At 52.8% G+C, this 115,343-nt stretch carries 91 protein-coding genes and 1 pseudogene (1 of these 92 running past the window's edge); 26 read left to right on the forward strand and 66 right to left on the reverse strand.

The features are described from left to right. Positions 1 to 83: 83 nt before the first annotated feature. The gene (locus PUT07_RS17170) at positions 84 to 440 is read left to right on the forward strand and encodes a hypothetical protein (protein WP_274469523.1); all 357 of its coding nucleotides are present in this window, start codon (positions 84 to 86) and stop codon (positions 438 to 440) included. A 593-nt stretch (positions 441 to 1,033) separates the two neighbouring features. Beyond that, positions 1,034 to 2,458, forward strand: a complete 1,425-nt coding sequence (locus PUT07_RS17175) for a discoidin domain-containing protein (protein WP_274469524.1) — start codon at positions 1,034 to 1,036, stop codon at positions 2,456 to 2,458. A gap of 38 nt (positions 2,459 to 2,496) precedes the next feature. Here the strand turns inward: PUT07_RS17175 and PUT07_RS17180 are convergent, their stop codons facing one another. The 6 genes from PUT07_RS17180 to PUT07_RS17205 form a co-directional block, all read right to left on the reverse strand. Then, positions 2,497 to 3,483 (reverse strand): ROK family protein, encoded by a 987-nt coding sequence (locus PUT07_RS17180; RefSeq protein WP_274469526.1) that lies wholly within the window; start codon positions 3,481 to 3,483, stop codon positions 2,497 to 2,499. Positions 3,484 to 3,525: 42 nt separating this feature from the next. After that, on the reverse strand, positions 3,526 to 4,209 hold the full coding sequence (locus tag PUT07_RS17185; RefSeq protein ID WP_274469527.1) for an N-acetylmannosamine-6-phosphate 2-epimerase: 684 nt from the start codon (positions 4,207 to 4,209) through the stop codon (positions 3,526 to 3,528). Further along, positions 4,206 to 5,132: a dihydrodipicolinate synthase family protein gene (locus tag PUT07_RS17190; protein WP_274469528.1), complete on the reverse strand. Its 927-nt coding sequence runs from the start codon at positions 5,130 to 5,132 to the stop codon at positions 4,206 to 4,208. Before PUT07_RS17190 ends, PUT07_RS17185 begins: the two co-directional genes overlap by 4 nt. Positions 5,133 to 5,678: 546 nt before the next feature. Continuing rightward, on the reverse strand, positions 5,679 to 6,497 hold the full coding sequence (locus tag PUT07_RS17195; RefSeq protein WP_274469530.1) for a carbohydrate ABC transporter permease: 819 nt from the start codon (positions 6,495 to 6,497) through the stop codon (positions 5,679 to 5,681). Between the two features lie 83 nt (positions 6,498 to 6,580). Next, the gene (locus tag PUT07_RS17200) at positions 6,581 to 7,411 is read right to left on the reverse strand and encodes a carbohydrate ABC transporter permease (RefSeq protein ID WP_443147236.1); all 831 of its coding nucleotides are present in this window, start codon (positions 7,409 to 7,411) and stop codon (positions 6,581 to 6,583) included. A 140-nt stretch (positions 7,412 to 7,551) separates the two neighbouring features. After that, a complete protein-coding gene (locus PUT07_RS17205) occupies positions 7,552 to 8,937 on the reverse strand; it encodes an ABC transporter substrate-binding protein (protein ID WP_274469531.1) in 1,386 nt (461 codons plus the stop codon). Between the two features lie 219 nt (positions 8,938 to 9,156). Between PUT07_RS17205 and PUT07_RS17210 the strand changes: the two genes are divergently transcribed. Beyond that, a complete protein-coding gene (locus PUT07_RS17210; RefSeq protein ID WP_274469532.1) occupies positions 9,157 to 10,812 on the forward strand; it encodes a response regulator in 1,656 nt (551 codons plus the stop codon). Positions 10,813 to 10,858: 46 nt separating this feature from the next. Beyond that, on the forward strand, positions 10,859 to 12,634 hold the full coding sequence (locus tag PUT07_RS17215; protein WP_274469533.1) for a cache domain-containing sensor histidine kinase: 1,776 nt from the start codon (positions 10,859 to 10,861) through the stop codon (positions 12,632 to 12,634). Positions 12,635 to 12,676: 42 nt separating this feature from the next. Here PUT07_RS17215 and PUT07_RS17220 read toward each other — a convergent pair whose 3' ends face one another. The 5 genes from PUT07_RS17220 to PUT07_RS17240 form a co-directional block, all read right to left on the reverse strand. Then, entirely contained in the window at positions 12,677 to 13,468 is a 792-nt protein-coding gene (locus tag PUT07_RS17220; RefSeq protein WP_274469534.1) for a sporulation protein, read from the reverse strand. Between the two features lie 168 nt (positions 13,469 to 13,636). Then, the gene (locus PUT07_RS17225) at positions 13,637 to 14,119 is read right to left on the reverse strand and encodes a pentapeptide repeat-containing protein (RefSeq protein WP_274469535.1); all 483 of its coding nucleotides are present in this window, start codon (positions 14,117 to 14,119) and stop codon (positions 13,637 to 13,639) included. A gap of 409 nt (positions 14,120 to 14,528) precedes the next feature. Then, the gene (locus PUT07_RS17230; RefSeq protein ID WP_274469536.1) at positions 14,529 to 16,001 is read right to left on the reverse strand and encodes an RICIN domain-containing protein; all 1,473 of its coding nucleotides are present in this window, start codon (positions 15,999 to 16,001) and stop codon (positions 14,529 to 14,531) included. 290 nt (positions 16,002 to 16,291) lie between these two features. Continuing rightward, the gene (locus PUT07_RS17235; protein WP_274469537.1) at positions 16,292 to 17,218 is read right to left on the reverse strand and encodes an EamA family transporter; all 927 of its coding nucleotides are present in this window, start codon (positions 17,216 to 17,218) and stop codon (positions 16,292 to 16,294) included. Then, positions 17,215 to 18,381, reverse strand: coding sequence for an iron-containing alcohol dehydrogenase (locus PUT07_RS17240; protein ID WP_274469540.1), 1,167 nt, complete (start codon positions 18,379 to 18,381; stop codon positions 17,215 to 17,217). The genes PUT07_RS17235 and PUT07_RS17240 overlap by 4 nt, the downstream gene beginning before the upstream one ends. Positions 18,382 to 18,512: 131 nt before the next feature. Between PUT07_RS17240 and PUT07_RS17245 the strand changes: the two genes are divergently transcribed. After that, the gene (locus tag PUT07_RS17245; protein ID WP_274469541.1) at positions 18,513 to 18,851 is read left to right on the forward strand and encodes a L,D-transpeptidase; all 339 of its coding nucleotides are present in this window, start codon (positions 18,513 to 18,515) and stop codon (positions 18,849 to 18,851) included. A gap of 38 nt (positions 18,852 to 18,889) precedes the next feature. On the opposite strand, the gene PUT07_RS35625 is transcribed toward PUT07_RS17245, so the two are convergent. The 3 genes and pseudogenes from PUT07_RS35625 to PUT07_RS17255 all read right to left on the reverse strand — a co-directional run bounded on the left by PUT07_RS35625 (position 18,890) and on the right by PUT07_RS17255 (position 25,820). Continuing rightward, entirely contained in the window at positions 18,890 to 19,393 is a 504-nt protein-coding gene (locus PUT07_RS35625) for a sensor histidine kinase (protein WP_379240343.1), read from the reverse strand. Between the two features lie 3 nt (positions 19,394 to 19,396). Next, positions 19,397 to 24,085: pseudogene (locus tag PUT07_RS17250) on the reverse strand (AAA family ATPase); the annotation flags it as partial. A gap of 88 nt (positions 24,086 to 24,173) precedes the next feature. After that, positions 24,174 to 25,820 carry a hydroxysqualene dehydroxylase gene (locus tag PUT07_RS17255; RefSeq protein ID WP_274469547.1) on the reverse strand — a complete coding sequence of 549 codons (1,647 nt, stop codon included), beginning with the start codon at positions 25,818 to 25,820 and terminating at the stop codon, positions 24,174 to 24,176. Positions 25,821 to 26,504: 684 nt separating this feature from the next. Here PUT07_RS17255 and PUT07_RS17260 point away from each other — a divergent pair. Then, positions 26,505 to 27,725, forward strand: coding sequence for a PASTA domain-containing protein (locus PUT07_RS17260; RefSeq protein ID WP_274469548.1), 1,221 nt, complete (start codon positions 26,505 to 26,507; stop codon positions 27,723 to 27,725). 88 nt (positions 27,726 to 27,813) lie between these two features. On the opposite strand, the gene PUT07_RS17265 is transcribed toward PUT07_RS17260, so the two are convergent. Both PUT07_RS17265 and PUT07_RS17270 read right to left on the reverse strand, forming a co-directional pair. Then, entirely contained in the window at positions 27,814 to 29,583 is a 1,770-nt protein-coding gene (locus PUT07_RS17265; RefSeq protein ID WP_274469549.1) for a methyl-accepting chemotaxis protein, read from the reverse strand. 170 nt (positions 29,584 to 29,753) lie between these two features. Next, complete coding sequence (locus PUT07_RS17270) at positions 29,754 to 29,924, reverse strand: hypothetical protein (protein WP_274469550.1); 171 nt, start codon at positions 29,922 to 29,924, stop codon at positions 29,754 to 29,756. 286 nt (positions 29,925 to 30,210) lie between these two features. On the opposite strand from PUT07_RS17270, the gene PUT07_RS17275 reads away from it, so the two are divergent. Together PUT07_RS17275 and PUT07_RS17280 are read left to right on the forward strand one after the other, a co-directional pair. Beyond that, on the forward strand, positions 30,211 to 32,535 hold the full coding sequence (locus tag PUT07_RS17275; protein ID WP_274469551.1) for a sensor histidine kinase: 2,325 nt from the start codon (positions 30,211 to 30,213) through the stop codon (positions 32,533 to 32,535). Next, complete coding sequence (locus tag PUT07_RS17280; RefSeq protein ID WP_274469552.1) at positions 32,532 to 33,179, forward strand: response regulator transcription factor; 648 nt, start codon at positions 32,532 to 32,534, stop codon at positions 33,177 to 33,179. The genes PUT07_RS17275 and PUT07_RS17280 overlap by 4 nt, the downstream gene beginning before the upstream one ends. Before the next feature lie 49 nt (positions 33,180 to 33,228). On the opposite strand, the gene PUT07_RS17285 is transcribed toward PUT07_RS17280, so the two are convergent. From PUT07_RS17285 to PUT07_RS17315, 7 genes are all read right to left on the reverse strand, one after another. Beyond that, positions 33,229 to 33,954: a nucleoside phosphorylase gene (locus PUT07_RS17285; protein WP_274469553.1), complete on the reverse strand. Its 726-nt coding sequence runs from the start codon at positions 33,952 to 33,954 to the stop codon at positions 33,229 to 33,231. A gap of 1 nt (position 33,955) precedes the next feature. Beyond that, positions 33,956 to 34,633, reverse strand: a complete 678-nt coding sequence (locus PUT07_RS17290) for a sulfite oxidase-like oxidoreductase (protein WP_274469554.1) — start codon at positions 34,631 to 34,633, stop codon at positions 33,956 to 33,958. Positions 34,634 to 34,645: 12 nt separating this feature from the next. Next, entirely contained in the window at positions 34,646 to 35,569 is a 924-nt protein-coding gene (locus PUT07_RS17295) for an ABC transporter permease (protein ID WP_274469555.1), read from the reverse strand. Further along, positions 35,553 to 36,620 (reverse strand): ABC transporter permease, encoded by a 1,068-nt coding sequence (locus PUT07_RS17300; RefSeq protein WP_274469556.1) that lies wholly within the window; start codon positions 36,618 to 36,620, stop codon positions 35,553 to 35,555. The genes PUT07_RS17295 and PUT07_RS17300 overlap by 17 nt, the downstream gene beginning before the upstream one ends. Further along, positions 36,613 to 38,112, reverse strand: coding sequence for an ABC transporter ATP-binding protein (locus PUT07_RS17305; RefSeq protein ID WP_274469557.1), 1,500 nt, complete (start codon positions 38,110 to 38,112; stop codon positions 36,613 to 36,615). Before PUT07_RS17305 ends, PUT07_RS17300 begins: the two co-directional genes overlap by 8 nt. An 89-nt stretch (positions 38,113 to 38,201) precedes the next feature. Next, positions 38,202 to 39,233 carry a BMP family lipoprotein gene (locus PUT07_RS17310; RefSeq protein WP_274469558.1) on the reverse strand — a complete coding sequence of 344 codons (1,032 nt, stop codon included), beginning with the start codon at positions 39,231 to 39,233 and terminating at the stop codon, positions 38,202 to 38,204. Positions 39,234 to 39,452: 219 nt separating this feature from the next. Further along, a complete protein-coding gene (locus PUT07_RS17315) occupies positions 39,453 to 39,731 on the reverse strand; it encodes a late competence development ComFB family protein (RefSeq protein ID WP_274469559.1) in 279 nt (92 codons plus the stop codon). 188 nt (positions 39,732 to 39,919) lie between these two features. On the opposite strand from PUT07_RS17315, the gene PUT07_RS17320 reads away from it, so the two are divergent. Next, the gene (locus PUT07_RS17320; protein WP_274469561.1) at positions 39,920 to 40,435 is read left to right on the forward strand and encodes a metal-dependent hydrolase; all 516 of its coding nucleotides are present in this window, start codon (positions 39,920 to 39,922) and stop codon (positions 40,433 to 40,435) included. Positions 40,436 to 40,625: 190 nt separating this feature from the next. On the opposite strand, the gene PUT07_RS17325 is transcribed toward PUT07_RS17320, so the two are convergent. After that, on the reverse strand, positions 40,626 to 42,377 hold the full coding sequence (locus tag PUT07_RS17325; protein ID WP_274469562.1) for a sensor histidine kinase: 1,752 nt from the start codon (positions 42,375 to 42,377) through the stop codon (positions 40,626 to 40,628). A 213-nt stretch (positions 42,378 to 42,590) separates the two neighbouring features. On the opposite strand from PUT07_RS17325, the gene PUT07_RS17330 reads away from it, so the two are divergent. Next, entirely contained in the window at positions 42,591 to 43,367 is a 777-nt protein-coding gene (locus tag PUT07_RS17330; RefSeq protein ID WP_274469563.1) for an SDR family NAD(P)-dependent oxidoreductase, read from the forward strand. Positions 43,368 to 43,417: 50 nt separating this feature from the next. On the opposite strand, the gene PUT07_RS17335 is transcribed toward PUT07_RS17330, so the two are convergent. After that, the gene (locus tag PUT07_RS17335; protein WP_274469564.1) at positions 43,418 to 45,409 is read right to left on the reverse strand and encodes a hypothetical protein; all 1,992 of its coding nucleotides are present in this window, start codon (positions 45,407 to 45,409) and stop codon (positions 43,418 to 43,420) included. A 153-nt stretch (positions 45,410 to 45,562) separates the two neighbouring features. Here PUT07_RS17335 and greA point away from each other — a divergent pair, with 153 nt between their 5' ends. Next, the gene (greA, locus tag PUT07_RS17340) at positions 45,563 to 46,033 is read left to right on the forward strand and encodes a transcription elongation factor GreA (protein ID WP_274469565.1); all 471 of its coding nucleotides are present in this window, start codon (positions 45,563 to 45,565) and stop codon (positions 46,031 to 46,033) included. A 51-nt stretch (positions 46,034 to 46,084) separates the two neighbouring features. On the opposite strand, the gene murI is transcribed toward greA, so the two are convergent. The 7 genes from murI to PUT07_RS17375 all read right to left on the reverse strand — a co-directional run bounded on the left by murI (position 46,085) and on the right by PUT07_RS17375 (position 52,769). Further along, a complete protein-coding gene (gene murI / locus PUT07_RS17345) occupies positions 46,085 to 46,861 on the reverse strand; it encodes a glutamate racemase (RefSeq protein ID WP_274469566.1) in 777 nt (258 codons plus the stop codon). A gap of 31 nt (positions 46,862 to 46,892) precedes the next feature. Continuing rightward, entirely contained in the window at positions 46,893 to 47,663 is a 771-nt protein-coding gene (locus PUT07_RS17350) for a Cof-type HAD-IIB family hydrolase (RefSeq protein ID WP_274469568.1), read from the reverse strand. Positions 47,664 to 47,789: 126 nt separating this feature from the next. Further along, complete coding sequence (locus PUT07_RS17355; protein ID WP_274469569.1) at positions 47,790 to 48,320, reverse strand: ATP-dependent Clp protease proteolytic subunit; 531 nt, start codon at positions 48,318 to 48,320, stop codon at positions 47,790 to 47,792. Positions 48,321 to 48,536: 216 nt separating this feature from the next. After that, the gene (locus tag PUT07_RS17360) at positions 48,537 to 50,555 is read right to left on the reverse strand and encodes an MASE4 domain-containing protein (protein ID WP_274469571.1); all 2,019 of its coding nucleotides are present in this window, start codon (positions 50,553 to 50,555) and stop codon (positions 48,537 to 48,539) included. Positions 50,556 to 50,681: 126 nt separating this feature from the next. Beyond that, positions 50,682 to 50,999: an MGMT family protein gene (locus PUT07_RS17365; protein WP_274469573.1), complete on the reverse strand. Its 318-nt coding sequence runs from the start codon at positions 50,997 to 50,999 to the stop codon at positions 50,682 to 50,684. 2 nt (positions 51,000 to 51,001) lie between these two features. Then, positions 51,002 to 52,087, reverse strand: a complete 1,086-nt coding sequence (locus tag PUT07_RS17370) for a lactonase family protein (RefSeq protein ID WP_274469574.1) — start codon at positions 52,085 to 52,087, stop codon at positions 51,002 to 51,004. A 67-nt stretch (positions 52,088 to 52,154) separates the two neighbouring features. Then, entirely contained in the window at positions 52,155 to 52,769 is a 615-nt protein-coding gene (locus PUT07_RS17375) for a TetR/AcrR family transcriptional regulator (protein WP_274469575.1), read from the reverse strand. 146 nt (positions 52,770 to 52,915) lie between these two features. On the opposite strand from PUT07_RS17375, the gene PUT07_RS17380 reads away from it, so the two are divergent. The 3 genes from PUT07_RS17380 (at position 52,916) to PUT07_RS17390 (ending at position 55,450) form a co-directional block, all read left to right on the forward strand. Further along, complete coding sequence (locus PUT07_RS17380; RefSeq protein WP_274469576.1) at positions 52,916 to 53,812, forward strand: ABC transporter ATP-binding protein; 897 nt, start codon at positions 52,916 to 52,918, stop codon at positions 53,810 to 53,812. Beyond that, a complete protein-coding gene (locus tag PUT07_RS17385) occupies positions 53,809 to 54,621 on the forward strand; it encodes an ABC transporter permease subunit (RefSeq protein WP_274469578.1) in 813 nt (270 codons plus the stop codon). Before PUT07_RS17380 ends, PUT07_RS17385 begins: the two co-directional genes overlap by 4 nt. 175 nt (positions 54,622 to 54,796) lie before the next feature. After that, positions 54,797 to 55,450, forward strand: a complete 654-nt coding sequence (locus PUT07_RS17390) for a transcriptional regulator (RefSeq protein ID WP_274469579.1) — start codon at positions 54,797 to 54,799, stop codon at positions 55,448 to 55,450. 1,462 nt (positions 55,451 to 56,912) lie between these two features. Here the strand turns inward: PUT07_RS17390 and pruA are convergent. After that, positions 56,913 to 58,481, reverse strand: coding sequence for an L-glutamate gamma-semialdehyde dehydrogenase (gene pruA, locus PUT07_RS17395; RefSeq protein ID WP_274469581.1), 1,569 nt, complete (start codon positions 58,479 to 58,481; stop codon positions 56,913 to 56,915). A gap of 27 nt (positions 58,482 to 58,508) precedes the next feature. Next, complete coding sequence (locus PUT07_RS17400) at positions 58,509 to 59,423, reverse strand: proline dehydrogenase (RefSeq protein ID WP_274469582.1); 915 nt, start codon at positions 59,421 to 59,423, stop codon at positions 58,509 to 58,511. 227 nt (positions 59,424 to 59,650) lie between these two features. Between PUT07_RS17400 and PUT07_RS17405 the strand changes: the two genes are divergently transcribed. Next, positions 59,651 to 61,384 (forward strand): sigma-54 interaction domain-containing protein, encoded by a 1,734-nt coding sequence (locus tag PUT07_RS17405; RefSeq protein ID WP_274469584.1) that lies wholly within the window; start codon positions 59,651 to 59,653, stop codon positions 61,382 to 61,384. A 38-nt stretch (positions 61,385 to 61,422) separates the two neighbouring features. Here PUT07_RS17405 and PUT07_RS17410 read toward each other — a convergent pair whose 3' ends face one another. Both PUT07_RS17410 and PUT07_RS17415 read right to left on the reverse strand, forming a co-directional pair. Further along, complete coding sequence (locus PUT07_RS17410) at positions 61,423 to 62,196, reverse strand: aminoglycoside adenylyltransferase domain-containing protein (RefSeq protein ID WP_338000769.1); 774 nt, start codon at positions 62,194 to 62,196, stop codon at positions 61,423 to 61,425. 33 nt (positions 62,197 to 62,229) lie between these two features. After that, positions 62,230 to 63,042, reverse strand: a complete 813-nt coding sequence (locus tag PUT07_RS17415; protein ID WP_274469585.1) for a phytanoyl-CoA dioxygenase family protein — start codon at positions 63,040 to 63,042, stop codon at positions 62,230 to 62,232. A 185-nt stretch (positions 63,043 to 63,227) separates the two neighbouring features. Between PUT07_RS17415 and PUT07_RS17420 the strand changes: the two genes are divergently transcribed. Then, positions 63,228 to 64,160, forward strand: a complete 933-nt coding sequence (locus PUT07_RS17420; protein WP_274469587.1) for a hypothetical protein — start codon at positions 63,228 to 63,230, stop codon at positions 64,158 to 64,160. 352 nt (positions 64,161 to 64,512) lie between these two features. Here the strand turns inward: PUT07_RS17420 and PUT07_RS17425 are convergent, their stop codons facing one another. The 27 genes from PUT07_RS17425 to PUT07_RS17555 form a co-directional block, all read right to left on the reverse strand. Beyond that, on the reverse strand, positions 64,513 to 65,928 hold the full coding sequence (locus PUT07_RS17425) for a sulfatase-like hydrolase/transferase (RefSeq protein ID WP_274469588.1): 1,416 nt from the start codon (positions 65,926 to 65,928) through the stop codon (positions 64,513 to 64,515). A 5-nt stretch (positions 65,929 to 65,933) separates the two neighbouring features. Next, entirely contained in the window at positions 65,934 to 67,325 is a 1,392-nt protein-coding gene (locus PUT07_RS17430; RefSeq protein ID WP_274469590.1) for a sulfatase family protein, read from the reverse strand. Further along, positions 67,322 to 67,879, reverse strand: coding sequence for an adenylyl-sulfate kinase (gene cysC, locus PUT07_RS17435; RefSeq protein ID WP_338000770.1), 558 nt, complete (start codon positions 67,877 to 67,879; stop codon positions 67,322 to 67,324). Before cysC ends, PUT07_RS17430 begins: the two co-directional genes overlap by 4 nt. A 96-nt stretch (positions 67,880 to 67,975) precedes the next feature. Next, the gene (locus PUT07_RS17440) at positions 67,976 to 68,974 is read right to left on the reverse strand and encodes a Gfo/Idh/MocA family protein (protein WP_274469592.1); all 999 of its coding nucleotides are present in this window, start codon (positions 68,972 to 68,974) and stop codon (positions 67,976 to 67,978) included. Then, the gene (locus PUT07_RS17445; protein ID WP_274469593.1) at positions 68,968 to 70,416 is read right to left on the reverse strand and encodes a sulfatase; all 1,449 of its coding nucleotides are present in this window, start codon (positions 70,414 to 70,416) and stop codon (positions 68,968 to 68,970) included. Before PUT07_RS17445 ends, PUT07_RS17440 begins: the two co-directional genes overlap by 7 nt. A 30-nt stretch (positions 70,417 to 70,446) precedes the next feature. Continuing rightward, positions 70,447 to 71,247, reverse strand: a complete 801-nt coding sequence (locus PUT07_RS17450) for a sugar phosphate isomerase/epimerase family protein (protein WP_274469594.1) — start codon at positions 71,245 to 71,247, stop codon at positions 70,447 to 70,449. Between the two features lie 18 nt (positions 71,248 to 71,265). Further along, on the reverse strand, positions 71,266 to 72,255 hold the full coding sequence (locus PUT07_RS17455; protein ID WP_274469595.1) for a Gfo/Idh/MocA family protein: 990 nt from the start codon (positions 72,253 to 72,255) through the stop codon (positions 71,266 to 71,268). Positions 72,256 to 72,278: 23 nt separating this feature from the next. After that, positions 72,279 to 73,199, reverse strand: a complete 921-nt coding sequence (locus PUT07_RS17460) for an AraC family transcriptional regulator (protein ID WP_274469596.1) — start codon at positions 73,197 to 73,199, stop codon at positions 72,279 to 72,281. A 96-nt stretch (positions 73,200 to 73,295) separates the two neighbouring features. Then, on the reverse strand, positions 73,296 to 74,054 hold the full coding sequence (locus PUT07_RS17465; RefSeq protein WP_274470860.1) for a DeoR/GlpR family DNA-binding transcription regulator: 759 nt from the start codon (positions 74,052 to 74,054) through the stop codon (positions 73,296 to 73,298). Positions 74,055 to 74,107: 53 nt separating this feature from the next. Next, a complete protein-coding gene (locus PUT07_RS17470) occupies positions 74,108 to 74,929 on the reverse strand; it encodes a sugar phosphate isomerase/epimerase family protein (protein WP_274469597.1) in 822 nt (273 codons plus the stop codon). A gap of 27 nt (positions 74,930 to 74,956) precedes the next feature. Then, complete coding sequence (locus tag PUT07_RS17475; RefSeq protein ID WP_274469598.1) at positions 74,957 to 75,412, reverse strand: hypothetical protein; 456 nt, start codon at positions 75,410 to 75,412, stop codon at positions 74,957 to 74,959. Further along, on the reverse strand, positions 75,396 to 75,794 hold the full coding sequence (locus PUT07_RS17480) for a hypothetical protein (RefSeq protein WP_274469599.1): 399 nt from the start codon (positions 75,792 to 75,794) through the stop codon (positions 75,396 to 75,398). Before PUT07_RS17480 ends, PUT07_RS17475 begins: the two co-directional genes overlap by 17 nt. Next, positions 75,791 to 76,825: an ABC transporter ATP-binding protein gene (locus PUT07_RS17485; RefSeq protein WP_274469600.1), complete on the reverse strand. Its 1,035-nt coding sequence runs from the start codon at positions 76,823 to 76,825 to the stop codon at positions 75,791 to 75,793. Before PUT07_RS17485 ends, PUT07_RS17480 begins: the two co-directional genes overlap by 4 nt. Beyond that, positions 76,822 to 77,850, reverse strand: coding sequence for an ABC transporter ATP-binding protein (locus tag PUT07_RS17490; RefSeq protein ID WP_274469602.1), 1,029 nt, complete (start codon positions 77,848 to 77,850; stop codon positions 76,822 to 76,824). The genes PUT07_RS17485 and PUT07_RS17490 overlap by 4 nt, the downstream gene beginning before the upstream one ends. A gap of 12 nt (positions 77,851 to 77,862) precedes the next feature. Continuing rightward, on the reverse strand, positions 77,863 to 79,023 hold the full coding sequence (locus tag PUT07_RS17495; protein ID WP_274469603.1) for an ABC transporter permease: 1,161 nt from the start codon (positions 79,021 to 79,023) through the stop codon (positions 77,863 to 77,865). After that, positions 79,020 to 80,018 carry an ABC transporter permease gene (locus PUT07_RS17500; RefSeq protein ID WP_274469604.1) on the reverse strand — a complete coding sequence of 333 codons (999 nt, stop codon included), beginning with the start codon at positions 80,016 to 80,018 and terminating at the stop codon, positions 79,020 to 79,022. The genes PUT07_RS17495 and PUT07_RS17500 overlap by 4 nt, the downstream gene beginning before the upstream one ends. 100 nt (positions 80,019 to 80,118) lie before the next feature. Beyond that, complete coding sequence (locus PUT07_RS17505) at positions 80,119 to 82,080, reverse strand: ABC transporter substrate-binding protein (RefSeq protein WP_274469605.1); 1,962 nt, start codon at positions 82,078 to 82,080, stop codon at positions 80,119 to 80,121. A 1,604-nt stretch (positions 82,081 to 83,684) separates the two neighbouring features. Then, positions 83,685 to 84,545, reverse strand: a complete 861-nt coding sequence (locus PUT07_RS17510; protein WP_274469606.1) for an AraC family transcriptional regulator — start codon at positions 84,543 to 84,545, stop codon at positions 83,685 to 83,687. A gap of 163 nt (positions 84,546 to 84,708) precedes the next feature. Next, complete coding sequence (locus PUT07_RS17515) at positions 84,709 to 85,518, reverse strand: MBL fold metallo-hydrolase (protein WP_274469608.1); 810 nt, start codon at positions 85,516 to 85,518, stop codon at positions 84,709 to 84,711. Between the two features lie 18 nt (positions 85,519 to 85,536). Next, positions 85,537 to 86,436 (reverse strand): SMP-30/gluconolactonase/LRE family protein, encoded by a 900-nt coding sequence (locus PUT07_RS17520; RefSeq protein ID WP_274469610.1) that lies wholly within the window; start codon positions 86,434 to 86,436, stop codon positions 85,537 to 85,539. Positions 86,437 to 86,567: 131 nt separating this feature from the next. After that, positions 86,568 to 90,479, reverse strand: a complete 3,912-nt coding sequence (locus PUT07_RS17525) for a polysaccharide lyase family 8 super-sandwich domain-containing protein (protein WP_274469611.1) — start codon at positions 90,477 to 90,479, stop codon at positions 86,568 to 86,570. Between the two features lie 74 nt (positions 90,480 to 90,553). Next, the gene (locus tag PUT07_RS17530) at positions 90,554 to 91,813 is read right to left on the reverse strand and encodes an alpha-L-fucosidase (protein ID WP_274469612.1); all 1,260 of its coding nucleotides are present in this window, start codon (positions 91,811 to 91,813) and stop codon (positions 90,554 to 90,556) included. 196 nt (positions 91,814 to 92,009) lie between these two features. Beyond that, positions 92,010 to 93,545 carry an extracellular solute-binding protein gene (locus PUT07_RS17535; RefSeq protein ID WP_274469613.1) on the reverse strand — a complete coding sequence of 512 codons (1,536 nt, stop codon included), beginning with the start codon at positions 93,543 to 93,545 and terminating at the stop codon, positions 92,010 to 92,012. 138 nt (positions 93,546 to 93,683) lie between these two features. After that, positions 93,684 to 94,562: a carbohydrate ABC transporter permease gene (locus tag PUT07_RS17540; protein ID WP_274469614.1), complete on the reverse strand. Its 879-nt coding sequence runs from the start codon at positions 94,560 to 94,562 to the stop codon at positions 93,684 to 93,686. A 1-nt stretch (position 94,563) separates the two neighbouring features. Beyond that, positions 94,564 to 95,550 carry an ABC transporter permease gene (locus PUT07_RS17545; protein WP_274469615.1) on the reverse strand — a complete coding sequence of 329 codons (987 nt, stop codon included), beginning with the start codon at positions 95,548 to 95,550 and terminating at the stop codon, positions 94,564 to 94,566. A gap of 211 nt (positions 95,551 to 95,761) precedes the next feature. Next, positions 95,762 to 98,071, reverse strand: a complete 2,310-nt coding sequence (locus PUT07_RS17550; RefSeq protein WP_274469617.1) for an AraC family transcriptional regulator — start codon at positions 98,069 to 98,071, stop codon at positions 95,762 to 95,764. A 113-nt stretch (positions 98,072 to 98,184) separates the two neighbouring features. Beyond that, on the reverse strand, positions 98,185 to 99,012 hold the full coding sequence (locus PUT07_RS17555) for a phytanoyl-CoA dioxygenase family protein (protein ID WP_274469619.1): 828 nt from the start codon (positions 99,010 to 99,012) through the stop codon (positions 98,185 to 98,187). Positions 99,013 to 99,143: 131 nt separating this feature from the next. On the opposite strand from PUT07_RS17555, the gene PUT07_RS17560 reads away from it, so the two are divergent. The 3 genes from PUT07_RS17560 (at position 99,144) to PUT07_RS17570 (ending at position 102,031) form a co-directional block, all read left to right on the forward strand. Continuing rightward, entirely contained in the window at positions 99,144 to 99,962 is an 819-nt protein-coding gene (locus PUT07_RS17560; RefSeq protein ID WP_274469620.1) for an AraC family transcriptional regulator, read from the forward strand. 91 nt (positions 99,963 to 100,053) lie between these two features. Next, the gene (locus tag PUT07_RS17565) at positions 100,054 to 101,205 is read left to right on the forward strand and encodes an MFS transporter (RefSeq protein ID WP_274469622.1); all 1,152 of its coding nucleotides are present in this window, start codon (positions 100,054 to 100,056) and stop codon (positions 101,203 to 101,205) included. Positions 101,206 to 101,251: 46 nt separating this feature from the next. Next, positions 101,252 to 102,031 (forward strand): 3'-5' exonuclease, encoded by a 780-nt coding sequence (locus tag PUT07_RS17570; RefSeq protein WP_274469624.1) that lies wholly within the window; start codon positions 101,252 to 101,254, stop codon positions 102,029 to 102,031. A 79-nt stretch (positions 102,032 to 102,110) separates the two neighbouring features. Here PUT07_RS17570 and PUT07_RS17575 read toward each other — a convergent pair whose 3' ends face one another. Continuing rightward, entirely contained in the window at positions 102,111 to 102,488 is a 378-nt protein-coding gene (locus PUT07_RS17575) for an IDEAL domain-containing protein (RefSeq protein ID WP_274469625.1), read from the reverse strand. 272 nt (positions 102,489 to 102,760) lie between these two features. Between PUT07_RS17575 and PUT07_RS17580 the strand changes: the two genes are divergently transcribed. The 3 genes from PUT07_RS17580 to uraA all read left to right on the forward strand — a co-directional run bounded on the left by PUT07_RS17580 (position 102,761) and on the right by uraA (position 108,555). Continuing rightward, on the forward strand, positions 102,761 to 104,308 hold the full coding sequence (locus tag PUT07_RS17580) for an SWIM zinc finger family protein (RefSeq protein WP_274469627.1): 1,548 nt from the start codon (positions 102,761 to 102,763) through the stop codon (positions 104,306 to 104,308). After that, positions 104,305 to 107,217, forward strand: coding sequence for a DEAD/DEAH box helicase (locus PUT07_RS17585; protein ID WP_274469628.1), 2,913 nt, complete (start codon positions 104,305 to 104,307; stop codon positions 107,215 to 107,217). Before PUT07_RS17580 ends, PUT07_RS17585 begins: the two co-directional genes overlap by 4 nt. 69 nt (positions 107,218 to 107,286) lie before the next feature. After that, entirely contained in the window at positions 107,287 to 108,555 is a 1,269-nt protein-coding gene (gene uraA / locus PUT07_RS17590; RefSeq protein ID WP_274469629.1) for a uracil permease, read from the forward strand. Between the two features lie 57 nt (positions 108,556 to 108,612). Here uraA and PUT07_RS17595 read toward each other — a convergent pair whose 3' ends face one another. Further along, the gene (locus PUT07_RS17595) at positions 108,613 to 110,118 is read right to left on the reverse strand and encodes a DHA2 family efflux MFS transporter permease subunit (protein WP_274469630.1); all 1,506 of its coding nucleotides are present in this window, start codon (positions 110,116 to 110,118) and stop codon (positions 108,613 to 108,615) included. Between the two features lie 144 nt (positions 110,119 to 110,262). On the opposite strand from PUT07_RS17595, the gene PUT07_RS17600 reads away from it, so the two are divergent. Beyond that, complete coding sequence (locus PUT07_RS17600; RefSeq protein WP_274469631.1) at positions 110,263 to 110,916, forward strand: TetR/AcrR family transcriptional regulator; 654 nt, start codon at positions 110,263 to 110,265, stop codon at positions 110,914 to 110,916. 3 nt (positions 110,917 to 110,919) lie between these two features. After that, positions 110,920 to 111,798 (forward strand): AraC family transcriptional regulator, encoded by an 879-nt coding sequence (locus tag PUT07_RS17605; RefSeq protein ID WP_274469632.1) that lies wholly within the window; start codon positions 110,920 to 110,922, stop codon positions 111,796 to 111,798. Positions 111,799 to 112,623: 825 nt separating this feature from the next. Here PUT07_RS17605 and PUT07_RS17610 read toward each other — a convergent pair. After that, positions 112,624 to 114,033 (reverse strand): HEAT repeat domain-containing protein, encoded by a 1,410-nt coding sequence (locus PUT07_RS17610; protein ID WP_274469633.1) that lies wholly within the window; start codon positions 114,031 to 114,033, stop codon positions 112,624 to 112,626. Between the two features lie 307 nt (positions 114,034 to 114,340). Between PUT07_RS17610 and PUT07_RS17615 the strand changes: the two genes are divergently transcribed. Both PUT07_RS17615 and PUT07_RS17620 read left to right on the forward strand, forming a co-directional pair. Then, a complete protein-coding gene (locus tag PUT07_RS17615; protein WP_338000761.1) occupies positions 114,341 to 114,673 on the forward strand; it encodes a UxaA family hydrolase in 333 nt (110 codons plus the stop codon). After that, positions 114,670 to 115,343, forward strand: partial view of a UxaA family hydrolase gene (locus tag PUT07_RS17620; protein ID WP_274469634.1) — the 5' portion only. The gene runs 487 nt beyond the window's last position; 674 of the gene's 1,161 nt are visible here — the first part of the coding sequence; its start codon is at positions 114,670 to 114,672; the stop codon falls past the right edge of the window. Before PUT07_RS17615 ends, PUT07_RS17620 begins: the two co-directional genes overlap by 4 nt.

The following is a 115,343-nucleotide window of genomic DNA, read 5'->3' on the forward strand; positions in this document are numbered from 1 at the left end:
CGAATCCGCAAGACGCTATTATTATACGGTTGTTGGCGGAAGGTATCGAAGCGCATGAAATGGTTTATTTGAAGAAGAGCTCATTGGATCGCATGAACCTTCTGCTTACCGTTACAGATGCCGTGGGGGCCAAAAGGCATGTTCGCATCAGCCGGAAATGCGCTGAACTGTATCAACTGGCTTTGGAGCAAACCCGCTATATCGTTGACGAAGGTTGCCCATCCAAGCCATCAATTCGGGATCTGCGGGCCAGCGATGATTTGATCAAAGTGAGCATGCACGATTTTATCGGCAATCGCTGCCTCATTACCCAGATGGATTGCGTAATTTTACGAACCATATATATGCGTCTTAGGCGGCTGGCGGAAAAGTTCGCCGCACCGGAACTTACATATATGACGGCAATGACCTATCGTTCAGAGCAGTTCGCGCATGCGTAAGATCAAGTGACTCATGTCACTGAAGCGGCCTGCCTGAGGGGCAGCTTTTGCAGGCAGGGTGCTTGCTGAGTCAGGGACCAGGTCCTGCAGGCAATGGCCAACTCCCGCTGGATGAAAGTCAGCTCCAACTGGTAAGGTTCAGCGCTTGTCGGATGCCGAAGTCCCACTCCCCCTGCACTCCGATAAATGGAAAAACTCCCGTTATTCAGAGCTGTAAATGGCTACTGGAACGAATAACGGGAATTTCTCCTGTTAAAATAGCTATCGAAGATGGAATACAGCGCTTTGTCATGAATCTAACAGGAGTTTTTCCAGCTGTTACGCCTGCAGCGGTATCTTTGCGCTAAATTAACAGGAGAAATTCCAGTTACGCTTGCTGCTAGCCAGTTTGCCCGACCCATTCCGTCCCTTGCTCAACCTGATTTACATTTCCATCCATCACCCCGGCATAAACGGAAATACACGCACCCACCGGCAGCCCTATAAACGTTCTATTTTTAACCTTTTCGTTCGAAAATGTTTGATAACAACCTCGCATTATGCTATTGTCATAATTGTAAGCGATTTCAATCGATGAAAGGTGGATTCATGTAATGACTCATTACGTTAAGCAGTCAACCGACCGTCCGAACGCTTCAAAAAACAGGTTCCCACATCTGCTTGCCCTCACCGCATTAGCAGCTGCCTTCGTGCTGCCAGCCCCAGCCGGAGCGGCAACCGTGAACTGCAGTACCGCTGCCTGCCTGACAACCGCTTTGGCTAATGCCTCCCCTGGAGACCACATCGTCCTTGCAGCGGGCACATACACGGGCAATTTCGTCTCTGGCACCAATGGCAACTCAGCGAACCCGATCATCATCGAAAGCGCCAGCGCTGCGAATAAAGCCATATTGAACGGCGGCGGAACCTCCAGCGGTTATACGCTGTATTTGACCGGCGATTACACCCAAGTCAAAAATTTAAAAATTACGAATGCAAAGAAAGGCATTATGATTGACAACTCCAACAACGGCCTAATAGACGGGGTTGAAGTGTATAATATCGGAGAAGAAGGCGTGCATTATCGCGACGGGAGCTCCAACAACGTCATCCAAAATTCCACTGTTTACGATACGGGGAAAGTAACGGCTGATTATGGCGAAGGCGTCTACGTCGGCTCCGACGTCGGCAAGTGGGGCACTTATGTCAAGGAAGCCAACAACAACCGAATAACGAACGTGACGATCGGTCCGAACGTGACGGCTGAATCCGTGGACATTAAGGAAGGAACGACTGGAACGATTGTGGAAAACAGTACCTTCAACGGCACCGGCATCTCCGGCGCCAATGCGGCGGACAGCTTCATGGACGTCAAGGGGAACAATTCCATCATCCGCAATAACACGGCGTTCCGCAACAGTAATTCCATAATCGTCGATGCGTTTCAGGTTCATGAACGTTCCCCGGGGTGGGGATATAACAATGATTTCTACAACAATACCGTCAACTTGGACACCGCTGCCCCCTATGTCGTGCTTGTCAACGGCGGTTCTGCCACCGCTTGCAACAATACGCGCACACCGGCAGGCAACATGTACACCTCAGGCGTAACGACGTATACATCCTGCTCTGACGGGACGCCAACCCCTAATATTTTGTCCGTGTCTGCCGTTAGCGATAGCGGGAATGACGGGAATGTAGCATCTAATACGCTGGATAACAACTTAAGCACCCGCTGGTCATCTCAAGGTGACGGCCAATGGATCAAGTACGATCTCGGCACAAGCAAAACCGTCAAATATGCGTCGATCGCTTTCCATCAAGGCGATGTACGTACAACGACTTTCGATGTGCAGATTTCCACGGACAACACGAACTGGACGACAGTATTGGCGAGCAAAGTCAGTGCCTTGACCTTATCACAAGTGGACTACGACTTTGCGGATATGAGTGCTAGGTACGTCCGTGTCGTCGGCCATGGCAATTCTTCCGGCAACGGCTGGAATTCGATCACCGAAGTGGACATTTACGGTAATTAACGAGAGAGGCCGGCTCCTTGGCATACGGAGCCGGCCTTCTATGCATGTGTACCCATGTCATACTCCCAGACCTGCAAGGCTGCGCCGATCATGCCGCCCCAATTTCCACGGTAGGCCTTCTCAATACGCACCCCCTCGCGCATCGAAGGCATCGTCTTAGCCATCGTTTCTCGCCGAATCCCTTCGAGAAAAAGCTCGCTCGCATCCGCCACACCGCCACCAACAACAATTAAATGGGGATTAAAAATGTGGATCAGCGAGGCCAACCCTGCTCCGACGGCCGACATCGACTCCTGCATCACTTCGGCTGCAAGGGGGTCTCCTAACCGCCAGCGCGAGAACACTTCTCGCGAATCTACCGGCACCTGCCCCATCCCTGCTTTCTCCAACCGTACGGCCATTCTTCGCGCAATATTCGTGCCTGAGGCATATTGCTCCAAGCACCCTTGGCCTCCGCACAAGCAAGGCTCCCCCTTCCAATCCACGGACAGGTGGCCGAGCTCTCCCCCCGCTCCCCAGACACCGTGAACAAGCTGCCCATTCACAACAACCGCTCCACCAACACCTGTCCCCAGCGCCACGCAAAGGAAATGGTCCATTCCTTTGCCAGCGCCGAGATATTTCTCTGTTAGCGCCAAGACGTTCACGTCATTGTCAACATATACCGGCATAGCGAATTGAGATTGCAGCAGCTGCTTCAGCGGCGTTCCGGCATACCCCGGAAGCAGCTCGGATGCGGACCGGACACTACCGGTCGCCCAATCAATCTGCCCAGCGCTCCCTACGCCGATCCCCTTGAAGCGCAGTCCCGGTCTGGCTGAACCGGCTTCCTGGAGAAGCTTTCGCAACGTCAGCGTCACACGCTCCGAAGTGTCCGCCACTCCCGCAAGTGTCGCCATACTGACGGCAAGCTCTACTTCGCCGCTCGAATGAACGATGCCGGCATTGATTTTCGTGCCCCCGATGTCAATCCCGATGGCGTAGTCGGACATAGGGTCCAACGCAGCCGAAACCTTAACTTCCATGCTTCCCTTCACACCTCCACCTGTTCTCCCCTCAATTCCGGACTACTGTCTGTTCATGGCTTGCATAAATTTGGCGGTAATCAGCTGAGGACGGGTGATCGCACTGCCGACGACGACCTGAGCAGCTCCGCAGTCCAGCGCTTTGGCCGCTTCCTCCGGCGTCCAGATGCGTCCCTCAGCGATGACAGGCACTCGCACCGCTTCACTCAACTCCTGTATTAACTGAAAATCCGGCTCCTCGGATTGGCGGCTATAAGCGGTATATCCCGAAAGCGTTGTGCCGATGAAATCGGCGCCTAACCTTTCCGCTGCTAGCCCCTCTTCCAGCGTCGAGATGTCGGCCATGACCGCCGCCCCCATCTGATGCGCGCATTCAATAAGCGGTTTAACAGCCTCAAGGCGGCCTTCGCGTTTCGTAACATCAAGCGCAACGACTTCTGCTCCGGCCATGACAATTGCTTTCACTTCATTCAGCGTAGGCGTTATGAAAATATCCGATCCGGCGATTTCTCTCTTAATTAGCCCGATTACCGGCACGGACACCTCTTGCTTGATCGCAATGATATCGAACACGCCGTTCGTGCGAATGCCGGACGCCCCTGCACTTACAGCGGCTCTAGCCATTTTGGCCATCGTATCGCCACCTCGCAGCGGTTCATGGGGGAGCGCTTGGCATGAAACAATCAGCCCCCGCAAAGGGAATAATTCACGAGCTCGATGTATCATAGCCTGGCTCCATTCACTTCAGCTATATAGCCCAGCATCCGTTGATTCAAAGCTATAATCCGTTGTTGATCCGCTGCAGCAACAGGCAGTAAGGGCAACCGGGGCTGCCCCGTTTCATAACCCCGCTCCTTCAAAATGGCTTTGCATGCCCCATACAAGGAAGGGAACGACAGCAGCTCGGTGATCAGTTCATTCACGATGAACTGCCACTTCTGCGCTTCAGCAATCAAGCCCTGACGGAAGCATCGCTCGATGTGAAGGAACAGCTCCGGCATGACTCCGTAAGTCCCCCCGATACCTCCATCGGCGCCTATGCTCCTGCCTGCCAAGTATTGTTCGTCCGGTCCGTTCAGAACGAGGAAGCCTTCTCCCCCGGCCGCTTTGAACTGCTGCAGCTCGAATGTGCTTTCGGCGGAAATTTTGACGCCGATCACTTTGTCTTGTGCCGCCATACGCGACAGCAGGCTTAGTGACAAATGAAAGCCCGTCGTTTGCGGGATATGGTAAATGATGAACGGCAGCGATGTGCTGTCGATGATCGCCTGCCAATGCGCCTCTACGCTTGGTGCCGACAGACGGTAATAGATAGCCGGCACGGCTGACACTGCGTGTGCCCCGACTTTCTCGGCGTGCACAGCGAGCTCTACGCTGTCACGGGTGGACGGTGCGCCGACATGCGCGATAACCGTCAGTTCGTCGCCGACTTCTTCGATCACGGCCTCCAACATCGCCTTCCGCTCTGCAACGGATTGCAGCATGCCCTCACCGGAGGAGCCGCCAACGTACAAGCCTGTGACACCGGTCTGTGCGTAGGACCTCGCTAAACGGCGTGCGGATTCTCTGCTTATCTCACCGTTGTCGTCATAGCAGGAATACATCGCAATAGTAATTCCCTCAAACCCATCCGAATTGTTGGTTTTCATATTGATCTTACCTCCTGTTTCTTGCGCTTTTGCTTGCTCTTGCGTACCTCTCGTACTGCACCCCTGCTTGTTCTCACGTACTCCACTTACCGCGCTCTTGCTTGTTCGCCCGTACTCCACTTACTTACGCTCTTGCTTGTTCTCACGTACTCCACTTACTGCACTCCTGCTTGTTCTCACGTACTCCACTTACCGCGCTTTTGCTTGTTCCCACGTACTCCAGTTACCGCACTCTTGCTTGTTCCCACGTACTCCACTTAATGCGCTCCTGCTTGATCCAGCGTACTTTACTCTCTTACACGCCTGCTTGTACTTGTGTACTGCTGCAGCTGGTTACCGCGCTCCCATCTGTACTTGCACCCCTGCTGCTTCTTACGCTCACCGTTTCGCTACCGTTTCTTGCATTCCCCTGTCTCGCTCTCCTGCTGTTTCTTGCATTCCCCTGTCTCGCTCTCCTGCTGTTTCCTGCATTCCCCTGTCTCGCACTACTGCAGTTTCTTGCATTCCTCTTTCTTCCCCCGTTACAATCCCGCTACCGTCAGCCCCTTAACCCTTCACCGCACCCATCGTAATGCCCTGCGTAAACGCTCTCTGGAACACGATGAAAATGGCAATCATCGGAACGGATGCCAACAGCGCACCTGCCATCAGAACGCCGTAGTTCGTCATGAATTCGCTTTGCGTCGTCATCATGGACACACCCAGCGGAAGCGTCATCATCGGCGTGGAGCGAATCATGATCAATTGACTGAAATAATCGTTCCACGAAGCAATGAAGGTGAAGATGGCGAGAGCTCCCAGAGCAGGCTTTAACAGCGGCAAAATAATCGTCGAGAACAGCCGAATTTCCGTGCAGCCGTCCATCTTCGCCGCTTCCATCAGCTCCCCCGGAATCGTCTGGGCGAACTGTTTCATCAGAAAAACGCCGAACGGCCAACCGATAGCCGGCAGGATAAGCCCATAGTACGTATTCACCCAACCGAAATCAGCCAGCATCGTGAACAAAGGAACGAGTATGACCTGCTTCGGCAGCGCCATAGCGGCGATAAACATCGTGAAAATGATTTTCCTGCCCGGAAATTGCTTTTTCGCCAGCACGTAGCCCGCCGTTGACGAGACGAGGCATACCGCGAACATTTCACAATGGATATGACGAAGCTGTTCAGCGTCCAGCGGCCTATCGGGTTTTTGAACAATTCCTGCCAGTTGCCGATCGTCGGCTCCAGCGGGAACCATTCCGGCGGAATCGCCGTCGCGACCGTTTGTATTTTGAATGCACCTGTCACGATCCAGTAAAACGGAAAAATAAATACAATCGTCGATAGCAGGAGAATGATCATGGAGACCACCTTGATCGGGGTCCATTTTCGTTTTACGCCCGCAGACCGAGTTTGCCTCATACCGCCGGAGCGCGCTTGCCCATATGCGTTTGCCGTCATGATGACCTCCTAATACTCTACATCGCTGCCAAAATATTTGAACTGAATCGTCGAGATGATGCCAATCACGATCGCGAGCAGAATGCCCATGGCCGAGGCAAGCCCGAAGTGACCCAAGAGAAAAGCTTGCTCATAAACGCCGTACATCACCGTCGACGTGCTGTAGACCGGACCGCCGGATGTCAACAATTGAATAAGCGCGAAGCATTGGAACGTATTGATCGTCGTAATGACGATGACATATAAGTTCGTCGGCATCAGCATCGGCCACACAATTTTGATGAAAATTTGCCACGGTGTCGCCCGGTCAATCTCCGCCGCTTCCAGATACGAAGCAGGAATGTTACCCAGCGAGGCGACGTACAGAATGATTGGCTGACCGACCGATGTCGTGATCAGTACGGCAATAATCGCCAGCAATGCAGTTCGCGTATCGCCCAGCCAAGATACCGGCTCGAGTCCCGCGAGACTTGTGAGATAGTTCAAAATGCCGTAGTTCGGGTGGTAGATCCATCCCCACACGACGGTAACGCTGACGACCGAGGAGACCGCAGGCAGATAGAACACGCCACGAAACAGCGATCTCCACGTTTCCTTCATCTTGTAAATATTCACCGCAACGAAAACGGAAAAAATGATAACGACCGGCACGGCGATGACGACCAGCAATACCGTATTCCGCATGGATTTCAGAAAAATTTCGTTATGAAGCAATGCCGTATAGTTATCCAGACCGATGAAATCGAAATTTCTTAACGAGTAATCGAAAAAGCTGATATAAATGCCTCTTAGCATCGGGTATGCAACAAATACGAGAAAAAATCCCAACGCCGGAAGCAAAAAGAGAATAGCTCATCAGCCAGTCGCGCAGCGCTTTGGTTCTCCACTTGCCAATGGATGCCTCCATGTCCTTATCCCCTTATCTTGTGTGTAGTGAAAGGGGCAGCGCACTTCCTTGCACTGCCCCTGCCAACCCATTGCTACTTCTGGACTTGAGCCCGGGCCTTCGCCATCGCTTCATTCGCTTTGACGGCAAAAGCATCCAACGCTTCCTTGCCTGTAGCCGCTCCGGTCAAAGCACGCTGCAGCTCAGGGAACCAGAACGTGCGGATCTCTGCATAACCGTCTGCAATCGTCGGCGGATCCGTAATGAATTGACGCGCGAGGTCAGCATACTTGTACTCAGGGTCGTCATAAAGACCGGTCACGGATGTGCGGGCGGATAATCCGCCGGTTTGAATGACGTTCTTCTTGCCCCACACAGGATCGTTGACGACGAAATCGATAAATTTCTTGGATGCGGCGATCTTATCCGCATTGCCGTTATTGAAGATGGCCAGACCTCCCAGGAACGGCTCCAGCTTAGGTTTGGAACCGTCCAGCGTAGGGAACGGCAGCAAAACATCTTCGAAAGGCACTTTCTTATTCGCTACGTTCTGCGCTTTCAATACCGGCGAATAATTCAGTGTAAACGCCAGCTTCCCTTGCAGAAACAAGTCATTCACGTCGGATGCCGCCAAGGAAGCGGCTCCGGCTACGCTCAGTTTGTTTTTGGTCGCTTGAACAACCCAATCCAGCGCCTTGCCGGCATTCTCCGTATTGATCGCAACCTTCGTGTTGTCCTCCGTCAAGAATCGGGATACCCCCAAATTCGCCAAGTAGGCGCGAGTGCCTTGGTCCCCCGCTGTGCTTTTGGCGAAAAATCCGGTCGGAATCATGTCAGGCGCCTTCTCTTTGACCGCCTGCAGTGCTTTCTCATATTCCGCTGCCGTCCACGTTCTGTCCGGTCTGCCCAGCGGAAGCAAATCCAGCGCGCCGATTTTCTCAAATACGGTTTTATTGACGGCCATCATGAACGGCCCCGTATTCAGCGGATACATAACGATTTGATCGCCAACTGTCGACTGCTTCCAGAAAGCCGGGGCGATGTCATTCTTCACCTCTGGTGTAACCATGTCATTCAGCGGTGCAAGCAGTTTCTTTTTGCCCCAGTCGATAATGCGCCCCGGTGCGTCGTAGATGACGTCAGGCGCCGTGTTTGAGGCAATCGCCACGTTCAGCTTCTGTGGCCCCCCGTCGAACGTAATCATTTCCAAATTGACTTTAATTTCGGGGTATTTCTGGTTGAAAGCGGCTATGATCTGTTTCTCGTATTTGCCTACCTCACCGTCCAACGTCTGGAAGTTAGGGAAATTCCACCACGTAATCTCCACCGGTTTGGCGCTGGCTACTGCAGCCGGCGGCTTCGAGGCATCCGGTGATGCAGCCGGCTTGGCCGTTTCTGTATTGCCGGTACATGCAGCCAATAGGGACCCAACTAACGCGACGCTTAGCACGGTCATTAACCCTTTTTTCATTGTCCTCATTCAAGTACCCCCATTATCGTTATAGGAATTTACGGGACTCGTTTCATTCCTTGACCTAAGCATAGATCATAAAGTCCAATGGCAGAATCCCACTGGTTTGACATCTATGGTCCAATTATGACCTGTTCGGTTTTCTGTTTTTTATGAACACGTTTTGTAGCGATTTTAGTATATAATTCAAGTAAAGAGAAGAGCAGGTCACAATTTTCGGGGGAATTCATGTATACGTTATTAATCGTTGAGGATGAGCCGCTGATTCGCATGGGACTCCAGCATTATTTTGCCTGGCAGGAACTTGGGGTCACCCGTATTTTGGCGTCGGACAATGGAAAATCAGGTTTGGAGCTGGCGCTCCTGGAGCGTCCCGATCTCATTATTACGGATATTCGCATGCCGGAAATGGACGGCTTGGCGATGATCGAAGGGCTGCGCGGCCGGTTGCCCGACACCGTTTTTATCATTTTGACCGGCTTTAATGAATTTGCCTATGCGCAGCAAGCGATCCGTTTGGGCGGTGTGCACGCCTTCTTGATCAAGCCGTTGGAATATGAGGAAAGTCTAGCCACCATTCAAGAGTGTATGGAGGTGGTTTCCAACCGGCATAAGAAGCGCGAAGCGCTAGCGGAAATGGAGTTTGCCGTGCAAGAAACGAAGCGGTTCCGAGAAAGCGAATGGATTCGTTTGCTGCTAGAGGATGAGCCGTCCGAGTCGTTTCACGAGGAGATGGCAAGCAGCCTCTTCGGATCGCCAAGTGCCGGCTGTTTGCCGTTCGTTCTGACTTGGCTGCCACCGCTTGCCGCTTCCCCCGTTTCCAGAAATGCAGTCAAAGAGGCGGCCGCCTCGATTATCGAAAGCGCGATTTCCAACCTATACAGCTCTCTGCTTGTTCGTCCATGCATGACCTATCTGCACAAGAACAAGCTGTACGGTATTGCCTTCGTCCATAACTGGAGTCAAGATGAGCAAGGGCTGCCGGAAGGACCTTCTGAGCAACTGATCAAGCAGGCGGGGCTAACCGCGCAAGCCTCCTTCTATCTAGCAGTCGGTTTACCGACCTCCTCGATAGCCGAACTCGGTCCTTCTATGAAACAGGCGGATAAAGCGCTGCTGCAGCGTTATTTCATACCTGACAGGCATATCTTTATGGCGGGAAGCGGCAACGGCCAACATGACATCACCGACATCACATCCGCCGCTCTCCTGCAGCTGGACGAGCCGAACAAGAAGCAGCTGCTGGCATGCCTGGAGAATGCCGATGCCGAACAAATCAAGGCGCTTCTCCAGCATTTCGCCGGGCAGCATGCGGAACCCATGCAGCAGCTCTCGCCTGCACGCTGGCTTGCCTTTCTGCAGGAACTGATCAGCGCTTGCCTTCAATTCGCAGGCAGGAACGGCGTCCCTTATGAAGGCGTTTACAGTGATAAATTGTTAAGCCTGGCATTCGTAGACGACTTCCCTACGCTGGAGGCTCTGTTCGAATGGCTGGGCGCATGGATGGTTCAGCTTGGCATGATGTGCCGCCAGAGCTCGCTGTCTGATTCTCCGCAGGACATGCTGATCTTCGAACTGATCGCATCCTATATCAAGCAGCATATCGCCGAAGAAGTGACGCTGCAGATGGTAGCCGACCGGTTCTACTATAACCCGTCATATTTAAGCCGGCTGTTCAAACGTAAACTGAACAAAAACTATATGCGCTTCGTGACGGAAATCCGTATGGCATATGCCCAAGAACTGCTGAAGAAGCCCGACCATCTCGTTACGGATATTTGTACGATGTGCGGCTATAAAAGCTTTAAGCATTTTGTGAAAACGTTCGGCAGCCTCACCCGGATGACGCCTACGGAATATCGAAAAAAATGGGGCTGGGCCTGATATGTTCAAATCAAAGCGGTTATCTTTTCCCATCCGGATGAAACATGTGAATCATCAAATCTTTGTGCTGACGATTCTTATCATCACTGTTCCGTTGCTGCTTATCTCCGTCATCATCTATGTATTTTCCATTCAAGCGGTCAAAAACGAATACCAGAACAGTTCCAATTTAATTTTGAAAAACTTGTCCTTCAATATTGACCAATATTTGCAGAGTATCGAGAAAGGCACGCTCAACGCTCAAATGGACGGGCAGCTGCAAGCGGCGCTGGAGCATTGGACGACAGCTGGCGATGACAGCGGCAGCGACCGGATGATTGCCTACGGCAACATCATCGAGCATTTTATTTCTTCCATTGAGATGACGATCAAAAATGTGGACTCCGTCCAAATTTATGCCGGATCGCGCGTCTTCTACTCGATGAATTTCAATCGCTCGGATTACGATGTCAACGATTTCACGCACGAAGACTGGTACCTGCAGACCCAACGTAAAGCGGGAGGCATCGTGCTCTTCGGAGCACATCTTCCGTTTCACCGCGTGAATGCCAAACAATCCGTCATTTCGATCGCCAGAGTCATTAACAAAGTCGGCACCAAGCAGCCGCTCGGGGTCATGCTGATCGATATCCGCCTTGATTCGCTGCGGGAGATTTTGAAGCTTTCGGAGGACAGTAAACGGTCTTTTCTCATCCTCGACGACAAGGGCGGCATGATCTATAATTCGGAGCGCAGTCAAGTGATGACCGATATCTCGGCTTCCTTGCAAGCTCCCGCTATACATGCCGCTCTGGACCATGATTCGGGCAGCTTCTACTCAGACTTCGCCGGTGTGGATACCTTCTTCAACTATGTCGCTTCCCCTTACTCCGGCTGGAAAGTGATTCAGTATATCGACGAGAAGGAGATGACGAAGCAGGCCGACATTTTAATCAAAATCATACTGACCTTGGCGATCCTATCGCTCGGAACGGCGTTGTTGTTCATGTTCATTCTATCCGCGCGGGTCACCAAACCGATCATTCTGCTGAGCCGGCAGGTCAAACTGATCGGATTAGGGAAGCTCGATGTCGATTTGAGCACTGACCGGCAGGATGAATTCGGCGTGCTGTACCAAGGCATCCGCAAGATGGCCGAGGATCTGCAAAGCTATATCGAGCGTTCCGCCACAGCGATGGTGCAGCAGAAGATCGCCCAATTCGGCGCGCTGAAAAGCCAAATTAATCCGCATTTTCTGGCCAATGTGCTGGAGTCCATCCAAATGAAGGCGATTATGAACGGGCAGCGGGAAATTAGCGATATGGTCGGCATGATCGGGCGGTTGTTCCGGATTCATATTCAATCCGGGAAAGAGACCGTCACCTTACGGGAAGAACTGGAGCATATCCGGTTATACGTGAAGATCCAGCAGCTGCGTTTTCCAGATAAAATTCAGTACTTGGAGCGGCTTTCGGAGGCTAGCGAAGAGCAGCAGGTACTTCATTTCTCTCTACAGCCGCTCGTTGAGAATGCAATTATTCACGGGCTGGAACGGGTCAGCCACCCCGGTCTGCTGGAAGTGATGACGCAAAGTTCCGGTAACGACATGGAGATCGTCATCAAGGACAACGGGGCCGGGATGGATGAGCTACAGCTGCAGCAGCTGCAGCAGCGGCTTGCCCAATCATCCGATACACTGGGTGAGGCTCATATCGGGATCAAGAATGTCCACGACCGGATTGGTTTCTATTTCGGGGAGCCGTATGGCCTGACCGTTCGGAGTCAAGCCGGTGAGGGGACGACCGTCACGATCCGCCTGCCGATGAGGAAGCGAGAGGCATGAGAAATATGAAAGGAGCTAAGCGCTGCCGCTTAGCTCCTTTTATTACCCAAGCAAATCGTCCAGAATGCCTCTCAATTGATCCGCTACCGCCCCGGCGCCTGCCTCCAGCTCGTCTATGCTGAAATAATAGCGGTGAAGCGATTCGTCGGTGTCCATCAAATCCGCCAGCATGCCGCCGAAACCACGGCCTCTGCGGTCAAGCTCCATGATGACTTCTACGCCGTTCTCGTTCGGGTAGAAGACAAGCTCCAGCTCATCCACCGAGCTGCGGTATTCGCCGTTCTGATACGGCACGAATTCGAAATTTTGAATAAACGGAAGATGATAATTGCGCTGCGGATAATACTCGTTCTCGGCCTTATGCAGATGAAAGCCGATCTCCTCCAGCGCTTCGAATAAAATTGCGGTGTGCGGATGCGGAGCTACCTGGATATAATCCCGGTCGGACGGATCCACGGCGTTATCGATATCCAGTCCCGTATGAATCCAGATTCGGCCAGCCCCGATCGAGATCGGCGTCTCATGAGGAAGCTCGAAATGAAACGGAATCTCAACCGATTCTCCGGCTGCAATCGTTAACCGCTCTCCCAGCAGGATGTTCGCTACGGCCGCCGTTACTCTCTCCTTGCGATCAGAGTCGCTCTGGGACGGCTTCAAGTACTCCGTCATGATCTGGAAATAAATCTTCTCCACTTTTTGCTCGACGCTGCCGCCTTTCATCAGGACGATGCCATCAACGAGCTCACCCGGAACGAATCGATTCGTATGAAACTGCGCATCCACCTCAATATTACCGATACCTGCACTTGCCAGCATTTTCTTAAAAAAAGACATCGTTCTTCCTCCTCTTCGTCCCGATCAAAAAGAGCCCGAAACTACCGCTCCCGCTGATTCAAAAAATCTCTAGTTAAATTAAAATGATCCGTATCTTCATACGCGATTGGCTCGATTGCGGTTTCAGTATACTGAAAAATTTGCGCCCCCGGATAAGACGTCTTGTCGTTATGAATGGGATGAATAGTGCTTAAGTAATTGTTCCACCGGGATTCCATTGATTTTTAAACCCGTGATATCGCAGTCCGCGATCTCTACTCCGCTTAAATCGCAATTGGTAATTCTCGTATTGGATAACTGGCAATGATCAAAAGTGATTGGCGCGTAGCCGCCATCTTCGCGGTAATTGCCGTCGCCCTTTTGCGGGAGAACCACATTCGTGAACGTCGTCCCGAAGAGGTGGACATGATCCACTTGAGCGTTGCTTAGACTTGCATGTTGAATTCGGGTGTTAGACAAGTTCACGTTGGTGATCATCGACCGCTGCATATTAATGTCATTGTAAGCCATGCCGCTCATATTCGCATTATGAATGCTTGTCCCTGCCAGATTCACATCGTGAAAGGCCATATTCTCCGCACGCAATTTGCTAAACGTTGACCCTGTGATATCGCTCATTTGCACATTCAAACGATCCGTTTTCAAGTCCACACCGCTCAACCTCTCTTTTTTAAAATGCCATCATGTTTCATTATTTAGGGTGATACCCCTTCATTTTACACGAAACTCTCTTTTATCTCTACGAGACTATGCTACTAACGGACAAAGCCTCCTCGGCACATCAGCGCAGCGCGGGCGCAGAAACAATCCAGATAGGGCGCTAATTACCACTCGCGCAATTATATGCGAAAAATCATGTGCAATTTTACTCTATTGGGGGAAAATCGTTACATATATTCGAAAAATCATACACATTCGGCGCTAGTGAACCAAAATCGGTATATTGTATTCAAAAAATCATCTACATACATCCATAAAAAAACGCGATGCCCCTCACGGGATGCATCACGTCGAAATTATCGAACCTGCCAGGTATTCCTCGAGTACCTTAAGTTTTCATTTATTCAACCTTCAACAGCCGCCACTGTTGATTTTTGCCGCCGTTGTCGGTGTACTGGATGGCCGGAGCCCCGTTTTCTTCGGAAGCGCCGGAGATGTCGATCAACTTGCCGGTCGCCCGGTTTTTCAGTTTAAAGCTGCCGGCTCCGCTGTCGATAACCTGCCAGTGCTGGCTGGTCCAGCCGCCGTCATCCCACTGTTCGATCACGGCCCCGTTCGTCGTGGATCCGTTCTCGACGCCGATAAGTTTGCCGCTGCCGCGGTTCTGAATTTTATAGTAGCCGCTTCCCGCGCTAATGAATTTCCACTGCTGGCTGTACCAGCCGCTGTCGATATACTGCTCCAAGTTATCCCCGTTCGCCGTACCTTGGCCAACGACATTGAGCCCTTTGCCGCCATTCCGGTTCTCCAGCCAATAGTACGCGTTCGTATCGATCGCCGGCGACGAGGCGCTGATCGTACCCGTGCTCGTATCAATTGTGACATAGCTGCCCCAGTTCATTGATAGCGAGGTGCTCGTCGGGAATTGCAAAGGCAGCCAAACATAACGGGACTCCATGACTTTCCCGCTCCATGCTCCCGCCCAGCGATCCCCCATATACAAGTACGAGGTGGTGCTGGAGCCTTCAACCGGGAGCACATAAGCGCTCTGCGAGTCATATGTCGTACCGTCGCCGAAGTTGCTGAGGCCGCTCCAAGTACCGGCAATGGACGTGGCCGTAGCATACTTGCCCTGATTCGGATCCCAGCCGGTTGCGCCGGAGGTGACCAGGAAATAGACGCTGCCGCGCTTGAACATGGCGGGCGCTTCCCGGTACTGGCCGGTCCAGAGCGTTTGAACCAAAGAATCGACGCCCAGGAAGTCGGAAGTCAGCTTGTAGATGTTCAAATCGGCATTGACGCGCGTAGCCGAAATCAAATAAGCGGTGCCGTTATCATTGTAAACGGTCATATCCCTGGAATCGTAACCAAGCGGCCGGAAACTGCCGTGGTAGGTGTAGGCGCCGTCTACGGTGCTCGAGGAAGCGACGGCCGTTCGCGCCTGCCCGTAATCAACGCCGTTCTCCCAATGCATCCAGAGCACGAATTTGCCCGTGGAGCTGTTATAAATCACTTTCGGCCGCTCGATATTGGATACGTTCAGCTCAGCCGCCGAATTTTTCGTCAGCACATTGCTGCGGAATTCCCATGTTTTCAGATCCGTCGAGCGGTAGCAGGACACGGCATTGAAGGTTCCGTCCGTGTTCCGGTTCTCACCGAACCAATAGTAATAGCTGCCAACCTTGATGACGCCGCCGCCGTGGGCATGAATGACATTGCCGCTTGTATCCTTGAACTGGATGCCGTTCTGAAGCGTGACGGCAGCAGCTTCCGTCTCCTTGGCGAACAAGGCTGCGCCCAGCACTTGCCATGTTAAAACAATCGCCAGTATGAACCCGAATAAGCGCAGCGCCGGTCTTTTCCTTTTTTCCATCACATTCATCCGTCCTCTCATCGATTTTGTTTCCTGTCTCTTCCTGCTGCCGCAACAATAGCTCCGCTAATTATGAAGCGCTTACAATTATACTTTCCCATCACCTCCTCCTCCTTTACGATATAAGAATTCATGGCTCTGCTTCCACTGCAGAAAGCGAACATCTATGAACTTTTCATACTTTTCGGAGTGAACTTTTCGTCGATGCACTTTGGGAGACGTGAACGCATTCATTTTTACGCAAAAAAGAACCCCCATCATCCCGATGAAGGTTCAATTTCGCTCTTTCCTTAGCCCGCATTCTGCTGCTTCTGCCGCTGTCTGAATTTCATCAGCTCCGGCAGTGCGATGCCAAGCATTGTGACAACGACGCCAATCCATTGAACCGCTTGGACGGTCTCATGCAGCACCACATAAGACATGATAACGGCCGTTGGCAATTCCGCCGCGCTCATGATCGTTGCCATCCCCCCGCCGATCCGGGGGACGCCGATGGCGAAGCAGAGCGGCGGTATGACTACGCCGAAGAAAGCTAGCAGCAGTGCCCACGGCAGCAATTCCCCATGCAGAGAGCCGTTCCATAGGAAGTGCGGCGGATATACCGCCATCACGAGAATGATGGAGCCGGATTGCATAATGGCGCTTCGCGTGATTGGCGCGACACGGCTGGAAACTTTGCCGCTGAACATAATGAATAGCGCGTAAGTCAGAGCTGACAATAGTCCCAGCACAATGCCGATCAAGGAAGGAGCTTCTTGCCCGCCGTGCAAATAACCGCTTGCCATAAGGATACCGGCGAATAACAGGCAGAGAGCGAATATTTTCTCCTTGCCCGGCCGCCTGCGTTCGATCACGGCTTCCAGCACGATGCCTATCCATGTAAATTGAAAAAGCAAGATGATAGCGAAGGACGCCGAGACATACTGCAAGGCGCCATAATAAAAAATACCGGTCAATCCTGAAGTCGTGCCCACCGCCATCAGCGACAAAGCTTGCCGCGGCGACACCCTATACTTCGCAGTTGAAGCCCCCGTGCCACCTCTGTCGGACTTCGAGGTGACGAGGACCAGTGTCCAGATCATGAGCACGCCGAACAAGTTTTGGCTGCCCACCACATCTCCGACATGAAAACCCGACTCATACGCTTTCTTCACGAAAGTGGATAACAGCCCGAAGGAACAAGCGCCAGCGAGTACGTACAAATAATATTTCATCATAAGGATCGCATCAAGATATCTCTGACTGTATCACGGGTCATCAACTTGTATTGTCCGACTTGATTTTTCATAAATGATTTGTGAATTAATTCTTCGATTTTCGTATCATCGATCCCATAGTCCGCCAAGCAATTCGGCGCACCTAATGCATTCCAGAAGGACCGCAGCGCGTCAATTCCTTCATTCGCAATCTCAAGATCCGATTTGCCCGTCCCGTCCACACCGAAAACGGCCATCGCCAGCTTCTTCATCCGCGACGGATCGTCCTCCGCACAATGACGCATCCAATTCGGATAAATAATGGCCAGCCCGCCGCCATGCGGAATGTCATACACAGCAGACAATCCGTGCTCGATCTGGTGCGAAGCCCAGTCCCCGCCGTCCGTCCCGCACGACAATAACCCGTTGAAAGCCATTGTGCCCGCGTACATAATGGTTGCCCGGTGGTCGTAGCTGTTAGGATTCTCCAGCAGCTTAGGTGCAGCCTCGATAATCGTCTGTAGCACAGACTCCATGAACCGGTCCATCATCGGCGTATTGTCCGTCAGGTGGAAATACTGCTCCAACACGTGAGTCATCATGTCTACGATGCCGTAAACAGTCTGATCCATTGGAACCGAGTATGTATATTCGGGATCTAGAATGGAAAAAGCCGGATATGCCAGAGGACTGCTCCATCCGCGCTTCTCATTTTTCTCCCAGTGGGTAATGACGGAAATATTGTTCATCTCCGAGCCTGTCGCCGCAAGCGTCAGCACGGTTCCGAAAGGCAGCGCTCTGGCGGGAGCCGCTTTGCGTGTTATGATGTCCCACATGTCGCCTTCGTAAAAAACGCCGACCGCGATGGCTTTCACGCAGTCGATAACACTGCCGCCGCCAACGGCCAGGATAAGCTCGATGCCATGCTCACGGCACAGGTCGATGCCTCTCTTCACCGTCGTCAGACGCGGATTCGGTTCAACGCCGGACAGCTCAACGACTTCCGCTTGCATATGGCTAAGCTGCGCCTTAACAGCCTCATAAACTCCGTTGGTCTTAATGCTGCCGCCGCCGTAGACGAGCAGTACTTTCTTGCCGGCTGTGCCCAGCTCTTGCGCGAGCATCTCGATCTGCCCTTTGCCGAACCACAATTTGGTAGGATTCCATTGTAAAAATGATTGCATGCCTGTTACTCCCTTGATGTCTGATGTCTGATGTCTAACTACAGCAGTATACCACAAGTCCGATGCAATATCGAAAACAGCCCAGTTCCTTTGCCTAACCGGCTCATATGATAGATTGAGGTGAAGATTTCATGCCCAATTACCGCATCATCATCGACCTGTCCGATTTCCAACTGTACCTGCTCGATGGGAACCGGGTCGTACGGGGCTTCCCTGTCGGCATCGGCCGGATGGTGACCACAACGCCTACCGGCGAGTTTACCATCATTAACAAACAGCCTAACCCCGGCGGGCCCTTCGGCGTCCTCTGGATGGGTTTAAGCAAGCCGCATTATGGCATTCACGGTACCAATGACCCCTCCTCCATCGGCAAGCATACGTCTCATGGGTGCATCCGGATGTATAACGAGGATGTGCTTCAGCTGTCCGCTCTGGTCCCCATCCACACGCGAGTGACGATCCGGCCATGAATAAAAACCGCACAGCCAAGCTGTGCGGTTTTTGACGGTTAGATCCGGTGCACCGGCAAGGAGAACGAAATCGTGCAGCCTTTGCCAAGCCGGCTCTCCGCCCAGATTTGTCCCCCGTGGTACTGGACGATCTCTTTGGCGATAGCCAGGCCCAAGCCGCTGCCGCCGGATGTGCTGCGTGATTTGGAAACCTTATAGAACCTTTCGAAAATGTGCGGCAAATCTTCTTCGCCAATACCCACACCCGTATCAGACACCCGAATGACCAGCTCCTGAGGATCCCCTTTCATTTCTACCCGGACATGAATGAACCCGCCTCGCGGTGAGAACTTGATCGCATTGTAAATGATATTGGCGTAGACCTGTTCGATCCGGTCCGCATCCACAGTCAGCAGCAGTTCCTCGCCATCGGTTTGGTCCATCTCCAGCGTGTAGGTGATTCCCGCATTCGCGCAATCCAGCTCATACTTGGCAAACAGTTGACGCACCATCGTCTGGCAAGAGGTCGGCGCCAGTTGGAAATGAAACTGCTTCGTCTCCATCCGGCTCAGTTGATACAGATCGGTAATCAATCGCTGAATACCGACGATCCGCATATGAACGACGGACAAATACTTCCGCTGTTCTTCCGGCTCCTGGATCACCCCGTCGAGAATCGCCTCGACATAACCCTGAATGGACGTTAACGGCGTCCCCAAATCATGGGAGATGTTCGACAGCAAGTCTCTGCGCGACGTCTCCATCAGAATCAATTCATTCGTCCGCTCTTTCACCTTGGACTCCAGATCGTTGTACAGCCTTGCATTTTCAATCGAGATCGCCGCTTGAGCGGACAGCAGCTTAATAATATCGAGCCGATCGGAGGTGAACGCATTGCGGATCAAATTATTTTCCAAATAAAAAACGCCGACCAGATTGCCCTGATGCAGAATCGGCTCGCAGAAAATCGATCGGCCTTCCGCTGCCCGAATATAAGGGTCATGCGTAAAAATCCCTTTGTTCGCCGCATCATCCAGAACGACGCCTTCCTTCGTGCGCGCAACGAATTGAATGACCGCCGTCGGCAGGTCCTCCCTCGTCTCAAGGGCCACTGAGCTTACAATGCAGGAATCTTTGCCGTCAATAGCGAGCATTTCGGCCTCAACATACAAACTGTCCTTTTCTTTCAGGACAAGAATGCTGCGCTCCGCGCCTGACGAATAGGTAACGATCTCCATGAGCCGTTTAATCAGCTGCTCCAGATTCACTTCACTGGACAGCGATCTCGACGTGTTCATAATCGTCATGAAATCGAGCGCCTGCAGCGAGTAATCGCTAATATTCGTCGCACTCCAGTCCTGCTGTTCCTTCAGCGAGGTCAAATAGTTCGGGTAGCGCATTTTCAGCTCATCCGCCTTGGCATTGGCCCCCCAGCTCAAATACCCGTAATAGGCATCGATGAGATACGTTTTCGCGATTTTCTCCCGGCCGGCATCCCGGTACAGCTTGCCCGCCAGCTCGCACGCAATCGCCTCATGCTGGATAAAGCCCTGTTCCCGCGCCAACCGGATCGATGTTTCGTATTCCTGCTCGGCCTTCTGGAAGCTGCCGGTAACCCTGTACCATTCAGCCCGCATCAGGGAAACGAGATGAGAGAAATTCTCCGGGCAGTGCGCGGCCCATTTGTCCATCTTGCGCAGCATCTTCCCGACCTGCTTGGCCAGCTGCTTCTGCTCATGGACCGCTGCTTCCTTGTACATGGCGGCAATCGCCAGCACATAATAGAAGTAATTCTCCGGGATGTGGAACAGTCCGAAAGAAACAGACTGCATCGGCTCCGCTTCCTTGCCCGTCTTTAAGGCATCCGCATATTGACCGAACAAATAATACAGCATCATTTTCTTAACTTTATATTCGTGCAAAATCACTTGGTTCGGATGAATCTCCAGCTTCCGGATAAACCGCTCCTCCTGTTCCTCGTCAGCACCGAGGATGAGCGGATTGCCGGCTTTTCCTTCCAGGTTTTCGTTGACCATCCGCAGCATTTCCAACATAAGCAAGGTATCATGATGATTCGTCTGTTCCAAAATCCGATAGTGCTTGTTCAAATCCTCCTGCACTTCGGGGAGCGGAACCCCTTGGAAGTCTTTGGCCAGCACCTGGTAAGTCAGCGCATAGCCTGCAAAAACCAAATCGCCGTCCTCAATTCCGCTCTTGAAGGAATCTTTGAGATGCTCCAGACTTACGCTAAGCGGCTTCACCCACGGCGTGACGAATAACCCGAAGGAGAAATGGCTTTTGCTGCGGAATTGATGCGACTGAAATCGCTCGTTCAATCTGGCGCCGAGCTGCCCGTACTGATAGCCAAGCTGATAATCCCCGAAGCCGGAACCGAGAATAAGGCCATAGGAGCCGTATACATACGCCATAACCGGCGTATTGCCGTATTTCAGGGCATGCTTGGTCATGATCAGCATAAATAATACGAACAGGTTCGTATTGACGAAATAAGCGGCGATCGCAATACTCATCATCAAGTTCATCAGTTTGAAGCGGTATTCATCTTCCATGATCGGTAAATCGTACAGCTGCAGTGTATTTTTGCGACCGATTTTGGCCTTCAAATTCATGTATGCAGCGAAAATATTCACGCCCGTCGGTTCGCTCGGAATGCGCAGCCCTTGTTCGGCCAACGCCTTCAAGCCCACTTCGACGCTCTTGCGCTGTTTGCCGACATTCGTATACAAAATGACCTGCAGGTTATAGACTTCGAGCTTCAGCTCGCTCGTGCGCGCATCCTGCAGCAGCTGCTCGTAAGAAGTTTCCGCTTCATCCGCTTGCCCGTTCAGGTACAGCACTTCCGACTTCTCCAACCGGATCGAGAAGCTGAACTCCGCCATATCTTGGTTCTCAACCTGCTTGAGCAGCTCCAAGGCTTTGTTGTAATACTGCAGCGCGGAACGATAAGCGTTGGACGATTTGGCTTTGCGGCCTGCGCGGAGATTGAACTCCAGCAGATTGATTTTCTCCTGCCGCTCCGTTAATAGAACGGATCCGAAATTCATATGGTTCACGATGTCGAACAAGCGCTGCTCGATCTGATCCTCCGACAAATGCGCAAGCAGTTGACGCGTAATATTCAGATGCATCTCCGGCAGCTGAGCTTGCTCGATCGAACCGTAAACGGCTTCCTGGATGGAATCGTGCACGAACATGAAGCGGATGTCTTGAGCGGCCGAGTTGCCCTGCGAATCATTATAAAATTTATAATCCGTACCGACCGGAATGATCAAGCCCGTCTGGATGGAAACTTCCAGCTCCTGCAGCACCTCGGCGAATGAGGTCATCGCAATGATGCCGAGCGCCTCCAGATCGAAGGTGGCTCCCAAGCATGCCGCTTGCCGCAATAGATATTGCGTTCTGGCCGGCATGCGCTGCAGCTTCTCGGCGAGCAGGAACATGAGATTATCGGTTATGCGGAGCTTCTGGATTTCATTCATATCCCATATCCAGCGGTTTGCTTCATAGCTGTAAGCGAGCAAATTTTGCTCGTAGAGCGCAGTAAGAAATTGTTTGACGAAGAACGGATTGCCTCCGGTCTTTTGGAGAATGAGCTGCGCCAGATCGGCAACCTGCCGCTGCTCGGTCTTCAGCGATTCGGCGATGAGCTGCGTCACGTCGGTCATTTCGAAAGCCTTCAGCGCAATGCGTTCCGAGACGAGCCGCTCCGGCAGCTTGTCAAGCAGCTGCACATGCGTGGTGGACAACCAATTCGTATCATATTCGCTCCGGTAAGAGCCGATGAACAGGAAATGCTTCATCTGCGAATCGTTCAGCAGCAGATCGATGAACTGCAGAGACGCCGCATCCGCCCATTGCAAATCATCGAGGAACAGGACGATCGGTCTTTCCTTGGAGCAGAAGATGAGCAGAAATTGCTGCAGCAAGAAGTGCAGCCGATTCTGCGTTTCCTGCGGCGGAAGCTGCTTCGCATTGGGCTGCTCCCCGATCAGCAGACTCAGCTCCGGTATCAGATCGGTCAGCACCTTGCCGCTCGTGCCGAGCACCTTGAGCAATTTCCCGCGATAATCTTCGATCTGCTGATCCTTCTCCGTCAGCAGCTGGCGGACGAGCTGGCGCAGCGCTCTGGACAGCGCATGGTAAGATACATGCTGTTTGCCAGGCTCGAACCGCCCGGACAAGAACCAGTTGTTATCTTTCATAATCATCTTCATCGTCTCGGCGATGAGAAACGATTTGCCGTATCCCGACTCTCCCGTCACCCAGACGGCCTCGAGCGAGCCATGCACGGCGCGCCCGTAGACGTGAAGCAGCCTTTCGGTTTCCTGGGCTCTGCCGTATAACCCCTGGGGAATTTGAAACATATCCGTCATATCATATAGGCCAATAGGGAAATCGGGATACTCCTGCGGCGCATTCACCATCATGAGGCAATGCTCCAGATCCTGAATAATGCCGTAGGCGCTTTGGTAACGGTCCTCCGCATTCTTGGCGAGCAGCTTCATCACAATCTCGGATAGCGGCTTCGGAATATCCATGCGGATCTTGTCCGGAGGAGTCGGCGTCACGGCAAAATGGCAGTGAATAAGCTCAACCGGATCTTCCGTTTGGAACGGAAGCCTGCCCGTGAGCATTTCGTAGAAGGTCACGCCGAGCGAATAATAATCGGAACGATAATCGATCATCCGGTTCATGCGCCCCGTCTGCTCGGGAGACATGTAACTGAGCGTACCTTCCAGCATGAGGGGGTCTATCATTTCTTGACGTTCGCGTGTAAAGGAGGAAATGCTGAAATCCGCCATCTTCATGATCTTTTTATCAGGATTAATGATGATATTGCCCGGTTTAATATCTTTATGAATAACATAACGCTGGTGAATATCTCCGACGATCTTGACCAATTGAATAGCTGCCGTCAGAAATGCTTCAAGCGATTGGCGGAACATAGGAAAATACGCCGACAGCGTATCTCCGTCGAAATCCTCCAGAATGAGCGCGACGCTGTTCTGATATTTGGGCAGCGCCAACGGTTTCACAATCCCGGAAATATCCAGCATTTTACCGATTTCATATTCACGCTTCAATCGCGCGCTATCTGCTGAAACCGGATAATCCGACCGCAGCGTTTTGATAATCACTTTCTCCATCGTCGGCTTATGGATGGCCCGGTAGAGCACGGTCCGGTCGCCTTGATAAATCTGTCTGATCAATTCGTATTCCGGCAAAATTAACATACATTCCTCCTAGTAAACCTAGCTGCCAAATGCTGTCGCAGACAAGCGCCCCTCCGCTTCCGGGCGCGCATTGCCGGCGGTTATGTAGTTAAAACAATTTCCCGTCCCACGGAAGCCCTTTCTCGAAACGCTTCTTATCGTGGATATGGTATGGCTTGAGCACATCGAGATGCCACAGTTCGAACGTATACATCTCCCAAATTTCACAGCGTTTGGCCTTCGAACCGTCCCGGTCCAAAATCGCGTTAACCGCACGCCGCGCCGCTTCATTCGCCCCTTCCATCGTAGCCAGATTCGTGTTCGTGCGAACGTAATCGGCTGCCAGGAACAGATTCGGGATGCCGGTATAAGCTTCGGGACGGTCGTCCCAAGTGCCTACGCGGTTAATAAGCAGCGGCTCCATGTTCGTGTTGGCGCCGATTGGATTATCGAACTGGATATCAGTATCGAGGAACCAGGAATGGAGCACCTCGTCCTCCAAAATGACGGCGCCGTCGACATTCAAGCTTTTCTTCATCTGCGCCCATACTTCTTCCTTGATCTCTTCGGCCGTGCAGAACGTAGCCGGTTTGCCGTACAGAATGCCCGGCGTATCCCAATCGGATATATCAACGGAGAGAATGCCTTTGACGGTCCCGTCGCCATACTCACTCAAGTGAACATTCGGCCAAAATTGCTTCTGCGAAACGGACGTCAGCGACCATGGCGCATCCAGATAGATGACGTGTCCATGCGTTATTGTGACATCTTCTTTCAAATAAAACTGAATGCCGTTCATCCAAGCCACAGAATCGACGAGACGCTGCACGCCTGCAAGTTTAGGATCGGCTTCCAGCATAGCGTCCGTGATGAATTTGCCCATCACTTCAACCGGGAAGGCCGCAATGTAATAATCGGCTTCAATGTCGTAGGTCTCCCCGTTTTCCGTAATGGTCGCACCGCGAATGATGCCGTCCGCGCAGTCGATGCTTTCGACTTTGGCTGCCAAGTGATAGTCAACGCCCTTCTCGCGCAAGAACGTGAGCCATGGGTTCACCCATTTATCGTTGGTAGGTCCGTTCAGCAAGCGAACGAAGCTGGTGCCCGGCATCGTAATGTCGAGCGTCATCTGTGCGGCAACGGGACCTACGGTCTGTGTATTGGCGATTTTGGACTGGCAAGCTACGAGCGTTTTGGTGAAGCCGGCGAATATTTTCTGGAAAGCCGGGGACTGCTGCTCCGCTTCTATAAAGGTCCACCAGTCGATCAGATTGTATTCCTCGCGGATCCGCTCATCGCAGGAAGTCATCACCTGCCACAGCTTGCGCCCGTACTGCTCCATATCGTCCATCGACAGGCCCAGGTTATTGTCGAACAGATCCCGGATCACGACGAGGAAGTTATCGAGACTGAACTCGATTTTGGCTAACAACGGAAGCAGCGGAGCTGTGTAGGTCGCGATATCGAGTCTAGTTACTTCCATTAAATTATCATATACGGTGCCATTCTCATAGGGAATATTTTGCAGTGTATCGATGACATGCCGGTAAAAGCGCGGGAACAACCGGAAACCATGTTCGCCGGGCAGATCTCTTCGGCCGTCGACGCCGCTGCCCACATAGGGCATGCTTCTTGCTTTACCTCCGGGAATACTCTTAAACTCGTAAACCGAGACTTCATAGCCTCTCGTAATTAATTCGTGCGCAGCGCTCATGCCTGCGACACCGCCACCTAGAATTGCGACTTTTTTCACCATAATTCCCCCTTGAATTGGAGCATATTGTAAAATAATCTGTAAACTATCATATCATTTAGGTCATTTGAATCATAGAGTTTAGTTCAATAGAAAGAATAAAAACCGCAATTAATATTTATATTACAAATCAACTAGGTCTCAAATCGTTTTTCAAGAATGAATTGCCGCATAAGACAATGAATGAAGCCGCTGATCAGAAATCCCAGCACGCTGACTTGTCGAATTATCTCCCTCTAAGACAGTCAAAACTCGCTTCTGAGGGCGGAACCGGTCCGATCTCCGTGTGGCCGCAGCTTAAAGGATGCATTCCGTACGACATTGGCTGATCCTTTGGACTCAATTAGCACTAACTTGTTCCAAAACGGAGGAAAAAAGTGTACAGTATAGGCATTGAAATAACTGCTTACCGCCTCAGGGTCCAAGTTCGGCTTGGTTCCCGTTCACCGCTTCACCCATGGAGTGAATTCAAACCTTTACCCATATAGAACTAAAGCCACCTGCACGTTCACCCGTTTGCACCGTTCGTCCAGCCCGTTTGTACCAAGTCCGAATGTTTTTGGCAAAATTCTACAAAAAATTCGAATTTTTACGTGTTTTTTTAAACCCATATCCCAAAATTCCTATATCACACCGAATCATATATAATAAAGGCAATTCTTAATGATGAGAGAGGGTTGATTTTCCATGCATAACAAGATGGGGACACGATACATACCGGGAACCCGGATCATCTCATTGCCTCAAGGCGCTCTTCATAATGGAGAAGATACATTTCTGACTCGCAAAGTGCTTCTGTATCATATAAAGCTTCAGCCTGGGCAAATCGGTGCCGACTATATGCGGACTCTTCACCACAAAGCTGCATTCATTCATGACGGGTTCCAGCATATTCTCGATACGTCGGTGGAAGAAGATTCCGTCACGATTATTCTGCAAGCCAAGCAAGGATCGCTATTTTCCGGACAGGTGAACCGTCAAAAATGGACCTTTCAAGCCGTCGTCGCAATGATCGCCGACTTGGGGGTATCTCTCCTGGACGCACTGGAGGAGCGTATCACAGGCTTCTCCGTAGCCCCGGAGAACCTGTGGCTGGACGACCATGGCAAGCTTTCCGTCATCAACTACTGGGATGAAGCGGATGCGCAATCGCAGGGGGCGATCGGTCTATGCCGGTTAATGATACAGTTATTTAGCGGGAGTCAGCCCGTGACGGGTGCCTTTGAGGTCATGCACACGCACTTGGAGCGTGCGGTTATTCCAACTGCCACACCAGATCAGAAGGCAGCCTTGGTGAAGCTTGTGAAGCTCATCTGTCAAGGCCAAGCGTCGCTGTCATCCTTGGTCTTCGGACTGCGCAGCTTGCAGCCGGCGGCCCAAGAACATAGCGCGCCAATGCACGCTGTGCACCCTCCCAGGCAGGTGAAGCTGCAGGAGACAGCGCTCCTAGAGGAAGCAGCCGAAGAAGAAGACGAGGAGTCGGAGGCGTCCGGCTCGACCGGAAGCGCGCTCCGCAAGACCGGCATCGGGGCGGCCGCCGTTCTCGCCGTCGCTGCCGGCGCCTGGATTCTCTGGCCTTCCGCTGAGCAGGAAGTGCCGGCTTCCGTGCCGCCGGTTCAGACGGCGACGCCGGCGCCGACCACCAGCACGCCGACACCATCGGCTGCCCCAACGAAGCCGGCCGGGAATGCGAGTAAGGAAGCGGAGCCGATCGTCTTCCCTAATCTCGTCGGTAAGCAGTTGACGGATGCCGAGAAGCAGGCTTTGGAGGTAGGATTGCACTACAATTACGTCATCGAAGCGAACGATCTCCCTAAGGGAACCGTCATTAGGCAGGAACCTCAGCCTGGTGCTAACGGGATGCAGGGTGACAACGTGACGTTCTGGGTGAGCAAGGGCAGTCAATAATCAAAGGAGCTAAGCGCTTAACGCTTAGCTCCTTTGTTATTGGCAGATATTCAGATCAGCCGCCGGGCTATCCCCGGCAGCACGCCGATCACACCTTAATCTGTTCGATGGACTTCCGCATCACGTCCGTTAAACCGCTCAGCGCATCGGCCGAATCGGCGATTTCCTGCGCTATGCGAAGCTGCTCGTGCGTCAGTTTATGAATATTCGATGTTCCGTCCGACGAAGATTTGGCAATGTGCGCGATATCCACAACCGATGCAGCCACTTCCTCGGAGCCGGCCGACATCTGCTCCGTCACGGAGGAAATGTCGTGGACCTGATCGGAGACGAAACGAAACTGCTCTACGATATGGCGGAATAACGCCTCCGCCTTCGCGGAGAGGTCGGCGCCCGTTCGGATCTCGCTCATTCCCGCTTCCATCGACTCGCCCATTCGTTCGATTTCCAAGTGAATGTTATGCAGCAAGGAAGCGATGAGCTTCGCCGATGCCGCCGCATGATCGGCAAGCTTGCGCACTTCGCCGGCGACGACCGCGAAGCCTGCGCCATGCTCGCCGGCCCTCGCCGCTTCGATTGAAGCATTCAGCGCCAGCAGCTTCGTCTGCTCCGAAATGTCGGAGATTGCGTTAAGCGCAACGCCGATTTCCTTCGAGTGTCCGCGCAGGGACGCGGCCCGATGAAGCGCCTCCTCCGTCGTTGCCGTAATCGTCACGAACTGTCCATTCATATTGCGGACGATCTCTTGACCCGCTTCAGCGCTCTCCAGAGCGCTGCCCGATGCATCGGAGACCGTTAAGGAAGCTTCCGATATCCGCTGAATGGCCGCCGCCATCTCTTCCATCGAGCGCGCGCTCTCATTCGTGCTATATTGCACGGTATTCGCACCGTCGGCAACCGCCTTGAGCGAGTCGTTCACGTTCGTATTCATCACCAGCAAGCGGTGAGCCTGCTTGTTGAAGTGCTGCGTCGTCTCAACGAACTGATCCGAAGTATGCGCCACATTCGAGACGATCTCCCGCAGCATATCGTTAATATCATGCGCCATCCGCATCATCGCTTTATATACCGCACCGATTTCATCGACAGAACGCACCGGATTCGCGACAAGCTGCTCCTTGGCGCGGATGAAGTCGCCTTTCGCGATGCTTTCGGCACCGGCCCCGATCCACTGCAGCGGCCGCAGCGCCCTGGATACGAACAGCATGACAAGACCGAGTCCCAGCAGCGTCAGCACGAGCATGAGCCCATACACGGGCAGGTTGCTCTTCATGACACTTGCGGATATTTGTTCCGTCACACCGGCTTCCGTATCGATGCCAAGAATGGCGATCACTTTGCCCTCGGCATTAGTCACAGGAGAGTAAGTCGATATGTACTTTCCGTATTTCGGATCGTCAACGATATCGGAACTCGCCGAGCTTCCCCCCAGCAAAGTATCGATCTCCGTATCGGATATTTCCGTCTCCTCACCGATCGGTGAAGCGACATCGGAGTTTCGGGGCTGGCCGTCAATCATAATGAGGGCCTTGCGCTGCTCGTCGAAGCGAACGAGATACACATACAAAGCACCGATTTGCTTGCGATAAGTATCCAACTCCTGCCTGATACTCCAGTACAGTTCGTTCTCCTGCGGATTCTTCAGGAACTGCTCCAGTCTGGCTGCATCCATCCCCTTGGTGTAACTCTCTGACAGACGGATCCCATAGCTGGATATCGCCTTCATACCGGCATGTTTGGCGTTTCGGAGCTCCATGGTGATATAACCCGCCGACAACACCACAATAACCAGCATCACTGCAGCAACAATTCGCACAACCAAATGTTTCCGTAACCATGTAACGCCTTGCAACATCATGACTGCCCCCTTAGTTCCACTTCATCTTTCGATTGTTTTCGACACAAGTTGCATTTCCCCTTCTTCCTCCACGAAAAAAATTGGTCCTAAAGTCCCAATGAAAAAAAGATGGCCTGGGTTACTCCCGGCCACCTTCTATCTGCTCTATATGAATTACCTCTTACGGTCTATTAACTTTCATTACTCGATTGCCATCGATGGTTGGCTTCAAGGCTATCCATCATCTTCTTCATGGAGATTTGAATTTGCTCCTTTGAGGGCAAGGAAAGCGTGTTGTAGGTTTGCTTGACGACATCCGTTAACACCGAATCAAACATATATTCAAACTGTTCGTTATTCAATATGATTTCCCTCCTTATTTACATGATATTGGAAATTCCCCTAATCTCATCATACCGTGAAGCGCCCCGAATATCAGCGCAAAATTTCGATGCGCAATTGCACCTCCCTCTTTCACGAATGCGCATCTTTTTTTGCGCAAAAATAAAAAAAGATAACAAGTAGATTTCAGAAAAATCTAATTGCAATCTTTTTGAGAGATTTGGTAAAATTAAGGAAAGCAGGAAGTGTCTAAACCCATTTTCCTTCGGATCGTTCTTATCAGGCCATGAGAGGAAGTCATAGCGCTTGAATCATACCATGCATAAAGCGCTCTTATTCTTTTGTTTACTCTGCATTCAAGTTTGGTTTTTATTTCTAACGTTTCAATATACGTTCTACGGCATTCAATTGCAGAGGAACGACCAGAAGGAATGGAGCATCCAATCTTTTCAGATCGAACGCGTGGGCTCGGAGCTGGGCTTGCAGGTCGGGGACAAGGTCGTTCGCGTCAATGATCGGGATCCTAACGAGAACAAAATTGTCAGCAAGTGGGCGACGCTGGAGCAAGCTCATAGCGTTACGGTGGCCAGGGGCGACCAAACGATTCGTGTCAGCTTGAACGAAGACGTTCAACCCGCCTTTGACTTTATTTCGCTGTTCGGGGAAATATTCAGCTTATGCGTCTCCTTCATTATTTTCTGGAAAATTCCGCAATCCCGAGCCGCACGTTTATTGTCACTCGTCTTCCTTAGCGTAGGCGTCATTTTCATGTGCATTCCACCCTCAGCCAGAGGTGATAGTCTCGCGAGGGTGCTCGTCAGCGATCTCGTCATGCTGCTGCCGGTTGTTTTTGCCCAATTCCTGACTCTATTCTTCAACGAAAGATGCGGCACCTCCCTGCCGGTCCGCTATTTCCGGTATGTGTATGCAGGCATGCTGCTGATTTTCATTGGCAGATGTCTCTACTTCACGCCGATTGATACATACGGCTTCTATCAATTTGATTATCCGAGCGTCGTTATCGCATTCCTGATCGGCTTCCTGTTTAACGTCGGAATACTTATTTACGTATTTGTCCGTTTCCGCCGGGATAACGTATCCGTTCAAGCGCTTATCAAGATCGTGTGGGGAGCGTTCTTCATTTCTACCGCACCGCTCGTCTTTTTGTCTTTTGTGCCGATTCTGATCCGGGGTGTCCCGCTCGTCAAGCCGCTTTATACCGGATATTGCGTTGCCTTGTTTCCCTTAGCGTTTACCTATATGATTGTTTCGAAACAATGGTTTGACGTTCATATATTACTGCGCCGCATTATCTATACGACCCTTATTTCCATGGTTCCGAGTTTTCTTATTGTTCTAATGCTCGCACTTATTTTCGGTCGTTCGGCGACCATCGGCACGTTAGCGTTCAGCTTCCTGTTTATCCTAACGGTAATTTCCTTTCTGCTGTATCTACTGGAATACTTCGTGACGAAGCTGGATGCCGTTATGTTTCCTAAGAAATTTTACCTCCAGCTCTCGCTCAAGAAAATCGCCAGAAATTTGCGCACGATCACGAGCTTCCGTGAATTGAAGGACATTATTCTCGTGGATATCGTGAACACCCTGAATATACATGGCGGTGCAATCGTCATTCATTATCCGCAAGGTATGGAGACGATTGGAGAAGGCGAAATGGATCTTCACGAGGTGGAGCAGTACATTCGCGAAGATCGGCTGGACGATGCCAATTACGCCATATTTGTCATTAACCAGAACGAAGAATACGCATGTTACTTGGTCACGGGACGCAAGAAAATGAATACCTCCCTGAGCCTGGAGGAACGGCAGTGGCTGAGTCTGATCATATCCTACCTGGCCGTAAGCCTGGAAAATATTTACCTGATTCGGAAATTGACGATGAAGCTCCATGAATTAGCGTCCCAGATCCCGAACGAAGAAGCCGGTCAAGACGTCGTATGGCTGCGCAAGTCGCTGTTTGAGCTGCAGGAGCAGGAGCGTTACCGGCTTGCTACGGATCTGCATGATACGACGATGCAGGACATTTTGCTCGTTCGCCGAAGATTGGTCTCCTTCATCGACAATAACGAGGACCGGCAGCAAGTTCTCCATGCCATCAAGCATCTGGATCTGGTCAACGAGAGTTTGCGCCAAAGCTGCTTCGAGCTGCATCCGCATTTGCTCCAGAATATCGGGCTTATCCAGACGATTCAAGCGACACTGGATCTCGATATTGGGCTGAACGAATACGAGACCCATTTCCAATATGACGGAGTCTCCATCATTGAAAGACTGGACATGGACATGAAGAAGCATCTGTTTCGTATTTTCCAAGAACTGATGCACAATGCCAAGAAGCATGCCCAAGCCGCACAAGTGATCATTAAATTGGCCGTTATCGAGAAATATGTCATCTTGTCGTACAAGGATAATGGCGTTGGTCTCGATCCCCAAGCGCTTGCCAGGGACAAGAGGCTGCATGCGATCGCCAATTCCGGCCTCGGACTTGAACAAATGAAAAGCCGCGTGCTGCATCTGAACGGACATATGGATCTGCAATCAGAGAAAGGAAATGGCCTTGAGCTGACCATCCGGATCCCCATACCTGCGCAGGAAGGAAGGATTTCATGAATAAGCAATCGAAAATTTTGATCGTAGACGATCATCCTTTAATGGCTGAAGCGACTTCGAGCACGTTAAAGCAGATCGACGGCGTGCAGATTGTCGGAATTGCCTCTACCGCCAAACAATGCCTGGAATTGATGGACGTTCATGTTCCCGACATCGTTTTCCTTGATTTCAATCTACCCGATCAATACGGCGACGAGGTTGCCAAGATTATCAAAGGCAAATACCCTGCAACCCATCTAGTCATTTTCTCTGGCGTCGAATTATCCCATCTCTACAACCATCTGATCGGGCTTGAGGTCAGTGCCGTCATCTCCAAAGAGTCCAGCGGAACGCTGATCAAAAGCCTCGTAACCTTGCTGCAAGAAAACTTTACGGTCGTACCGGTGCCTGTCTTTCATAAAATGAGAGTTTCCAGCGGCAATCTGCATCAAACCGATCTGCTTGACGATGATGAAGTGAACATGATGACCATGATCGTACAAGGCTTAACGAATGAGCAGATGGCCGAGGAGGTGCACATGAGCAAACGTACCGTCGACAACTATGTCCGCAAAATTTACGAGAAGCTCGGGGTCAAATCACGTGCGCAAGCGGTCGACAAGTTCAATCAATTCAAGCACATCTTCGATGTCAATCGGCGATAAAGACGAAGAGGTCAACCAGATAACATACTGGCTGACCTCTTCTTGTTTATTACTTGGCGTGCAGCTTCTCAACCGCTCGAAGCGCAGCTGCAATTTCCCGTTCAACGGCAAGTGACACCACATCCGTGTGCGGATCATACACTTCCCGAAGATCGGCATCGGCGTAGCCGTCCAGCGCAACGATCGCTCCCGCACGCACACCGCGAAGCGAAGCGATCACATAAAGCGCGGAGATTTCCATCTCTACGGCTAGTGCTCCGGCTCGCTTATATTTCTGATGCGGGAATTCCTCGACGCCTTGGAAGAAAGCGTCCAACGTCACCGTGATCCCTTTCTTCACGAGGCCTTCCGTCTCGCCAGCCGCTTCATACAGCGCTTGAACGACATCGGAGTCGGCAACCGCCGGGTACCCGGCCGGTACGAGCTGGCGGGTCAACCCTTCTTCGCGCACCGCAGCCGTGCTGACGACAAGGCTTCCCGGCGGGACATCCGCCGAGTAGGAACCTGCCGTGCCTACGCGAATCAATGTCGTCACGCCGCCTTTGATCAATTCTTCGAAGCACACCGCCGCTCCCGGCGATCCGACGCCATGGCTGACGACGGTGACGGGCACCCCTGACGATGTCCCGACGAACGTCCGGTATTCCCGGCTGAAAGATAGCTCACGCTTATCGTCCAGCTTCCCTGCGATCGCTTCCGCGCGGAACGGATCGCCGCAAACGATCGCGTAAGGAGTAAGATCCTCCGAGTTTACTTGCAAAATCGATAACCACATCTTAATCGAACTCCTTTCTTACCCATTCATCCTCCGGAATCGGAATCGCTTCGCCGGAGAAACGCTCCTCCTTGAACGGATCGGCGACGTTATGGAAGCCGCTGCGCTCCCAGAAGCCTTCGCGGTCTTCCTTCATAAATTCAATGCCGCGTAACCATTTGGCGCTCTTCCAGAAATAGAGATGGGGCACAACGAGGCGCAGCGGCCATCCATGCTTCGGCGTTAACGGCTTGCCGTCATAATGGAAGGCCAGCAGAATATCATCTCCCATCAGGTCTTGAAGCGGCACATTCGTTTCATAATCGTTGTCGGCGTGCAGCATGACATGCTTGGCTTCCGGCTTCACCTCGATGAGCTGCAGGAAATCGCGAAAGCGTACTCCCTCCCATGGAGTGTCCAGCTTCGACCAGCGAGTAACGCAGTGAATGTCGCAAACGATCTGCGTCCGGGGGAGCGCGAGAATGTCCTCATACCGGAATGTCTTCTCTTGCGTCACTTCACCGAAAACGCGCAGCGACCATTCGCTCATCTCGTAATTCGGCACTTCTCCTTCGTGCAGGATCGGGAACCGTTCCGTCACGGCCTGACCGGGCGGAACCCGGTGGGCAATCTCCTGCGGAACCGCTACGGCCGGAATTGGCATGCGCTTGAGGCGCTCGGCTTTACTGTCTTTATGCATGTGTTCCTTCTCCTATCTGGAGCTGCCGTTAGCCTTCTGCGCATCGGCCAAATAATTGCTTTTCCGGAAGAAGAGCATAGCCAGCAGCGTCACGACGTAAGGCAGCATTTGTGTAAAATGGGTAGGCAGCGAGAAGCCCTGAAGCCGGATACTGAACGCATCCATCAAGCCGAACAGAAGGCTCGATGCCATGACGCCTATCGGATTGGCTTGTCCGAGCATCGTCGCTACGAGAGCGATGAAGCCTCTTCCGGCCGTCATGCCTTCCGTGAACATCGTCACTTGTCCGAGGGAGAGCTGCGCGCCTGCCAATCCGCAGAGCAGACCGCAGATGAGCACGGCGATATACTGCATCCGGTTCACTTTAATCCCGATGCTTCTGCTCGCAACCGGGTTCTCGCCTACCGCGATCAGGCGGAAGCCCAGCACGGATTTGAATAAAAAGTAATGAAGCGCGAACACCAGGATGAAAGCCAAGTAGACGAGCGGAGAATGCCCGGAGACGATGCCCCCGATGACGGGAATGTCCTGAATGACCGGAATCTCCCATTTCGGCAAGCCGATCATATTTTTATCGTAGAAAGCGCCTTTGACATGAAAGATAGCCCGCAAGCAAAAAGCGGTCAAGCCTAAAGCTAGAAAATTAAACGAAATCCCTACGACGATCACGTTGGCCTGCAAATGGATGCTGATGTAAGCGAATATGAGCGAGAACAGCATCGTCACGGCGACTGCGATCAGGACGGCAAGGAACACATTGCCCGTGTAGAAGTTGCCTACGATCGCCGTGAAGGCGCCAACGAGCACGAAGCCTTCCAAACCTACGTTAAACAGGCCGACTCGCGAGCAAATCGCGCCGCCGAGTGCGGCAAGCAGAATCGGCGCCACCATCCGAAGCATGGAATTGAATAATGACACATCAAGAAGATGCTCCATCGCCGCTGCCTCCTTTCCGTCTTTTCCATAAGGTGTAACTGAACTTTGCGGTCACGAACAAAATGAGCAGGGATTGAATGACACTGGAAATCTCAAGCGGGATGTTCGTGTTCCGTTCGACGCCCATTCCGCCGGTTTGCAAGGCTGCAAGCAGGATGGCGGCAATCGCCGTCCCGAGCGGGTGGGCGCCGGACAATAGCGTCGCCATGATGCCCGACCAGGCATATCCCGGATTCGTAATCATGCCGTCGGTATACCTGTACTGCATCCCGAGCACTTCAACGGCTCCTGCCAGTCCGGCAAAGGCGCCGCTCGCGAACATGCTGAGCAGCATCACTTTCCCTCTGTTGACGCCGCCGTAGGCAGCAAACAACGGATTATACCCGAGCATGCGGATTTCATATCCGAGGGCCGTATATTTAATGAAGAGATACAGGACAACCGCCAGCACAATCGCAATGATGAAGCCGCCGTGAATGCTCATCCCTTGAAACAATTTGGGCAGCCATACGCCCTTATCAATCATCATGCTTTGCGCCAGTGCAGCCGATCCGGTTTTGTCCTTAAGCGGATAGGCAACGAGATAACCGGCGAACAAGGCCGCTATGTAATTGAGCAGCAGTGTCGTGATGATCAGATTCATCCGGAACTTGGCATCCAGCCAACCGGCGAAAGCGGACCATATGCCTCCGGCAAGAATCCCGCCGAGAATGGCGCCGAGCAGCTTAAACATAGCCGGTCCCGGCAAATACAGCGCAATCATGGCGCTCGATAGCGCGCCAAGAATCATTTGACCTTCCGATCCCATATTGAAGAATCCGGCACGGAAAGCGATCGATACGCCTAATCCTACAAGAATGAGCGGCGTCGCTCTCGTTAAGGTATTCGTAATGAAGTAGAAATTGCCGAAGGCACCTTTCCACATCTGCGCATAGGTGTCAATAACCGATCCGCCGATCAACGCTATGGCGATAGCACCGCCAAGCAAGCCGATCACAACGGCAAGCAGCGGCTGGATCCAAGCGCTTATATTCAGACGTCCTTTAAGCATTTGATTCTCCCCCCGCCATCCATAGACTGATCTGCTCTTCCGTCGCGCGCTCCGCAGAAATTTCCCCGGCTATTCGGCCTTCATACATAACAAGAATGCGATCCGACAACTTCAGAATTTCCGTTAATTCGGACGATACCAAGAGGATTGCGCCTCCCTCGTCTCTTTTGCGCAGCAGCTCCTGATGAATAATCTCCATCGCCCCGATATCAACACCGCGCGTAGGCTCGGCCGCAATAAGGAACGGCTGCTTCTGGGCGATTTCCCTAGCGACGATCAGCTTCTGCAAATTGCCGCCGGACAAGAACTTCGCCTTCGTCTCTTGCGAGCCGGTCTTGATCTGAAATTGCCGGATGAAGCCGTCGACCATCTCCCGCAGCTGTTTGCCGGCGAGCAGGCCGGTGCGCGCCTGCTTTCTGTGGTGGCCCATCGTGCCATTCTCCAGCACGGTTCCCTCTTTGGCCGCCCCCCATTGGTAGCGGTCCTCCGGCACATGCGAAAGTCCGATTTCTCTGATCTCGCGAACCGAACGTCCCGCCACGGATTCGCCCAACAAGCGGATCTCCCCTTGATCGATCGGCAGCAGACCGGAAATCGCTTGAATGAGCTGGGACTGTCCGTTACCCGAAATCCCTGCAATGCCGACGATCTCACCTGCGCTGACCTGCAAACTGACACGATCCAGAACAGGCTTTCCTTTGTCTCCGGCTATCGTAATCTCTTTCACTTGAACAACCGCGTCGCCGATGACCGCTTGTTTCTTGGACATCGGGACGAGCTCCCTGCCGACCATCAATTTGGACAACTGCTCGACATCGGTAGCTTGCGTCGAAACTTCCCCCGTTACCTTACCGTCGCGCAGCACGGTGACGCGGTCCGCAATTTCCATCACTTCATGCAGCTTATGCGTAATGATGATGAAGCTTTTGCCCTGATCGGCCAATGCCCGCATAATGACCAGCAGCTCTTTCGCTTCAAGAGGCGTCAGCACGCCGGTAGGCTCGTCCAAAATAATGATGTCGGCGCCTTGATAGAGCACCTTCAAAATCTCGACCCGCTGCTGCAAGCCAAGCGGGCAATCCGCGACCTTCCGGTGCGGATCGATCGGCAGCCGGTATTTCTCGCATAAGGCCTCTACTTGCTGAACCGCCGTTTTGCGGTCAAATGCCACCCCCGCTCGCGGCTCGTTCCCAATCACGATATTTTCCGCAACGGTGAAGGTAGGAAAGAGCATGAAGTGCTGATGCACCATGCCGATTCCGTGACGGATCGCATCCGTCGGATTGGAGAACCGGATCTCCTGGCCGTTCAAAAGAATGCTTCCTGCCGTAGGCTGCTCCATGCCGTATAAGATGCGCATTAGCGTTGTTTTGCCGGCACCGTTCTCCCCGACCAACGCGTGAATCTCACCTTGACGCAGCGAGAAATCAACGTTGGAATTTGCTGTTAAATTGCCATATGCTTTCGTAATTTGACGCATTTGAAGCAGCATAACGGTTTATCGCTCCTCTACCTAGACATGAGGAAACTGCTTGCGTCTCCGCAAACAGTTTCCAAGGTCCATATGAAATTATCGAATGACTATTTGACCGGATTCTCGACTTTCACTTTACCGGCAACGATATCGTCACGAATCGCTTTCACTTTATTCACGACTTCTTGGCCGACGAATGGGCTCAGTGCGGATTTGCTTTCTTTGGTTACGAATGTAAGACCTACGCCATCTTCTTTCAAACCGTAGTCAACCGAACCGAATTTGAAAGTGCCGTTAACGAAATCCTTCACGGTTTGGTAGGCCACGGCATCCGTACCTTTCAATTGGGAAAGAACGATATGCTGCGGATCCGTAACCGTACGGTCAATATCTTGACCGGATGTGTAGAACCCTTTCTCCTTCGCCGCTTCAAATACGCCAAGATCGCCGACTGCCGATGCCGCTGCAATGAAGTCAGCGCCTTGCGAGAATTGCGTCAGCGCAAGCTCCTTGGCTTTGGCAGGATCCGTGAAGCTGCCGACATAGTTCACAATGAACTTGGCATTCGGATTCGTGGATTTCAAACCTTCTTGGAAACCGACCGTGTATTTCTTAATAAGCGGAATATCAACGGCAGCGACCATGCCGACGACGTTCTTCTTCGTGGCAAGACCGGCCGCAGCACCTAACAGGTAAGCTGCTTCATGCTCGCGGAATACGACGCTGCGAACGTTCGGCAGATCAACGACCGTATCGATAATCGCGAAGGATTTCTTCGGATTCTCGGCGGCAACCTTCTTCAGCGCATCCTCGGACTCGAAGGAGCTTGTAATGATCAGATCGTAGTTATCGGCAACGGCAGCACGCAGATTTTGTTCGATGGCGCTGGCATCGGTCGATTCAACGGTTTTCACGGTAACGCCGAACTCTTGGCCCGCTTTCTTAACGCCTTCATCTTCTTGGGCGAAGAACGGGTTCAAGCCGATTTTCTCCGGTGTAATCAGAATGATTTTCTTGTCCGATTTGGCTGTAGCTGCTTTCGTCGCTTCAGCGCTCGAAGCAGGTGCGTCTGTTTTGGCCGTTGCGCAGCCTGTTAACAGCACAGTGACGGCGAACATGGAAATTAATGCTTTTTTCATCTAATGATCTCTCCCCTGTTATATGTATAAGATTTTATGATTCTTTTTAATATCCTACTAAATAGCTCGGATTTAGTCAAAGGATTTTTTTGAATTCGACATAAAACTCCAAACTTCTTTGCACGAATTGAAGAATCTTGTCGATAAGTATACTATATTATCCGGATTCTATCCATACAAAAAAAGCCGCACTCCGCAGCGGGAGGGCAGCTCTACGTTCTATAAAGATTCCTTTTCGTGATGCTGATGGTCTGCAACAATGTTGGCGGCTTCCATTAACTCGCGCATGACATCGGATTGCAGCTGTGAATTGATGTACATCCCCTTGACGAACAGCGCCCCTTTCTCACTGGACGTGTACCTCGGCGGAATTTTGTTCAAAACCAAGGCGAGCATATCATCCTTGCATTTATGGCAATCGCACTTTAATTCGTAATTTTTCTGAAACTCCTCGAATAAATTGACAACAATCGTCTCCATGGCGTTAAAGACAGGCATCGGAGTTCTCTCCTTCTCTATATCAACTATTTGTCTATTATAACGTATAAACGCATGTATGTGTAATTCAAAAGTAGCGTCTTCCACAATCGCGGCAATATGGTATACTTTGGACTCAAACGCCGTTCGCGCTTCGAATGCTATACAGTTCAAAGTTCAAATTTCATGATGTTTAGGGGTTCGTTACCATGCTGCAAAAAACACACAGTATTGCCGGCTGCATCTCGGCAGAAATCGTATTGGCTTATCAAGAGGTCAGCTTCTTCTCCTGGGACACCGCAGGAGCGCTTCTGCTCGGCTGTCTTGCGGGAACGCTGGCGGACGTCGACAAGCCGGGCTCCACCATGGCCAAGGTGCTGTTCCCGCTCTCCGCGCTGCTGCGGGTATTGAAGGTGCGGCACCGCACGCTGACCCACTCCATCGTATTCATGCTGCTGCTGATGATGGCAACGGTCGCCTTGCCTCCGCTCTACTTCTGGGTATTCATCCTCGCCTATGCGTCTCACCCGCTCATCGACTTGCTGAATGAGCGCGGCATTCAGCTGTTCTGGCCGCTGCCGGCCAAAATTCGCCTGCTTCCCAAGTTTGCGGCCATCGACACAGGCTCCGTGGGTGAGACGATTTTCCGTTGGCTGCTGCTTGTGCTTTCCCTGCTCATTCCGTTTATGGTCTACGTGTTCCCTTACATTCGACCTGCTGCATAGCCGCTTGCGAGTCTTGGGACGCGCACGTAAACGACCAGAGCCGCTATTCCGTTGAAATGCGGCGGCTCAAATAAAACGGACACCGTAGACGCTATTTGACCATTTGCGGGGCGGAAACGAGCCCCGAAGGTCAAATAACGATTTACTGGTGTCCGTTAGCCCCTTCCGTTACCTGGGAAGGGGCTATTTTTCATTGCATCGGAATGGATATTTTGAAACAGATCCATCCGTCTTCGACTGACACTTCGATCGTGCCTTTGTAATGCTCGATCCGCTCTTTCACAACCGACAGCCCCAAGCCTTGATGCTCGCCGCCGCCCTTCGTGCTGTAGCCGATCATGAACATTTGGTTGTAATCCTCCACTTGGAAATCCGGCTGCACCGGGTTCGACACGGAGATGATCACATGATTGGACTCCGACCAACCGTTCACGATCACTTCCCGCTCATCCAACGGGAATTTGTTGACCTCATCGAACGCATTATCAATCAGGTTCCCGATAATTTTCACGATATCCACCGATTTGACCCCAAGGGATAATCCTTCCAAACCGGTGAATTCGTAATGGAAGTCAATCTTGGTACGCATCGCAAGCGTAAACTTGGCTTGAATGAGCGCTGCAATCGCCGGATGACCGATGCGGATAATGTCGTTCACTTCATTAATTTCGGCAAGCAATTCTTTCATATAACGCATCTGGTCTTCCTTCTTGCCATTCGCCAGAAGAGCGTACATCGTCTGTACATGGTTCAAGAAATCGTGCCGCTGGCTGCGAATCGTCGCGAACATCAGATCGACATTTTGAATATACATCTCCTGAGTTGTTTGAACGGCTGTTTCCCGGCTCTTGGTTACGAATCTGAAAACGACATACATGAAGACAACGGAGAACACAGTCAACAGAATGACGAGCAGCAAGAGCTGGACAAGCTGTTTATTCAGAGTCTGCTGAATCGATTGATAGTCGGAGACGATTGTGATCACATAAGGGACTTCCCGCTGCACTTCGGTTAGCTTTTGTTTGACGGGAACATATACGAAAGTCTTCAGGATCGGCTTGCCGTTCCATTGATCGACAACGCTGACAGGCGCATTATTGGCAATCGCTTCATTGTAATGCTTCAGATCTTGATCGCTCTTGATATTATAGGAGCCGAAAAGCAGCGGCCGGTCGTAGACCGAGATGAAGGCCGTGCCGTCGCTGCCTTTGTACTCGATTGGCTTCGTGCCGAACGTTTTCCCGTTGAGTCCGGAAATTTCCAAAATGTCGGGATTCGCAGCGACCGTTTTCTTGACAATCGTATCCGCTCCGACAATCTCTTTGAACCTTTGAATTTTGGCGGCGTTCACGAATACGCAAATGATATAATTCGTCGTACCGTCATAGAAATAGCCGAATTTGGAGACGTTGCTTGAGCCTGAGGCCGGAACCTCGTAAATGCCCGACCAGAAATTCGGCAGCTTCTGTCCCTCGGGAATGGTCACATGATGATTGGTCATTAATTGGTCGAACGCCGTAAACCAATAACCGAAAGGAATGGTGCTTGTAATTTGCAGCTCCTTGGGCTCCGATGACTTGCCTATCATGATATCGTTGCCGTTGCCGTTTCGCTTCATCAATGAAAAGCCGTCAACACCCGCCTGCTTGGCAAGCTGAACCAATTGCTCATTGCTCACATTATCGATATTCGGATCGAGCCTGCTGGCCGCGAACAACGCAACCGAACGGAGGTTCTCGCCAATTAAATCCTCGACGAAGAAAGAGCCTTCCTCCGACTGCTCAATGGACGTTCGAATCTGGTTCGCCGTCGACTCCATCCGCTCCGAAAGCGCTTGCGTTAATAGAGACTTCGTATACCAATAATAAGAAGAGTTATTCGTTACCAAAAGTAAAATGACAATTATAAAAGTAATAGAAATGACTTTGGAGTTGATTCTCATGAAGTTTTCACACTTTCTGTATGGTGTAAAATGGATATTACAACCTTAATAATATGTAATCTGCTTTTTTTCGACATATTCCGAAAAATATCTCCCTTTCAGTAGTATAGTAGGATAAGAAAGTGTTGTCTATCTATTAATGTACAGACAATCGAACCTTTGGTAAGATAGGGAAAAATGGCAACAAACAAGCCGATTGGGAGAATTTAAAATATGACAAAAACTGCACTTATCACCGGAGCTTCCTCCGGCATCGGCGAAGTGTTCGCCAGGCAGCTTGCCCGCCAAGGACACAGACTCATTCTGGTTGCCCGGTCCAAAGCCAAATTGGACAAGCTGGCAGCCGAGCTGTCCGGCACCTACCGGATCGAGGTAGACGTCATTACCGCGGATTTGAGTGAAATGCATGCAGCTCTAACCATCTATGAACGAACGGAACAGCTTGGCGTTCATGTCGATCTCCTGATCAACAATGCAGGGTCTGGACTGAGCGGTGAATTTCTAAGCCATTCTGCGGAGCAATACCTTCAGCAGATTGCGCTGAATATTACAGCGGTCGTCGAGCTGACCCATCTCTATTTGCCGCGTATGGTGGCGAAGGGCGAGGGCACCATTATTAATCTGGCTTCCTTGCTTTCTTTCTTCCCCTTCCCATATTGCTCCGTTTACAGCGCGACCAAAGCTTTCGTGCTTTCTTTCACCGAATCGCTATGGGAGGAATACCGGCATAAAGGCATTAAACTGCTGGCGCTCTGCCCGGGGCCGACAGACACCCCTTTTTTCGATACGGCCAAAGATGTGGAAACGAACAACAAAAGAACGCCGCAGCAGGTCGTCACGACCGCGCTGAAAGCGCTCGAGCGCAATAAAACCTACGTTATCGACGGAAGTGCCAACAAGCTGAACGCGTTCCTTAGCCGCATTCTCTCCAGGAAAGCTATTGTCACCCTGTTCGGCAGCGTCATCCGCAAATCAATGGCGTCCAAATAAAGGCAAGCAGCCCCAATCCGCATACGGGATCGGGGCTGCTTGCCTTTTATTTATTCGACGATCAGGTTGATGCTATTTTTCCAAACGATGCGCTCACCGATGCGGATCACGACGCTGACAGGATGTGTTCCCGCAGCAAACGGTCTGGATGCCTTCAAACTGTACAACGTCACAGAGGATTCCGATTTGGGCTGATTGACAACACCTTGGTTCTCGGCGGTATGCTGGGCTCCTCCGCGGTCGCCATTCACTTCAATCGTCATCTGAAGCGGCAGCTGTCCGTCTTCGTAATCTTCCCGGCTGGTCCAGTCTTCGACGAACGCCTGCAGCTCCAACCTTCCGCTTGCCGCCCGGGACGGCAGCTGATCCAGCTTCACCGAATACACCTTCTCGAATAACGTATATTCGTTGCCGGCAAACACTTGGGTCAACCCCAGTAAGCTCTTGACATCCTTAAGATTCAAATAAAGGTTCTGGCCGATTCGCCGGACCGGCTCCGACAGCGGAACCGAATCCCCCTTGTCGCCTTTCCAATGAACCACCGCGGTGGCTGCGCCTTTCTGCAAATCGATCGCATAGTCGTTTTTGGCCAGCGATAGTCCATCGCTGCCTGCTGCCGAACTCAGTTTGTATTGGAACTTCTCGGCGAGCAGGTTGGCATTCAAGTAGGACTCACCCTTCTCCGTGTAACCGATGCGCTCGCCGGAGTACAGCTGCAAGCCGTCTTGGCCAACCGGCGCTATGCCGAACCCGTTCGTATTCCATTTGGCCAGCTGAACAACCGTTTGTGAGCTTTGATCCCAGATTTGGTCCTGCGACCCGCTCCAGAACGGAATCCAACCCGTCCGGTTATCAACCTGAACCTTCAGCCACATAGAGCCTCCGTTCGGCGGATTCCAAGCTTCCGTCACTTGTACGGTCTGATTACGCAGCAGCAAAGACGTATCGTTAAACTGCACCTCCGGGAAACGCTGAAGCTCCTTGGCGTCTGTAATAGCCAATTTCCATCGAACGGGAACGGCTCCCTCCGGATCTCCAATCAGCTTGTTGATCCATCCTGTCCCCTTGGACGTACGCACATGATACCAAGTGCTGTAGTGCCATAATTCGTAGGGGCCTCTTCCCCCCCACAAGGGTTCGGTTATTTTCTCAAAAGCCGTGACCGTTTCATTCTCCAGAACGGCTTCTTCCTCCTGCAGTCCGCCCCATGCCGTCTTGAACAGCGGTGTTCGCCGCGTAATCTTCAAGGTGTCGTCAGCGCTCAAGATTGGCAAGCCTCTATCGCGCGTCCACGTTGTTCCTTTATCCGTTTGTACTTCGAAAGCACGATCGTAAATCGTGGTGAACTCCCGTACGATCTGGAATTGGCCTCTAGCTGGCTGCGACCAATCCGTTTGCTTCCCCTCCACTCCCATGGCTGTTGCCAGCTCGTTGTTCAGCGGAAGGGCCCCATAATATGCTTTGCGCTGCACGTTCTCTACGGTTCCGATACGACTGACCGGAATATGCGCCCATAGATCGCCAAGCCAAGTCGTATGTATCTTGATCCATGCCTTGCTGTCAGGATCATTCGTATAGAACCATCGTTCTTCCGCCCCTGCGACCTCTACCTCTTGCGGTGCCAGCGCTGTAACCGCTCCGCCCTTCGTGCTTTGGCTGCGGTACAGAGGCGTCTCCTCCAGGAGGACAATTCGCGGCGGCGGTGCTATATCGATTTCCCAAGGCTTCGGCTTAATCCACTTGGGGCCGTACATCGTCTCGATCTTCCATATCGCCTCGCCGATCGACCAGCCGCTCTCGGTCTCCAGCACCTTCACCGTCTGCGGGGCGAACGACCCCTCCGGTTCCACATCCTCTCTTCTTACGTCGGATTGCCCGTAATAAGGCGTATCGGCCAACAACTCGATGGCGGCAGGAAGCCGAAGACCATCCGGTGCATAGCTGCCATAAATAACGTCGGCGCTTGCTGCCTGCAGTACGCTGCCGGCTAAACCTAGCGCAGCTGCGAGCATCGCGAATACGATTTTGCCCTGTTTCATCATTAGCTCCAATCCCTTCCGCATGAAGTTTAAGGAAAAACCTTCCAATCAATAAGACGTCTCACACGCCAAAAAGTTGCTTCGTCCCTTCACTTTACTTGCTCCCTCTACTTTAGTACTATTATCTAATATCGAATACATGAGGAGCTGTAATAAATGTCCAATGACGAGGTCATTCTAACGCCGCAAGGGCTGCGCGACTTGGAGAACGAGCTTGAAGAGCTGAAAACCGTAAAGCGCAAGGAGCTGGCTGCCCGTATCAAAACGGCTATTTCCTACGGAGATTTGAAAGAGAACAGCGAGTACCATTCCGCCAAGGAAGAGCAAGGTTTCATGGAAACCCGCATTCTGACTATCGAAAGAATGCTGAAGAAAGCGCGGGTCGTTACGAATCTCGATAACTCCAAGGTTCAAGTCGGTTCCACCGTCGTTCTTAACGATGTGGAATTTGCCGAGAAAATTGAGTATAAAGTCGTCGGATCCTCCGAAGCCAATGTGAACGAGAACAAAATTTCCTACGAAAGCCCGCTAGGCGTCTCACTGATGGGCAAATCGGTAGGCGATACGATTCTGGTGAATGCTCCGATGGGAGTCATCACATATGAATTGTTGGAAATCCGCGTATAAAATCAAAAAGCATTGTCCATGCAGCTCTGCATGACAATGCTTTTTCTCTTCTTAGGCACCGGTGACGTTGAACAGCTCCAGCGCCCTTCTCATGTTATCCGTATAAACCGGATCCTCCGAGGAGCACATCCATTTCAGGTCTGACCGTCCTGTACCCGTCAGTTCATTGCGGTCACGCAAAATTTGTACGAGCCGGTTCACCGTTCCTGCGCTTCCGTCTACAATTTGTATATGTTCAGGCAGTATTTGTTTTAACACTTTGCGGAAAAATGGAAAATGCGTGCATCCTAGAACGAGAGTACCATAGGTGCTCAAATCAAAGCCTTCCAGGCGGGAATGAAAATAATCGATAATTTGCGGTCCGTCAACCTGTAATTGTTCGCAAAACTCCACCAATTCCGGCATCGGCAGCGAATCCACAGCCCCCATGTCATCTATGCGGGAAACAAGCTCGCGGTATTTGGACTGCTTCAGCGTGAGCGGCGTGGCCAATACGAGTACACGTTTGCCTGTTGAGCGGTTCATCTCGAGTGCAGGCTTGACGGCAGGCTCCATGCCGATAATCGGCATGTCGTAGCTTTTCCTCAACTCGGCGATGGCGATGCTGGTTGCGGTGTTGCAAGCGATGACGAGGGCGCTCACCCCTTCCGAGCAAATCGATTCCACCGCTTTGGTCACAAAGCCGAGGACTTCATCTTTGGTTTTCGTCCCGTAAGGCACATGGAGGGTATCCGCATAATACAGAAAATCTTCATTCGGCAGCTGCTTCATCGCTTCGTGCAGCACGGATATGCCGCCTATTCCTGAGTCAAAAAATGCTATTCTCATGTGTATTCACCCTAATCTTGTTCTATCGCGACTAGAGCAGTCCTGCTGCAACCAGTCCGTTGCGTATGCCGTCTTCATCTACATGCGTGGTAACATGATCGGCGTAAGGCAGTAAATCTTGGTGCGAATTCCCCATGGCAATCCCCATCCCGACATAGGCAAGCATCTCCATATCATTCAACCCGTCGCCGAAGGCAACCGCTTCTTCCGGCTTGAGGCCGACCAGCTCCAGAAGCGCAGCGATCCCTTGAGCTTTGGAGCCGCCTGCAGGCAGCACGTCCATCGCATGCTTGTGCCAGCGAATCAGCTTAAACTCCGATTGAAGCTCCTCGTACAGGTGTTCATCCGTATCTTCGCAGTGGAGGAAAATTTGGTAAATATCGTTCGTTTGCCAGAAGTGCGGATCATAGCCGGGCAAATCCACTTTCAAGGATGAAACGGAGCTTGTTACGAATGGATGATCCTCGGTATCCGTGAAGAACTGGTGCTCGCCTTCAAACACCAAGGAATGCTGGTATTTGGCCGCAAGCTTTACTAGATTTTCAATGCTGCTTTTGGCGATAACGCGCCGGTAAAGCGGCTCGCCCCGGTAAACGGCATAACCGCCGTTCAAACAAACGTACGAATCGATGCCCAGTTGTTCAGCCAGCGGCTTGATGAAATAAGGAGCTCGTCCTGTAGCAATGACCGGCTCGATGCCCTGCTGCTTTAATTGATGAATCGCTGTCACCGTAGAGGCAGGAACTTGCTTCTCCTCGTTCACGAGGGTACCGTCGATATCGAAAAATACAATTTTGTACACAGTCTGGGTCTCCTTTGCTTGCGGAGGCAGCTCATGCTGCCCGCCTTCTCTCTTTCTCTCATTAAACAACAAATAGAGAGAAAAAACAAAGAAAAAGAGAATCCCCTCGGCTTCTCTCCCTGCTTCTTATACGATTTCGTCGATAATTCCATGCGTCAAGGCTTCTTCCGGACTCATGTACCAATTCCGCTGATGCTCCTGAATTTTGAACAGCTCGTCTGGACTCAGCTTCGTTCTGGACAGCAGGAACTCGTCATAGATGTTCTGCAGTCTTTGCGTCTCGTCCACCCGATTCTTCAAATGCTCCAAATTCCCGTCCAAATGCGTGGAAACCGCATGGTACATCAGCGTGCTTAACCTGCCAGCGTATCTTTTGTGGCCGCTTACTGCGATCAATAGGCTCATGCTGGCCGCAAGTCCATACACGTATGTATGAACCGGCGTTTTACTGTTCTCAATGACATTGATCAGTCCTAGTCCGTCGTAGACGCTGCCACCGTTGCTGTTGATGATGACGTCGATCGGGACCCGTTTGAAGTCTTTTTCCTTTTTATCTTTGTCGTCGTCGAACTGATTGATTTTCATAATTTGCTCGACGATGGTTTTCACAGAGCTTTTGTTAATGCCATCGAATAGATACAAGGTGCGGTCATTCATCGAGAAGCCTCCTGTCCGTATGGCCTAGTATTACGATAGTCTATTCCGGGCAGGTGATCTTTGTAACCTTTTTGTTTGTTTTTCCGATTTTTTTGGGCTTGCGGGGATGGTTTAAATTCCTAATACAAATACAAGCATTTTCTCACATCACAAAGTTGTAGTATTACAAACAAGCCTTAAGCGGCAGCAAGTCTGGCTTCCGCTTAAGGCCTGTTTCTACTCTAGGCCATCCGGCATGGATTCCCGGATTTCCGGCAAATGGATCGTAAAGACCGAGCCTTTGCCTAGCTCCGAGTCCACCTTTACGGTGCCTTGATGGGCTTCGACGATTTCTTTGACGATGGAAAGCCCGAGGCCGGTGCCGCCAATTTTCCTGCGATCCGAGTTATCGACCCGATAAAATCGTGTAAACAATTTATCGGTGGCGTCGCGAGGGATGCCCAACCCAAAATCCTGGATTTGGATAGCAACGGCTCCGTCTTCCCTCCCTACAGTCACTGTAATTTTCGGCATACCCGGCGAATATTTGATGGCATTGGAAATGAGATTATGAAACACCTGCTTCAATCGCTCTTCATCCGCGTAGATGAGAGGATTTTCCGCGATAACATTGAGCTCGATCTCATGATTGTCCTTACCCTGCCATTGTTCCACGATTTCACCGAGCAGTAGAGCGGGATTTAACGCTTGAAAATGAAAGGCGTGACGTCCTGAATCCAAACGCTGCAAATCCAGAAAATCGTTAATTAAATTCGACAGCCGCTTGGATTCCTTGTGGATCGTCTCCACATATTTGACTCTCTTATCCTCCGAGACGCTGCGGGTCGCCAAAATTTCTATAAACCCCATAATCGAAGACAGAGGCGTCCGAATTTCGTGGGAGATGATAGAGACGAACTCATTTTTCATCTCATCGGTCCGCTCTTCCTCCGTACGGTCGCGGAATCCGAACAAATGGCCGCGAAGCGTGCCGTCCGCTTCATCCACAATAGGATTGACATAACATTCATAATGTTTGATTTCTCCGGCGGTCGTCTTTCTTAGAATCCTTCTCAGAAAAGGCTGCAAGTCTCTGCACAGATAGGCATCGATGATTTCCACGAATGGGGCACCGGGAACCATCATGTCATGACAATACACTAAGATGTTGTCACCTTGGTGAATCTTTTTCTCAAAGAAAAGCTCAACGCGACGGTTGGCGAAAATGACACGCCCCAGAGGGTCACACATGATAATCGCTTCATGGATGGATTCCAGCATTTGCTCGATGATCGTATTCTGCTCGGCGATCGTTCTCTCGGCCTGCCGGCTTTCAGACAGAAGCGCTTTGTGATTGTTCTCGCTCTCTTGCACTTTGCGGAGGAGCTCGGCCATGTTCAGATACATTTTCGTAAACTCATAAATCATACCGCCTAATACGGCATTCGAGCAGACGAACGTGTTCCATTTGGCCACATACCAACCTAAACTAAACCTGCCGCCGCCGCATATGACGATAAGCACATCCAGCATGGAGGCCAGAATCGCAATGCACAGCCAGGTCGAAGTAACGGTTCTCGCTCTCGTTCTCCAGTAGAACACGAGCAGGGCGATAAAAGTCAGCAGGACGGAGGGAATCCCGAATGTGCTCATAAAATAAGGCGTCAGCTTGCCGTTAACCAGCACGGTAGGCAGGACATTCACATAGGCGGTTGAAACATACGTTGAAGCTGCGATCAGAAGCACCACGCCGATGAATGTAAACCAGCCGAACACTCTCGCTTTGCGCGCGCTGTACCGGATATTGCCTAATCTGGCATCGAGCCACAAGTAAAGCAGAATAGCTAACGGAAGGCCGGTGTGCCAAATCGTATACAGCCAGACGGAAGATTGAGGCCCGGAATGAAATACGCCGTTTTCGGCCAAAACGCGCGGAAAGGCTAGAATATACATCAAGCTCATACCGGCAGAAAACAAATAAGCTGCATATAGGACGAGCACTGCAGGGGCTCGGGAAATTCTGAATTGACTATAGATGATATAAGCCGTAATAAGTTCAAAACAAACGACTGTCGAGAATATCGCCGGTTGGAAAGCCTGTACCTCAGCAAGCTGTATGCGAACCAGAGGAATCGAAATAAGCGAAATCAGGACGACCAGAACCCCGATCAGGAAGGCGAAACGCCGCTGGGCGGGATTAGACTGCATCGTAATTAAATTATACACCGCTGCCGGTGCAGCTCCTTCTTGACTCATGTTACCCCCCGCATTCGCATCGCTATCTCTACATATTTCGACAATTCTTCTGCATTCCCTTCCGTGCATGAAAGAAAGCAGCCTCACCTCTTAGTGTTCCAAGAAATGAGACTGCTTATAATACGCTTATGCATTTTCTTCCATTGCGGCTTGATACTGCTCCAACGAGACCAAGCGGTCTGCGCTAACCCGAACTCCCTCGGCTTGCAGCAAAAAGCTTTGCAGTTCGGCGCCCTCGTCGTCCGCAATGGCAATTTCCCCTTTGGCGTTGACCACCCGGTGCCAAGGCAGCTTATACTTGCTGCCCATGGCATGCAAAATCCGTACCACTTGGCGCGCTCCCCGGGGGCTTCCGGCCAGTCTCGCAATTTGCCCGTAAGTCATGACTTTGCCTTCGGGAATTGAACGGATAATGCCTATAACGCGTTCGGTGAACGGTGTCATCGTTATACATCCGCGAACTTGATGCAAACCGGCTGAGACAATGTCAGTACGCTGCCGGTAGGAACGAGCTTGCCTGTGGCCGCATCTCTCGAGAACGTAACGACATTATCCGAGTCTTTGTTCGCGACAAGCACATGAGCGCCGTCCGGTGAAATCGCGAAATTCCGCGGATGCTTCCCAAGCGTCGGCGCGTGCTCCACCAGGCTTAATCGGCCTGTTGCCTCATCGATCGCATAGACGACGAGGCTGTCATGCCCGCGATTCGAACCGTAGAGGTACTTCCCGTCCGGCGATATGTGGATATCCGCGCAGGCATTGTCCCCCTTGTAGTCATCCGGCAGGGTGGCCATCGTCTGAATTTCCTCCAGGACACCTTGTTCCTCATCGAAGCGAAAGGCCGTTACCGTTGAGCCCAGCTCGTTGATAACATAGCCATATCTATAGGATGGATGGAAAGCAAAATGCCGCGGACCTGAACCCGGTGCGACAGCGACTTCACTATGCGGATGCAGCTTCCGTGCTGCCAAGTCGAGCTTGTACAGCTTGATCCGGTCCAGCCCCAAATCGCAGACGCCGATGTAGGTATTCGTGCGGTCGACGAAAACCGAATGCGCCCGCGGACGGTCTTGCACCGGCAGCACACTTGCACCTTGATGCTGCTGGATGTCGGTGCTCTCGCCGATACGGCCGTCAGGGAGCACCGGGGAGACGCCGACCATACCGCCGTGATAGCTGGACACCATCAGGATGGCATTCGTATGGTCAAGCTGAATATGGCAAGTTGTTGCAGGAAGCGTAATTTCCTTATTCAGCAGTGTTAATTGGCCTGATCCGGGATCAATGTCGTAAGCCGCTGCCGCTCCGCAGCGCTGTCCGCTGGCATCAGTGCCTTCCGACAGGGCATACAGCTTCCAATGCTCCTTATCCACAGCAAGAAACGTCGGATTCTGCAAGCCGTTTACTTCGTGAAGCACTTCCAGTGCGCCGCTTTCTTCCCCATACTGGCAGGCATACACCCCTGGATTGGCGGAATCCGCATATGAGCCTATGAAGGCAAGTGTCTTATGAAGCTTCGTCAACATATCCATCCCCTATCTATCCTTATTTCTATGTGCATTATCTCAAATCCCAATGATTGGAGCAATATGACGTTTGTTAGACGTCCTGCGGTCCAGGTACGGTGCCGATTCCATAAAAAAACAGGTGGACCATCTCTTCAATCAGCCCATCCAGATCACCATGAAGCTCGGCATGCTCCAGCATCATGTCCGCTTGATTGGTCAGCATTTGCATATACATAATGATGGTTGAAGTGGACAGCTTGTCTGTAATTTCGCCATTCTTCTTGCCTTCCTCGATCAGCTGAACGACCAGCGGCATGCCTCTGGCCATATATTCCTCCCGTACGAAACGGGACAACTCCGGATCCTCCCGCCATATATGCTTCATTATCTCGAGTCCGAATGTCCGCGACGACTTCTTCTTCTGAAATACGATATATTCCATTTTCTCCTTCAACGTATGGCTGCCCGCCATGAATTGCTCAAATTCAGTGATCGTTTGCCTAATATAATCGATGAACACTTCACGTACCAGCGCTTCTTTACTGCCGTAATAGTTATAAATCGTCACTTGCGACACGCCTGCTTCTTCGGCAATATCGGCAATTCGCAGCTTTTTCGGATCTGTCGATTGCAGCATACGGAACGTCGTGTTCATAATGATTTCTTTCTTCTGCTGAGCTCTTTTCTCAAAGCCGTTCATGTTCATGCGCATCACCTGTCAATTGGAATAATGAAATTATAACATAAATATATTTCAAAAGTATTGACGAGGGAAATGATCAGGAGTAACATGAGTTTTGAAATTATTGTTGTTTAAAATTTCAAAACTTTCATTTGCGGAGGTGGCCGCGCATGTTGGCCGTTCATCAGTTGACCAAAACATTCCCGAACGGGAAAGGCATTTTCGATGTTACCTTCTCGGTCCGAAAAGGCGAGGTGTTCGGGTTTCTGGGGCCGAACGGAGCCGGGAAATCCACGACGATCCGGCACATCATGGGCTTCATGAAGCCGGATAAGGGCACAGTAAAGGTCGGGGGATTGGACACTTGGACGGAGCAAGGCACGGTTCAATCCTATTTGGGCTATTTGCCCGGGGAAATCGCATTTATTGAAGGGATGACCGGCAAGAGCTTCCTGGATTTCATGGCGGAGATGCAGGGACTGAAGGATCGGTCCCGGCGCGATGAGCTTGTCGACCGGTTCCAGTTCGACGTGAAGACGCCGATTCGCAAAATGTCCAAGGGCATGAAGCAAAAGGTCGGCATCGTTGCGGCATTCATGCACAGGCCGGAGCTCATTATTTTGGATGAACCTACCTCAGGACTCGATCCACTCATGCAAAAGGTATTCATCGATCTCGTCCTGGAGGAGAAAGCGCGCGGCACGACATTCTTCATGTCGTCTCACAGCTTTCCCGAAATTGAACGGACTTGCGACCGCGCGGCCATTATGAAGGACGGCGTCATCCTCACCGTCAAAAATATTCATGAGCTGCAGTCGATGCAGCGCAAATTGTTCGAGGTGACATTCGAACGCACAGCGGATGCCGAAGCTTTCGTGCAAGGCTTCGGCGCAGGCGAAGGGATTGAGTCACGCGAGGGCAACAGGGTGCGGGTCGCCGTTCAAGGCGATTACGCCAGTTTCTTAAGCGAAATTTCCAAGTATACCATTCGCAATGTTGACGTGTTTACGCAAAGTCTCGAAGACGTCTTCATGAACTATTACGACCGGAGGGGGACTTTGAAATGAACGTTTCGCTCTATAAACATATGATGAAGATTCACATCAAAGGAATGATGAACTATGCATTCGGGTCGGCGTTCTACATTCTGCTCATGTTTTGGCTGTTCCCCAGCTTGGCGGGCAACAACGCGGCCCTCGACGATTTGATTCGCTCGCTGCCGGCCAGCATCACGAACGCCTTCAACTTGGGCAGCGGCTTTAACACAGTGGAGGGCTTCATCTCCGGCGAATACTACGGCCTTCTGCTGGTGCTGATTGCCGCCGTCTTCTGTATCCTGCTCTCTACGCAGCTGATGGCGAAGCTCGTGGATCAAGGCGCGATGGCTTACCTGCTCGCGGCGCCGACGACCCGCGGCAAGGTCGCTGTGACGCAAGCCGCCGTTATGGTAACCGGGCTGGTGACGATCATGGCCGTCACGACGCTCTGCGGCTTCGCCGGTTACGCCTGGTTCATCGGCGACTTGAGCGCCTTCCACGGCGCGGCTTACCTGCGGATGAACATCGCCGCACTGCTGCTGTTCTTCGCCGCCGGCGGGATCGCCTTCCTGGTCTCGTCACTCGTTAACGACGAGAAGAAGGCGCTTGGCGTGTCGGCTTCGCTCACGTTCGGCTTCTTCAGCCTGGACTTTATTGGCAAGCTGAGCGAGCGGATCGAATGGCTGCGCAGCCTGACCTATTTCTCGCTCTATGACCCGAGCGGCATTATCGCGGGCAAAGCCGCAATCGGCTCCGCTTGGTCGATACTTGCCGCGATCGGTTTGCTCGCGTTTGCTGCGGGTGTCGTTCTTTTTCGGCGGCGGGATCTGCCGTTGTGATGCTGTGATGAGAAGAACAGTAGCGCTTCAATCCCCGCTTCCGTTATAATTAGGTAAAATAAAACAACGGTCGTGAAGCATACGCCGCTTTCATCTAATGCTGTAGGGGTTGCCCCCCCCCTGCTGGCTTAGATGCGAGCGGCGTTTTGTTTTTCGATGAGAAAGGAGGGGTTTCATGAAGTTTGAACGTGCCTTCGACATCTTCATGGCATCACAGCTTGCTTCGGAGAGGAATGCTCGCCGGCGGGAAAGGTTGGAAGGCGGTTTGGGACATGGAGAAACGGAGTTTCTGAGAAAGGTGTGGTACCCGGCAATCGGCAGTTTCGATCATTTGTACCCCGAGTGGGAGGTGCGTGATTTCTCGAACGGGTACCGCTACTTGGACTTTGCTTATATGCCTGGCGGCGCCAAGGCTGCCATTGAGATCCAAGGATACGCCACCCATGCACGCGATATTGAGCTTTGGCGGTTCAAGGATCTGTGCATGCGCCATTGCCATCTGGGTTTAGATGGCTGGCTCGTCATGCCGCTCGCCTACCCCGCTATCGCGGAAACGCCAAAACAGTGCCAACAGCTGATGCTGGCATTGGTTGGAAAATTTGTTTCGTATTCAAATTCCGATGCCATGAACTGGGTCGAGCTTGAAACTGTTCGCTTCGCACGCAGATTGCTGCGTCCCTTCTCTCCTTCAGAACTGGCCGAGCATCTTCGCGTGAGTCCTCGCCATGCTCGTAACCTTTTGCGCAGCTTGTGTGACAAGCAAATACTCATGGTATCCAGTGGGCAGCAGCGGGCACGATTGTACAGTTTAATCACACCTCACCAGTAGTTAGCGGAAATACGATCCGCTATTTTGGTCTGAGAGGGGTTTTTGGGGGAGGATGCGGAAATGTAAGACCTTATTTTGCCGTTGTTCCTTCAATTTCATTCAGTCGCAATCCGCATAGTAGCGAATCGTATTTCCTCTTCATTCGCAGAATGGGGGGTTTTGGGTGAAATAGCGAACTGTATTTCCTTTGCGCTGATGATGCTACACCTCCCCAGTAGCTAGCGGAAATACGATCCGCTATTTTGGTCTGAGAGGGGTTTTTGGGGGAGGATGCGGAAATGTAATACCTTATTTCGCCATTATTCCTTCAAGTTCAGTGGCAATCCGCATAATAGCGAATCGTATTTCCTCTTCATTCGCAGAATGAGTGGTTTTTGATGAAATAGCGTACTGTATTTCCTTTGGGCTGATGATGCGTGCGACGCTGGAGCTTGTGGGGGAGACATACTACACTTCCCCCAGCAGCTAGCGGAAATACGATCCGCTATTTCAACCTGAGAGGGTTTTTTGGGGGAGGATGCGGAAATGTAATACCTTATTTCGCCATTATTCCTTCAATTTCATTCGCAAACCACTCAATAGCGAATCGTATTTCCTCTTCATTCGCAGAATGAGTGGTTTTGGATGAAATAGCGTACTGTATTTCCTTTGCGCTGATGATGCTCAACCTCACCAGTAGTTAGCGGAAATATGATCCGCTATTTCGGCCTGAGAGGGATTTTTTGGGGAGGATGCGGAAATGTAAGACCTTATTTCTCCGTTGTTCCTTCAATTTCACTGGCAATCCGCATAATAGCGAATCGTATTTCCTCTTCATTCGCAGAATGAGTGGTTTTGGATGAAATAGCGTACTGTATTTCCTTTGCGCTGATGATGCGTGCGACGCTGGAGCTTGTGGGGGAGACATACTACACTTCCCCCAGTAGCTAGCGGAAATACGATCCGCTATTTCAACCTGAGAGGGGTTTTTGGGGGAGGATGCGGAAATGTAATACCTTATTTCGCCATTATTCCTTCAAGTTCAGTGGCAATCAGCTCAATAGCGAATCTTATTTCCTCTTCATTCGTAGAACGGGTCCTTTTGGGTGAAATAGCGAACTGTATTTCCTTTGTGCTGATAATGTGCGCGATGCTGGAGCTTGTGAGGGTAGACATGCTGCACCCTCCAGTAGCTAGCGGAAATACGATCCGCTATTTCGGCCTGAGAGGGTTTTTGGGGGGAGGATGCGGAAATGTAATACCTTATTTCGCCATTATTCCTTCAAATTTAGTGGCAATCAGCTCAATAGCGAATCGTATTTCCTCTTCATTCGTAGAATGGGTCCTTTTGAGTGAAATAGCGAACTGTATTTCCTTTGCGCTGATGGTGCGTGCGACGCTGGAACTAGGGCGGAGACATGCAAAAAAAAGACGGACGCATCGTCCGTCTTTCCTATCCTTAAACCTATCCTTAAACCAATCCTTATCCCTTGCGGGAAGTTAGCTTCGCTTGGGTGAACAGCAGCAGGTAGTCATACCCGCCGGCTTTGGAATCCGTACCCGACATGTTGAATCCGCCGAACGGGTGTACGCCGACCAAAGCGCCCGTGCATTTGCGGTTGATGTACAAATTGCCGCAATGAACCGTATCCAGCGCTTCCGCGATACGCTCCTCGTCCGTGGAGAAGTACGAGCCCGTCAAGCCGAACTCCGTATCGTTGTACATCGCGATCGCTTCTCGCCAATCTTTCGCTTTGGCCAAAGCAAGCACAGGCCCGAAAATTTCCTCCTGCATGATACGGGCTTTACCGCTCACATCGCCGAACACCGTCGGCTGAATGTAGTAGCCGTTGCCTTCCGCTTTGCCGCCGCCAGCCAGCAGCGTACCTTCGGTTTTGCCGACTTCGATATAGTCCAGAATCCGCTCATACGAAGTTTGGTCGATGACCGGGCCTGCCGCGAAGTTCAGCTCAGGCAGTCCGCTTTGCAGACGGTTCGTAAGCGCAACGACTTTCTCCGCTACTTCATCGTACACGGATTCTACGATGATCGCGCGGGAACCCGCGGAGCACTTCTGGCCCTGGAAGCCAAAAGCCGAGGCTACGATCGCCGCAGCGGCTGCGTCCAGATCTGCCGTTTCGTCCACCACGATGCCGTCTTTGCCGCCCATCTCCGCGACCACGCGCTTAATCCAGATTTGACCCGGAGCCGTGTCCGCAGCCAGCTTGTTAATCCGCAGTCCGACTTCTTTGGAGCCTGTGAAAGAGATGAAACGCGTCTTCGGATGCGTCGTCAAGTAGTCGCCGACTTCCGCGCCGCTGCCCGGGATGAAGTTGATTACGCCTGCAGGCAGCCCCACTTCTTCCATCAGCGCAACGAATTTGTGCGCAATGACCGGCGTCGTCGATGCCGGCTTCAGCAATACGGTGTTCCCGGAGACGACAGCGGCCATCGTCATTCCCACACAAATCGCCAACGGGAAATTCCATGGAGGAATAATGACGCCGACGCCAAGCGGAATGTACGTAAGCCGATTGTTCTCGCCCGGAATTTTGACCAGCGGCTGCGTTTCGTTGATTTCACTCAAACGAATCATTTCACGCGCATAGAACTCGATGAAATCGATCGCTTCCGCCGTATCCACATCGGCTTCGACGTAGTTTTTGCCGGACTCCAGCAGCATGAGCGCCGAGAATTCATGTTTGCGCGCGCGCATCAATGCCGCCGCTTTGAATAAGTACTCTGCGCGCTCTCTGGCAGGCACCTTTTTCCACGTTTCGAAAGTTTCCAGGGCGACGCCCATCGCTTTCTCAGCCAGCGCCTTGTCTGCTTTGCTCACATAACCGATCACCTCATCCACATTGCCAGGATTAATGGAGGTAATTTTCGCTTCCGTCGTCACTTTCTCTTGGCCGATATAGAGCGGATATTCGCGGCCCAGCTCTTGCTTTACTTTGCGGATAGCCGCTTGCATCGCCTGTTTATTTTCCTCAAGACTGAAATCTGTGAATGGCTCATTCGCGTACGGTCCTACTTGTGTAAAGGTTGTCATATCATTTCTCCTCTCCGAATGGGAAGCTTATTTAAACATATTTTTAAGAACGAACCAGACGTTGGCCGGACGTTCCGCTAACCTTCTCATGAAGTAACCGAACCAATCTACGCCATATGGAACATAAATGCGGACACGGTAACCTTCTTTCACCAATTGCTTCTGAAGCTCCTCACAAATGCCATACAGCATCTGGAACTCGAATTGATCTCCGGAAATGCCGTTCTGGCGGGCAAAATCTTTGGTAAACTCAATAATGGCCGCATCGTGACTGGCAACCGCCGTGTAGTGGCCGTTCAGCAGATGCTTTTGGATAATTTTCTTATAGTTTTCATCGACATCGCTTTTTTCCGGAAAGGCAACCTGCGGGGATTCCTTGTACGCCCCTTTCACCAGACGCAAATTGGCGCCAAGCTCGTGCAGATCGTCCATATCCTTCATCGTGCGGTACAAGTAGGCTTGAATGACGATGCCCACGTTGTCGTACTCTTGGCGTAGCTCGCGGTAAATGTCGAGGGAAACCTGGCAATGCGCATAATCTTCCATATCGATCCGGACAAAATTGCCATGCATGCGGGCACGGTCGAGAATGCGTTTCATATTGCTGACACATAGTTCTTTGCTTATATCTAATCCAAGCGAGGTCATTTTCAGAGATAAATTGGAGGTCACGCCAGACTCCGCAATCGCGTCCAGCGTTTGGATGCACATCTCGGCGGATTCAATTGCTTCCGCTTCACTGAACACAAATTCGCCCAGATGGTCGAGCGTCGCGATCCGGCCATCCTGGTTCAGGTTGCGCACAGCCGCGATCGACTGCCCGATCGTCTCGCCGGCGACGAAACGTGCGGCCCCGAAGCGTAAACCGTATCTTTTGGCCAGTCGGTTAGCGGTTCTGCTTTTGCCTAAAGATTGAAACATATTTCTCATCATAAGTTCCATGTGTATTCCCCCAAAGGAATTTGTACAGTAGTGTTTAATTTATGATCTCATTGTACACTAATATTCATATTTTGAACACTATTTGTTTATGTGTGTATTTTTCATGATTTTGTACACATTGCTGCGGCTATACCTTATCATACTCGCCCGCCCCTCCCGACGTGTTGAATCACTTTCATGTTCATGGTAAATTTAAGTGAAAAACGATTCGGCATAAGAGGTACATTATGTTCAAAAATGAACACTTTCCGTTGAACCCTACATTTGTAATATTACCGATAGACGCGACAATCCAAGAAGTATCCTCCTATTTACAAGAACAGACGGCGGTAATCGCCCGGCAGGATTCGCAGACTTATTTGTTTATACCGGAAGATGACGTCTTGTTGCCTGCCCTATCCACTAAGAACATTCAAGACTTGCTCGAGATGAGCTCCTATTTCCGGGCAGACACGATTCAAATGGATGAAACCGCACGAACGGTGTTCCCTGAGCTGCCGGTCCCGTCGTCATCGCATCGCCCTCTCGTGATCAAGGATAAGGCAGGAAATATTCGGGGATACTCCACATTAACCGATTTATTGAACACGGCCTCCAATGAGCTTCACAAATGGTCCTCCTACTTCCATGCACTTGCAGACACGGTAACGGATGCCGTAACCGTCGTGGATCGCGAAGGGGCCGTCATTTGCTGGAATCCTGTCGCTGCGGATTTGTATCAGCTGCCTGCATCCGACATCATCGGGAAACGGATTGGCGAGCACTTCGACGTCGAGACGCTCATGGTTCTTAAAATTTTGGATGAAGGCCGCCTGATCCGCAATACGTACCACCGTCCTCGCCCCGAGACGCATGTCCTCATTAACGCTTCCCCTATTCGCAATGCCAAGGGGGACATTATCGGCGGAATTGCAACGGAGCAGGATATTACGCAGCTTGTGCGATTGAACGAACAATTGACCGCGGCGGACTCTTTCGGAATCCCGTTCCGGGAGCAGACTGAAGATTTGTTCACCTTGATCAAAGGAAAAGGCCCTGCGATCGGCAAGGTCATTCAATGGGCCAAAAAAGTCGCCTCAACGGAGACACCGATTCTGTTGATAGGTGAAACGGGTGTCGGCAAAGAGCAGCTGGCGCACATCATTCACCGGTCCAGCTCGCGGGCCGAGCATCCTTTTCTTACGATCAACTGCGGCATCGTGCCCGCCGGCATATTGGAGACGGAGCTATTCGGGTATCAAGGCGGAGCCTTCACCGGAACCGAGACGGGACAGCCTGGCAAGCTTGAGCAGGCGAAAGACGGAACGTTATTTATCAATGAAGTTGAGAAGCTTCCTTGGGAATTACAAGCCAAGCTTTTCCACTACATCACGCAGCAAACGATCACGCGCTCAGGCGGGACGCAGCCGATCCGTGTCCGCACGCGGATCATCATCGCCACAACGGAAGACTTATCCGCCAAGCTGGCTGCGCAAGAGTTCCGGGCTGATTTGTACTATGCGCTCAATGTCATTTCGATTCGAATTCCCCCTCTGCGCGATCGAACGGAAGACATCCCAGCCATGGTTCATATGTATTTGAAACAGTTTGCCATGCAGTACCAGAAGCCGGTACCGGCGCTGACACCGGAGGTTAATCTTGCATTCGCCAATTACAGTTGGCCGGGCAATATTCAGGAGCTCAAGAACGTCATTGAACGAAGTGTCATCCTGTGCGATGAGGATCTGATCACCTTGGAGCACCTGCCGCCCGCCTTGCAAAGCGGCCAGCCTTCTCTAGCCGCTTCGGAGGGAGAGTCTGCCGCGATGATTTTGAAAGCCAAAGTGTCCGAAGAAGACGAAATGATACTAATTGAAGAAGCGCTGGCCAAGACCGCCGGGAACAAAAGCGCAGCGGCCAAGCTGCTCGGCATCTCGCGCGGAACCTTGTACAATAAGATGAAAGAGTATCAGATGGAATAACAAAAATCCCTTTCTACAACTGCGTAGAAAGGGATTTCTTATTGGCACGCCCTGCCCAGCGTGAATCGGACAAAAGACAAAGTCTCGCGGCTTACATCCAGCTCCATTCCCCGGCGCCATGCCAGGGCTTGCCGGATCAACGCTTCCCACGCTTCCCCGTATTTGCCCATCGCCCACTTGCCTGCGGCCGGTTTGGAAGCGACAAGTCCCGTATCCATCGTGTACAAGCATCTGCACATCGTCAATATCGCATAGGCTTGGTACTCGCTTGTGCCAAGGCGCGATGCGTCTTTCAACAAGGGGGCCCACCATTCCTGCAAAATGCTGCGCGCCGCCCACCGAAGCTCCTCCGCTGTAACCGGGGCGATTAGCGAATCCGGCGCCGGGCCGCAGAGCGTGATGCCATATCCGCGAATAATCGCACGCTGAATGATCCAATCGCTGCCGTGCCCATCGACACCGAAGCTGCCGTCACAGCGCAGCGCCGGGTGCCGGCAATGCTGCGGATCATACCGCTTAAGCGAAGCTTGCGGGATGTAGGACCCCTCCATGTGTTCTGCCGCAGGGAAACCTTGCGAACGAAGCTCGTCATGCATATGAGCCAGAGCCGTTCGCTGGGCTGCTTGCAGCTCGCTGCGGGTGACACCCAGGAAATCGACATCGCTCGTCTCCGGATGGTAATCTCCCAATGCCAGCGATCCGTGCACATAGAGACCGACCAGATCTTGCGCGAGAATGCGCTGTGTCCCCTGCAGCAGCTGATCTAGCAGATCATTAACGTCGGGATAGAGCGTTGGTTTCTCGTTTCGGATACACGAACCACCCTTTCCTGCATGGTACCAATATTATTTCTGATAAACGACCGGGAAGCTCTCGCCCGACATAAGTTCGCCCGGAGCGACATGAATGTGAGGTTCCATCGGGTGTCCGCCTGTCGGCGAATAATACGTGTGACCCGGCATATAGTGAACCGCAATCGCTCTGCGCTTGCGATCGGAGCGGTTGTTCGGGCTGCCATGCCACGTTAGCGAGTGATGATAGCCGACCTGCCCTTTTTTAATTTCAAAAGGAATCGCTTCCACTTTAGCCCCTTCAGGCAGCAGCTCAGGTTGTCTGTGTACCGGCATGAAATCGTCGCTGCTGCTCAAATATTTCTGATGGTTGCCCCATTTATGGCTGCCCGGCACCATCCACATACAGCCGTTCTCAATGACGGCATCGTCAAGCGCAACCCATGCGCTGATCAGGTCTGCCGGCTGAATGACCGGCCAAAGCGGATGATCTTGATGCCAGTGCGTCGGTCCGCCCGTCACCGGCGGTTTATATTGAATCTGATCGTGCCAGATCCGCAGCGTGTCCGTGCGGCACAATTGGGCAACCTCCTCACAAATTCTCTGATTCGCTGCATGCTGCAAATACACGTCGCTAGCCATCCAAATATTCACAATCTGAACGACCGTTTCCTTCTTCGTTATCGTCATCCCATAATGGGAGTTGTCGAGCATATTTCGGTTGAGGATTGGCTTTTTGACAGATTTCCCTTCCATCACATTATCCAGTTCTTCCCGGAGCGTCTCCACTTCCGCATCGGATAATACGACATCGCCCTTAAGAAACCCCAATTCATCGAATTGTTTGATCTGCTCTTGTGATAGCATGATTGATTCCTCCTCGCTTGGTATATCTTTATTGTACGGTCAGCCGGCTCATCCGTCGTTAGAGATTTCCAACCTGAAATTGCACTTATCACAGAAAATCAAAACTTCTCCATTTAACCGACCTATTTGGGGAAGGCATGGTGTATGATGATAAAGTAGCTTGTCAACCATGAAGGAGGTTTCATATGTCTGAGCAGCTTATCATTGGAAGCGCTTCACATCTTTATGCGGTGCAAGAAGGCTGGGGCCAATTGCCGTTGAACATTCAATACGGGTACACGCACGGCATCTGTGTGGACGATGAAGATCGCGTTTATGTGCATCACACGGGGAAAGAATCGGTTGTTGTGTTTGACAAAGAAGGCAACTTCCTTACTTCCTGGGGCAGCGAGTTCGAGGGCGGGGCACACGGCTTTTATTTGCATCGCAATTCCGACGGCCAGCAGCATCTCTATTTCGCGGACACCAAACGGGCAAGTGTTGTAAAAACAACATTAACCGGAGAAGTCCTTCTCCGCATTTCGCCGCCGGACCGTCCGGATTTGTACGATGAAGAGAGAAAATATGTACCGACCGATGTATGCGTGGCGCCGAACGGCGACATTTATGTGGCAGACGGCTATGGCCAGTCTTATGTGCATCACTACAATGCCGAAGGCGCGTATATCCGCTCTTGGGGCGGGTCAGGGTCCGAACCGGGCAAGCTATCGTCGCCACACGGCATCTCCGTCAACCTGCGCGGAGAAACGCCGGAGTTGTACATAGCGGACCGCAGTAACAACCGGATTCAAGTGTTCTCTTTGGAAGGCGAGCATCTTCGCTTCGTTGAGCATAACCTGGATCTCCCGTGCTCCTTCTACTTCTTCGGCGATGAAGTATATTTGCCCGATTTGCACAGCAGGGTGACCATTCTGGATCATAATGACCGCTTGATCACACACTTAGGTGAAGATCAACAAGCGTATAAGCAGCAAGGTTGGCCTAACCTGCCCAAAGGCTACTACCGCCCGGACCGCTTCAGCTCACCGCATGGCGTCTGCGTGGATTCCCAAGGCAATGTGTATGTGGCGGAATGGATTTCCGACGGCCGGGTGACGAAGCTCGTAAGGCAGCGGTAGAGGTGCGCAGCGGCACTGGTGCGGCGGCGGGAGCGACCGGCGAGTCTGGTGAGGCTGCCGGACTGAGCGAAACGAAAAACAGGAGCCCATCGGCTCCTGTTTTATTTGCTAACGGACACAGCGGCCGTTATTTGCCCATTAGGCGGTACGTTTCGGCTCTAACGGACAGCAGAGGCCTTATTTGGCCGATTTCGGGGCGAAATCAGGCCCATATGAGCAAATAACGGCACCAGTGTCCGTTACATTTTCACAGAGGTCCTTATTCACCGAATAAGAACCTCTGTGTCCGTTAGCGGCGCCCGGAACCTCGCCTTCGCATAGAATCACCGGCAAGGCGCACGTTCCCGGAACGCTAAGCCTTCCGCCCCTCCAGCAGCTGCCCCCGCATCCACTCATTCCGCACGATCCCATCGCCGTCCGCCAGCAGGATGTGATACAGCCGCTTGCGCAGCTCGGCGGTAATCCGCCGGCTCCCCGGATGCCCGATCACATTATGCAGCTCATGCGGATCGCTGCGCAAATCGTAGAGCTCATCGACATCCGTGCAGTTCCACACATACTTCCACTCGCGGGTGCGGATCATCCGCTGGGTGAACAAACCGAACTGGGCGCCATTGAATGAGGCGACCACTTCATCCCGCCACTGATCCGGCTCGGCGCCTTGCAGCAGCGGCAGCAAGGACTCCCCGTGCAGCCGGTCACCGCCGCCCTCCGGCAAGCCGGCGCCGGCGATGGCCAGCATCGTCGGCGGCAGGTCGAGCAGGTTGTAGACGAAACGCTCGCAGCGGCTGCCCGGAGCAACAACGCCCGGCCATCTGACGATCAGCGGCACCTTCACAACATCCTCGTAGAGCACATAATGCTTATCCAGCATACGGTGCCCGCCGCACATATCCCCGTGATCGGTCGTGAACACGACAACCGTATCCCCGCCCTGCCCCAGCGCGTCCAGCTCCGCGAGCAGCTTGCCCACGGCATCGTCCAATTGCGAGATAACCGCATAATACCGCGCCACGATCGGTGCCCAGTCCGGCCATTCATAATGCTCAATGCCCCAGTTCCGCAGCTGCTGCTTCTGAATGTACGGCTTATCCGCGAACGTCTCGCCGAAGCTTCCCCATTCAGGGATGCTATCCGGAGTATACATCGCAGCGAACTCGGCGGCAGGCCGGCATGGCAGATGCGGCTCCTGGAAATTGACGCGCAGCTGCCACGGACCGTCCGTTGCGGCTAACTGCCGCATAAGCCCGCAGGCCATTTCCGCGGTTTTATGCGTACGCGTATCCGCAAGCGGAAGCGGATCCGTTTCACCGAAGTAACCGGCTTTGTAGGCAAGCTCCGGATACCGCTCTTTGAGCAGCTTACGATAGCGGTCGTCGCTCGATACGTAATACGTATAACCGTAGTGTGTCGGGTCAAATGACGGGTGCACATCCCATTTCCCGATATAGCCGTTGACATAACCGGCATCATGCACAGAACGCGCCCACGAGAAATTCGTGGGCGCCAGCGCGCCGACCTGCAGACCTAATGAATAGTTCCACAAGCCTCCGAACGATTCAGGCCGTCTGCCGCAAACGAATGACTGCCTCGCCGGGCCGCAGATGGGGATATGATTATACGCATTCTCAAACCACATTCCCCCGGCGGCAAGACTGTCGAGGTGTGGTGTCTGCACAGGCGCAAGTCCGCTGTAGCCAAGACAATCATAGCGCAGCTGATCGGCCATAATCACTAGCAGATTCGGTTGTTTGACCGGTTCCGTCACCCTCGTTACCTCCCCGCATGCCGGGCAGCGGACGCCTCATCGAACCTGTCGCGCCGCGGATCCTGCATCCATTCATCCCACGTGAGTCCATACTGCAGCAAGATCTCATGGATGCGGTTGCGAAAAGGAAGTCCCGCTGCGATTTGGATCAGCATCGGATCCTCGCGCCCGTTCAGCATCCCGGCGGTCCACTCATCCAGCTTCCTGGCGAGCTCACCTGCGATACCCGGCGAACTCTCCGCAATGTTCACCGTCTCGTTCGGATCCGTACGCAGATCGTACAGCTCCCTTGGCGGACGAACGAAAGGGCCTGCGTCAAGCGTGCGAATGAATTTGTAATCTTTCGTCACGACACCGCGGCTCGCCTGCCACGCACACTCGCTTAGGAAGACAACGTCATGCGTGCCGTTCTCTTCCCCGCGAATACACGGCCACAAGCTGCGGCCATCCAGCGAAGCCGGCGCTACAATTCCCGCCGCTTCCAGCATCGTCGGCATCATATCGACCTGCTGCACCAAGCCCTCGACCCTGCGCCCGGCCGGAATGCGCCCCGGCCATCTCATGATCATCGGTACTTGTACGGATGCCTCGTATAACCCGCAATGATCCCAATAGATATCATGTTCCGTCAAACTTTCGCCGTGGTCCCCGAACAGAATAAGCAAGGTGTCCTCGTATAAACCTTCAGCGATCAGCAGCTCATCCAGCTCGCGCAGGCGGTCGTCGAGATAGCGAACCTCCGCATCGTAGAGCGCGTTCACATAGTCGCTGTCCGTCACAGGACCAAGCAGGTCGTAATGATGGTGCTTGAAAAACGGATAAGCCGCATGATTATATGCGGCCTGCATACTGCGATTCGAAGGATCGTAAGGATCGCGCCCCGCTTCATAAAATTCAGACACATAATCGGCCGGCGGCTGATAGGGCGTGTGCGGATCCCAATAATGCAGGAACAGGAAGAAATCCTCCTCTTTATGATCGCGAATCCATTTGAAAGCAAGTTCATTGACACTTTTCCCGTCGATGCTGCGCGTTTTTTGGACCGAATTAATATAGTGCCGGTAGCCTCTGGCGAACCATTCCTTCAACTGATACAGATTGTCGACGGCGGCCGTCGTGAAGCCATGCTGCTGCAGCAAAGACGGCAGCCAGGCCTCCTTCTTGGGCAGCTGTGTCAGCGGCGAGCCGTGGGAGACGACGCCCGTACGAAGACCCACTTTCCCGGTAAAAATACCGGTGTGGGCCACCTCCGTCGGAATGTCCGCCGCATAAGCCCTTTCGAACAAGACGCCTTGAGCCGCGATCTGGTCCATATAAGGCGATGTCGGCTTCTCGTAGCCGTAACAGCCAAGCCTGGAAGCGCGCATGGTATCCATGGAGACGAATACGATGTTCATACCGCCTCCCCCCGTCCCGCATCCGTCATCAAATAATCCAAAATGAACGCAACGTTGCTCTCAACCTCATCCATATGCGTGCGAATGACAATGTCCGGCTGCTCCGGTATTTCATACGGGTCGCCAATGCCCGTAAAATGAGCGATTTCCTCTTTCCTCGCTTTGGCGTACAGCCCTTTGACATCCCTGCGCTCGCACTCCTCCAATGGGCAGTCAACGAATATTTCCACATAACCCGGCAGTTCGGCGCGGGCATGTTCTCTCATCTCTTCGTATGGCGTGATCGCCGATACGATTACCGTCACACCGTTGCGTGACAACAGCTTGCACAGAAAGACGATCCGCTTGATATTGGCGATCCGGTCCTCGCGGCTGAAGCCAAGCCCCTGCGAAATCGTTTGCCTCAGCTCATCGCCGTCGAGCAGCTCCACTCTTCTGCCGCTTGCCCGCAGCGGCTCAACCAAGGCACGAGCCGTCGTCGATTTGCCGGAGCCCGAGAGACCGGTGAACCAAAGTACCTCTCCATGTTTACTCATAACCTTCCTCCTTCGGATCGGTCTAAATCGGTCGAGGCATCAAACAGCGCAGCGGAACGCTCTGGAACGAGTGTTCCTCAAGAACGACGGAGCGTTCCGCTGCGCTCACTAGGGTCATTCAGAAATCGTCATCACCGCGCCGTTCGCAAGATGGGATGCAATCGCCGCCTCGATAATCACTTGAACGGCCAGCGCATCCTCGCCGGAAGCGGCGATTTGATCCGGAGGCACGCCCTCTTTCACTTCCTGGATGAAGCTGTCGAGCCGCAAGCGGAACGTATCGTCGAAGCCCCGCATGCCGCCCATGATGGAATTGCGGAACACGCGCAAGTCCTCCTGGCGATGAGGGTAGTACGTCAGCGATTCATAGACGTTATCGATCACGAACCGGCCCCGGTCGCCGGCGACCTCACAGGCTTCGATCGGATGCGGGCCGAACATATCGTAGCTGCCCAACAGATGGCCGACCGCACCCGAGGCGAACTCCAGATTCATGGAGGCCGTCGACCACACGCTGCGGCCCGGCGCCTTCGTCAGGAACGCCTGAACCCGCCGAACATCACCGGCGTAGTAGCGCATCACATCCAGCGAATGAGGATGAAGCGCCCGCAAATGAAGCCATGGGCTCGTTTCGTTCGGATTCCCGATGGTAAGCTTCATGTTGATAAAAAGGGGATGACCGATATCCCCTTGATCCAACCATTGCTTCGCTTTCTTAGCGGCAGGTGTGAAACGATGGTTGAGATTGCAGGCGAGACGGACGCCTCGCTCTTTCGCGAACCGCACCATTTCGCGCGCCTCCTCCAAAGAGTTGGAGATCGGCTTCTCAACGAGCACGTCTTTGCCCGCGGCAATCGCCTTCATGACCGGCTCCATATGATGCGAACCGTTCTCAACACCGCCTGTGGCGACAGAGATGATATCCAGCTGCTCCGCTTCCAGCATCGTATCCAAATCATAGTATGCCTTCACGCCGAACTGGGCAGCGACGGAATCCGCAAGCGGCGCGTTCAAATCGCAGACGGCCACGAGCTCCGCGTCCTTATGCTCCTTATAGCACCGGCAGTGAATGCGTCCGATGTGATTGACGCCGACGACCGCTACCCTCAACATGCCGAATCCGCTTCCACTTCTTCGGACTGTTCTTCTGCCGCAGCGGCAATTTCAGACTCTTGCTCCTTCGTCTGCAGTGACTTAGCCGTACGCGGAGAGCCGATATGCATGGAATCGAAAGCTTGCTGTGATGTCTTGAACGGACCGCAGCCGAGTCCATGCCAGTTCAAATTCGTATACATCGGATTCTCGCGCCCGGTCTCCTGCTCACGCTTGGCGATATGCGCGTTTAAACGGTTCATTAGATGAGCGACAACCTCCGGCTCTTCATCCACCAGATTGTGCAGCTCCTCTGGATCGCGCACCAGATTGTACAGCTCCACCGGAGGCTTGAAATGCAGGTCCGGCTCCAGCGCCACGATCAGCTTCCACTCCGGTGTCCGCCAGCCGTGCTTGCGCATCCAGGTGCACTCCGTAATGTACATTTCGCTTTCCGGCACCCGCTCTTCTCCATTCGCCAGCGGAATCAAGCTGCGGCCGTCGAACTCGATATCGCAAGGTACGCCCAGCAGCTCTACGATCGTCGGCATCACATCTTTGATCTGCGAATTCGAGGCGACGCGTTTGCCTTCCGGCAGCTTGCCCGGGAACCGCAAAATCAGCGGAATCCGCAGATTCGTCTCATATAACCCGTGATGATCGTAGTAGCAGTCGTGTTCGTTCAACGTTTCGCCGTGATCCGAGGTAATGACGACAAGCGTCTCATCTTCGATGCCGAGCGCTTCAAGCGCCGTGAATATCGACTGGATGCCGGCATCCATATAGGCAATAGCCCCATCGTACTGTGCGTCAATATATTTGCTGTCCGTACAACCTTCCGGGAACCAGGAACTGAAATAATCCGCAAACGGCTTGAAGGCATACAACTCATCCAAGGAATGGTTGGCGGGATCGCACTCGTCGCCGTCATAGAACATCCTTTCGAAAGGCTTAGGCGGCAAGTACGGGGAATGCGGGTCCATATGACGCAGGAACAGGAAGAACGGCTTCCCTTCCTCTTTCAGACGCTTCAGCTCCGGAATGGCCACCCGGTTCAAATTGTCCGCTTTCGGACTGCGACCTGTATCGTCAGGTCCCCAACCTTCGAAATCGATATATTTCTGAAATCCGCGGGCGGAAGGATTGCCGGTGAACCCGATGCAGGTCGTATTGTAGCCGTTCTCCTCCAGCAGCTCGGACAGCATCTTCACATGCTCGCCGACAGGTCCGCCATGCCGCAGCGCCACGACATCCGTACCGAAGCAGTCCATTCCCGTCAGCATGGAGGCATATCCCGGAGTCGTCGGGATGCTCGGCGAGAAGTGCTGCTCGAACAGAACGCCTCCCTGACTGTATTTATCGATATGCGGCGTCGTCAGCCGGTCGTAGCCATAGCAGCTCATATGATCGCGGCGCAAGCTGTCTATGCCAAGTAGCAGTAAGTTGGGCAGTTTCGATGTCATGAGATCATCTCCTTCTGGGATTGGAATGGCTTATCTTGCACCGAATGATTTCAATACCGCATTCAAGTAACCGTAGCTCTCGGCAGCTACGATACTAACCTGAGCGAGGGAATGATCCCTGGCGCCAATCACCTCGAGACAGACAGGACCGTCGTAGCCGCTATCCGCCAACACCTTGCAATAGCCGATCAAATCGATATCTCCCCGGCCGCAAGCTTGATTATCGATGGTGCCCGGGCCCGCCTGACGTCCTTTGCAATCGCGGATATGAATATGCTTCACGCGCGAAATGACGGCCGGCAGCGCATCCTCCGGATTCTCGCCTGCACGGTAGATATGGCTCGGATCCATATCGATGCCGAAGGCCGGATCGGCAATCGCTTCCATCGCTCTGAGCGAAGTCGGCGTATTATAGATCGAACCGCCTACATGCGCTTTGACGCATAGCGTCACGCCATATTCGCCGGCCAGCTTCGACATCCGCGTCAGCTTCTCGATCGTGAACTGCACATCTTCCTCCAGATCCGATTTGCCGCCAGGACCTACATTGACGACCGGAATGCCCAGCTCCCTCGCCGCTTCGAAAGCCAGCGGCAGCCGCGTCTCGTTCAGTTCCGCTACCTCCATGGACAGCAGCTTCAGGCCGGTTTCCTCGGCGATCCGCTTAATCTCAGGAGCCTGATCGCGCCAACGGTCCAGCTCCAGATGCTCGCACATCCCTTTGATCGCCGACAGCTCCACGCCATCATAGCCGCACAGCTTAATATGCTGAGCCGCCGTGGCGAAGTCGAAATCTTTAAACAAGACGGAATTAATCCCTAATTTGATCATGTCTATCAGCTCCCTGAATTAAAGTTCAACGATCGTCGAAGTTTCAAATGAGCGAATGGCGGCTTCGATAATGGTCTGTGCTTTCAGCGCTTCCTCACCCGAACCGTTAATCTGGTCATGCGGCACTTTGGCATCCAGCTGCTCGATCCAGTCGCTGATACGGCTTTTGAACGTTTCATTGAAATGGCGCATGCCGCCTAAATAGCTATAGCTCTCGGTAGCAATGCTGTAACGGGGATAGAACGTCAGATGCTCACAGGCATCGTCGAGCACGAACCGCCCTTTGGAGCCGACGACTTCACAGCGTTCCAAACCGTAGCTGGCCCCGGCGTCGTAGCTTCCGACCAGGTTGCCGATCGCGCCGTTCTCGAATTCCAGCATTACTTGGGCATTGGACCATATTTTCCGGTTCTCGCCTTTCATCATGAAGGCCGCCACTCGCTTCACATCGCCGCAGAAATAACGAATGACATCGAATGAATGCGGGTGAAGCGCTCTCAAATGGAACCAAGGCGATGTCTCAACCGGGTTGTTAATCCACATTTTCATATTAATCATGTGCAGCTGCCCTAAGCGTCCTTCTTCCACCCATTCTTTGGCGCGCAGCGCCGCCGGCGTGAAGCGATGATTGAGGTTAACGGCAAAAGGCAAGCCCTTCTCCTTCGCCAGCGCAACCATCCGTTCGCCCTCGTCGATCCGGTTGGATATCGGCTTCTCGCCGAGCACGGGAATGCCCGCTGCGAGCAGCTCCATCGTCGGCTGATAATGCTCGCCGCCGTTCTCCTCGCCTTTGGTCGCCATCGAGCATGCATCCAAGTGAATGCCGCTCGCTATCATGTCTTGAACGCTATAGAAGGCTCTGCACCCGTATTTAGCCGCAGCCGCATCCGCTTTCTCCTTAAGAATGTCGCACACGGCCACAAGCTCCGTTTTGGAATGTTCATGGTATACATTTGCATGTATCGATCCGATATTACCGACGCCAACGACGCCAACCTTTAATGTCATCGCTATTCCCTCCCATTCGTTTCCTACACTTCGTGTACGTTCTCCAATTCTTCCGCTTGAATTTCCCTGTACTGACCGGGTGAACAACCGACCTTACGCCGAAACAGCTGACTGAAGAAGGCAGGATCCTCATAGCCGACGCGATGGGCGACATGAATCACTTTATCGTCACCTTCGGCCAAATACTGCTTCGCTCGTTCGATCCGGATCTCATGAATGCGCTCCGTCACGGTCTGATTCGTCTCCTGCTTGAACACCCGGTTTAACTGGCGGCTGCTCACGTTAAACAGCTCGCACAAGTCGGGGATGGTCAGCCTTTTATCGAAATGACGCTCCAGAAATCCGGTGATCCGGCGAACGAGAATCGTATGATTGGTTGAGCGTGAGCTCCTTTTCTCCTTGCCGGCGGAGTCCGCATAACAGCGCGACAGCTGCACAAGGAGCTGAAGCATTTGCAGCTTAATGATCGTTAGGTATCCCGGGCGATGTTGGTCCCACTCCGAGATCATCATCTCCAGGATGGAGAGCACTAGGCCGGCTGATGCGCCAACCAAGTTCAATCGATGATGAAAGCGCTCTCGAGGGTTTAAGAAAGGATGCACGTAATAGTAATCCATGGATTGCGAAACGCCCAATTCCTTCAGCAGCGATTCGTGAATCAGCTCCGGCGTAAACAGACAATTGATGATCTCGATGCGTTCCCCAGGTTCGGTACGATATGTATGCACTTCTCCGGGATTGATGATAAACACGTCCCCCGCTTGAATCCGGTAGCATTCTCCCTCAAACACATGCTCGGCTTGACCGGCTACGACATAGACAAGCTCGATAAAATCATGCGAATGAACCGTCGGCGTATTATGCTCATGATGAAAGCAGCGGTTAATCGTGAATGGGATTTGCGTATCCTTCATAAATTGACTTTGTCTCAGCAGGTTCACCATTAGTCCATTCCTTTCTCTGCCTCTGCCTTCATCATAAGGCTTGCAGCTTCAGCTTTCATTGCGGTTTCAGCCATCTTGCATGGGGATTGCGCCATCTCAAACCTGGATGACATTGATGAGCTTGCGCTGCAGCTGCGCGACATGATCGGCCGGCGTCAACTCATCCGTAATCAGATGATGGATTTGACTCCAAGCGCCGATCATCGTGAAAGCCTGCATATCGAACTTGCTGTAATCGGCGAGCACGTAGACCTGCTCCGCCATGCCGACCATTTTCCGCTTCACTCTGGCCTGCATTTCGTTCGACTCAGAGATGCCGCGTTCCATATGAACACCTTTGCAGGATACGAACGCTTTATTCACGTGATATTCCTCCAAAGCCTGCTCCGTGAGCGGTCCTACGAAGGAAAGCGAATTAGGCACAAGGATGCCCCCCGTGCTGATGACGCTCACATTCTTCTTCTCGCTGAGAACCAGAGCGACCTTCAAGGAGTTGGTGATGACGGTGAGTGGAATATCGGGCAGCTGTGCCGCCAGATGCCAAGTCGTGGAACTGGCGTCCAGCACGATGCGATCGTTCGGCTCCACATATTTGGCCGCCTCTCCCGAGATGCGCTGCTTCTCTGTCACATGCACCGTCTCGCGCAGCTGGTACGACGTTTCGGACGTCTGCGGCGTCAGGCGGATCGCTCCGCCATAGCTGCGCAGCAATCTCCCCTCGCTCTCCAGCCGGTCCAAATCCCGGCGGATCGTCTCTTCGGTAACCCGGCATATTTGGCTGAGTTCAGTGACGCGCATGCTTCCCCGCTCGTTAACCAGCCGTAGAATGTGTTGAACCCTTTCCGCGACCAGCATCATCAAACACCCCCCTGAGCCTCAGTATTCCGATCGGGCGAATCGAAACGCAATTAGCGGGCTTGATCAAACGCGATCACCCGATCACGGATTTCACAGAAATTGTTTATATTCACATACTCCAAAATAAATGGAATTCCTTCAGTCTGCTCATGGTACAAATTCAGCAGCTTGCCCCAGTCAATGTCCCCGTCGCCGACACAGCGACCGTACGTATCGTTGACTTTGCGATCCTTGCCGTGGAAGTAGGCGATATGCGGCCCCAAATACCGGAACATCTCCTCTTCCGAGCTGTTGGCGATCAGGTTCGCCGGATCGAGAAGCACTTGCACATGCGGGGATCCCACCTGCGCAAGGAAATCGGCCGTACGCTTGGCGCTCGGCACCACGTCGAGGACACAAGGCTCAAGCGCCAGCTTGATGCCATAATGTCCGGCGCGCTCGCCAAGCCAGGCGACCTGCTGCTTCAGACGGTCGAAGTCCTGCTCATACGAGTCCGCTTGGATCCCCCGCTTCCCGGGTATGAAGCCGCATTCCGTCGCGACAACCGGCACGCCGCTATTCGCCGCAATTTGCATATGCCGCTCGAAGTAGTGCAGATTCTCCTCCATTTCCCGTTCATCCGTTTCCAGCAAATTGGTGAACACGCCGATCGAGGCGACCTCGATACCGTGCTTGCGGTACGTCTCTATGATGTCCCGGCTTCTTGCATCCGAGAGCTCGCTAATATCGCTTCTTCCATTGTACCGCCAATAATTCGAATCCGTCTGGGAGAAGCACAGCTCCGTCCACTTGAAGCCGCGCTCGGCCAGCAGCGCCGCTACCTCCTCGTTCGTTAATTGCGGGAAGCTGCGCGAAACAACACCTATATCCATACGCGAAACCTACCTTCCTCTTCTTTTTTAGCGTACGGCTCTGCGGCGTGCCGCATGCAAGGAATACCAACCCAGCAGGAGCGTCATAATCCCTTCCACTATGAGAAACAGCAGCATATACGACTCGAACGGAATGCTCAACAGCACATGGGAGAACAGATTGCAGACGAACAATAGCCCGAGCTGGATGGCCAGCAGCATAGCCGACGCTTGCAGCACTTGCTTCGCTTCCGCTTTCTTCTTCAGATAATGCTGACAGTAGAAAACATACGCGAGCCAGACGACCCCCATGAACAAAAACGAGAAATTATCGATGCCCTGCCAGGAGGAGCGCTTCACTCCGAAAAAAGTAAGCAGAACAAGCAGCAAGCCTCTCAGCTCAAACCAATTGATAACGCCAATCGCCGCTGTGATGACGGTAATTCCGACGGATTTGTAGCCCGCCGTAGCGTCCGGCTGCTTTATTTCAAGAAAAGGATCCATACGGGTCAGCGTCCCTCCATTCCCTTTCCACTCTTTGCAGAATGCGCAAGGTTGCTTTACGCGACTCCTCATTTTCGACGAGCGTCGATTTATTCACGAACGAGATCAGCTTGCCGATCCGGTTCAAATAACGCTTCTGCGCCATACGGCTGATCCGGTTCACCTGCTCCAAATCGCCAAGCTTCTGATAATGAATCATGCGCTCGTTATACTTCGCCGACCACGTTTCCGGAACGGTCCCCGTTGTCGTCAGGGTCTCCAGGTCGCGCAGCTTGCCGCCGACCATTTTCTCCAGCAGCACGCGCATATACCAGAGCGAGCCCAGCATAATGAGGCTTAAGGCTGCGAAGAAAACGAGCAGCAGAAATAAAATATACGTCATACCGAAGCTGCCCCCCTAAGCGCCAGCTCTCCGGCGAAATGGCAGGCTGCATAGTGGCCGTCCCCAACCTGCTTCATCTCCGGCGCCTTGCTTTTGCAAATATCTTGGGCATAGGCGCATCTCGGATGGAAATAGCAGCCGGAGGGCGGGTTCGCCGGATTGGCTACCTCTCCCTGCAAAATAATCCGGTTCGACTTTTTGCGCGGATCCGGTACGGGCTTCGCCGAAAGCAGCGCTTCGGTGTACGGATGCTTGGGACTGGCGAACAAATCCTGCGTCGCGGCCGTCTCGACCATTTTGCCGACATACATCACGCCGACACGGTTCGAAATATGCTGAATAACGCCCAAATCGTGAGAAATAAACAGATAGGACAAGTTCAGCTTCTCCTGCAGATCCTGCAGCAGGTTGATGATTTGAGCTTGAACGGAAACGTCGAGCGCCGATACGGCTTCATCGCAGACGATGAATTTCGGATTCGTTGCGAGCGCCCGGGCAATCCCGATCCGCTGCCGCTGGCCGCCGCTGAATGCATGCGGATACCGCTCGAGATGCCGGCTGTTCAAGCCGACCATCTCCATCAGCTCCGCTACGCGCTCTTTCAGCTCCGCGCCGTGGGCCATGCCATTGCACACGAGCGGCTCGGCAATAATGTTCAACACCGTCATCCGAGGGTTGAGCGAGGAGTACGGATCTTGGAAAATAAGCTGCATATCCCGCCGGATCGCTCTTAATTCCTGACTGCCGAGCTGCAGCACCTCCTGCATCTGGCCCTGACGGTCCCGGAAAAGTACCGAACCGGAAGTCGGCTCGATCGCCCGCAGGATGCAGCGTCCGAGTGTCGTTTTGCCGCAGCCGGACTCACCGACCAGACCGAAGGTTTCGCCGGGACGGATATAGAATTGGACATCGTCGACAGCTTTGACGTAGCCGGCCGTTTTTTGCAGAAAGCCTTTCTTAATCGGGAAATACTTCCGCATATAGCGAACGTCAAGTATGAGTTCGTCGGCCTGCACAGATTGCATGCTCATGAGACCACCTCGGCTTCCTTAAGCTCCGTTTCCACCAATAAACAACGTACTTTATGATCCTTCCTCACTTCGACGAGCGGGACGTCGGCGACGTTGCATACGCCGTCCACCGCCATTTTGCAGCGGGTATAGAAGCCGCAGCCCTGCGGCAAATTCATCGGGAACGGGACGGTACCTTCGATCGATTCCAGCCTCTTGCTTTCCCTGCCGACCGCAGGGATGGAATTCAGGAGCGCCTTCGTATACGGATGCTTCGGGTTATGAAATAAAGAGTCTACGTCTGTATACTCGACGACCTTGCCGAGGTACATCACCGCCACTTCGTCCGACATCTCCGCGATGACTCCCAGGTCATGCGTAATGAATATGACGGACGTATCGTGATTCGCCTTCAAATCATTGATAAGCTGCAGCACCTGTGCCTGAACGGTCACGTCCAGCGCCGTCGTCGGTTCGTCCGCGATAAGAATCGAGGGGTTGCAGGACAGCGCCATGGCAATCATCGCCCGCTGGCGCATGCCGCCCGAGAGTTGGTGCGGATATTCGTTCAGGCGCTGCTCGGGATTGGACATGCCCACCTTCCGCAGAATGTCCAAAGCTAACCGGTGCGCTTCTTGCTTATCTTCGGTCACATGCAGCAGTATCGCTTCCATGATCTGATTGCCGATCGTATGAATCGGAGAGAACGCCTTCATCGGCTCCTGGAAAATCATCGCGATCTCGTCGCCCCGGATATCCCGGATGTCCTTGCCTCTCGGATCCAGCTTCACCAAGTCGACCGTGCCTTGCCCCCCGCTCCGCTGCAGATTGATTTCCCCCGCTACTTCGCCGGGCTTAGGAACAATGCGCAGCATCGCCTGCGAGGTGACGCTTTTGCCGCAGCCGCTTTCCCCGACGATCCCGAGCGTCATGCCGCGCTTGATCTGCAGATCGACGCCGTCCACCGCCTTCAGCACGCCTTCGTCCAGATGGAAGTGAACTTTCACATCCTTCATTTCCAAAATAACGTTATCCCGCTTCTGCATGCACGCCGCCTCCTATTTGTATGGATCCGCCGCATCGCGCAGTCCGTCCCCAAGGAAATTGAACATTAACACGGTTACAATAATGAATGCCGCAGGCCATAGCAGCCATGGGTGATGAGCCAGCGTTTCCAGGTTTTGGGCATCCTGCAGCAGCACGCCCCAGGAGACGACTGGCGCCTGAAGGCCGATGCCGAGGAAGCTTAAGGCAGTCTCGCCGAGAATCGTACCGGGAATCGAAAGCGTCACATTCACAATGATGTAGCTGGCGAAGGATGGCAGCAGATGCTTGCGAATGATGCGGAAATCGCTCGCTCCGGCGAGCCTCGCCGCCATGGTGAAATCCTCCTCGCGCAGGGAGAGGATTTTCCCACGTACGACGCGAGCAAGTCCCGTCCAACCGATGATGGAGAAGATGAGAATCAAACCGAAGTACGTTTGCAGCGCCGACCAATCCCTCGGCAAGGCGGCTGTCAGCGCCATCCACAGCGGGATCGTTGGAATACAGATCAGAAGGTCAATGGTACGTTGGATAACCGTATCCGTCACGCCGCCCAAATAACCGGACAGGCCGCCAAGCACCAGACCCAGCAGTAACGTCACGACGATGCCGAGAAGTCCGAACGACAGCGAGATGCGAGCTCCGTATATAATTCTGGACAGCAGGTCGTGCCCCAGCTTATCCGTTCCCATCAGGATGAGCGCATCCTTCGGATTCTTCAATCCGAACAAGTGACGGTCCATCGGAATAAGTCCCCACAGCTTATACGGCTCGCCTTTACTGAAAAAGAAAATCTCAAATTTCTTCGCCGGATCCTCGGAGAACGTCCGCTTAAACGTATTCGGATCGACTTTCTCGCTCATGCCATAGACGAAGGGCCTGAACTGAAAGCCGGTGTTCGGATCGACGAAATGAATTTTTTGCGGAGCGGCATTTTTATAATCGGAATACCTCGTCTCCTGAAGAGCCGGCGCCAGAAACTCGCAGAAAACCGCCACCAAATAGAACAGAATCAGCACAATCGCTGAGAAAACAGCCATTTTGTGCTTGATGAATTTCCACCACATCAGCTGCCACTGAGAAGCTACCTCGTACTGGCTGTCGGCTCCGATATTGCTTCCCCGCTTCGCTTTCGTTCGGCGAAGCCGATTCGCAATCGTCGTTATGGCACTCATTCCCCAACACCCCCGAAGCGAATTCTAGGGTCGACGAACGCCAGCAGAATATCCGACAGCAGCGTCCCGATCACCGTCATCACGCTAAGAATTAACAGGAAGCTTCCCGTCAAGTACACGTCCTGGAACATCAAAGCCTTGAGCAGCATCGGGCCCGTCGTTTGCAAGTTAAGCACGATGGAGACGATCGCTTCTCCTGAGATAAGCGCCGGCAGCGTCCAGCCGATCGTCGAGATCAATGGGTTGATCGCCAGGCGGACGGGATATTTGAACAACAGCTTGCCTTCCGGCACCCCTTTGGCTCTGGCGGTGATGACATACTGCTTCGACAGTTCATCCAGCAGCATACCGCGCGTTATTCTGACGAGTGATGCCGTTCCGGACATCCCGATCACAACAACCGGAATAATAAGCCTTGGCAGCATATTCAATACTTTGTCCATACTCCATGGGGCATCTACGTACTGTGCCGAGAATAACCCGGTAATGGATACGCCGGTCTGTGCGAAGATGAAATACACAATGATAAGCGCAATCAGGAATCCGGGCATTGCGAGCCCGATGAAGCCTATAAACGTAAACACATAGTCAAGTGCCGAATACTGGTGTGTGGCCGAATAAATGCCGATCGGAATCGCAATCAGCCATACGAAAACCAGGCAAATGAGCGATATGATAACTGTCAACGCCAATCTTGGACCGATGACCTCTGTCACCGGTTGATTCCACTGAAAGGAACGCCCCAAGTCGCCATGAAGCAAAATATTTTTCATCCAAATGATGTACTGAACGATCAATGACTTATCCAGCCCATAAAGCTGCTGCAAATTGATGACCGTACTTTCGGAAACCGCCGATCCTGATTGCTTCAGTGTAGCGATGTACTGCGTCAGGAAATCCCCTGGGGGGAGCTGAATAATAACGAAAACGATAATGCTGATAGCAATTAGCAGCGGAATGAGCTGCAGAAGCCGGTAGGAAATATAATTCAGCATGTGATTCCTCCTTCCAAAAATGGTCCCTGTCTCCGAACGAACCATGGAGCCCGGAGCGAGCAGCATGCCGCCCTCCGGACTCGCATTGATTCACGCCTGTTTACTTCCCGAAGAAGAACTGCTCGCCGCTGAAGTTCGCGCCGATTGCGAAGCTCGTGTCATTCGGAATGTTATGCAGCTTCGCGTTGACAATCAGAGGCTGCTTCACTTCCGATATCGGAATGAAGTAGTACACATTGTCTTTCATCACTTGCTTGATTTCGGCAACCTTCTTCTTGGCATCTTCCGGATTTGCAGCTGCGGCGTCGTTGATCATTTTGTACAGATCTTTCACGTTAGCCGGCGGCTCTTGACCGTTTTTCCCGCCGGAGGTGCGCCACAGATCCCATTGAGCTCCCCAGTATTGCGTACCCCAGTCGCCCATGTACCAGAGCGGCGTATGCGTCCAGATCATTGTAGCTTGAAGCTCGTTGTTCTGATTTCGCGTCGTCCAGAGCGTTTGGTCGATCGTTTTCATCGTGACGTTCAGGCCGAGCTGTTTCCACATCTCAACGATCAGCTGTGTCAGCGGTACGATATCCGGCGCTTGCGCACCGACCTCGAACGGAATCGTGAACACCTTGCCGTCCGGTCCGAGACGTTTGCCGTCGGCCCCTTTGGTAAGGCCCATCTCATCGAGCAGTTTGTTCGCTGCAGCGAGATCGAAAGTCGGATCCTCGATGGCGCCCGGCTTCGCGAAGCCGTAATAAACGGTATCGATGATCTCATTGCGGTTCAGCGCCAGGCTGAGCGCCTTGCGGAAGCGGACATCCTGCACGACTTTTTGCCAGTTCGGATCATTGAACGTTTGATTGATGAAAATATCGGTCGGCGTTACGTGCATGTTGGCGAGCAGCGCTTTGTAGCCGTTTTTCTCGTTTTCACGGTAAAGCGGCATTTTGATCAGAGCTGCCGACTCCCGGGAGAAGTCCACTTCGCCGGAAATCGTTTTCAGACCAACCATCTCGATATCCTGCACGAGTGTGCTTTGGATGCTGTCGATGTAAGGCAGCTGGTTGCCTGCGGAATCCACTTTGAAGTAGTAAGGGTTGCGCTCGTAAGTCGTTAACGTTTCGGTCGTCTTGGTCATCATCCATGGGTATAAGACAGGGAATCCGACGGCTTTCTTATTCGCCAGCTCCCAGTTCGTAATATCTTTGTCGTTGAAAAGGTTGAACCATTCGCCAGGCTGGAAGCCCGCTTCCTTGATCAGCGGTTCAAGCTTATCCAGCGGTGTGTATTTCTTGTGGAACTGCTTGAGGTAATGTGCGGGACGAATGAGCTCCGTATACCCGCGCCAGCCTTGGATGGCGAAGCGGATCAAGACACCTCCGTACGGGCGGTCAAAAATCAGCTTGAAGTTATATTCGTCGACCACTTCGAGTTTCATCGGAGCCGCATCGGCTTCCCCGCCGCCACGCAGCCAGACCGGGAAGATCGGTGTCAATTCCGGATCGTTCAAAATATCCTCTACCGTGAAGCGCACATCTTCCGTCGTCACCGGCTTGCCGTCCGACCATTTCATCCCTTTGCGCATCGTGAACGTGAACGTTTTCTGGTCGTCGCTCACTTTGTAGTCTTTCAGTACGTTGCCCGTAATTTGGTCCCCGAGAATACCCGGCGTATTGAGCAGCGGTTCGTTGTTCATGACGAACACGTCGGCATCCCAGTTAGGCGCGGATGTAACCGTTCTCAAAACACCGCCGTACGTACCGATTTCGTACTTCATTTGACTTTCCGGAATTTCGTTGGTGAGTTTGAAATCGCCAGGCAAACGGTCTTTGACAGGAGGCAGACCCTTGGAGGCCAAGACCGGTGAATCTTTAAACTCCGTCGGCAAAGCTTGCGTTCCGCCTCCGCCGGCAGGCGCTTTGGTTGGTTCAGGCGCTTTCGTTGCTTCAGCAGTAGCCGCAGGCGCTGGTGTTGTTGATGCAGGACTGCTGTCTGTACAACCCCCAAGAACAAGCGTCAACATGAGTGCAGAAACCAGGAGTAAAATAATCGACTTCCTCCTTGACTTCATTTGCAACCCTCCGATTTCCTCAAAAGTTTTGAGTTTGTGGACTCATCCTCATTGTTATGGCGAAACAGCCAAATAATCAACCCAATTTTCTGAATATTCGCGATGTTCACCAATCTCACTACTCATTGCTAACATTCGACAAGATCAGCCCAAAAGCACCTCTAGCGCATAAAATGTAATCGCTATCAGGCCCTGTTCGGCACCGTTTGCGTGTTGAAATCCACGGGTTGGTACACTACTCGCTTAGGCACAATTGCGCTTAATTCTGTGCATGCCTGCGCAGATCAGACAAAGACAAAGAAAGTACCACAAAGTCAAAAACTCCCGGCTAATCCGCTCGCTCAAGCTACTGTTTTGCTTTGGACAACTGCAACTATGTCGCCTTCTTGCACTTCCCCAGCACTGCTCTTAATGGCGCTATTGCCTCCGTTCGGTTCGCTGCTATGTCGCCCTTTCTTATGGACACTATCCCTTCTGCTCAGTTCACCTCAGTGTCGCCGCTCTTCTGGGCATTATCCCCTCCACTCAGTTCACCTCTGTATCGTTCCTTCTTCTGGAGACTATCCCTTTTCGCTCAGTTCACCTCTGTGTCGCCGCCTCTTCTGGACACTATCCCCTCCGCTCAGTTCACCTCTATGTCGCCGCCTCTTCTGGCCATTATCCCTTCCGCTCAGTTCACCTCTGTGTCGCCGCTTTCTTCTGGCCATTATCCCTTTCGCTCAGTTCGCCTCTTCTGGACACTATCCCTTCTGCGCAGTTCACCTCTGTGTCGCCGCTTCTTCTGTACACTATCCCTTCTGCTCAGTTCTCCTAGTTGAGGGGGATTGTTAATTTAGAAGACATTATTCAATCAGCATAGCTTCCTGACTCAATGGGATAGTGGCTCCATCGCCTTGTCAACCGGTTGCTTCTGTTGCCTTACGCCACCTATAGCTACTTTTTTCCAGTTACTTACTTTCTGTGTGACCCGACTTCTTGCTCCCTCTTCGATCTAGGCTCATCACTCTGACGTCTCCCTCTCGCTCTCCTCCTCCTCCTCCTCCTCCTCCTCCTCCTCCTCCTCCTTACTCTTCCTTCCCTCTCCCTTACTCTTCCTTATTCCTCCTTATTTCTCCTTACTCGCTACTCCCATCTTGTTTCTCTCTTCTTGTTCCTCCTTCTTACTCTTCCTTCTTACTCTTTCTTCTTACTCTTTCTTCGTACTCTGCCTTCGTACTCTTCCTTCGTACTCTTCCTTACATGTTTCTTACTCCTCTCCTAACGTCGCATCATCTATGTCATATCTCTGCACTTTCCCCGCTCTTCTCATCGACTGCTTCATATATCTGCTTACCCCCTCTCAACTCCACACCTATGTCGTATTCCTGCACTTCCCCCCACTTATCTCCTCATCTATGCCATATTTCTACACTTCCCCATATACCACTCCTTCTCGCCCAATCTCCCATATCTCAGCTTAACTCCGCATCTGCCCGGGCCGGGCTGACCATGTCCATGACTTTCCAGATTTTACACATCCACATCCCCAAAACAGCACAAAAAGCCCGCTCCAAATCGGAGCAGGCTTATCCCCAGCGGTAATCTGCCGCTTCAAGTTCTTCGGTTCACATCTGTTTCCTGAGCTGCTGCGGCGTCATGCCGATGGACTGTTTGAACAGCCTGAAAAACTGCGTTTTATCCTCATACCCGACGCTGCGCCCGATGGATTCGATCGAATCCTTGGTCTCCAGCAGCATCCGCTTCGCTTCCCGGAGTCTGACGTCATGGACGTACTCCGTGAACGTAAATCCCAGACATTCCTTGAACATTTTGCTCAAATAATACGGCGAATAAAAGCTTTCCCGCGCTAAGTCGTTAAGCGTGATATGGCCCGCGTAATGCTCTTCGATGTAGGACAACAACTGCGGAAGCATATGATACGCCGTGCGCAGCTCCGAGTTATGCAGATTGTCCTGCATGCTGCGGAACATCCGCGTCAGCAGCAAAGTCGCATAGCCGTGAAGCATCGCCAGGTAGCCGCTTTTTTTGCCGCAGTATTCCATGTACATTGTCTCGAGCAGCTGCTCCACTTCAAGCATACACTTGCCCCGAAAGGTGACATGCGGCGACGGATTAGCCAACGAATCCTTGAATTCTTGAAACAGCTTCAACGGGAGAAAATGGGAAGCGGTTTCAGTCGAATGCAAGTGATGGCTTAGAAATTCCGGGTCGAACAAAATGTTCATGTACTGCATATTTTTCTGAATTTCGAACGAGTGCCGGTCGCCGACATTCATGAACAAAAAGTCCCCGCGCTGCACGGCGAAAGACTTCCCGTTCACTTGATGATACCCGGCTCCTTGCCAAATGTAGACCAACTCGATGAAATTATGCGTATGCTCAGGCTCATTGGACTGTTGATGCAGCTTATAAAGCGCGATTTTCTCAGCTTGCTGGATGAAGTCAACGGATTGGTACATTTTCATCTGAACAACACTCCATTCATAATGGTCATGTTAGCATCTGTTTGCAAGCGTACCAGCCTCTTTAGAATATCACACCGTATGTAAAATCGTTAGATGAAGATATGCATAGTCACATTGTCCTAATGCTGTAAACCCGGCTCCGAACGTGTCGAAGTTTGGGCCGCTATTTCCGGTACAGGAACGTCTCTCCAGGCTGGAAAATATGGAATTTCTGCCCGAGGTGCTTCTGGTACAAGCGATCGACGAACGCCGCAATGCCTTCGCTATTGTTCGGATACATGTCGAAGTGAACGGGCACAACGGTGTCAAACTTCAAATGAGCCGCCAAATCCGCCGCCTCCAAGGCGTTCATATTGCCGACGACGCCAATCCGGTTGCGGAACAAATCCCGCCCGTTAATCGGCAGGAAGCCCACGTCCACCCGGAAGCCGGACAACGCTTGCACCAAGCCTTCTGTCAGGAGGGTATCCCCCGCATGATAAATACACAGCTCATCCCAGGTCAGCATGTAGCCCAGAAACTGATCCCAGCCGTCTTCATCCTGTAAGCGCTCTTCGTGCCATGAAGGAATGGGTTGGATGTCCAGCCCTTCGGCAAACGGCCAACTCTCCTGCACACCGAGCGCCTTCAACCGGTCAGCCGCGATGCCAATCGCCTCAAGCTGAGAGATGCAGCATTTCGGGGCGCCGAAACGGCAGGCCGGCGATGCCTCCGCGATCGCAAGCAGCGTGCCTGGATCCATATGGTCCAAATGCTCATGCGTGATCAGGACCAAATCCACGTCCGTCAACGTCTCAGGTTGGACCGGAGGCGCGTATCTTCGCACCCAGAACCGATCCGGAGGGCCGGTAAGCGCATCGACAGAATGCGTCAAATACGGATCGACTGCGATCGTGATGTCGTTTTTCCGCAAAATAACGCCAACTTGTCCGATATATTGGATCGATAATAGTTCATTGGAATTTAATTGCATATGGGTGCTCCTTCATTGTTAAAATTCGTTGTGCAAGCCGAACGTATACGTTCTCGTGCCTTTCACGCCGGGCTGCACCGCGAAGATGCCGCCTGCATGAGGCTGCTCCCCCGCCAGATGGTCTTGAACGTCCTTGCGTGCTGTCGTGATATACAGCGTATCCAGAGCCTCTCCCCCGAATATACAGGAAGACGCCTTCGCCGCCGGTACCCGAATGCTGTCCAGCTTCTCCCCGGTACGCGGGTTCCACCTCGATACCTGCCAGCCGTCCCAATGCGCGATCCACAGCATCCCTTCCGCATCGATCGTCATCCCGTCCGGAAACCCTTCCTCACCGGCATCAGCAAAGTCAATCAACGTTCTCGGGCCGGAGATTTCACCGCGCTCCAGATCGAATTGGAAAGCGAGCACCAGCTTTTTCATGGAATCCACGTAGTACATTTCTTTCCCGTCAAGGCTCCAGGCGATTCCGTTGGATACGCCGACGCCTTCGTGAACCTTGCGGAAGCTGCGGTCCACGTCCAGCACATAGAGGGAACCCTTGGCTTCTTTCTCGACGATTTCCATCGTTCCGGCCCAGAACCGACCTCGCGCATCACATTTCCCGTCGTTGAACCGGTTCTCCGGCAAATGCGATTCCGGGTCGACGATCGGCGTGAGCCGGCGTTGTTCCATGCTGTAGGACTGAAAGCCGGATTGCGTGGCTAGAATCACCTCACCCTGTCCGGCGCAAACAACCGCACCGACGTATTCACCGACGGGAAATTCTTCGTTGCTGCCTGTTGCCGGATCGAATTTGCAAAACCTTTTACCTATAATATCCACCCAGTAAAGCGCTTTCTCCAATTCATTCCAGCAAGGCCCTTCGCCTAATTCAGCTCTGGCATCGAGAACCAGCCGCACATGAGGTGAACTCATTCGCATCAACTCCTTACGAATATTGTAAACCGTCCTCTGGAGAAATGGAAGAAGAAGGAACGCCTGCCCATGAAAAAAAGAAAGGGCTTCCCCCGCCCTGCAAGTGCAGGAAGGAAAGCCCTTTACTTATTTTATGATTTCAGAAATGAAATAGCTTCCTTAAAGTGCTCCGCGAATTTGGCATCAATTTTCTTACCGGATTGAGCGCTGACGAAGTGCTCAAGGGCATTCATCGCCTCTTGGACGTGTCCGTCCTGAGATTGCTTCTGCAGAGCTTCAATTTTTGCGAGCAAGCTGCGATAGATGCCTTCGTTCTCGATCCATCCTCGACTGTAGGCGTACTGCACCGCTTCATCCAAATGAGCGTCATCCATGCGTACTTGCAGCGCAAATGTCTGAATGCTCTCGTTCCCGGCAGCATCCGCCGCCTTCACCTGAACCACATGGTCACCGATGCGGAGCGCAAGCGGTTCGTACGTATAAGGTTGGCTGACAGGGACTCCATCCAGCTCCACCTGAACGCTGGCGATGCCGCTGACTCCGTCCGTGACGTCGAAGTTCAGCGATCCGCCATCCGTCCAATAGACATCCATCGTAACGGTCGGAACGACCGCCGGCGCCGAGGCGTCGATCTTGATCTCCGCTGTCTTGATTTCCTCTTGATTGCCAGCTTGATCTACGCTGTAGTAGCGCAGCACATGAACGCCATCTCCGGCAATCGTGACGGAACTGCCTTCGGTGAACGGCGCATCGTTCAAGCTGTAAAGCGTTTGCTGTACGCCGGATCCGGAGTCGCTGGCCGTCAGCGTAACGGTTTGCGCCGTGCGCTGCCAACCGGATGGAGCGTCTGCGGTCGTCACCGGCGCTGCGCCGTCCTTCGCGAAGGTGATGACATGCGTCTTGCCGTAAGAGCCTGACACTTGAACGTTAAGCTTTAACGCCGGCGATGTTTGATTGATCGTGATGGAATCGTCTGCGCGCAAGAGCGTCAAGCCCCGCTTGTTGAGCTCGAGGGAAATCGCGCTTTGGACTTGCGTCGGATCGGACACCGCGATCGTCAGCTCCGTTGCGGATTCCTTCACCATGACGGAGGCCGGGCTGTGGGCGGTCAGTTCTCCGACGGAACCGGCATTCCAGAAATTGGCCGCCGTTATGCCAAGCTGCTTCTCTAGAACGGCGTGCACATCCGCCGTATTGCTCAAAATTTCTACGTTCGGCGAAGCGCTGTACGCTGCAGTGGCGGCAGCATCTTTATGCGGCAGCATCACATACGCATATGAAGCATTGGAAGGAGCTTGACCGTGTTCAAAGGCAAGGCTCAAATAATTGCGCGTTACCGGCGTATCCGATTGGCCGCTGTTAATTTGTTTCCAGCTGCCCGTTCTTGCTTCGCGCAAACCGGACAAGCTCGGCGAATCCGGGAAATAATAGCCGATATCAGCGCCCGGCAGGTTGCCTTCCAAGTGCGCCCAGTTGACATGATTCAGCGTGTCCGACCAGCCCGGCGCGTTTGGCAGTTTGGTGCCGTTAACCGTCAGCGCATTATCACCGGCATCGTTCAGCTTCCGGTTATCGATGACCGTCTCCACAGGCGCAGCGCCCCCCGCTTCTTTCGAGATGCCCGCACCCAGCGCGACGATTTCATCGTCGAACATGAACCACGATTTTTTGCCCTGGAGACTGCTTCCCGTCACTTTACTCAGGGAGAAGTCCATGCCCGCCGCACCGTAAAGCCCGTCCAGCGAGGAGCCGCCGACCCAATTTTTCGTATTCATGTACGAAGTCCACTCACCCGGCGTCACGCCCTTGCCGGACCCGTCCGTCGTTGTCCCCGGGAGCCGGAACGAATCCACGGTCGGCCAGAAATCGCTCCGGTACTGATTAAGATCCTGATCGTAGAGGAACGTCATCCCGATGCCGGTGTACCAGCCTTTGAGGTTCTCGTTGTTGCCCTTCTCAAAGGCGGAAATCCGGTTGGAGAACATGCTGAGTCCGAAGCCGTAGCCATCGCGCAGGTGAACGACCCGGTCCATGCCTGCAAACACTTGATTCCGCTGCAGCTCCCCACGGCGTTCAACCGAGGCGTCGCTCATCAGCTGTTTCACCAGCGTCAATTCATAGATTGGCAGTCCTTCCACATAGTTGGCATACGTGGTATCGGTCAAGATCCACTCTTTCGCCATTCGCTTGATAGCCAAGGCGACATCCGCAGGGGCTCCTTCGGCCAGACGCAGCAGCGTCGTAATCGTGCTTCTGGCGCTGCCCGACGCTTGCCGGGAAATGCCCCGTCCGTTCACCATATCCATATACAGCCCTTTGTAGATGACCGGCTCGAACGTATCGGATACCCAATTGTACACATTCAGCACATTGGGATCGGTTACCGGCCACGGAGAGCCGCCCAGCACGTAGGTCATGTCAGCCGCACGGCTTAACCACACCGCACCATAGCCCGCCGTATATGCGATATTCGCGTGCTGCACCAGGGAGCCGTCGGTGTACACGCCATCGCCCTGCGTCGTATACACGAATTCCGGACCAATCGGATCGCGTCCCTGCATAATCTTGGCGCTGTTATTGCCTATAATTCCCCGCATCGTCACGACCAAAGCCTTATCCAGCAGATTGGCGCCTGTCTCCACGACATTGTTGAGCGTGCGCTTCTTCGGATCCGGCACGAAACGGTCGATCGCTTTCATATGCTTCGCAATCTGCGTAGGCGTCAAATGCTCGTACATCAGCACCAGGATATCATTCATAATTTGCGGTGCGCCGATCTCCCAATCCCACCAGTTGCCGTACTCGGTTTTCGTTTCGTTGTAACGGTTCGCGTTCATCCAATCGAGCGTACTCAGGATGTCGCTCTTCAGCGCTTCGTTATGATATAGGCTTGAGCCTTGCAGCGTATAAGCAAGCGCCATCGTCCTCAGCCTGCCGTACGCCGTCGACACTTGCGCCGAGTCCGTCGTGCTGGTTAGGTCGCTCCACACGTACGTCCGGTTTGCCTCTTTATTCAGCGTATCCCAGAAGCCTGTCGCCTCGCTGTTCGTCACACTGCCCGCCATCTTCGCCAAATTGGCGGCGATATCCGGATCGGCGGGATCATATTCGGTGCCGCCCGTCAATTTGGTCAACCATTTGGCCCGCATCTGCGCATAAGCGGCGAACAGCTCCGGAGACTCCACGCTGACGATGCTGCTGGCCTGGATTGTGCCGTCCGGCGTCGCAACCGTGATCGTCGCGGAGCCGAGCCCGACACCCGTTACGCTGCCGCTAGCGTCCACGGTGGCCACGCTCGGGTTCGACGAGCTCCAGACAACCGTCTTGTCCGGCGCGCTCGCCGGGACGACAGCCGGGCTGAGCGTCACGGAGGACCCCTGCGCCATGGAGAATGCCGTTTGGTCCAGTGTAATTCCTGTTATCCCGTTATATTCCTCCAAACTCATATCATCAAACCATACTTTTCCTTTGCCAGTTTCGAGGAAGGGCTCGACTACCAGCTTCGTTACATTGCTCGGAATCGTCATGAACACCTGCTGCATGGTCCAGTCTTTGGTCCCAAGCAGCTTGGCGGATGCCGGACCGTCACCTACTTTGCTCGTGTTGTAATACTGCGTTCGGAAATACGCACCGGTTCCCGTAACGTTCTCGGTTTTCACCCACACCTTCAGTCTGTAAGACTTGCCTGGCGTAACCGTGAGGACGCTCTGGTTGACAGAGACCCTGCTTGTTGCGAAAGCGTCAAACAAAATCGATTTGCTCCCTTCATGATAAATGGTTGAGTCCAAGGACACCCGCACCGTTTGATTCGGCGCGTTCCCGCTCCCCGTCGGAATCCATAAGCCCCACCCGACCGGTGCGGGAGTCGTGACACCGTTCCAGTTCGCGTCCAGCGTCGTTGTCGTTTGTTCAAAACTTCCATTGTTCAGGAGATTCACGGCAGCTGCCTGCGCTTTCGGATAAGCGCTTTCATAAAAAGGTACGAAGGAAACCAACAGACTCGAAACGATGCTGAGAGATAACAGCTTGCTCATTCTTGGCATACGTACACTCACCTCGTCGATATATTTTCAAGAGTTGACAACCGTTTACGGTGATTAGCCGCTAAGAGGGGCCGTCAGTTGGATGGCCCGCAATGATACAAGAGCAAGTCCCGCAGTACCGGCTCTCCGTCGCTTTCCGTAATTTGAACCTGGACGCCGCTGACATAGACGGCCGGGATGGGAATGATGGCTTTATGCCCGATATGCCGTCCTTCATACACGGTCACAGGCTTGCCGGTCTTTTTCGTCATGATCGTAATCGTGAACCTTCTCACTTTCTCGCCATCCGCCAAATCTTCTTGAAGAACCACATGATCGAGCAAATGAGGCTCTTCTGGCTCATAGATCCACGTATTGTCCATTCGGCTGCACGGCGCCAGCGTACCGACAGGACGATCGAATCGCCGGCGGATCTCCGCCCCGAATTCCAATACCCGCTGCGTGTCCTTAACCGGCAGTCTTCCGTTCCGATCCGGTCCGATATTGAGCAGCAGATTCGCACCGCGTCCTACGGAATGGTAGTACAACCCCATCAGCTCTTCAACGCTTTTCACCAAATGCTCGTCGGCATCGCTGTAGAACCAGTTGGCCCGCAGCTGCACATCACACTCGGCCGGCAGCCACAGCTGTTCGTTCAAGCTTTCTTTGTGCTCACTCAGAATCGAGAATTCCGTGGAATCGACGACGTTCCAGCACGGAATCGGCGCAATGCCGTCCTCATTGCCGACCCACCGGAAATCCGGGTCTCCCATATTGAAAATCAATACATTCGGCTGCATACGGCGAATTTCACCGATGATGCGCGGCCAGTCGTATTCATGACCTTCGGAGCCGCAGCCGTCGAACCAGAGAATATCGATTTCGCCATAGCCCGTTAACAGCTCTGTAATCTGGTTCACGAAATAGTCGTCATACGCCTTCGCATCCTGCGTATAGAAATTCGCCGAACCGTCGAAAGGCGAATAATATAAGCCGGGCTTCACATCGTACTTGCGGCAGGCATCCACGAATTGCCGCACGACATCGCCCTGCCCGTCCTCCCACGGCGTCCCCGCCACCGAAAATTCGGAATACTTCGTCGGCCAATTCGAGAAGCCGTCATGATGCTTGGCGGTCAGCACCGCATAGTTCATCCCCGCCTCCTTGGCGGTCCGAATCCACTGCTCGCAATCCAGACCGTTCGGCTGGAAAGCGGAGAGCGACATCGGCCTTTCGTCGAAATCGACATACCCTTCATAGAAGGTTCGCAGTCCGAAATGCACAAATAGCCCGAATTCCCAATCTTGATACGCAAGCTGTTTGGTCGTGGGAACGGGCTTTGAAGAAGTCTGCATGTCATCCTTCCTTTCTATTCAACTTGCTTTCTTAGCATAATAGAGAGCGTTCATCGCAGGCAATCATCATTTCTTGCATGGCGACAACGTATCCAGAGATAGCCCATTCATAAAAAAAGCCGACGAAGCAAGAAAAAGCTATGGCGTACATAGCCCGATTCACCAAGGTTGTGCGGGCTATGTACACGGGCCGGTCTTATTTCTTCATTTTTTGCTGATACGCTTCGTTGGTCTCTTTGACATGCTGCTGGAAGCTAGGGTCGTCCTTGAACGATTTGACGAATTTATCCCAATCGTCCAATGAATTTTTGCCGATGATGACGTTCACAAGCATGTCGTTCAGCTTCTTATCCCAATCCGCGCCTTTCTCTTGGAACGGCGCCGTCTTCGACAGTCCATAGGTCGGATCCGGAATCGAGGAGATGGCATCGACGACCTTTTTATTCGCCTCATAGATGTCGCTTGGAATGCCGGACATTTTCGCCCGCAAATATTTATCGAAGTACCCCGTTACCCATTGACCGGTCGTATCGCCTGAATATCCTTTTTTCTTGCCTTCTTCGGTTTGCTCGACGAAGCCGTCGGACTTCACTTTGTAGTCAACGTCTTGAGTGCCGTAGACGGCCAGATTATACCCCTCAACCGATGCCGTATAGTCATAAAGCTCAAGTATTTTTTTCAGCTTGGCTTCGTCCACCGATTTTTTATTGATCAGGAACTGTCCGTAGAAGCCGCTCGCCTGCTCATAATAGGCTTTGCCGTCAGGCGCCTTCGGAAGCTCTACGGCAATCAGGTTCGCCTTCGGATTCGCCTTCTGCAGCTCCACGTTATATTTATACGCATCGACGACGTTCGCGATGGCCAGACCCGCTTTCCCGGCGACGAGCATATCCTTGAACTGCGCCGTTTTCAGTACGGGGAAGTCGGGCATGATGCCGCCGGTCTTGAATGCTTTATTCCAGTACACAAGCGCATCCTTGGCTTGCGGTGTCCACCAATACGGGATCAGCGAGCCGTTCTCTTCCTTCCACTTGGTGCCCGCACCGAACATGGACAGCAAGTAGCTTGCCGGGCCCGGCGAGCCTGCCAGTACGGCGCCGTACGTATCCGCTTTGCCGTTGCCGTCGGGATCTTTCTTCGCGAAGGCTTCGAGCACGGCGGCCAGCTCATCCATCGTCTTTGGCGGCTGCATGCCCAGGGTATCGAGCCAATCTTTCCGAATCAGCACAGCCTCATGGCCGTCAAGCGGTCTGACACGCGGAACCGAATACAGCTTGCCTTTGACGGATGCGTTTTTGTACACGTTTTCAGGATACTTGGCCAAGTTCGGGTAATTTTTGATATAAGGCGTCAGATCCCAGAATGCCCCCTGATCGATCGCGTTCAGGAACGCCGGCGTATAGTTGAAATCTTCGACGAATAGCGCATCGGGCAAATCGCGGGAGGCAAGAAGGGCGTTCAATTTCTCCGTAATTTGCGCCGAAGGGATCCAGTTAATTTTCAGATTGATATTGAATTTCTCATTCAGTTTCTTGACTGCTTCCAGCTCGCCCGTCGGAGCGGCGGAGAAGGCCAGCGTCGTTATCGAAATATCCGTCGGAGCGGCAGGCTTGCCGCCGCCTGAGTTCGCGGCTTGCGGCGTCCCCGTTGACGCATTGCCGCAAGCGGCCAAAGCTGTTGACAGCGCTGCGGCCGTCATGATGACTGTCCATTTTTTAACCATTGTTTGCATAGAATGACCTCCCGTTAATCATCTAATCCTATCATGACTGTCTGTGCAGGAAAACTCTGTGTTCAGCAGAACGTGGAAACGCGCATCCCCCCTTTCAATCGTTCGTTAGACGTTAGCGGCAGCGGTCCGCTTATGAATCTAGCCTTTGACGGAGCCGACCATCATGCCTTTGACGAAATATTTTTGAAGGAATGGATACACGATGACAATCGGCAGCGACGATACGACGACAGCGGCCATTTTGATCACTTGCGGCGGCACGGTGCGTTCGCTTTCGATCATGGCGGCCACAGACGGATCGCCCATCTGCGAAGCGGAGATCAGCATCATTTGGAGCAGCACCTGCAGCGGCCGGAGCGCATCGCGGTTAATGTAGAGCACTCCGCTGAAATACGTGTTCCAATACCCGACAGCATAAAATAAACCGAATGCCGCAAGCGCGGAAACCGAGATCGGCAGCATGATGCGGACGAATACGCCGAAGTCGGAGCAACCGTCGATTTTGGCGGCTTCCTCCAATTCGTCCGGAATGTCTTGATAGAAATTTTTCATCAGAAAGACATACCATGCACTCGTTAACGCGGGCAGAATGAGCGCCCACACCGAATCCATCAACCCAAGACGGTCTACGAGCAAATAATTCGGGATCATCCCCGGATTAAAGAGCATGGTCATCAGGATGGCGACGAGGAAAAACTTCTTCCCCTTCAACCGTTTTCTGGACAGCACATAAGCTAGCGCGCTAGTCACGATCAGGCTTAATACGGTCCCGGCCACTGCCAAAAAACCGCTGATCCCCATCGCCTTCATAAAGGCATTGGTCGAGAAAATGAATTCATAAGCAGATAAGCTCCACGTTTCAGGAATCAAAACAAGCGGTTTCGCCAAGTATTCGGACGGGTCCGTAAACGAGATGATGACGACGTACAGGAACGGCAGCAGGGTGGCAAGTCCGATCAATGCTAACAAGGCATAGTTAAGCACATTAAACACGGAAGATCCTAAGCTTTTATGCATATTAGTACAGCCCCTCCTCTCCGAATTTTTTGGCCACTTTGTTGGCGGATACGACAAGAATAAGCCCTACGACCGATTTGAATAGCCCGGCCACCGTCGCATAACCGAATCTTCCCTGCTGAATGCCCACACGGTACGCATAAGTGTCGAACACATCCGCCAAATGCGCAACAGGTCCGCTGCTCATCAAGTAAATTTGCTCGAAGCCTACGTCCATTACCTGGCCGAGGCGAAGAATGAGCAGCACGATAATGGTACCCCGTATGCCGGGAAGCGTGACATTGCGCATTTGCTGCCACCGGTTGGCCCCGTCGATTTGTGCAGCTTCATACAGCTCTGAATGGATGCCGGCCAGTGCTGCGAGGAAGATGATCGTTCCCCAACCCGCTTCCTTCCATATACTCTGAGCCGTAAGCATGCCCCAGAACAAATTCGGCTCCGTCAGAAATTCGATCTTCTCGCCGCCGAACTGAACGATCAGTTGGTTAATCACTCCGCTCGCTTGACCGAAGATCAGAAAGCAGATCCCGACGATAATGACCCACGAAAGAAAATGCGGCAGGTACACGACCGTTTGCACGATTTTTTTGAACAGCAGGCTCCGCACCTCATTAAGCAGAAGAGCTACGATAATCGGAACCGGGAAGAAGAATACGATATTGAGCAGCGAGATCGCCATCGTATTGCGAAACAGCAGCATAAAATCAGGATTCGTAAAAAACTCGTGGAAATATTTGAATCCCACCCACTCGCTGTCCCAAAACCCTAAATAAGGCGAATAATTTTGGAAGGCAAGCAGCAATCCCCACAGCGGAAAATACTTAAAGATGAGGAAAAACAGCAATCCCGGCGCCGCCATCATATACAAATATTTATCGCGCCGGAGCGCGGTCTTCCATTCTCCCGCCCAAGTTATTGCAGCGCGTTCTTCTTGGTTGCCATGAGCTTGATCCCCTGAACGGATCCGCTCCATTCGGCTATGCAGCATAACTCTTCACCCCTCTTCATGTCATTGGCATCTGGCTGCCTTGCTCCTGAAGTGATCGTACATGACGGGGATTCCGTGAACAATGACCAATTCTTGCGTCCGAGCCCGTCCCATGCCAAAAAAAGAGGAACCCCGATGAAACGGGGCTCCTCCCTGCTTAATACACTTTTCTTGCCTAAGTAATTAGGCTGCGGAACAAAAAATGGGCACGCTAATCAGCGGTATCGGTGCCGCGGAATTGTCCTGGCGTGACGCCTGTCATCTTTTTAAACACCCGGATGAAATTCTTGGTCTGATATCCGACCTTCCCGGCAATATCGGCAACGGAAAGCTCGGACGTTCGAAGCAGCTCAATGGATCGTTCAATACGCAGCTTCGTTAAATATTCGATGAAGGACACGTCCATCGTCTTTTTGAACAGCTTGCTGAGGTAGTGCGGGCTTAGCCCGCAAATTTGCGCGCACTGGTCGAGGGACAGATCGAAATGATAATTATCTTCCATATACTGGACGACTTTATGAATAATCTGTTCATGCTCATGATTGTGCTTGCCATGCACGTAAGCGGTAACCGGAGCAACCAACTGCTCCTTGAACCACTGGTTGAGCTCGCGGATCGTGCTGAATTTACGAATTTGCGCATACGGAGCTTCTTCCCCTTCTCCAAACAGGCTTGCTGAATCCAATCCAAGCACATAGGCGGTTCGTATGGCGGCCGTGAGCAGCCGGTAATAGGAAATTTGAATGAGTTCAGGCTTGTGCGTGCCTCCCTGCATGGATTTGGCGAACTCGTCCAGCATCCGCTCCGCCTCGTCCTGCCGGCCGAGCTGCAGGGAATTCTCGAAATGCGATTCGATTTCGATCGGATAGCGGTAATGGTGCTCCGATTCGCTGCCGCCAGCATGCACAATGACCTGATTGTCGCCGACAATGATTCTGGAGCTGACCGCGCGAACCGCTTCCTCGTACAGCTCCGGCACATCCGCGATGAGATCGCTCTGACCGCTCATCCCGATTGTCACCGGCAGCCGCAAATAGTCGGATACGAGGCCGCGAAGCCGCTCGACGAACGATTTGATGTCCGTCTCCCTATCCTCCACGGACTCCTGTTCGCCGAACAGCCAAACGGCTACCTGGTCATTGAGCAGGTTCATGATGATCCCCTTGCGCTGATGAGCTCTTAGCAAATCGTCAATAATATTTTTCACGGCGAAGACGATTAGGTTATGATCGCTTTCCTGGAAACGCGATTGCCGTTCCGGCTGCAGATCGAAGGCAAGCACGAAAATACAGTTGTCCATCCCGACCGGCACTTCATATCTGTGCAGCATGCTCTCCAGCTGCTCTCCGGAGTAATGAAGGAACCTTCCTTGCAGCAGCTGCAAAGCGAAAATCTCACGAATCACCGGCGCTTGATCGCTTAATTGCTGCTGGAGCTCGCTGGCTTCACTGCTCAGCTCCATCCACCTCCGGTGCATAAACCCGACTTCGTCGGTATCGATGTCCTGGCCGTGCTCGCCTTTGACCTGAGAAACCAAATTCTGTATAGGACGATATACCCGTCTTGTCCCCCAGAAGGCAAAGAGCGAGCCTAGCAATAAGCAAATCCCGACGATGATAAGGGTGATGAGCGCAATTCCATTGGATTTGGCATTCAGCTCTTGGAGCGGAACGAGATTAATATACTGCCACTTATTGTATGAAGACGTGATCGGCGTTACCATGTAATCCGTGCCATTGCTGCTATAGGCGAATCGCGGCTCCGCACGGTTATGCGCGACAAGCTCCAATAAGCCGTCCGGAACCGTGCTCCCGGTGCTTGAAGTCACGAGCGCTCCTTGTGCGTTCAGAATATACATTTGCTCCCCGTCATAGCTGATGAAGCGGTCCATCATATTTCTGAACAACGCTTCGTCAATCCGTATGAATAGAAGTCCTGTAGGCTTCTGGGCAAGCAGCGGCACTTTGCTGATCAAGGTAACGCCGCTTTGGTTATAACCGGGGACATTCGGATAAGGTCCGGTGACCCACTTGATCTGATCCTCGGACTCGAGTTCCTTGCTTAGCGCCGCCCGGTCCCCTTCGCCCTCGATTTTGCGTCCGCCATAGAAAGAAGAAATCAAATAGCCTTCGTCAGGCACGTACATCGCCACGTCGCTGACCTCTTGATTGCCGCTCTGCAGGGCGGACAGCTCCCGCGAGATGCTCGAATAGAAGCCTGAGTAATTCGTATTCTTCAACTCAGTGAGATTCGAGCTGAAGAAGCTGCCCAGCAGCATTTGGATGGCATTGTTCTGAATTCGGTCCAGCGTTGCATCCATACTCGAGGATACGTTATTAAGGATGCGGACATTGGATTGGTTCACTTCCCGCTGAACAGCCGCCGCGGAGAATAAATAGCTGCCGGTACCGACAGCCAGCACCGGAACGACCGTAGCGAACAAAGAAAGGATGACCATGTTGCGAAAAAACGTTTTTCGCTGAAAAAAGCGTTTCCAAAAACGCTCGAGCAGGTTGCGCATGATGTACACCTCATAAGCAGATTACTGAGCATTTTATACGGAGACAGGGATTTAAGCAAGAAAAAAGAAGAAGACTGTCTACGTGAGACAGCCCTCCTCAGGGTTCTACTTCATTAACATTCGGCACCGGTCATTTCGTTGGTGAAGAACCTTTTGTACTCTTTGGGCGTCAGCTTCGCCGCTGACTTGCCCACATAGTGGTACTGCAAGGCCCGCCGTCGCTTGGACGAAAGATTGTAAGGGGTTCCATGCTTCAGCAAGCCGTGGAATAAAAGAAGGCCCCCCGGCAATAGCGGCACCGCCACATCCTTCTCGACCGCTACATGCGCATCGCACAGCTGCCAATCGCGCACCGCATAATGCGGTGTCGCCCCGTCCGCCTGCGAGCCCGGGATGACGTGCATGCAGCCGTTGTCCAGCGCCGCCTCGTCCAAGGCGATCCACACGCCGACGACTTGCTTATCGTAGGCCAGATTCCCGTAGGCCATGTCCTGATGCCATGGCTTCTCGCCTCCGCCATGCGGCGGTTTGAGCAGCGCCATGTCCTGTACGAGCAGCGGCTCATCGCCCAATATATCTTCAACGGCGGCCATAATCGCCGGATGATAGGCGATCCGGCGCAGCCGCTCGTCGCCGTCCACGAATTCGTGCACCTTCCGCACGGCCAGCTCGCGTTCCTCCGGCGTCCTCAGTTCGCTGCTTGGCTTCGTGAACTGGATTTGCGCCCCTTTGGCATCGACGAAAATGAGCTCGTGCAAGGCATCCTTGGCCGACTGTATCTCATCCTCATTCAGCACATGCTCGACGGCCATGAATCCGTCCATGCGGTACCGGTTCAACGGCTCAGGTCCCCATTCTCCGAAGCCTTGCAGCTTATCCGCAATCCGGTCGTACCTGTACAGTTCTGCCGAGATTTCTTCCGGCGTGCTCGCTTTCGCCATAAGCCTCCCGTCCCTTCCATTTAACTTATTTGCAGGATTATAGCTTTATTATAGATACGGATCATAGTAAAATAAATGCATTAAAGCACTGGACGGTTTGCACTATTTTACATAAGAAAGCAGGGATCGTGATGTCGACGTTCACAGTGCGTGAGCTCGTTCTCGGCGATTATTTCGGCAAGGTGGTATGCGAGCCCAATTGGAGATGGCACCGCGCCCACAAGCCGTTTCATGACTTTGATCTGTGGTATGTATGGGATGGCGAAGGCGAGGTAACCTTGAACGGCACGGAGCGAAAGGTCGGTCCGGGCGATTGCTTTCTATTTCGGCCTGGAGATTTTACGAGTGCCGCTCACAATCCGCACAAGCCGTTAACCGTTACTTACATCCATTTTGCGGTTCAAGGGAACACTGGTGATCAGGGAAGTAAGATCGAGGATGCCATTATCCCGCTTCCCTCCCACGTGCATTTCGACTCCGCCGAAGCCTATGAGTCCTATCTGGACCGTTTTATCCATGTCAGAATGAGTGGAGCCTATGGCTCCCATGAGGAAGCGGTCATGCTGCTGAAGCTTCTGCTGCTGCTGTTCGAGCGTCAGGCTCCGGCTAATCAGGCGCTTGGTGATACCGCCCGGCGTTCGATGCACAAGGTGATGACCGACGTCGCCGCGCACATCATGCAGGACCCCGGACATCCTTTCAGCATCGCGCAATTGGCCAAGCTGGCCCATCTTTCCCCGCGTTACTTCTCAATTAAATTCAGAGAGATCATGGGACAATCCCTTGAATCCTTCATTATCGATAAAAGAATCGAACGCGCGACCTATTTGCTCAAGCTCGGCATGACCGTCAACGAGGTTGCGGAGGCGCTCGGCTATCGCAGCATTTATTTTTTTAGCAGACAATATAAAAAAGTAACCGGGAAAGCGCCGTCGGCGATGCGTTCTTGATTCGTTTATGCTTTGGAATCTATTGCGGATCATGATAGAATGTATGTTTACAGCATCAAGTGCTAATTCATCCGGGAAGGTTAAGGTCATCATGAGTTCTTCAAATTTACTGCGTTCATTCAATTTTTTGTATTTTGCGCTGCTGGCCATGTTCGTTTCGTTCCTGCCGGTTTATCTCGACGCGCAAGGGCTGCCGGCCTCCAAGATCGGCCTGATCATCGGAACGGGCGGGATCATTACTATTTTCTCGCAACCGTTATGGGGCATGATCAGCGACAAAACCAAAACCATCAAGAAAGTCATGCTGCTGCTGCTGGTCTGTTCCACGTTAGTTGGGTATTTCTTGTATACATCGAACAGCTTCATCGTGCTCTTGCTGTTTACGATGTTTTTGTATTTCTTCTTAATGCCGCTGGACCCGCTTACGGAAAGCTTGAACTTTCAAACGGCGGAAGCCAATGGCGTCAGCTACGGCTCTATTCGTACGTTCGGCGCAGTGGGTTATGCCGTCATGTCGCTCGCCGTCGGGTATGCCATTCAGTATCTAGGGCTGAATAGCCTCGGCTTGTTATTCGCCGGGATCGGCCTCATTTCACTTGTCATTTGCCTGGCTCTTCCCGATGCCCCAGTCACCGGAAAACCGATTACACTGAAGAGCTTACAGAATTTCCTAGGAAATAAAGAAACGATTTGGTTTATGGTGTTAATCTTTATTGTTGCCGTTCCTCAGCGGATTAATGATACCTTTCTTGGCGTTTATATCCGCAACTTAGGCGGCAGCCCGGACCTTGTCGGACAAGCATGGTTTCTAGCGGCGGGCAGCGAAATACTCGTCTTCGCCCTGAGCTTCTGGTGGCTGCGCAAAGGCAAGGAGCTTGCCATCATCGCGTTCTCGGCGCTGTTCTATTTCATTCGCTTCTTCCTGTCCGCATGGATTACCGAACCTCATGCTCTCGTCTATTTGCAGCTGCTGCAGATGTTCACGTTCCCGATTTTCTATTCGGCTGCGATTCAATATTTGTACCGCATTGTGCCTGAAGAATGGCGGGCTACCGGACAGACCGTGCTTGCTCTGCTGTTCTTCGGTGTATCCGGTATCGTCGCCTCCTATGCCGGCGGATGGTTCTATGAGGTATTCGGCGGACAGTCGCTCTATCTCTGCATTTCTATCATGTCCTTCGCCGGTTTGGCCTTCAGTCTCATGCTGCGCCTAGTCTATGGAAAAGCAAAGATGGCAGCCTGAACATTTTCTGATACAATGATAGGAATAGAAGAACGGGGGCTGCATCATGGATTACATTGTGTTAGATATCGAATTTAACGGCCGGAAATTTGCCAGCGAACTGCCGATGGAGGTTATAGAAATCGGGGCTGTCCGGTTGAATGAGGCGCTTCAGCCTGTCGATGAATTCGCGGCGTTGATCAAGCCGGTCTACTTCTCGAAGCTGAACGGATTTATTAAGAAGAAAACGGGCATCCCGCAGGAGGATATCGATAAAGCCGCCGGCTTTCGCAAAGTGATCGCCGATTTCATCCACTGGCTCAACCGCAGCGAGCAATTCCTCCTCATCACATGGGGAGGCGAGGATCTGAAGCGCATCGTCTACGATACGCGGATGCACAAACTGGATGATTCCTATTGGATGAATGCCGACTATTTCGATTTATTGAAGGGATACATCCGCTACAAAAATGTAACGAACGACGTAAGCGTCGAGGCGGCGCTGCTCGATCTGGAGATCGCGGCGGAAGGGGCCGCGCACCGGGCTTTGGATGACGCACGAATGACGTCACTCGTGTTCCGCGCCGTCTTCGACAAGCTGGATTTCGCCCGGAAGCAGCAATACGTCGACGTATATAGCAATGCGAGAGAACGGAAGCTGCTCAAGACGGCGATTCGCACGATAACGGCCCAGAAGCAGGTGCCGACTTGGGAGCTCATTCAAGAGCATTATTTTACGGACAAGATGGCGCTTACCGATCCGCGGAAAATTGCCGAGCTGCAAGCGTTGTTCGATACGGAGATGGCCAAAGTGAAGCCAAGCGCTAAGAAGGCGCCTGTACAATAAACGGACGATCCGCCGCTGCCGGCGGCACCAAAAAAAGCCAATCCTCGTGACATGTGAACATGTCCGGGACTGGCTTTTATTATAACTGATCGACGCCCAAGCGATTGCGGAACGCTAGAGACGGGAGTGCATCCTGTTCATTGCGCTTCGATCCATGTTGTTGAAGAGAAAGCAATTTCCCCGTCAACTCGAAGAACCATTGTTCGTCTCTGACGGCCAAAGCGACATCAATCAAGCTTTTCACCTGCTCCTCGAGATCCAGAGAGCTTACTGGCAGTTTTTTGACATCCTGCGTACTTACTTCCATGACTTTTCCAATCGTTGATTCACGGTCGGATGCAATCACGTAAATACGAGTCATACCTCCAAGCACATCAATGGATTCAACATAACCGTGCAGCATTTCATCTTGATTCGTGGTGGCCATAACCCAATCACTGATTTGATAGTTCATCATCCAACACCGCCTTAGCGTTATTTTGTTCAACTTCTATACTGTAATTATAATTGTTACAGTAAGAATTGTCAATGCGGTATATGTTGAATTCCCTATGTTGTTCGCGGCTCCGCACACTATACTCCAATTATGACTCTTCCAATCTTCATTTATTCACCTAGCGATCCTATTCTATGAATTTTTTTTCATACAATACGAAATTTACTTTATAACCTCCACTATTTATACTAAGAAGGTTATTAGTTACTCCATTTTTAGCAAGGAGATCAACCATGAGTGCCTCTCCCCTTTTACATGATGAAGATTGGTTGAAGCTGTTGGCGCATGTCGCCGAAGCTTATACGGATGTGACCCTTAGCCGGGGATTTACTTCTTTTAAACAAGGTCAGGTCGTGTCCCTCAGTATGGCGGAAGCGCGGATGGTGCAGGCCAAGGTCGATGATTCCGACTCATACCGCGTAACGCTTGATCTGGATCAGCTTGCCGCAAGCCGGTGCACGTGTCCGGTTGGGCGCTCTTGCAAGCATTTGGCCGCCGTGATGATGGAGCTGGGGGATCGTCTGGGGTACCCGGCTGCGCACATCATGAATGCCAAAATGCATATGAAGCGCGCCGCAGCAGCAGCCTCATCCGAGTCAGCGATCCTGGAGCTGCCGAACTTGCCTGTTTCCGCCTGGCAGCAATTTCTCGACAACCTGACAATTCAGTTCAAGCCCGCCTTGGATCAAGGCAGCTATGTACTCCAGCTGCGCAATCATTTGGCAGCGTTAAGCAAGTATGACATCCCGTTCTCCGCGCAGGACCGTGCCTTCTTCGAATTGCATCAGGAGCTGTTCCTGCTCCGTAAAATAAAGAGCTCAAGCTCCCATAGCGCCAGCTTCTTCACATCGTCAACCATCTACAAGGTCTATGACGATATTATGACCTGGCTGAAAGCGAACGTACTGCGATTATCTCTGGAGCAATCCGGAGATCGGCTGACCTCGACCCTTGCTTATATCCGCCAGCAAATGGCCGAGCAAACCGGTCACAGCTACCAGGATTTCGGCATTTACACGGCACTCTGGACAGCGTGGCGCAAAGCCGACGGCACTGCGGCGCATGTTCACGCCCGGAAGGAGCTTGAAGCCTGGCCCTCTGCATCGACGCCTTCGCTTCATGCGGCGAACACGTTCCTGTTGCTTGTGGCGGATAAACCGAACGATGCATGGTCATTCTTCGAAGCGGCTCCGTCCTTCAAGGACACGCCCGCTTATCTTTTTGTAAGCTTCTTCGATTATATGATTGAATCCCGCCGCTACGCGGATCTGATAGACTGGCTTAAGAAATCGAACGAATTCTTCAGCAATCCGCGCACCCGGGAACTCGATACTTATGCGAAATATTGGCAGATCGCTATCCAGCACGTCCCGCAAGGGGAAGGCGAGATGTGGCAGGCGCTGGAAGCTCTGCTGCCTCGCTCGTTCTGGCTTATCGAGAAGCTTCTGTACGAGCGGGGCAACTGGAAAGCATGGCTGGAAATGCAAATTTCCCAGGGGCGCGATCCGCTCTTTCACCGTGTCAGCGTGCTGCAGCCGATTGAGAAGGAACAGCCGCAGCTGCTGCTGCCCTACTATCATCAAGCGGTTCATCATTATGTCGGCCTGAAGAACCGCCACGACTACAAAGCCGCGGTTAAACTGCTGAAACGGCTGGGGAAGGTATACAAAAAATTGAAGCAGCCCGAACGCTGGGCGGCCTTCCTCGACGGTTTCGCGGACCGTCACAGCAGGCTGCGTGCTCTGCAAGAGGAACTGAAGAAAGGAAAACTGCTCGAATGAACGTCATTTTGCACGACTTGACCCTACATATCACGATGACCGATCGCGGCGACGCCCTCATCTGGGGTGAACTCGACGGACGTGAAGCACCGGGCGAACAGCTGCGAAATCTGCTGTTTGCCTGGCATGAGCCGTCCTATTACGGCACTACGCTGGAGCTGCGGCAAGCCGGCGAGCTGACCGTCGTTGTGCTTCCGGCGGAAATGGTTCTGCCGTATTTCGCCGAGCCTGCGTTCATGGGCATCATGCAGATGAACGAAGGGAATGCCGCTGCGACCGTTCTGCTCGCCGCCGCTCCCCTGCTCTATCAGGAAGCCGTCGAGGGGCGTTACGTGCCCAGCTTGCAAGACTTTCGGAGAGGAACGTTAGGCTGGTCATGGGACACGGAAGCGGAAGCGTTACGAGCGTTGGATTGGTCGACACTCCGGCACGTCGAGGGACTCGGCTCCGGAGCGGAGGGCCTTCGGGCCGCCTTCTCCGCCGCTGTCTCCGCCAAACATTACGCGGACGAAGCCGCCTTGTCCGATTTGCGGAGGGACTACCCCGCTTTGTTCCAACAAGGCGCGGCCCTAACCGGCATGACCGAGGAGGAATGGCTGTCCTCGCTGGGCTGGCGGCCGGACACGGCGCCGTTCCGCCCTGCGCTGCAGCTCCTGGAGCCGGACGAAGAAGACGACACTTGGCGGCTGCGCCTTGTGCTGCAGGACAAGCAGGATGGCTCGGTGCTTGCGCCGATACGGCTCACCAAGGAGGGCAGCGCCATCGGCACATGGGACAGCTCCTGGAGCCCCTATGTGCGTGAGCGTTCTGCCGGCTGGGCCGCGCGGCTGTCCGAAGCGCTGCCTAGCGGCAGCAGCGGCGAAGAGCTGCTGGCGGGGCCACTGAGCGACGAAGAAGCTTGGCGCTTCCTGACGGCCCACAGCCGCTTCCTGCTGGACGGCGGCTGGAACGTCATGCTGCCCGGCTGGTGGGAGGCCGCCTCCAAACGCAAACCGCGGCTGCGCGCGAAAGTCTCTTCCGAAGCCGGAGGCAAGGGCCGCTCGCTCTTCGGCGTGCACGCCTTAGTCGACTTCGACTGGCGCATCGCGATCGGCAACGCCGAGCTGAGCGAAAGCGAATTCGCTGCGCTGCTATCCAGGAATGAACGCCTGATCCGCTTCCGCGGGCAATGGGTATATCTGGACCCTGCGCTGCTCGAACAGATCCGCAGGCTGATGGCAAGCGTCGACCCGCAGGAAGGACTGTCCCTGCTTGACATATTCCAGCTCCACCTGCTGCGGGAATCCGAGAAAGACCCTGCGCCGAATGGCAGCCGCCAGGAAGAGGATGACGCGGAGGATGAGGCTAGAATACAGCTCGAAGTCGAGCTTAACGCGCATCTGATGGGGCTTATGCGGCAGCTGGCACAGCCTTCGGAGCTGGAGGAAATTCCGGTGCCGGCCGGACTGCGGGCAGAGCTGCGCAGCTATCAGCGGGAAGGCTTCACCTGGCTGACCTACTTGCGCAAGTTCGGCCTTGGCGCCTGCTTGGCCGATGACATGGGTCTCGGGAAGACGATCCAGTTCATCACTTATTTGCTGCACCATAAACCGGAATCGGAGCAGCCGGCGCTGCTCATTTGCCCTACCTCCGTATTAGGCAACTGGCAGAAGGAGCTTGCGCGTTTCGCGCCTGAGCTGCGGGTTTTGTTGTATTACGGCAAAGGACGTCTGAGCGGCGAGAAGCTTGCGGAAGTACTGCAGCATACCGACATCGTGCTGACCTCGTATACGACGGCGTTGATGGAACAAGAAACTTTGCAGGAGACCGTCTGGAGCTCGCTCTGTCTCGATGAAGCCCAGAACATCAAGAACGCCCAGAACAAACAATCGGCCGCAGTCCGTTCGCTCAAGGCGAAGCACCGGATTGCTTTGACGGGAACGCCGATCGAGAACCGGCTGTCGGAGTTGTGGTCGATCTACGACTTCTTGAATCCCGGCTATCTCGGGACCCAGCGCGGCTTCCAGCATCGCTTCGCGAACCCGATCGAGAAGCATCAGGACGAAGAACGTACGCAGCAGCTGCAGAAGCTCGTCAAGCCGTTCATGCTCCGCCGGAAAAAGAAAGATCCCGCGATCCAGCTCGATCTGCCGGACAAGCAGGAGATGAAGGTCTATATTCATTTGACCGCCGAACAAGGCGCTCTCTATGAACAAGCCGTCAAGAATCTGATGGAACGCATGCGGCAGCTCGAAGGCATGGAGCGCAAGGGCGCGATCCTGTCAGCTCTGACCCAGCTGAAGCAGTTGTGCGATCATCCCGTCCTGCTGACGAAGGAAGCCGGGCTCACCGAAGAAAGCTTGCTGGCAGAGAGCAGCCGCGATGCTTTCATCCTGCGGTCAGCCAAGCTGGAACGTTTGGTCGCTATGGTCGGCGAGCTTCGCGATGAAGGCGACTCCTGCCTGATCTTTACGCAGTATGTCGGCATGGGCCGTATGCTGGCCGACATCCTCCAGGCGCAGCGGGGCGAGCCGGTCCTGTATTTGAACGGCAGCACGCCGAAGCAGGAACGCGACAAGATGATCGACACCTTCCAAGCCCCGGACGGACCGGGTATCTTCGTGCTGTCGCTCAAGGCCGGCGGCGTCGGGCTGAATCTGACTGCCGCCAATCACGTGTTTCACTTTGACCGGTGGTGGAATCCGGCGGTGGAGAACCAAGCGACAGACCGTGCATACCGCATGGGGCAGACGCGGAACGTTCAAGTACACAAGTTCATTTCCTTGGGGACGCTGGAGGAGAAAATCGACGACATGCTGGAAAGCAAAATGAGCCTGAGCGAGAACGTCATCTCCACTTCGGAGGCATGGATCACAGAGCTCTCCAATGACGAGCTGCACGACCTGTTTGCTCTCCGCAGAGAGTGGTAAGGCTTACCTGCAAGCAGGATTTGTGGTAAGATAGCGAACGAGAAGTTACAGAAAGGATGACGTATCACCGTGTCTCGTATCATTCAAGTCGATGAACGCCCCTCCATAGGCGAAAGCATCCCCCTCAGCCTGCAGCATCTGTTTGCGATGTTCGGCTCCACCGTGCTGGTTCCGATTCTGTTTCATGTGGATCCCGCCACGATTCTGCTTATGAACGGAATCGGCACACTGCTTTATATTTTGATAACCAAAGGGAAAATTCCCGCCTTTCTAGGGTCAAGCTTCGCCTTCCTATCGCCGGTTTTCGTCGTCCTTGGTTCCAAGGGCTACAGCTCGGCGTTAGGCGGCTTCCTCGTGGTCGGACTCATCTTTACGATCATCGCCATCCTCATCCGTTTTGTGGGAACGCGCTGGATCGATGTGGTATTCCCTCCTGCGGCGATGGGCGCCATCGTGTCTGTCATCGGACTGGAGCTTGTGCCTACGGCCGCATCCATGGCGGGAATCATCGGCCCGGCCGATGCCAAGGAAGCCTGGAGCCCCGATATGACGGCGATCACGGTATCCATTTTCACATTTTTAGTCGGGGTGATAGGTTCCATCGTCTTCCGCGGATTGCTCAAGGTCATTCCGATTCTTGTCGCCATCGTGCTGGGCTATGTCCTTGCAGCATGTCTGGGACTTGTGCATGTGCAAGAAACCTGGAACGCCGCCCAATGGTTCCAACTCCCGACGTTCACAACTCCAACCTTCGATCTGGCGAGCATCTTGATCATCGCACCCGCCTCGCTGGTTGTCATTGCGGAGCATATCGGACATCTGATCGTAACGAGCAATATGGTGGGCAAAGATTTGTCCAAAGATCCTGGGCTCAGCAGATCGCTGCTCGGTAACGGTATCTCCACGATGCTGTCCTCCCTCGTCGGCTCCACACCGAATACGACTTACGGGGAGAACATCGGGGTTATGGCCATCAGCCGGGTATACTCCGTCTGGGTCATCGGCGGCGCGGCCGTCTTCGCGATTGTGCTGTCGTTTGTCGGCAAAATTTCCGCGCTGATTCAGACGATCCCAACTCCGGTAATGGGCGGGGTATCCCTGCTGCTATTCGGAATCATTGCCGCTTCGGGCATTCGGATGCTCGTCGAAACGAAGGTCGACTATGCGAAGCCGGTTAATATGATTCTAACGACGGCCGTGCTTGTCATCGGACTTAGCGGCGCGGCGCTGAAGCTGGGGCATTTCGAATTGAAAGGGATGGCTTTGGCGACGATTGTGGCCATTGTGCTCAGCTTGTTCTTCAAGCTGCTCGACATCTTGAAGCTGTCTAACGAATAAACGGAAAACCTAGCGAAGATCGTATTTCACGATCCCGCTAGGTTTTTTTGGCTGCAATTAATGAAGTCCTTCCAACGCAACCTCGCGCTTGCCTTCCTCTGCCGGCTTGAACTGCTGCTGCCCGCGGCGCAGGAACAAGCCCAGGAAGATGCCGCCGACGGCGATAAAGAGCATCACGCGGAATGTATAGCCGAAGGCCTCCGGCGCTACGGCCAGCATCGCTTTCGTCATATCCGCGGGACCCGCGATGGCCAGCTGCTTCTCCGCAATCAGCGTGGTGACGCGCGAGGACAGGATTGTCACAAGGGTAGCCACCGCGAAGGAGTTGACCACCTGCTGCATAGCGCTCGTGAGCGACGTAACCCGGCTGACAAGCTCCTGCGGAGCCTTCTTGATCAGATGCGAATTCAGCGGCATCATCATGAGGCCCATGCCGGCGCCGGCCATAATAAGCGGCAGCAGCAGATCTTTGCCCTCGGTCGTCAAGTCAACGTGCGAATATTGATAAATCGCGCCGGAAACCAGCGTGAGGCCGGCAACGACCAGCCAACGAACGCCGATTTTGTCAAACAAATAGCCGCCGACCGGCATCATGAGACCGGATGCGATCGCCTGCGGGAACAGCGTCAGACCGGTGTCGAACGCTCCATACCCGCGGGCTTGCTGCAGAAATTGCGGCAGCAGGAAAATCGCCCCGAACAGGGAGAACTGCAGCACCCATTGCACGAAAATACTGAATGAAAAGTCAACGGACTTGAAGATGCGCAGCTCCAGCAAAGGAATTTTCGCTTTCAGTTCCACGATGATGAATGCGATTAATGCGACCGCACCGACGAGGATACCGCCAATCGTGTTCACCGAGGTCCAGCTTTCGGCACCTTGTGTAATCCCGTAAGATAGCGCAGCGAATGCGATCGGTCCGAGAATCATGCCCGGCAAGTCGAACCCGGCCACAGCTTTCCGCCCTGCCGCCGGCAGCTTCCACAAACCGAAAATTAGACTGAAAATACCGACAGGCAAATTAATGAGAAAGATCCAGTGCCAGGAATGATATTCCACCAGCCAACCGGACAAAATAGGTCCGATTGCCGGCGCCAGCAGGATCGGCACGCCGAGCATCCCCATGACCTGGCCGATTTTGTTCGGCGGGCTCAGACGATACACATACGCCATGGCGACAGGCATCACGAAGCCTCCGCCCAAACCTTGCAAAATACGAAAAACGATCAACCACTCCGCGCTGTTCGGTGTGGCACATAATACGGACGCAACCGTGAATAGCACGACGGAAGTCAAGAACACCTGCTTGGCGCCGAAACGGTCGGACAACCAGCCTGCGAGCGGAATGACTGCGGCGGTAGCCAGCATATAGCCGGTAACCGTCCATTGAATGGTCGGCAGATCGGTCTGGAAATCGACGACCAGCTTCGATAAAGCGACATTCATGGCCGTCGAATCCAGGATGACCATGAAGATCCCCGAGATGATGGCGATGAGCGGTACTAAAATACTTGTCATCTTGAATTCCGGCTGGGGTGCGCCGGATGTTGACGGTTGACTCAATTTTAACGCCTCCTTCGACAATTTCGCGTCTCTCATGTTACAATGAGAACGGACAATTGTCCGCAATCCACATAATACGGACAATTGTCCGCAATGTCAAATATATCTTTTTTGTTAAGAATCGTTAGTCCGGGAGGAACCCACATGAAACAGCCAGAGAACGATGAACAATCCTTATACGATCTTGATATAGACGCTAGTCCCGCCTGCGGACGTCGCGAGGAACGCGATTCGGAATATCGCCGCCGCATCCTGACATCGGCCCGGGCGCTTTTTCAAACCCATCCGATTGAGAACGTCACCATGCATCAAATCGCCAAAGAAGCCGGCGTCGGCCAAGGCACGCTCTACCGGCGCTATGCGCATATCGGCGACGTGTGCAGCGATTTGCTGCGCTCGTCTACGACACAGTTCCTCAATTCGATGGAAGCCGATCTGTCCGCACCTATGCCGGGCGTAAGCCCGCTTCAGCAACTGCGGCTCGCCATCGTCCGCATTATTGACTTCGTCGAAGAGAAAGCGCCTCTGCTCGCGACTGTGGTGTCCATGCACACCGATAAGCGCAGCTTTTCCCTGTACAAAAAGCCTTTCTTCCTGCGGCTTCATCACTTGATCACTCCGCTGCTTGCCCGTGCGATCGAGCAAGGAGAGATGGAACCGCTCGATGTGACCCTTACCGCCAATACGATTCTGGCTTCCGTTGTTCCGGATCACTACTTATATCACATCGAAGTGCTCGGATATACCAAAGAACAGTTCATCGACGGTATTTGCCGGCTTTTCGTGAAAGGACATTAGGTCATGAAGACAAGCATGAATGCGAGCGAAAGAACGTTCTGGAAGAAATATCTCGCCAAAGCGAAGCTTGATTTATCTTACGCCGCCTATACCAAAGTCCAGCGAACCTGGCAGGATGAGAATCCTGCCTGTCCGTTTAACCGGCTGTATTTTATTCGCGAGGGCGAAGGCTACGTGAAGATCGGCGGCAAGACGTATTACCCCAAGCCTGGCGAGCTGTACCTGCTTCCTGCCGGAAGCGATCAAGCGTACGGCACGATAAGCGATCATACCTTCGGCAAATATTGGTGTCATTTTACGGCCAAAATCGGCGATTTGGATCTGTTCCAATTGATGCAGACGAACCCCTGCATTCAAGTTCAAGATCCGGCGGCGCTGGAAGCGGCGTTCGAGCAGCTCATCGCTTTCCGCCAAAGCGACAGTCTGACGTCGGAATTCAGAGCTTATTCCGTTCTGCTGACCTTTATCGCCGACTTTATCGAGCAGAACAAATTCGTCAAGCTGAACCTGACGTCCACGCCGACCTATGAGAAGATGAACAAAGTCCTGCATTACATGGAGCAGCATCTCGCCGAAAATGTGTCCGTCGATGACCTGTCGCGCATTGCGCACTATCATCCCAATTATTTTATCAATGCGTTCAAACAATTTACCGGCTACTCACCCATTCAATATATGAACCATCTGCGTTCCGAGAAAGCCAAAGACTTGCTGATGACGACGGAGCTAAACGTCTCGCAAATTGCCGATGCGCTCGGCATGGAATTATCGTATTTTTCCCGCATGTTTCGTGAACAAACCGGCTTCAAACCGACGGCCTTTCGCGATTTGAAGCCGAAAATGCAAGAGCGAGACGATTTGTCTCCGGGTGATGGGATGTGAGGATGCTAGGTTGGGGTGAAGTGAGTTACGTTGGGTGAGGCGGGCTAACTTTTTGGCGAGGTGTGCGACTTTCGGATGAGGCGGGCTACTTTTTGGCGAGGTGTGCGACTTCGGATGAGGCGGGCTACTTTTGGCGAGGTGTGCGACTTTGGGATGAGGTAGGCTACTTCTGCCGAGGTGTGCGACTTCGGATGAGGCAGGCTACTTTTGCGTAGTATGCGGCTCATGTTAGAAGTAGACGTAACTTCTCCCACTATTTTTGCTCAATGACGCCTTCGGGGAGGTAACAACTGGATATTCTCCCGTTAATTTCGTGGAAAGTGCCGCGTGCTGATCATCAGGCGCTAATTTAGCTGGAGGAATTCCTGTTATTCATCCCGCGAGCCCATTGAACTGTTGAAATAGCAGGAGTTTTTCCAGGTATTTTATGCGTAACTGGAATTCCTCCCTCTATTTCTGTTCAATGACGCCTCCGGGGAGGTAACAACTGGATTTTCTCCCCGACCGTACCGACCGCCAAATTGTATATGAAAAATCATATACAATTATCGTAGCAAAGGTAAATCGAGCTAATTGTATATGAAAAATAGGTTACAATTTAGTATTTACAACGAATTCTGCTATTTCTATTACAAAAATCATACACATTCACGACTAAAGTGATAGTGCATTGACCATCGGTTATGCAATCGGAGTGTATTGCTACTTGCGTGTGTAGGCTGAGGAATACGCCATCGAGAGGCATATCCAGAAGTGTGCTGCTATGGTGTACGCCCAACATAAGAAAAAGGACCTTCCCCTAAGGAAGGTCCTTTCAACTCGTGCTTACGGATAAAACGTGCTCGCTTTGGTCGTCGTAGAGCACCAGCGGTTGTTCAACAGGAATTTGATGAGCGAGTTCTTCGCCCGCTCCGTGCCGATATAATTCAGCGACTCAGCAGCGTGCGCACGGACGTACCTGTTCTCGTCATCCAACGCGGCGATCAATTGCGGCACGGCTGGCTCCGCGGATGCGCCTAGGCGGGACAGCGATAAGCTGGACATAAAGCGCACTTGCGCGTTGGCGTCTTTGAGGCCGCGCTCCAAGCCTGCGACAATGAGGTCCACCGGTGAGTCCATGAAGCCTAGCGCGTCCACGACAGCGCTGCGGACTTTATCCTCCGGATGGTCCAGCAGCTGCGTCAAAGCGGGAACGGCTCCCGACGCCAGCTTGCTCAGCTCGCCCAACGCAAACACGGCATGTGTAACCGTATTCACATTGGCATGCCGAAGTGCTGCGGTAAGACCGTCAACCGCCTCGCTTCCTGCAACCGACAATCCGTAGGCGGAAATGCGCGAAACATGATCGTCTTCGCTGGCTAATCCCTCCAGCAGCACATCGATACCGGCTTGCCCTCTGCGAGCCAAATCGTAAGCTGCATTGATTGCGTTCGTTTCCGAAGCGTGAAGAGTTTCTGCCAACTGTTGGATTTCCTGCGGATCCGATGAACCGGTTCCTGCCAAACTGCACAGCTCCCCGGAAAGCCAGTTCCACGTTTCTTCCCACATCAGATCGTGATCTCCCATCGGAGCCAGTAAGTTAGCCGGTCTCTTCCACGCGCGCTCCTGATTGTTCCAGCTTGGCGCTTTCGGCAGCTCTGTGCGCATGAATTCGAACTTCAGCATATAACGGGGCTGTCCCAAAATATTCGGTGTGGAACGATGCCAAATATCATAATGAATGAGCGCGAACGTTCCCGCTTCACCGCTTGCCAGCACTTCGCCCGGGTGCTCATTGGATTCGAAGGCGCGTTTCTGATGATTTTGCGTGCCTGGCATAATGCCTGTAGGACCCAATTCCGCCGGCGTGTCCTGCGGGAAATACATAATCATCGCCCAGTTCGGGTGGTGATTGCGCACGCGGTCATAGCCCCAATAGCTGTCTTTGTGCCATCCGCCTGCTGTAGGCAGCGCGTTAAAGTGTCCATGTCTGTGCGCATGCATCATATAGTTCGGCCCCAGAACGCTCGTTAAAGCGCCGGTGACGACCGGATGATCGAATACTTTCTGCAGCTCACGAATTCGCGGCAGCAAGTTGTTGCCGGGATTCCCCTCCTCGGCATAAACGGTATTTAACTGATCGAGGAGATTCGCATGGAAAGCGCGGGAAAAATCGGTTTTCAGAATTAGCACACCATTCGTAATAAATTCTCTCATTTGCTCGTCTGTCAACAAAAGCGGTTGATTTTCTTGCATAGCTCCTGCCTCCTTGGCGTGTAGGGAATGTGATAGCTTTACCCTTATTATAAGAGCGACGCTGCCGATACTTAATACACATTCTTAATCAGAGCTAGCACAAAACTAAGATAGAATCATGCCAACCTATAAATAGATGGTTTATAAAAGTAACCTATTAAGCTGCCGCTAAGTATTATTTTGCTGTATAAATTTGTTTCACGTTATCATCTTAATCTTGTGCTAACTTGCATGAGAAAAGTTCTTCTCCTCCCCTCCCTGCGCTCCTTAAACTAAATAGGAATATGCATGCATGAAGGAGGCCCACATGATGGCGCAACACTTTAAACAAGGCACCGACAGTCTTGTCATGAACGCGAAGGACGATGTCGCAACCGTTCTCCGCGATGTGAAGAGCGGTGAATCGATTCATTTTATGAAAGAGGATAGTTTGCAAAAACTCCCCGTACGCGATATCGTCCCATTCGGGCATAAGGTCGCGACCCGCTTCATCCGCCAAGGGGCCATGGTCTACAAATACGGCGAAATTATCGGCCGGGCGAACCGGGACATTGAAGCGGGCGAGCATGTCCACGTCCATAACATTGAAGGAACGCGGGGCCGCGGCGATATGGCCGGCAAGAAGGAGTGTGGGGCATGACGACGATCATGGGATATGAAAGAGAGAACGGGGATATCGGCATTCGCAATCATTTGATTATCATTCCAACTGTCATTTGCGCCAATCATGTCTGCAATCGGATCGCCCAAATGACCCCGGGCGCAGTCGTTATCCCCCATCAACACGGCTGCAGCCAGATCGGGGACGACAAGAGCAGAACGTTCGACGTGCTTGCCGGAACAGGGAAAAATCCAAATGTCGGCGCAGCGATCATCGTCAGTCTGGGCTGCGAGGTGATCGATCCCGCGGCTCTGGCCGAGGCGATTGGCGCAACAGGCAAGCCGGTCGAGGTGTTCGACATCCAATCCGTCGGCGGCTCGGTGAAAGCCATTCAGCATGGCGCGGATGTGGCCAAACGGATGACCGCCCTGCTTGCGCAGCAGCCCAAAGTTCCGGTTCCGCTGAGCAAGCTGAAAGTCGGCGTCAAGTGCGGCGGTTCGGACGCCACTTCAGGCTTAGCCTCCAATCCCGCTTTGGGTATTGCTGCGGACCATATGATGGATGCCGGGGGCAGCATCGTCATCGGGGAAACGACCGAAATCATCGGCGCCGAGCACATCCTCGCCGGGCGGTGTTCGTCGCAGGCGACGAGCGACAAGCTGTACGGCGCCATCCGCCGGTTCGAGGAGGAGATCGAACGCATGGGTGC

The sequence above is a fragment of the Paenibacillus sp. MAHUQ-63 genome, assembly GCF_028765165.1.
In the GTDB taxonomy this organism is placed as follows: Bacteria; Bacillota; Bacilli; order Paenibacillales; family NBRC-103111; genus Paenibacillus_E.

Bases quoted from the DNA above. Each gene is read 5' to 3' on its own strand.
- PUT07_RS17175 (WP_274469524.1), top strand. From the start codon at position 1,034: ATGACTCATTACGTTAAGCAGTCAACCGACCGTCCGAACGCTTCAAAA.
- PUT07_RS17180 (WP_274469526.1), bottom strand. From the start codon at position 3,483: ATGGAAGTTAAGGTTTCGGCTGCGTTGGACCCTATGTCCGACTACGCC.
- PUT07_RS17185 (WP_274469527.1), bottom strand. From the start codon at position 4,209: ATGATACATCGAGCTCGTGAATTATTCCCTTTGCGGGGGCTGATTGTT.
- PUT07_RS17190 (WP_274469528.1), bottom strand. From the start codon at position 5,132: ATGAAAACCAACAATTCGGATGGGTTTGAGGGAATTACTATTGCGATG.
- PUT07_RS17195 (WP_274469530.1), bottom strand. From the start codon at position 6,497: ATGGACCCCGATCAAGGTGGTCTCCATGATCATTCTCCTGCTATCGAC.
- PUT07_RS17205 (WP_274469531.1), bottom strand. From the start codon at position 8,937: ATGAGGACAATGAAAAAAGGGTTAATGACCGTGCTAAGCGTCGCGTTA.
- PUT07_RS17210 (WP_274469532.1), top strand. From the start codon at position 9,157: ATGTATACGTTATTAATCGTTGAGGATGAGCCGCTGATTCGCATGGGA.
- PUT07_RS17220 (WP_274469534.1), bottom strand. From the start codon at position 13,468: ATGTCTTTTTTTAAGAAAATGCTGGCAAGTGCAGGTATCGGTAATATT.
- PUT07_RS17230 (WP_274469536.1), bottom strand. From the start codon at position 16,001: ATGGAAAAAAGGAAAAGACCGGCGCTGCGCTTATTCGGGTTCATACTG.
- PUT07_RS17235 (WP_274469537.1), bottom strand. From the start codon at position 17,218: ATGATGAAATATTATTTGTACGTACTCGCTGGCGCTTGTTCCTTCGGG.
- PUT07_RS17240 (WP_274469540.1), bottom strand. From the start codon at position 18,381: ATGCAATCATTTTTACAATGGAATCCTACCAAATTGTGGTTCGGCAAA.
- PUT07_RS17245 (WP_274469541.1), top strand. From the start codon at position 18,513: ATGCCCAATTACCGCATCATCATCGACCTGTCCGATTTCCAACTGTAC.
- PUT07_RS35625 (WP_379240343.1), bottom strand. From the start codon at position 19,393: ATGGAGACGAAGCAGTTTCATTTCCAACTGGCGCCGACCTCTTGCCAG.
- PUT07_RS17255 (WP_274469547.1), bottom strand. From the start codon at position 25,820: ATGGTGAAAAAAGTCGCAATTCTAGGTGGCGGTGTCGCAGGCATGAGC.
- PUT07_RS17260 (WP_274469548.1), top strand. From the start codon at position 26,505: ATGCATAACAAGATGGGGACACGATACATACCGGGAACCCGGATCATC.
- PUT07_RS17265 (WP_274469549.1), bottom strand. From the start codon at position 29,583: ATGATGTTGCAAGGCGTTACATGGTTACGGAAACATTTGGTTGTGCGA.
- PUT07_RS17280 (WP_274469552.1), top strand. From the start codon at position 32,532: ATGAATAAGCAATCGAAAATTTTGATCGTAGACGATCATCCTTTAATG.
- PUT07_RS17285 (WP_274469553.1), bottom strand. From the start codon at position 33,954: ATGTGGTTATCGATTTTGCAAGTAAACTCGGAGGATCTTACTCCTTAC.
- PUT07_RS17290 (WP_274469554.1), bottom strand. From the start codon at position 34,633: ATGCATAAAGACAGTAAAGCCGAGCGCCTCAAGCGCATGCCAATTCCG.
- PUT07_RS17295 (WP_274469555.1), bottom strand. From the start codon at position 35,569: ATGGAGCATCTTCTTGATGTGTCATTATTCAATTCCATGCTTCGGATG.
- PUT07_RS17300 (WP_274469556.1), bottom strand. From the start codon at position 36,620: ATGCTTAAAGGACGTCTGAATATAAGCGCTTGGATCCAGCCGCTGCTT.
- PUT07_RS17305 (WP_274469557.1), bottom strand. From the start codon at position 38,112: ATGCTGCTTCAAATGCGTCAAATTACGAAAGCATATGGCAATTTAACA.
- PUT07_RS17310 (WP_274469558.1), bottom strand. From the start codon at position 39,233: ATGAAAAAAGCATTAATTTCCATGTTCGCCGTCACTGTGCTGTTAACA.
- PUT07_RS17315 (WP_274469559.1), bottom strand. From the start codon at position 39,731: ATGCCTGTCTTTAACGCCATGGAGACGATTGTTGTCAATTTATTCGAG.
- PUT07_RS17320 (WP_274469561.1), top strand. From the start codon at position 39,920: ATGCTGCAAAAAACACACAGTATTGCCGGCTGCATCTCGGCAGAAATC.
- PUT07_RS17325 (WP_274469562.1), bottom strand. From the start codon at position 42,377: ATGAGAATCAACTCCAAAGTCATTTCTATTACTTTTATAATTGTCATT.
- PUT07_RS17330 (WP_274469563.1), top strand. From the start codon at position 42,591: ATGACAAAAACTGCACTTATCACCGGAGCTTCCTCCGGCATCGGCGAA.
- PUT07_RS17335 (WP_274469564.1), bottom strand. From the start codon at position 45,409: ATGATGAAACAGGGCAAAATCGTATTCGCGATGCTCGCAGCTGCGCTA.
- greA (WP_274469565.1), top strand. From the start codon at position 45,563: ATGTCCAATGACGAGGTCATTCTAACGCCGCAAGGGCTGCGCGACTTG.
- murI (WP_274469566.1), bottom strand. From the start codon at position 46,861: ATGAGAATAGCATTTTTTGACTCAGGAATAGGCGGCATATCCGTGCTG.
- PUT07_RS17355 (WP_274469569.1), bottom strand. From the start codon at position 48,320: ATGAATGACCGCACCTTGTATCTATTCGATGGCATTAACAAAAGCTCT.
- PUT07_RS17360 (WP_274469571.1), bottom strand. From the start codon at position 50,555: ATGAGTCAAGAAGGAGCTGCACCGGCAGCGGTGTATAATTTAATTACG.
- PUT07_RS17365 (WP_274469573.1), bottom strand. From the start codon at position 50,999: ATGACACCGTTCACCGAACGCGTTATAGGCATTATCCGTTCAATTCCC.
- PUT07_RS17370 (WP_274469574.1), bottom strand. From the start codon at position 52,087: ATGGATATGTTGACGAAGCTTCATAAGACACTTGCCTTCATAGGCTCA.
- PUT07_RS17375 (WP_274469575.1), bottom strand. From the start codon at position 52,769: ATGAACATGAACGGCTTTGAGAAAAGAGCTCAGCAGAAGAAAGAAATC.
- PUT07_RS17380 (WP_274469576.1), top strand. From the start codon at position 52,916: ATGTTGGCCGTTCATCAGTTGACCAAAACATTCCCGAACGGGAAAGGC.
- PUT07_RS17385 (WP_274469578.1), top strand. From the start codon at position 53,809: ATGAACGTTTCGCTCTATAAACATATGATGAAGATTCACATCAAAGGA.
- PUT07_RS17390 (WP_274469579.1), top strand. From the start codon at position 54,797: ATGAAGTTTGAACGTGCCTTCGACATCTTCATGGCATCACAGCTTGCT.
- pruA (WP_274469581.1), bottom strand. From the start codon at position 58,481: ATGACAACCTTTACACAAGTAGGACCGTACGCGAATGAGCCATTCACA.
- PUT07_RS17400 (WP_274469582.1), bottom strand. From the start codon at position 59,423: ATGGAACTTATGATGAGAAATATGTTTCAATCTTTAGGCAAAAGCAGA.
- PUT07_RS17405 (WP_274469584.1), top strand. From the start codon at position 59,651: ATGTTCAAAAATGAACACTTTCCGTTGAACCCTACATTTGTAATATTA.
- PUT07_RS17415 (WP_274469585.1), bottom strand. From the start codon at position 63,042: ATGCTATCACAAGAGCAGATCAAACAATTCGATGAATTGGGGTTTCTT.
- PUT07_RS17420 (WP_274469587.1), top strand. From the start codon at position 63,228: ATGTCTGAGCAGCTTATCATTGGAAGCGCTTCACATCTTTATGCGGTG.
- PUT07_RS17430 (WP_274469590.1), bottom strand. From the start codon at position 67,325: ATGAACATCGTATTCGTCTCCATGGATACCATGCGCGCTTCCAGGCTT.
- PUT07_RS17440 (WP_274469592.1), bottom strand. From the start codon at position 68,974: ATGTTGAGGGTAGCGGTCGTCGGCGTCAATCACATCGGACGCATTCAC.
- PUT07_RS17445 (WP_274469593.1), bottom strand. From the start codon at position 70,416: ATGACATCGAAACTGCCCAACTTACTGCTACTTGGCATAGACAGCTTG.
- PUT07_RS17450 (WP_274469594.1), bottom strand. From the start codon at position 71,247: ATGATCAAATTAGGGATTAATTCCGTCTTGTTTAAAGATTTCGACTTC.
- PUT07_RS17455 (WP_274469595.1), bottom strand. From the start codon at position 72,255: ATGACATTAAAGGTTGGCGTCGTTGGCGTCGGTAATATCGGATCGATA.
- PUT07_RS17460 (WP_274469596.1), bottom strand. From the start codon at position 73,199: ATGGTGAACCTGCTGAGACAAAGTCAATTTATGAAGGATACGCAAATC.
- PUT07_RS17465 (WP_274470860.1), bottom strand. From the start codon at position 74,054: ATGCTGGTCGCGGAAAGGGTTCAACACATTCTACGGCTGGTTAACGAG.
- PUT07_RS17470 (WP_274469597.1), bottom strand. From the start codon at position 74,929: ATGGATATAGGTGTTGTTTCGCGCAGCTTCCCGCAATTAACGAACGAG.
- PUT07_RS17475 (WP_274469598.1), bottom strand. From the start codon at position 75,412: ATGGATCCTTTTCTTGAAATAAAGCAGCCGGACGCTACGGCGGGCTAC.
- PUT07_RS17480 (WP_274469599.1), bottom strand. From the start codon at position 75,794: ATGACGTATATTTTATTTCTGCTGCTCGTTTTCTTCGCAGCCTTAAGC.
- PUT07_RS17485 (WP_274469600.1), bottom strand. From the start codon at position 76,825: ATGAGCATGCAATCTGTGCAGGCCGACGAACTCATACTTGACGTTCGC.
- PUT07_RS17490 (WP_274469602.1), bottom strand. From the start codon at position 77,850: ATGCAGAAGCGGGATAACGTTATTTTGGAAATGAAGGATGTGAAAGTT.
- PUT07_RS17495 (WP_274469603.1), bottom strand. From the start codon at position 79,023: ATGAGTGCCATAACGACGATTGCGAATCGGCTTCGCCGAACGAAAGCG.
- PUT07_RS17500 (WP_274469604.1), bottom strand. From the start codon at position 80,018: ATGCTGAATTATATTTCCTACCGGCTTCTGCAGCTCATTCCGCTGCTA.
- PUT07_RS17505 (WP_274469605.1), bottom strand. From the start codon at position 82,080: ATGAAGTCAAGGAGGAAGTCGATTATTTTACTCCTGGTTTCTGCACTC.
- PUT07_RS17510 (WP_274469606.1), bottom strand. From the start codon at position 84,545: ATGAAAATGTACCAATCCGTTGACTTCATCCAGCAAGCTGAGAAAATC.
- PUT07_RS17515 (WP_274469608.1), bottom strand. From the start codon at position 85,518: ATGCAATTAAATTCCAATGAACTATTATCGATCCAATATATCGGACAA.
- PUT07_RS17520 (WP_274469610.1), bottom strand. From the start codon at position 86,436: ATGAGTTCACCTCATGTGCGGCTGGTTCTCGATGCCAGAGCTGAATTA.
- PUT07_RS17525 (WP_274469611.1), bottom strand. From the start codon at position 90,479: ATGCCAAGAATGAGCAAGCTGTTATCTCTCAGCATCGTTTCGAGTCTG.
- PUT07_RS17530 (WP_274469612.1), bottom strand. From the start codon at position 91,813: ATGCAGACTTCTTCAAAGCCCGTTCCCACGACCAAACAGCTTGCGTAT.
- PUT07_RS17535 (WP_274469613.1), bottom strand. From the start codon at position 93,545: ATGCAAACAATGGTTAAAAAATGGACAGTCATCATGACGGCCGCAGCG.
- PUT07_RS17540 (WP_274469614.1), bottom strand. From the start codon at position 94,562: ATGCATAAAAGCTTAGGATCTTCCGTGTTTAATGTGCTTAACTATGCC.
- PUT07_RS17545 (WP_274469615.1), bottom strand. From the start codon at position 95,550: ATGCTGCATAGCCGAATGGAGCGGATCCGTTCAGGGGATCAAGCTCAT.
- PUT07_RS17550 (WP_274469617.1), bottom strand. From the start codon at position 98,071: ATGCGCAACCTGCTCGAGCGTTTTTGGAAACGCTTTTTTCAGCGAAAA.
- PUT07_RS17555 (WP_274469619.1), bottom strand. From the start codon at position 99,012: ATGGCGAAAGCGAGCACGCCGGAAGAAATCTCGGCAGAACTGTACAGG.
- PUT07_RS17560 (WP_274469620.1), top strand. From the start codon at position 99,144: ATGTCGACGTTCACAGTGCGTGAGCTCGTTCTCGGCGATTATTTCGGC.
- PUT07_RS17565 (WP_274469622.1), top strand. From the start codon at position 100,054: ATGAGTTCTTCAAATTTACTGCGTTCATTCAATTTTTTGTATTTTGCG.
- PUT07_RS17570 (WP_274469624.1), top strand. From the start codon at position 101,252: ATGGATTACATTGTGTTAGATATCGAATTTAACGGCCGGAAATTTGCC.
- PUT07_RS17575 (WP_274469625.1), bottom strand. From the start codon at position 102,488: ATGATGAACTATCAAATCAGTGATTGGGTTATGGCCACCACGAATCAA.
- PUT07_RS17580 (WP_274469627.1), top strand. From the start codon at position 102,761: ATGAGTGCCTCTCCCCTTTTACATGATGAAGATTGGTTGAAGCTGTTG.
- PUT07_RS17585 (WP_274469628.1), top strand. From the start codon at position 104,305: ATGAACGTCATTTTGCACGACTTGACCCTACATATCACGATGACCGAT.
- PUT07_RS17600 (WP_274469631.1), top strand. From the start codon at position 110,263: ATGAAACAGCCAGAGAACGATGAACAATCCTTATACGATCTTGATATA.
- PUT07_RS17605 (WP_274469632.1), top strand. From the start codon at position 110,920: ATGAAGACAAGCATGAATGCGAGCGAAAGAACGTTCTGGAAGAAATAT.
- PUT07_RS17610 (WP_274469633.1), bottom strand. From the start codon at position 114,033: ATGCAAGAAAATCAACCGCTTTTGTTGACAGACGAGCAAATGAGAGAA.
- PUT07_RS17615 (WP_338000761.1), top strand. From the start codon at position 114,341: ATGATGGCGCAACACTTTAAACAAGGCACCGACAGTCTTGTCATGAAC.